At 53.6% G+C, this 93698-nt stretch carries 82 protein-coding genes and 1 tRNA gene; 36 read left to right on the plus strand and 47 right to left on the minus strand.

Annotation, left to right across the window (positions count from 1 at the left end):
* Positions 1 to 297: 297 nt before the first annotated feature.
* Positions 298 to 1596: an MFS family transporter gene (locus HGO41_RS18370; RefSeq protein ID WP_013574070.1), complete on the plus strand. Its 1299-nt coding sequence runs from the start codon at positions 298 to 300 to the stop codon at positions 1594 to 1596.
* A gap of 189 nt (positions 1597 to 1785) precedes the next feature.
* Here the strand turns inward: HGO41_RS18370 and pssA are convergent, their stop codons facing one another.
* The 4 genes from pssA to trxC all read right to left on the minus strand — a co-directional run bounded on the left by pssA (position 1786) and on the right by trxC (position 7231).
* Entirely contained in the window at positions 1786 to 3141 is a 1356-nt protein-coding gene (gene pssA, locus HGO41_RS18375) for a CDP-diacylglycerol--serine O-phosphatidyltransferase (protein ID WP_153376683.1), read from the minus strand.
* An 84-nt stretch (positions 3142 to 3225) separates the two neighbouring features.
* A complete protein-coding gene (locus HGO41_RS18385; protein WP_250981288.1) occupies positions 3226 to 5946 on the minus strand; it encodes a bifunctional acetate--CoA ligase family protein/GNAT family N-acetyltransferase in 2721 nt (906 codons plus the stop codon).
* 31 nt (positions 5947 to 5977) lie between these two features.
* Positions 5978 to 6682 carry a tRNA-uridine aminocarboxypropyltransferase gene (locus HGO41_RS18390; protein ID WP_013574073.1) on the minus strand — a complete coding sequence of 235 codons (705 nt, stop codon included), beginning with the start codon at positions 6680 to 6682 and terminating at the stop codon, positions 5978 to 5980.
* A 129-nt stretch (positions 6683 to 6811) separates the two neighbouring features.
* Positions 6812 to 7231: a thioredoxin TrxC gene (trxC, locus tag HGO41_RS18395; protein ID WP_013574074.1), complete on the minus strand. Its 420-nt coding sequence runs from the start codon at positions 7229 to 7231 to the stop codon at positions 6812 to 6814.
* Between the two features lie 244 nt (positions 7232 to 7475).
* Between trxC and HGO41_RS18400 the strand changes: the two genes are divergently transcribed.
* Positions 7476 to 8579 carry a tRNA/rRNA methyltransferase gene (locus HGO41_RS18400; RefSeq protein WP_013574075.1) on the plus strand — a complete coding sequence of 368 codons (1104 nt, stop codon included), beginning with the start codon at positions 7476 to 7478 and terminating at the stop codon, positions 8577 to 8579.
* 75 nt (positions 8580 to 8654) lie between these two features.
* On the opposite strand, the gene emrB is transcribed toward HGO41_RS18400, so the two are convergent.
* The 15 genes from emrB to HGO41_RS18475 all read right to left on the minus strand — a co-directional run bounded on the left by emrB (position 8655) and on the right by HGO41_RS18475 (position 24428).
* Complete coding sequence (gene emrB / locus HGO41_RS18405) at positions 8655 to 10190, minus strand: multidrug efflux MFS transporter permease subunit EmrB (protein ID WP_015689403.1); 1536 nt, start codon at positions 10188 to 10190, stop codon at positions 8655 to 8657.
* Between the two features lie 17 nt (positions 10191 to 10207).
* Complete coding sequence (emrA, locus tag HGO41_RS18410; protein WP_013574077.1) at positions 10208 to 11383, minus strand: multidrug efflux MFS transporter periplasmic adaptor subunit EmrA; 1176 nt, start codon at positions 11381 to 11383, stop codon at positions 10208 to 10210.
* A gap of 25 nt (positions 11384 to 11408) precedes the next feature.
* Positions 11409 to 12863 (minus strand): efflux transporter outer membrane subunit, encoded by a 1455-nt coding sequence (locus HGO41_RS18415; protein WP_250981289.1) that lies wholly within the window; start codon positions 12861 to 12863, stop codon positions 11409 to 11411.
* Positions 12864 to 12886: 23 nt separating this feature from the next.
* Positions 12887 to 13408: a transcriptional repressor MprA gene (mprA, locus tag HGO41_RS18420; protein WP_013574079.1), complete on the minus strand. Its 522-nt coding sequence runs from the start codon at positions 13406 to 13408 to the stop codon at positions 12887 to 12889.
* Between the two features lie 174 nt (positions 13409 to 13582).
* The gene (gene ygaH / locus HGO41_RS18425) at positions 13583 to 13921 is read right to left on the minus strand and encodes an L-valine transporter subunit YgaH (protein WP_013574080.1); all 339 of its coding nucleotides are present in this window, start codon (positions 13919 to 13921) and stop codon (positions 13583 to 13585) included.
* Positions 13911 to 14672, minus strand: coding sequence for an AzlC family ABC transporter permease (locus HGO41_RS18430; RefSeq protein ID WP_126124630.1), 762 nt, complete (start codon positions 14670 to 14672; stop codon positions 13911 to 13913). Before HGO41_RS18430 ends, ygaH begins: the two co-directional genes overlap by 11 nt.
* A gap of 174 nt (positions 14673 to 14846) precedes the next feature.
* Positions 14847 to 16031 (minus strand): MFS transporter, encoded by a 1185-nt coding sequence (locus HGO41_RS18435; RefSeq protein ID WP_250981290.1) that lies wholly within the window; start codon positions 16029 to 16031, stop codon positions 14847 to 14849.
* 169 nt (positions 16032 to 16200) lie between these two features.
* Positions 16201 to 16632: a type II toxin-antitoxin system HicB family antitoxin gene (locus tag HGO41_RS18440; protein WP_013574083.1), complete on the minus strand. Its 432-nt coding sequence runs from the start codon at positions 16630 to 16632 to the stop codon at positions 16201 to 16203.
* Positions 16633 to 16653: 21 nt separating this feature from the next.
* Positions 16654 to 16836, minus strand: coding sequence for a type II toxin-antitoxin system HicA family toxin (locus tag HGO41_RS18445; RefSeq protein WP_013574084.1), 183 nt, complete (start codon positions 16834 to 16836; stop codon positions 16654 to 16656).
* Between the two features lie 116 nt (positions 16837 to 16952).
* On the minus strand, positions 16953 to 17948 hold the full coding sequence (gene proX / locus HGO41_RS18450) for a glycine betaine/L-proline ABC transporter substrate-binding protein ProX (RefSeq protein ID WP_013574085.1): 996 nt from the start codon (positions 17946 to 17948) through the stop codon (positions 16953 to 16955).
* Positions 17949 to 17972: 24 nt separating this feature from the next.
* A complete protein-coding gene (gene proX / locus HGO41_RS18455; protein WP_112152327.1) occupies positions 17973 to 18983 on the minus strand; it encodes a glycine betaine/L-proline ABC transporter substrate-binding protein ProX in 1011 nt (336 codons plus the stop codon).
* 105 nt (positions 18984 to 19088) lie between these two features.
* The gene (proW, locus tag HGO41_RS18460; RefSeq protein WP_250981291.1) at positions 19089 to 20288 is read right to left on the minus strand and encodes a glycine betaine/L-proline ABC transporter permease ProW; all 1200 of its coding nucleotides are present in this window, start codon (positions 20286 to 20288) and stop codon (positions 19089 to 19091) included.
* Positions 20285 to 21481 carry a glycine betaine/L-proline ABC transporter ATP-binding protein ProV gene (proV, locus tag HGO41_RS18465; protein ID WP_013574088.1) on the minus strand — a complete coding sequence of 399 codons (1197 nt, stop codon included), beginning with the start codon at positions 21479 to 21481 and terminating at the stop codon, positions 20285 to 20287. Before proV ends, proW begins: the two co-directional genes overlap by 4 nt.
* 588 nt (positions 21482 to 22069) lie before the next feature.
* Positions 22070 to 22783 (minus strand): response regulator, encoded by a 714-nt coding sequence (locus tag HGO41_RS18470; protein ID WP_013574089.1) that lies wholly within the window; start codon positions 22781 to 22783, stop codon positions 22070 to 22072.
* Positions 22776 to 24428, minus strand: a complete 1653-nt coding sequence (locus HGO41_RS18475) for an ATP-binding protein (protein WP_119261267.1) — start codon at positions 24426 to 24428, stop codon at positions 22776 to 22778. The genes HGO41_RS18470 and HGO41_RS18475 overlap by 8 nt, the downstream gene beginning before the upstream one ends.
* Before the next feature lie 319 nt (positions 24429 to 24747).
* Here HGO41_RS18475 and HGO41_RS18480 point away from each other — a divergent pair, with 319 nt between their 5' ends.
* Positions 24748 to 26103, plus strand: a complete 1356-nt coding sequence (locus tag HGO41_RS18480) for a 2-hydroxycarboxylate transporter family protein (RefSeq protein ID WP_013574091.1) — start codon at positions 24748 to 24750, stop codon at positions 26101 to 26103.
* Between the two features lie 350 nt (positions 26104 to 26453).
* The gene (locus HGO41_RS18485; RefSeq protein WP_238321184.1) at positions 26454 to 26858 is read left to right on the plus strand and encodes a C40 family peptidase; all 405 of its coding nucleotides are present in this window, start codon (positions 26454 to 26456) and stop codon (positions 26856 to 26858) included.
* Between the two features lie 47 nt (positions 26859 to 26905).
* Here the strand turns inward: HGO41_RS18485 and mgrA are convergent, their stop codons facing one another.
* From mgrA to HGO41_RS18515, 6 genes are all read right to left on the minus strand, one after another.
* On the minus strand, positions 26906 to 27949 hold the full coding sequence (mgrA, locus tag HGO41_RS18490) for an L-glyceraldehyde 3-phosphate reductase (RefSeq protein WP_013574093.1): 1044 nt from the start codon (positions 27947 to 27949) through the stop codon (positions 26906 to 26908).
* Positions 27950 to 28066: 117 nt separating this feature from the next.
* Positions 28067 to 29050, minus strand: a complete 984-nt coding sequence (gene nrdF / locus HGO41_RS18495; protein WP_013574094.1) for a class 1b ribonucleoside-diphosphate reductase subunit beta — start codon at positions 29048 to 29050, stop codon at positions 28067 to 28069.
* Positions 29051 to 29071: 21 nt separating this feature from the next.
* A complete protein-coding gene (nrdE, locus tag HGO41_RS18500; protein ID WP_013574095.1) occupies positions 29072 to 31234 on the minus strand; it encodes a class 1b ribonucleoside-diphosphate reductase subunit alpha in 2163 nt (720 codons plus the stop codon).
* Positions 31216 to 31620 (minus strand): class Ib ribonucleoside-diphosphate reductase assembly flavoprotein NrdI, encoded by a 405-nt coding sequence (gene nrdI / locus HGO41_RS18505; RefSeq protein WP_013574096.1) that lies wholly within the window; start codon positions 31618 to 31620, stop codon positions 31216 to 31218. Before nrdI ends, nrdE begins: the two co-directional genes overlap by 19 nt.
* Before the next feature lie 10 nt (positions 31621 to 31630).
* A complete protein-coding gene (nrdH, locus tag HGO41_RS18510) occupies positions 31631 to 31870 on the minus strand; it encodes a glutaredoxin-like protein NrdH (protein ID WP_013574097.1) in 240 nt (79 codons plus the stop codon).
* 256 nt (positions 31871 to 32126) lie between these two features.
* Positions 32127 to 32558: a carboxymuconolactone decarboxylase family protein gene (locus tag HGO41_RS18515; protein WP_013574098.1), complete on the minus strand. Its 432-nt coding sequence runs from the start codon at positions 32556 to 32558 to the stop codon at positions 32127 to 32129.
* A gap of 123 nt (positions 32559 to 32681) precedes the next feature.
* Here HGO41_RS18515 and pdxR point away from each other — a divergent pair, with 123 nt between their 5' ends.
* A complete protein-coding gene (gene pdxR / locus HGO41_RS18520) occupies positions 32682 to 34133 on the plus strand; it encodes a MocR-like pyridoxine biosynthesis transcription factor PdxR (RefSeq protein WP_112198035.1) in 1452 nt (483 codons plus the stop codon).
* The gene (locus HGO41_RS25945) at positions 34117 to 34290 is read left to right on the plus strand and encodes a hypothetical protein (protein ID WP_165497379.1); all 174 of its coding nucleotides are present in this window, start codon (positions 34117 to 34119) and stop codon (positions 34288 to 34290) included. The genes pdxR and HGO41_RS25945 overlap by 17 nt, the downstream gene beginning before the upstream one ends.
* Before the next feature lie 237 nt (positions 34291 to 34527).
* Here the strand turns inward: HGO41_RS25945 and HGO41_RS18530 are convergent, their stop codons facing one another.
* Complete coding sequence (locus tag HGO41_RS18530; RefSeq protein ID WP_013574100.1) at positions 34528 to 34833, minus strand: ElaB/YgaM/YqjD family protein; 306 nt, start codon at positions 34831 to 34833, stop codon at positions 34528 to 34530.
* Positions 34834 to 35105: 272 nt separating this feature from the next.
* On the opposite strand from HGO41_RS18530, the gene HGO41_RS18535 reads away from it, so the two are divergent.
* Positions 35106 to 36302 carry an MFS transporter gene (locus HGO41_RS18535; protein WP_250981292.1) on the plus strand — a complete coding sequence of 399 codons (1197 nt, stop codon included), beginning with the start codon at positions 35106 to 35108 and terminating at the stop codon, positions 36300 to 36302.
* A 126-nt stretch (positions 36303 to 36428) separates the two neighbouring features.
* Positions 36429 to 36764, plus strand: coding sequence for a DUF2002 family protein (locus tag HGO41_RS18540; RefSeq protein WP_013574102.1), 336 nt, complete (start codon positions 36429 to 36431; stop codon positions 36762 to 36764).
* Between the two features lie 64 nt (positions 36765 to 36828).
* On the opposite strand, the gene HGO41_RS18545 is transcribed toward HGO41_RS18540, so the two are convergent.
* The 3 genes from HGO41_RS18545 to pfkB form a co-directional block, all read right to left on the minus strand.
* Positions 36829 to 37716: an AraC family transcriptional regulator gene (locus HGO41_RS18545; protein WP_013574103.1), complete on the minus strand. Its 888-nt coding sequence runs from the start codon at positions 37714 to 37716 to the stop codon at positions 36829 to 36831.
* A gap of 126 nt (positions 37717 to 37842) precedes the next feature.
* Positions 37843 to 38283 (minus strand): DUF1198 domain-containing protein, encoded by a 441-nt coding sequence (locus tag HGO41_RS18550; RefSeq protein WP_013574104.1) that lies wholly within the window; start codon positions 38281 to 38283, stop codon positions 37843 to 37845.
* Between the two features lie 159 nt (positions 38284 to 38442).
* Entirely contained in the window at positions 38443 to 39387 is a 945-nt protein-coding gene (gene pfkB, locus HGO41_RS18555; protein WP_112152335.1) for a 6-phosphofructokinase II, read from the minus strand.
* Between the two features lie 183 nt (positions 39388 to 39570).
* Between pfkB and HGO41_RS18560 the strand changes: the two genes are divergently transcribed.
* A complete protein-coding gene (locus tag HGO41_RS18560; protein ID WP_013574106.1) occupies positions 39571 to 40101 on the plus strand; it encodes a class IV adenylate cyclase in 531 nt (176 codons plus the stop codon).
* A gap of 48 nt (positions 40102 to 40149) precedes the next feature.
* Here HGO41_RS18560 and ygfZ read toward each other — a convergent pair whose 3' ends face one another.
* On the minus strand, positions 40150 to 41142 hold the full coding sequence (ygfZ, locus tag HGO41_RS18565; RefSeq protein ID WP_112152336.1) for a tRNA-modifying protein YgfZ: 993 nt from the start codon (positions 41140 to 41142) through the stop codon (positions 40150 to 40152).
* Between the two features lie 278 nt (positions 41143 to 41420).
* Between ygfZ and sdhE the strand changes: the two genes are divergently transcribed.
* Positions 41421 to 41687, plus strand: a complete 267-nt coding sequence (gene sdhE, locus HGO41_RS18570) for an FAD assembly factor SdhE (RefSeq protein ID WP_037035260.1) — start codon at positions 41421 to 41423, stop codon at positions 41685 to 41687.
* Positions 41668 to 42120 (plus strand): protein YgfX, encoded by a 453-nt coding sequence (locus tag HGO41_RS18575; RefSeq protein WP_013574109.1) that lies wholly within the window; start codon positions 41668 to 41670, stop codon positions 42118 to 42120. The genes sdhE and HGO41_RS18575 overlap by 20 nt, the downstream gene beginning before the upstream one ends.
* A 45-nt stretch (positions 42121 to 42165) precedes the next feature.
* Here HGO41_RS18575 and fldB read toward each other — a convergent pair whose 3' ends face one another.
* A complete protein-coding gene (fldB, locus tag HGO41_RS18580; protein WP_013574110.1) occupies positions 42166 to 42684 on the minus strand; it encodes a flavodoxin FldB in 519 nt (172 codons plus the stop codon).
* 99 nt (positions 42685 to 42783) lie between these two features.
* Here fldB and xerD point away from each other — a divergent pair, with 99 nt between their 5' ends.
* The 7 genes from xerD to HGO41_RS18615 all read left to right on the plus strand — a co-directional run bounded on the left by xerD (position 42784) and on the right by HGO41_RS18615 (position 50300).
* Positions 42784 to 43743 carry a site-specific tyrosine recombinase XerD gene (xerD, locus tag HGO41_RS18585; protein WP_072012276.1) on the plus strand — a complete coding sequence of 320 codons (960 nt, stop codon included), beginning with the start codon at positions 42784 to 42786 and terminating at the stop codon, positions 43741 to 43743.
* 25 nt (positions 43744 to 43768) lie between these two features.
* Positions 43769 to 44488 carry a bifunctional protein-disulfide isomerase/oxidoreductase DsbC gene (gene dsbC, locus HGO41_RS18590; RefSeq protein ID WP_013574112.1) on the plus strand — a complete coding sequence of 240 codons (720 nt, stop codon included), beginning with the start codon at positions 43769 to 43771 and terminating at the stop codon, positions 44486 to 44488.
* A 6-nt stretch (positions 44489 to 44494) separates the two neighbouring features.
* A complete protein-coding gene (gene recJ / locus HGO41_RS18595; RefSeq protein WP_250981293.1) occupies positions 44495 to 46228 on the plus strand; it encodes a single-stranded-DNA-specific exonuclease RecJ in 1734 nt (577 codons plus the stop codon).
* A 130-nt stretch (positions 46229 to 46358) separates the two neighbouring features.
* Positions 46359 to 47457 (plus strand): peptide chain release factor 2 gene (gene prfB / locus HGO41_RS18600; RefSeq protein WP_013574114.1). Its coding sequence is split into 2 segments (ribosomal slippage): positions 46359 to 46433 and positions 46435 to 47457, totalling 1098 coding nucleotides; the frame shifts between segments, so codons are not numbered across the junction.
* A 9-nt stretch (positions 47458 to 47466) separates the two neighbouring features.
* Entirely contained in the window at positions 47467 to 48996 is a 1530-nt protein-coding gene (lysS, locus tag HGO41_RS18605; protein ID WP_013574115.1) for a lysine--tRNA ligase, read from the plus strand.
* A 151-nt stretch (positions 48997 to 49147) separates the two neighbouring features.
* Positions 49148 to 49221 (plus strand) — tRNA-Gly (locus HGO41_RS18610).
* Positions 49222 to 50048: 827 nt separating this feature from the next.
* Positions 50049 to 50300: a helix-turn-helix domain-containing protein gene (locus HGO41_RS18615; protein WP_131638647.1), complete on the plus strand. Its 252-nt coding sequence runs from the start codon at positions 50049 to 50051 to the stop codon at positions 50298 to 50300.
* A 71-nt stretch (positions 50301 to 50371) separates the two neighbouring features.
* Here HGO41_RS18615 and argG read toward each other — a convergent pair whose 3' ends face one another.
* Positions 50372 to 51733: an argininosuccinate synthase gene (gene argG / locus HGO41_RS18620; RefSeq protein ID WP_015689414.1), complete on the minus strand. Its 1362-nt coding sequence runs from the start codon at positions 51731 to 51733 to the stop codon at positions 50372 to 50374.
* A gap of 149 nt (positions 51734 to 51882) precedes the next feature.
* A complete protein-coding gene (locus tag HGO41_RS18625) occupies positions 51883 to 52788 on the minus strand; it encodes a LysR family transcriptional regulator (protein WP_037035253.1) in 906 nt (301 codons plus the stop codon).
* A gap of 128 nt (positions 52789 to 52916) precedes the next feature.
* On the opposite strand from HGO41_RS18625, the gene HGO41_RS18630 reads away from it, so the two are divergent.
* From HGO41_RS18630 to HGO41_RS18645, 4 genes are all read left to right on the plus strand, one after another.
* Positions 52917 to 54056: a M20 family metallopeptidase gene (locus HGO41_RS18630; RefSeq protein WP_250981294.1), complete on the plus strand. Its 1140-nt coding sequence runs from the start codon at positions 52917 to 52919 to the stop codon at positions 54054 to 54056.
* A gap of 365 nt (positions 54057 to 54421) precedes the next feature.
* Entirely contained in the window at positions 54422 to 55102 is a 681-nt protein-coding gene (locus tag HGO41_RS18635) for a nucleoside recognition domain-containing protein (RefSeq protein WP_015689416.1), read from the plus strand.
* Positions 55095 to 55562 (plus strand): YjiG family protein, encoded by a 468-nt coding sequence (locus tag HGO41_RS18640; RefSeq protein WP_013574121.1) that lies wholly within the window; start codon positions 55095 to 55097, stop codon positions 55560 to 55562. The genes HGO41_RS18635 and HGO41_RS18640 overlap by 8 nt, the downstream gene beginning before the upstream one ends.
* Before the next feature lie 47 nt (positions 55563 to 55609).
* Complete coding sequence (locus tag HGO41_RS18645; protein ID WP_131638649.1) at positions 55610 to 56713, plus strand: amidohydrolase; 1104 nt, start codon at positions 55610 to 55612, stop codon at positions 56711 to 56713.
* Between the two features lie 55 nt (positions 56714 to 56768).
* Here HGO41_RS18645 and HGO41_RS18650 read toward each other — a convergent pair whose 3' ends face one another.
* Positions 56769 to 57245 (minus strand): Lrp/AsnC family transcriptional regulator, encoded by a 477-nt coding sequence (locus tag HGO41_RS18650; RefSeq protein WP_015689417.1) that lies wholly within the window; start codon positions 57243 to 57245, stop codon positions 56769 to 56771.
* Positions 57246 to 57377: 132 nt separating this feature from the next.
* Between HGO41_RS18650 and HGO41_RS18655 the strand changes: the two genes are divergently transcribed.
* Positions 57378 to 57794, plus strand: a complete 417-nt coding sequence (locus HGO41_RS18655; RefSeq protein ID WP_119261274.1) for a DUF2000 domain-containing protein — start codon at positions 57378 to 57380, stop codon at positions 57792 to 57794.
* A gap of 75 nt (positions 57795 to 57869) precedes the next feature.
* Here the strand turns inward: HGO41_RS18655 and HGO41_RS18660 are convergent, their stop codons facing one another.
* From HGO41_RS18660 to HGO41_RS18675, 4 genes are all read right to left on the minus strand, one after another.
* Positions 57870 to 59054, minus strand: coding sequence for a sugar transporter (locus tag HGO41_RS18660; protein ID WP_223510328.1), 1185 nt, complete (start codon positions 59052 to 59054; stop codon positions 57870 to 57872).
* 162 nt (positions 59055 to 59216) lie between these two features.
* Positions 59217 to 59771 (minus strand): GNAT family N-acetyltransferase, encoded by a 555-nt coding sequence (locus HGO41_RS18665; protein WP_015689418.1) that lies wholly within the window; start codon positions 59769 to 59771, stop codon positions 59217 to 59219.
* A gap of 51 nt (positions 59772 to 59822) precedes the next feature.
* A complete protein-coding gene (locus HGO41_RS18670; RefSeq protein ID WP_250981295.1) occupies positions 59823 to 60368 on the minus strand; it encodes a M15 family metallopeptidase in 546 nt (181 codons plus the stop codon).
* Positions 60365 to 61195: a gamma-glutamyl-gamma-aminobutyrate hydrolase family protein gene (locus HGO41_RS18675; protein WP_121020178.1), complete on the minus strand. Its 831-nt coding sequence runs from the start codon at positions 61193 to 61195 to the stop codon at positions 60365 to 60367. Before HGO41_RS18675 ends, HGO41_RS18670 begins: the two co-directional genes overlap by 4 nt.
* Positions 61196 to 61666: 471 nt before the next feature.
* Between HGO41_RS18675 and HGO41_RS18680 the strand changes: the two genes are divergently transcribed.
* From HGO41_RS18680 to HGO41_RS18695, 4 genes are read left to right on the plus strand one after another with little or no spacing between them, the layout of a single operon-like run.
* Positions 61667 to 63010, plus strand: a complete 1344-nt coding sequence (locus tag HGO41_RS18680) for an MdtA/MuxA family multidrug efflux RND transporter periplasmic adaptor subunit (RefSeq protein WP_121020177.1) — start codon at positions 61667 to 61669, stop codon at positions 63008 to 63010.
* Positions 63007 to 66207 carry an efflux RND transporter permease subunit gene (locus HGO41_RS18685; protein ID WP_112197513.1) on the plus strand — a complete coding sequence of 1067 codons (3201 nt, stop codon included), beginning with the start codon at positions 63007 to 63009 and terminating at the stop codon, positions 66205 to 66207. The genes HGO41_RS18680 and HGO41_RS18685 overlap by 4 nt, the downstream gene beginning before the upstream one ends.
* Positions 66208 to 69333, plus strand: coding sequence for an efflux RND transporter permease subunit (locus HGO41_RS18690; protein WP_250981296.1), 3126 nt, complete (start codon positions 66208 to 66210; stop codon positions 69331 to 69333).
* Positions 69326 to 70774: an efflux transporter outer membrane subunit gene (locus HGO41_RS18695; protein WP_131638652.1), complete on the plus strand. Its 1449-nt coding sequence runs from the start codon at positions 69326 to 69328 to the stop codon at positions 70772 to 70774. The genes HGO41_RS18690 and HGO41_RS18695 overlap by 8 nt, the downstream gene beginning before the upstream one ends.
* Before the next feature lie 57 nt (positions 70775 to 70831).
* On the opposite strand, the gene HGO41_RS18700 is transcribed toward HGO41_RS18695, so the two are convergent.
* Entirely contained in the window at positions 70832 to 70984 is a 153-nt protein-coding gene (locus tag HGO41_RS18700) for a hypothetical protein (protein ID WP_015689421.1), read from the minus strand.
* A gap of 413 nt (positions 70985 to 71397) precedes the next feature.
* Between HGO41_RS18700 and HGO41_RS18710 the strand changes: the two genes are divergently transcribed.
* From HGO41_RS18710 to HGO41_RS18725, 4 genes are all read left to right on the plus strand, one after another.
* The gene (locus tag HGO41_RS18710) at positions 71398 to 71916 is read left to right on the plus strand and encodes an endonuclease domain-containing protein (RefSeq protein WP_250981297.1); all 519 of its coding nucleotides are present in this window, start codon (positions 71398 to 71400) and stop codon (positions 71914 to 71916) included.
* 310 nt (positions 71917 to 72226) lie between these two features.
* Complete coding sequence (locus HGO41_RS18715; RefSeq protein ID WP_013574134.1) at positions 72227 to 72496, plus strand: helix-turn-helix domain-containing protein; 270 nt, start codon at positions 72227 to 72229, stop codon at positions 72494 to 72496.
* A 167-nt stretch (positions 72497 to 72663) separates the two neighbouring features.
* A complete protein-coding gene (locus HGO41_RS18720; RefSeq protein ID WP_013574135.1) occupies positions 72664 to 72921 on the plus strand; it encodes a type II toxin-antitoxin system RelB/DinJ family antitoxin in 258 nt (85 codons plus the stop codon).
* 3 nt (positions 72922 to 72924) lie between these two features.
* A complete protein-coding gene (locus HGO41_RS18725; protein WP_250981298.1) occupies positions 72925 to 73191 on the plus strand; it encodes a type II toxin-antitoxin system RelE/ParE family toxin in 267 nt (88 codons plus the stop codon).
* Positions 73192 to 73250: 59 nt separating this feature from the next.
* On the opposite strand, the gene HGO41_RS18730 is transcribed toward HGO41_RS18725, so the two are convergent.
* Genes HGO41_RS18730 through HGO41_RS18740 form a run of 3 tightly spaced genes read right to left on the minus strand, consistent with a single transcriptional unit; the run spans position 73251 to position 78939 of the window.
* Complete coding sequence (locus HGO41_RS18730) at positions 73251 to 74654, minus strand: efflux transporter outer membrane subunit (protein WP_013574137.1); 1404 nt, start codon at positions 74652 to 74654, stop codon at positions 73251 to 73253.
* On the minus strand, positions 74647 to 77796 hold the full coding sequence (locus HGO41_RS18735; protein WP_013574138.1) for an efflux RND transporter permease subunit: 3150 nt from the start codon (positions 77794 to 77796) through the stop codon (positions 74647 to 74649). The genes HGO41_RS18730 and HGO41_RS18735 overlap by 8 nt, the downstream gene beginning before the upstream one ends.
* A 9-nt stretch (positions 77797 to 77805) precedes the next feature.
* Positions 77806 to 78939, minus strand: a complete 1134-nt coding sequence (locus tag HGO41_RS18740; RefSeq protein ID WP_217243893.1) for an efflux RND transporter periplasmic adaptor subunit — start codon at positions 78937 to 78939, stop codon at positions 77806 to 77808.
* 618 nt (positions 78940 to 79557) lie between these two features.
* Between HGO41_RS18740 and HGO41_RS18745 the strand changes: the two genes are divergently transcribed.
* Positions 79558 to 81159 carry a PTS transporter subunit EIIC gene (locus HGO41_RS18745; protein WP_250981299.1) on the plus strand — a complete coding sequence of 534 codons (1602 nt, stop codon included), beginning with the start codon at positions 79558 to 79560 and terminating at the stop codon, positions 81157 to 81159.
* A 6-nt stretch (positions 81160 to 81165) separates the two neighbouring features.
* Here the strand turns inward: HGO41_RS18745 and HGO41_RS18750 are convergent, their stop codons facing one another.
* On the minus strand, positions 81166 to 81906 hold the full coding sequence (locus HGO41_RS18750) for a GntR family transcriptional regulator (RefSeq protein ID WP_015689424.1): 741 nt from the start codon (positions 81904 to 81906) through the stop codon (positions 81166 to 81168).
* Between the two features lie 183 nt (positions 81907 to 82089).
* Positions 82090 to 83844, minus strand: coding sequence for an ABC transporter ATP-binding protein/permease (locus tag HGO41_RS18755; RefSeq protein WP_015689425.1), 1755 nt, complete (start codon positions 83842 to 83844; stop codon positions 82090 to 82092).
* Positions 83845 to 83973: 129 nt separating this feature from the next.
* On the opposite strand from HGO41_RS18755, the gene HGO41_RS18760 reads away from it, so the two are divergent.
* Positions 83974 to 84690, plus strand: coding sequence for a tetratricopeptide repeat protein (locus tag HGO41_RS18760; protein ID WP_112152353.1), 717 nt, complete (start codon positions 83974 to 83976; stop codon positions 84688 to 84690).
* Positions 84691 to 84875: 185 nt separating this feature from the next.
* Here HGO41_RS18760 and HGO41_RS18765 read toward each other — a convergent pair whose 3' ends face one another.
* Both HGO41_RS18765 and HGO41_RS18770 read right to left on the minus strand, forming a co-directional pair.
* Positions 84876 to 87653: an RHS repeat-associated core domain-containing protein gene (locus tag HGO41_RS18765; RefSeq protein ID WP_250981300.1), complete on the minus strand. Its 2778-nt coding sequence runs from the start codon at positions 87651 to 87653 to the stop codon at positions 84876 to 84878.
* A 192-nt stretch (positions 87654 to 87845) separates the two neighbouring features.
* Entirely contained in the window at positions 87846 to 88715 is an 870-nt protein-coding gene (locus HGO41_RS18770) for an MBL fold metallo-hydrolase (RefSeq protein WP_250981301.1), read from the minus strand.
* A gap of 115 nt (positions 88716 to 88830) precedes the next feature.
* Between HGO41_RS18770 and HGO41_RS18775 the strand changes: the two genes are divergently transcribed.
* Both HGO41_RS18775 and HGO41_RS18780 read left to right on the plus strand, forming a co-directional pair.
* A complete protein-coding gene (locus tag HGO41_RS18775) occupies positions 88831 to 89748 on the plus strand; it encodes a LysR family transcriptional regulator (RefSeq protein ID WP_013574145.1) in 918 nt (305 codons plus the stop codon).
* A gap of 220 nt (positions 89749 to 89968) precedes the next feature.
* Complete coding sequence (locus HGO41_RS18780) at positions 89969 to 91132, plus strand: MFS transporter (RefSeq protein WP_013574146.1); 1164 nt, start codon at positions 89969 to 89971, stop codon at positions 91130 to 91132.
* Between the two features lie 61 nt (positions 91133 to 91193).
* Here HGO41_RS18780 and HGO41_RS18785 read toward each other — a convergent pair whose 3' ends face one another.
* A complete protein-coding gene (locus tag HGO41_RS18785) occupies positions 91194 to 92117 on the minus strand; it encodes a LysR family transcriptional regulator (protein WP_013574147.1) in 924 nt (307 codons plus the stop codon).
* Between the two features lie 134 nt (positions 92118 to 92251).
* Between HGO41_RS18785 and lysA the strand changes: the two genes are divergently transcribed.
* On the plus strand, positions 92252 to 93511 hold the full coding sequence (gene lysA / locus HGO41_RS18790) for a diaminopimelate decarboxylase (RefSeq protein ID WP_217147161.1): 1260 nt from the start codon (positions 92252 to 92254) through the stop codon (positions 93509 to 93511).
* Positions 93512 to 93698: the final 187 nt, after the last annotated feature.

The following is a 93698-nucleotide window of genomic DNA, read 5'->3' on the forward strand; positions in this document are numbered from 1 at the left end:
CAGAAGTGAAACGCCGTAGCGCCGATGGTAGTGTGGGGTCTCCCCATGCGAGAGTAGGGAACTGCCAGGCATCAAATAAGTGGAAAGCCCCGTACGAAAGTACGGGGCTTTTTGCTATGCGGAATTTAACTAAAAGTTACCTTTAACCACGCGCTGCATCACAAAAAACAACGCAAACGCAGGTAACTCGTCAACTTTCCTCTCTTCCTTATCCATTCGTTGCTTAACTCAATATTTCCTATCGATAAAAAATAGTCATAACCACGCTTATAGCAGGAACTATTGGGAGAAAATAATATGAAGGATACTCTGGGATCTCAATCTGAGAATCATGATCAGCAAGATAAGAAGAAACGTATTTTTGCGATTGTGGGGGCATCTTCGGGAAATCTGGTCGAATGGTTTGACTTCTACGTCTATTCCTTTTGTTCGCTCTATTTTGCTTCTTCATTTTTCCCCAGCGGAAACAGTACAACCCAGTTATTACAAACTGCAGGCGTTTTTGCCGCAGGATTCTTTATGCGCCCTATTGGAGGATGGTTATTTGGTTATATCGCCGATAAACATGGGCGCAAAAACTCAATGATGATCTCGGTCTGCATGATGTGCTGCGGTTCGCTGGTGATCGCCTGTTTGCCAACCTACGCGACGATAGGCAGCTGGGCACCGGTCTTATTACTGGTCGCCCGTCTATTCCAGGGGCTTTCTGTTGGTGGGGAATACGGAACAAGCGCAACTTATATGAGTGAAGTTGCGATTAAAGGACGTCGCGGTTTTTATGCTTCATTTCAGTATGTGACCTTGATCGGTGGGCAACTATTAGCACTTCTGGTTCTGGTTATACTGCAGCAGATATTCTCCAATGATGAGCTTAAATCCTGGGCGTGGCGGATCCCCTTTGCCTTAGGCGCTGTGCTTGCTGTCGTGGCGTTGTTCCTGCGGCGTTCACTGAACGAAACATCAGATAAACAAACTCGTGAGCATAAAGATGCTGGTACCCTCTCGGGTTTATGGAAGCATAAAAAGGCATTTATGATGGTATTAGGGTTCACGGCGGCAGGATCCCTGACCTTCTATACCTTCACCACTTATATGCAAAAATATCTGGTGAATACTGCCGGGATGGATACCAAAACAGCGAGTGCCTTAATGACCGTCGCCCTGTTTGTCTTTATGTGTTTGCAGCCTATTATTGGCGGGCTCTCGGATAAAATAGGTCGACGCAGTTCTATGTTGATATTCAGCGGCCTGGCGACTGTTTTCACCATCCCGATTTTGTATATTCTGCAAACCGTTACCAGTCCTTATATCGCCTTCGGACTTATTGTTTTGGCACTGCTGATTGTCAGTTTTTACACATCAATCAGCGGATTATTAAAGGCGGAAATGTTCCCGCCGGAAGTGAGGGCATTGGGTGTCGGATTATCTTATGCGGTTGCAAATGCTGTGTTTGGTGGTTCGGCAGAATATGTCGCCCTGACCTTTAAATCCTGGAATATAGAGGAAGTATTTTTCTGGTATGTCTGCGTAATGTGTTTGATCGCTTTGGTGGTATCGATGAAATTGCACCGCAAAGGAAAGGAAATACAGCTGTAATTCTTACGGAGAGAGTGCAGGGATGCACTTTTAATAATGGATAAGATGGTAAGCGCTGTAGCCAGCAGCTGCGCCTGCTATAAGCATAATGACAGGAAGCCTGAGAGCCAGGAGAATTTTTGCATCACAAAGTGGAATTCCAAATACAAAAAAGCCCGATCACGATGATCAGGCTTTCAGTATAGCCAATTACAGAATCCGGCTGATTAATCTGTCGATACGTATCCGGCGCAGACGGCGGATAAGCTTACGGACTTTCACCGGGTAATTAGGAATACTTTCCAGCTCCATATAATGCGAGACAACCTGCGTGTGCTGGCGTATTTCTTCCAGTTCTTTGTGTCGCGCGATCGCCAGCTCTTTATGCGGATCATGGATCAAAATGGCATTCTCCAAATCCAGACGCCAGGCGCGAGGATTCAGGTTATTACCGGTAATAAGTTGCCAGCGGTCATCCACCCACATTCCCTTCAGGTGATAGCTGTTATCACCGTCTTTCCACAGGCGGACAATCAACTGTCCGCTGTCCACGAAGCGTTGTAAACGGCTCAGGAAACGACGCAGATTAATTTCATACAAATACGGTAAGGCACCGATGATTTTGAATGGCTGATCCTGCGGAATATAAAAATCGTTTGCGGTTTTGTCACCCACGATAATTTCAACCTGCTTACCACGACGCAGCAGATGAATAATATTACGTGCCAGCATGGCAGGCATATTGAAATAAGGCGTACACAACGTCAGCTTATGTTCCGTACTGGCCATGAGATGATGGATAGTTCGGTTAAGCTCATTTTGTTTGCCCAGACCGACGATAGGGGTCACTGCCAGCTCATCATTCCCTGCGCTGTCTTTGAAATGATAACCGCTGCTGCGCAGATTCTGACGGAACTGACGCGTTTCGTTTTTAATCTCAATGCTTTTCGGGCGATCTTCACGATCAAGACGCTGTACCGCTGCGGCTGTCAGGATCGACTTCTTCATAAAGTCGATCATGGCATCTGCCAGCGGGGCGTTGGACAGTAACTGATAGCGATCGTAGCGGTATTTTTCATGACGATGCAGATAAACATCATTGAGGCTCGCGCCGCTGTAGATCACCTGATCGTCAATAACAAAGCCTTTGAGATGCAAAACACCTAACGCTTCACGGGTATTGACCGGAACGCCATACACCGGCACGGAAAGCTCAGGATGCTCTTTTGCCATGCGACAATACCAGTCAGCATTGGTGTTTGACGCTGCCGCGCCAATGCGACCACGCTGCGCGCGGTGCCAGTCAACCAGCACACAAATCTCCAGTTCAGGACGTTGCTGCTTGGCGGCATATAGCGCCGACAATACATCACGACCGCCATCATCGTTCTCTAAATAGAGCGCGACCAGATAAATCCGTTGGGTGGCGTTGGCAATGGCTTCGAGCAGCGTCTTACGGAAATCTGCAGGGCAGTAGAGTGTTTTTACAGCATCAACCGTTTGGGGGAGTTTGGGCAACTGAGCAAGGTGTTGTTGATGTTTATTACGTTTAAATTTTGACAACATCACAGTGCGCTTCTTCTCTCTTCATGTAATGGCTTTAGCGGCACAAGCAGACAGTGGTAACCGCACAATCGGTCGATAATACCATTAGTCCTGCCCCATGTGCGCATCTTTTGCCTGTTCATGGCGCAGGCTCGCGGCTTTCTGCTGCGAAATCCGGGTCTTTTCCAGTGCCAGTGAGAGGTTCACAATGCCGTCCTGGATCTGAATATCGACGTCGAATTCGAGTTTTCTGGCCAGCGTGATCATGCCACGGTTATTGGGCATCGTAATGCCGGTCAGACGTTGCAGGCCGTGCTCTGCCGCGTAATGGATCATCTTATCAAGCAGCCGCCTTCCGAGCCCCAGACCTTTCAGATCCGACCGCACCAGTACCGAGAATTCAGCATCAATATTATCCGGATCCGAGACCGCCCGGGTGACGCCAATAATTTCACTTTCATCATTCACAGTACGAATGGCGACGAACGCCATTTCACGGTCGTAGTCGATCTGTGTCATGTTCGCTAAATCTTCATGGGTGAACTCATTGATCTCACTGAAGTAGCGGTAATACAGGTCTTCCTTAGTGACTTTCAGGATAAATGCTTTAAGCAGCGGCTCATCTTCCGGAAGGATTGGCCGGAACAATGCCGGTGATCCGTCTTTCAGTATAACGCGCTCTTCCAACTCGCGCGGATAAGGGCGAATCGCCAGTCGTGACGGTGCCTCTGCTCCCTGTGCACAAAGCTGCATGGACACATCCAGCAGGCTGAGCTCACTGCCGGAAATCAGCAGAGGATGGATATCCAGCCGTTCGATCTCCGGGCAGTCGATAATCAGGTTCGACACATTCACCAGCAACTGACTCAGCGCCGGTATATCAAGAGGATGCAGGGCATGGCGGCCACGAATTTTTCCACTCTTCAGCGCCTGAACTACCTGATAACGTGCAAGCGTCATGTTCAGCGGCGGCAGGGAAATCGCCGCCTGTCTTTCAGGTCGCCAGTCGGTACCGCCTTCGGCCAGCATGATCAGCGGGCCGAATACCGGATCCTGTTCGACCACCACGCGCAATTCTTGTGAGCCTGGCCGGTTGGCCATGGTTTGCACCAGCAGCCCCAGAATTCTCGCTTGCGGAAACGCCTGTCTGGCACGGTCAAAAATGGCATTCGCCGCCTGCGCGACTTCGCTGGCGGTACGCAGATATAACATCACGCCCTGTACTTCAGAATTATGCGGGATGTCAGGGGAGCGCAATTTCAGCGCCACCGGATAACCCACCTGGCTGGCGATATTCACCGCTTCTGCGCTGTCGCTGGCAATCCACGTCGGCAGCACATTCATGCCGTACGCCTGCAAAATCGGGCGTACCTCATGTGTATCCAGCTGTGTCGTGCCTTCCGCCAGTGTGCGGGCGATCAACTGATGCGCCTGATCAGTGTTCTGCTCGAGGTCGGCCGGAAGTGCCGGTGTTTCTTTCAGCTGCTTTTGGTTCCGGCGATATTCCACCATATGCATAAACGCCGTCACCGTTCCTTCCGGTGTCCGGTAAGTCGGGATCCCGGCTTCGGTGAATAACTTGCGGGCTTCCTGCGAGGAAAACTCGCCGCACCAGTTGGTTAGCAGCGTGATGTATTTGCCACGCGAATGCTTATGCACAGCATCGATCAGATGGCTGGCGGTCACCGTACCGTGTGCGACGGCGCTGGGGGCGTGGATCACCAGCAGCGCATCGTAATCAGTGCTGTCCAGCAGGGTGGTCATCACAGCCTGATACAGCTGCGGTGTGGCGTCATCATGCAAATCCAGCGGATTCGAGACGGCAATATTGTCAGGCAGAATGGCACTCAGTTTTTGGCAGGTTTCATCGCTCAGTTTCGCCAGTTTGCCGTTACGCGAAAGCAACTGATCCAGCGCCATCGCGGCAGGAGCGGCACCGTTACTGATGATAAACAAACGCTCACCGCGTAACGGGCGCATATGGCTCAGCGTTTCAACGGCGGAAAACAGCTCGTGCGTATCCTGCACGCGCAGTAAACCGGCGCGCTGAATAGCCGCATTATAGGCGGCGTCGAGGCTAAGCGGGCTGTTGAGTAATTGCTGCGCCTGTCCGCTGCGACCACTTTTGATCACCAGAATCGGTTTATTGCGTGAGGCACTGCGGGAGGCAGAAAGAAAGCGCCGTGCATCGCTGATGTGTTCGAGATAGAGCAAAATAGCGCTGGTTTTACTGTCGCGGGCGAGGAAATCGAGCAGGTCATCGACATCAATATCCAGGCTGTCGCCCAGTGATACGAAATAGGAAAAGCCGACGGCACGCTGTTGCGCCCAGTCCAGAATCGTATTGGCGACCGCAGCCGATTGCGAAATAAACGCCAGCTTACCGGGCAGGATGGGCACCGGCGAAAAACTGGCGTTTAGTTTTTGCCACGGTGCAAGAATGCCCAGGCTGTTGGGTCCGAGCAGGCGCATCGAAAAGCGCTGGGCGCTGGTTTTGAGTTCAACGAATTGTTGTGGCTGTGAGGAAAGCACAATGACCGTCTTGCAGCCACGTTCGCCGAGCTGTTCGAGCAATGCAAGATTGCGGTCAGCGTGGGTACAGAGAATGGCGAGATCGGGCGACATCGGCAGGCTGGCGACATCCCGCCAGGTCAGTACGCCGCACACCGCGCGATAAGCGGGTGTAACCGGCAGCACCGGGCCATTGAATCCGCTGTCGAGCAGATTGCGCATCATCAGATATCCGGCCCGCCCCGGTTTATTGCTCGCGCCAATGACCGCGATAGATTCAGGTCGTAATAAGGCTTCCAGTCCGCGCTGACTCATAACGTCTCCGGTTCATCATGTTCCCATGATTCTAGAGGTTTTCTTCGTTCTTTGCTGTGAGCTGGTGCACCGGATGATGGGGTTTTCCGGCCAGATACTGGGTGCGGAAATGGGTAAAGTGGCGTGAGAGGCCCGCTGAAGCATCGAGATCACCGGCTTTTTCCAGCAGGGCGGCGGCCACTTCCACGGTGCAATGCAGTTCCGGGCGCGAGGCTTCCCGAAGGATATAGCCGGAGCTGGCGCTTACATCGAGAGAGAAAACCGGCAAATTATCCAGATACGGGCTTTTGCGGAACATTTTGCGCGCTTCGTTCCAGGTGCCGTCGAGCATAATGAATAAAGGCGGTTTGCTGCCCGCCGGAACTTCGGTAAACACCTGACGCGGCGGTTCGGCGAAAGAGGCGGGAAACACCACATAAGCCTGACGCTGCGGGTCCGCAATTGCTTCCAGCAGAGCCGGATCGGTTTGCGTGCGTGACCACAAAAACGCCTGCGTATCCGGCAACACGTCCGCGATTAAGCGACCCGTATTGCTCGGTTTCATCGGCTCCGTGTCAAACATCACCAGACAAAAACGGCTGGTGGCCTGATGAATTTCGCGCGTGGCGCAGATGCAGTGGCGTTTGGGCAACAGGCAGGTCTGACAGCGTATCGCCCGTGAACCACGCGCAAGAAAAGGACGGGTGGATCGGGCTAAACGCTGCTCACGCAGGCGAAGGACGGCATTGTCTGACATAGGCATTCCGGTATGCGAAAAACGGCTATTCTAATCGCCCGGTGGTGGCAGGCAAGTGGCTTGTGTTCGGAACAGAAAAAGGCCCGTGCGGTGACGGGCCTTCAGCAGGGCTTTATAGCGGCTTATGCGTTACAATGATTCATTAAGCCAGTTGTTGAACGGTGCTTTAGGCATTGCTCCACTCAACATATCGACCATTTTGCCTTCATTAAACACCATAATGGTCGGAATACTGCGGATACGGAACCGCGCGCTCAGTTCAGGTTCAGCTTCGGTATTAACCTTGATGAAGCGGATTTTACCGGCGCGTTCCTGTGCAACGTCTTCAAAAATCGGCGCAAAGTTAACACAAGGGCCACACCACGGTGCCCAGAAATCGACAACCACCGGCAGATCATCCTGCAGGTATTTGTCCAGCGTGGCGGCAGTCGCGTGAATGACATCGCCTTCAAAAAGTGCATGACCGCAACGGCCGCATTTTGCGCCGTCGTCGATACGATCCTCAGGCAGGCGGTTGGTGGCCTGACATGATGAACAAACCGTATTCATAAAATAGCCTCTACATTGCTTAACGTGAGAATGGTATCAACCACAACCCCGGTTTTATCCTTAAAAGCGGTAAAGAACACGGCTGATATGTTACTTATATGTTGTAAGTATGGGGTCGATACGTCACGTAAACAACGTGGTTTATTCAATGATTACGATAGTTTTTAGCTTTTGGTCCAAAGCCTGTGGCTTAGCTCACAGACATCAGGTAATCTTCGCGCCCTGCGCGTAGGTGGAGAGAAAAATGAACGATTCATTCAGTGGCAAGAACGGCAAAGTCAAAGTGATGTACGTCCGCAGTGACGACGACGGCGATAACCGCAATAACGATAAACGTCCTTCTAACAATAAAGGACGTCCGGGCGATAAACCTCGCCAGGGTTCCCGTCCAGACGATGCCCGCCGCAATGAGCGTCGCAGCAGCGATTCCCGTGGCGATTCCCGCGGACCGGCACCACGCCGTGGTGATGATCGCCCGCGTCGTCCGGCGCGTGACGACGACGGCCCGTACTCTTCGCCGTGGAAAACAGTTTCACGTCCGCCGGCAGATGAATCTGTTCCGGATCACGGCGGTATCAGCGGTAAAAGCTTTATCGATCCTGAACAACTGCGTCGTCAGCGTCAGGAAGAAACCCGTGTGTATGGCGAAAACGCCTGTCAGGCACTGTTTGCCAGCCGTCCGGACGCGATTGTGCGTGCATGGTTTGTGCAGTCCGTGACTCCGCGTTTCCGCGAAGCGCTGCGCTGGATGGCGGCGAACCGCAAAGCCTACCATGTGGTTGAAGATGACGAACTGGCGAAAGCCTCCGGCACCGAACACCACGGCGGCGTGTGCTTCCTGATCAAAAAACGTCAGGGTCTGGATGCAGAAACGTATCTGCAAACGGCTCCGGCGAAAGACTGTGTGCTGGCGCTGGAAAACGTCGGTAACCCGCACAACCTCGGCGGTATCATGCGTTCTTGTGCGCATTTTGGTATCAACGGGATGATGGTTCAGGATCCGGCCCAGCTGGAATCTGGCGCAGCAGTCCGTACCGCTGAAGGCGGCGCAGAACACGTTAAAGCCATCAGTGCGGATAACTTCCTTGAAGTGCTGGAAACCTTCCGTAAAGCGGGATACACCATCGTGACCACGTCGAGCCATAAAGGTACGGCGCTGGGCAAAGCGCAGTTACCGGCCAAAATGGTGCTGGTGCTGGGCGAAGAAAGTGATGGTTTATCTGACAGCGCATGGCAGCAGGGCGACCTGAGCGTGTCTATCGGCGGTACCGGTAAAGTGGAAAGCCTCAACGTTTCCGTGGCATCCGGTATTTTGCTGGCAGAATGGTGGCGTCAGAACCAGGCGTAATCGCCCGGTTTCAGCCATAAAAAACGGACGCATAAGGCGTCCGTTTTGCTTTCTGACATTCAGGGTTTATCTGAATCAGTGCGCACCACCCGCGCCACCGCCACTGGTGAATGGCGGTCGGGCGAACCAGATTAAAATCAGCAACACCAGGAACGCCCCGCCGGATAACCAGAAAATCTCGTTGGCAGAGATAATTAATCCCTGATTGGTGATCTCCCGCGCTATCCATCCTGAAGCCTGCTGGTGGCTCATACCGAGACCTTCGAGCTGCTGATAAGTCTGCGTCGCCGCCGGATTATACGGCGTGATGTTTTCCGTTAACTGGGCGTGATGCAGCGATTCACGGTTCGACCATAACGTGGTGGTGATTGACGTACCAATCGACCCCGCCAGTGTACGGATAAAGTTCGACAGACTCGATGCCGCCGCCATCCGTTCCGGCGGTAATCCCGACAGAATAATGGTGGTCAGCGGCATGAAGAAGCAACCCACCGCGAAGCCCTGAATAAACTGCGGCCAGGCGGATGCGCCAAAATCCATCCCCGGTTCGAACGTATACGCACGCCAGAAGAAGCAGTAGGCATACATGATAAAGCTGAAGGTCACCAGCTTTCGCATATCCAGACGGTGCGCGAAACGCCCGATAATCGGCGACATCAGTACCGGCAAAATACCCACCGGCGCGGACGCCAGACCGGCCCAGGTGGCGGTATACCCGTAAACCTCCTGCAACAGCTGCGGCAGCAACACAATCGCGCCGAAGTAGAGCATGTAGGCCAGGCTGATACACAGCACGCCGATGGTAAAGTTTCGCGATTTAAACAGTGACAAGTCGACGATCGGATGGTCGTCGGTCAGTTCCCAGACCACAAGGAAACAGAGCGCGACCACCGCCACGACCGCCAGCACGATAATTTCCGTCGAGTTAAACCAGTCGAGTTCTTTACCCCGGTCGAGCATCACCTGCAAGGCACCGATACCCAGCACCAGCAGCACTAATCCCACACTGTCGATCGGACGGATCTGCGTGGCGGTTTCGCGTCCCTTCAGCGTTCTGAGCGTCAGGAACACCACGGCCAGACCGATCGGCACGTTAATAAAGAAGATCCATCCCCAGTGATAGTTATCACTGATATACCCGCCGAGGATCGGCCCGCAAATCGGGGCGACGATCACCGTCATCGACCAGAGCGCGAGCGCGGTACTCCGCTTGGCCGGTGGATAGTTATTCAGTAACAGACTTTGTGATAACGGGATCAGCGGACCTGCCACCACGCCCTGCAACACACGGAAGAAGATCAGCATTTCCAGACTGTTGGACATCCCGCACAACCATGAAGCGAGGGCGAACAGTACTGTGGACCACAGGAACAGTTTGACCTCACCGATGCGTTTTGCCAGCCAGCCGGTGATCGGGATCGAGATGGCATTCGCCACCCCGAATGAGGTGATAACCCAGGTACCCTGTGAGTTCGAGGCACCCAGATTCCCGGCGATGGTCGGGATCGCCACGTTGGCGATCGTCGAATCCAGCACCTGCATAAAGGTGGCCATAGACAAAGCCACCGTCATCCAGGCCAGCGGGGCGCCTACCAGCGGTTTATTTGCCACAGAGGCCTCCGGATGTTTTAGCCTGCATTGGCATGTATAACGTCAGCAATAATGGCGTTAACCGGTGCCAGATCCAGCGTCAGTGCTGAAGTCTGATACAACGGTTCGGTACGGACTTTATCGGCCAGCACCAGGCCATCGCGATTCTGAGTATCAACCGTTACCAGTGTCGATAAACCGATACGCAGCGGATGTTCAGCCACTTCCTGATCGTTAAGTTCGATACGAACCGGCAGACGCTGAACCACTTTGATCCAGTTGCCGGTGGCATTTTGCGCAGGTAACAGCGAGAACGCGCCGCCGGTGCCCATGTCCATACCGACGACTTTGCCGTGGTATTTCACGTCATCGCCATACATATCGCTGACCACGGTTGCCACCTGACCAATACGCATATTCGCCAGCTGGGTTTCTTTAAAGTTGGCATCAACCCAGATGTGATGCGCTGGCACCACGGCCATCAGGGACGTTGTCGGGCTGATCTGCTGGCCGATTTGTACGGCACGGCGTGAAACGAAACCGTCAACAGGGCTGCGCACTTTAGTCCGTTGCAGGGCAAGCCATGCGTCACGAACCTGCGCGGCGGCCTGCAGAACTTGCGGCTGTTTATCGACCGGCGTATCCAGAATCATCGCCTGATTGGCGTTGTACTGCTGAACGGCGACATCGTATTGCGCTTTCGCGGTATCGACGGCGTCACGGGCGTGTTGCAGTTCTTCGCGGCCAATGGCATCGACATTACCCAGCACAATGCGGCGCTTAAGGTCAGTCTGTGCCTGTTGCAGCTGGGTCTGACGCAGCGCGATATTGGCCTGATATTGCTTGCCGTTGATGATCAACTGATGCGTCTGACGCACGCTGTTCGCCAGCGCCGTTTTAGAGCGCTCGAAAGCCTGCTCTGCATCGGTCGGATCGAGGGTCACCAGCACGTCGCCTTTTTTCACAAAGTCGGTGCTGTCGAAGTTGACGTCGGTCACGCTGCCCGACACCTGCGCCATAATCTGTACCTGATTACCGGCCACGTAAGCATCGTCGGTAGACTGGAAATGACGTAATACCAGCAGCCAGTAGAACAGGTAGGCGATGGCAATAATAATGAAAATTCCGGTTAACAAGAGCATCGCGACTTTGCGCGTCTTTTTCTTATTTTTCGGAGCTTGCGGCGTTGCCTGAGTGTCGGCATTTGCGCTCATGGTCTTCTCCACACTGAGTCTTTTATTATGATTTTTGGTCCGCGGCAGGGGCCTGATAGCCACCCCCAAGCGCACGGATGAGACTGATTTTTGCCTGCATCAACTGACTGCTGGCAGTGAGTTGCGCCTGCTGTTGTTGCAGGAGCGCTGACTGGCTGGTTAACAGCTCATCCCGTCCGATGACGCCAGCGTTGTATCTTGCATCTGAAACGCGATACACCTCTTCCAGCGATTTAGCGGCAGAAGACGCCTGCTGCAATTGTTCAACGCTGCTTTTCGAGACAGTAATGGCATCCGCAGTTTGCTGGATGGCGTTCAGGATGGTCTGGTTATACGACTCAACAGACTGGTCATATAACGCGGACTCTTCGCCCAGTTTGGAGCGCAGCGCACCGGCGTGGAAAATTGGCAGCGAAATGGCTGGCGCGATATTCCAGGCTTTACTGGCTGCTTCAAAAAGATTCGGGCTGGTGCCGCCGTAGTTGGTGGTTGTCAGACCGCCGAAGGCACTGATGGAAAGGCTTGGATAAAATTCTTTTTTCGCGGCACTGACCCGCTGGGAATAGGACTCCACCAGATCACGTTGTGCAGCGATGTCCGGGCGTTTGCCGAGTAAATCCAGCGTCAGTTCCCCTTTCTGTGCCAGCGCGTCAGGCGACGGCAATGCCACGGCGTGCAGCCCGTTCATGGCATCCGGGCCACGTCCGGTCAGCGCGGAAAGCTGATGTCTTAGCTGTTCGGTTTGCGCTTTCAGATTGATGATTTGCTGTTTGGCACTGTCGGCCTGAGCCTGGGTTTGTTGCGGAATTTCAACACCGTACACGCCTGCCTGATATTGCGCCTTACGCAAATCAGCCAGATGCTGATTATTGTCCACTTCGTGTTGCAGAACATCCTGCAAGGCAAGATCTGCCTGCAACTGATAATAGGCTGACGCCACCGAACTGGTCAGCGTCAGAGCGGCTTCAGCCTGTTCAGCACGGGCGGAATCCACCTGTGCTTTCGCGGCATTCACCTGATTGCGGTATTTCCCCCACCAGTCAAACTCATAGCTCAGATTCAGCCCGAGGCTGTTGCTGCTGTCGTAAATTGGCGCTTCGGGATAGCTGGTCAAAAACGGCGGGATCGTGTTTTTTGCGACACGTTCACGACGCGTTGAACCGTTCAAATCCAGATAAGGGCCATTGGCGGCATCAGCTTCTCCCATCACACTTTGCGCTTCGCGCACGCGGGCGGCTGCCTGACGTAATGATGGCGAGTTTTGCAACGTCGTAGTCATCAGATTATCGAGTTGCGGGTCATTAAGACTGCGCCACCACTGAGGACCGATGGTCAGGGAACTGACTTTTTCCTGCTGCAGATGAAGCTGTTGCGTATCCAGCAGCGACGACTGAGGAGCAATATTATTACTGGAGGCGCAGCCGGCCAACGTCAAAACGGCAAACAGCGGCGTAAGCCTCCAGCGAGCTTGGAGTGACATGTGTGGTTTACCTGAACAGAAATCTAGAATTGTTGTGGTGCTGTCGCATCCATCTGATCAAGGCGAGTTAACAGTTTGCGCGTCAGGGTTTCTAACTGCTTCTGTTCATCTGCGTCTAATGTCGACCAGAGAAAATGCAGGCTCTTATGTTGAGGCGGCAGTAACTTCTGAATAAAGGCTTCACCGTCAGCCGTCAGGTGCAAATGCAGACACCGGCGGTCGTTATCGCTTTCACGGCGTTCGATCCATCCGCGTTTTTCCAACTCATCCGCAATACGGGTGGCGTTGGTACGGGATGAACCTAGCGCAGAGCTTAGCTCCGAAGGCTGAATGCTGTGACTTTCCTGCGCATCAAGGGTGAGTAACGCCATAAACAGCGTTTCATTAATTCCTTGTGCTTTCAGCATCTTATTACGGTTTTCAAGCAATTTACTTTGCATGTGCATACACAGGCGGGTCAGCAGAATTTCCTGATAAGGGAAATCTTTTTGCTTTTTAGCCCGGAAATTCAACATGTTTTCAATTGGCGCGAACGAACTGTCCATATGAGAAGCCTCATTAGTTACGAATGACATAGTAACGATGGTAATTAATAATATCAATGTCATGAATCACCAATTCTTTAGCAATTAGTGTTATTCATAACTCCGGTGAATTATTCGATGTTTAATGTATCAGGCAGACTTTGCCCGGGTGTTGCCTTACGGTAAAAATGGTCCTCAGCTTGCCAGCAGCATCACCTTGAACACCAGGCCGTACACTACGGCACCGGTCAGGGTGGCAATAATGATGCTTTTGGTACGCCAGAAAATCAGTGCGAGCAGAACGAAACCGGCCAGTGACGGCAGCAGTTTTTGTTGATCGCGCAGAATTTCAGGGGTGCCTGAAACCACCAGCAGCGCGCAAATTGACGCGATACCAATGCTGTCGAGCACGCGGGAGAGCGGGCCATTTTTCAGTCCCGATTTCTGCCGCGAACCCAGGCGCAGAGGCAGATACCGGAACAGGTAATTGACGGTGCCGACGAGCAGACAAACCAGAATGACATCAGTGCTCATCTGAGGTTATCTCCGTGGCAGAAGGGGATTGAGGACGTTGCAGCAGGGCGGCAAGGCACCCTGCGGCCAGACCACCGCCTATGGCAGCGGGGATCGACCAGAACAACAGCCCGCCCAGCGCACCGGCCAGTGAGGCGACAAACACTATGCTCTGCTGGCGCTTAAAAGCTGCGAGCAGGAAACTCAGAAACAGCGCCGGTAACATAAATCCCAGCGCGGCTTCGACGGCCGGGAAATTTTCCAGCGGACCATTACCAAACAGTGCACCCACGGCGGTGCCCGATACCCACGACAGCCACGATGACAGCGCAATGCCGCACATCCAGTTTTCACTCCAGCTGCGTTTATCACGGATCAGCCTGGCGGTGGCGGCAGCGAACACTTCGTCCGTCAGGCCGAATGCCCAGAGCGCCGTTTTTTTACCATTGAGCTTTCCCGCCAGGCGATTGCGCAGCGACGGGCCGTACAGCACGTGCCGGACATCCATCGCCATCACGGTCAGGGCGGAAACCCACAACGACATTCCTGCACTGAGCAGCGCGGTGATCACAAACTGGCTGGCGCCAGCGTAGATAAGAATGGAAAACAGCAGACTTTCAGCGGGAGTGAAACCTAGTTTGACCGCGCTGAGCCCGAATGCAAAAGCAATGGGCAGATAACCAATCACGATAGGAAGGCTATCGGTAATACCTTGTGCGAAAGTGGAAACGCGGACGGGGTCAGGTGCTTCGAGATCTGGATTGGTTTGCATGGATATTTGAAACATTGTGAAACCGGATGGTTGCCGGCGAATAATTCATGGCGTAAACATTACCAGACTGTAAGTATTGTTGACACCCTTTGGTTCAAATAAATTTCCCAAATGACTATTCGCAAGCTAATCAGGAGGGGTGATGATTCCCGCCTGATGTAGTTTCGTACGTTATCAGGCCAGTGTGTACTTATGACCCTTCCACCAGACCAGTAAATTCAGTATACACATGACGATGCCTGCTGCTGAGACCCCGTACCAGCCTGCCGCCTGATAGGCTGAAGCCGACACCAGTGAACCTGCCGCACCCCCGATAAAGTACGTCGTCATGTAACCCGCCGTCAGGCGGTTACGCGCTTCCGGCATCGTTTTATAGATAACACTTTGGTTAGTGATGTGTACGCCCTGAACCGAAAGGTCCAAAACGATGATACCGATAATCAGCGAAATCACTGACTGTTGTCCCAGGGCAATCGCAGCCCATGACAGTAACAGCAGCACCAGCCCGGCGGTCGTGGTCAGATGCGCTTTGCCTTTATCCGCCAGATTCCCTGCACGGGTGGCCGCCAGTGCCCCCGCCGCCCCCCCCAGACCAAACAGGCCGATTACCCCTTCGGAATAGTGATACGCCGGGCCAGCCAGCAGGAACGCCATCGACGTCCACAAAATGCTGAAGTTGGCGAAGCAGAACATGCCGATCAGCGCGCGGGTACGTAACACCGGCGTGTGGATGAACAGCGTAAAAATGGATTTCAGCAGTTGTAGATAATTCAGATCCGTTTTTTGCTGATGTTTCGGCAGCTTGCGCCACAGCACCAGCGCCATCACGATCATCAGCGCACTGGCAACCCAGTACACCGTCCGCCAGCCGCCCAGCGACGCCAGCGCACCAGCGACGGTTCGCGCCAGCAGAATACCCAGCAGCAAGCCAGACATAATCAGTCCGACCACTTTACCGCGACGCTCCGGTTCCGCCAGTGTGGCGGCCAGCGGCACCAGAATCTGCGCCACGACCGAGAACAGTCCTGTCAGCGCCGTCCCGACCAGCATGACGGTCAGCGTGGGCGCCATGGCGGTGATCAGCAGTCCGGCGGCGGAAAGCAGCGTCATCAGCACGATTAAACCGCGACGCTCAAACATATCGCCCAGCGGCACGATAAACATCAACCCACAGGCGTAACCGAGCTGCGCCACCGTCACAATAAACCCGGCCTGATTGACGGAAAGATTAAAAGCGCGGGCGATGGTTTCCAGCAACGGCTGCGGATAATAGTTACTGGCGACGGCAAGCCCGGTGGCCACCGCCATCAGAATAATCAGTGCCGGGCTGAGTGGGGAATGTGTGGTCGTTTTTTTCATAATGAGATTTAACAGATCTTATTGAAGAATCAGGGGAAATTCGGATGATGATTATCGTTTTGGTTGAAATATTAAACCAATGAATAGTTTTAATGGCAACTATTTGGTTTTGTAATAGACACAGTGGCAAGGGAGTCGCCAGCAGGAGGGGTTTCCTGCTGTCAGATTGTCAGGTCAGCAATTCTTTACGTGCGGCCATCGCCAGAAAATGGCTGCGGTCGCGATATGACGGATGATTTTTAACTTTATTATCAATGCGTTTGATCAGGGTGTCAGGCAGCGAAATATTGATTCGATGCGCTTTCCCTTCGAATTCCGAGAGATCAATATCAATCAAAAACCAGGTATCGAAGTCGGCATATTCGGGATTAGCGGCATACACCAAATGGCCTGCATCAAAAATATCGTCAACAACAAAGCGTTCGCTTTCGATCAAATCTTCTACTGTCATCAGGATGGCTTCGCGAACCATAGGGGCGATTTCTTCACGGGTATCCGCTGCAGAGAAGCATCCGTAATCAAACGCGGTAAATGCAGGTACCACCATACCGTAAGCGGTTTTGTCATCTTTTGGTGTTTCAAGACCGACTGAAAAGAACATATTCAACCTCCAGTTGCAGGATCATATCCCTGCCATTTTTCTAATGGATTTGAGAGTTCCCACAGGTAAATCATTTTTGGGGTGGGGAACGGGAAAGGTTTTGTTGGTGACAGGTGACCACCAAATTTGATGACTTCCTCCCCGGTGACGCTTGAGTTCACAACCCGCTGCAAGCAGCGCTTTAATCAATTCCGTTGATTTCATGGGCTCTCCTTGGTGATGGATGATTATACACACCAATACACACACCAGCAATCACCCACAAAAAAACGGGCGGAGATCTCTCTCCGCCCGCTGGCCTTACTGAGTCTGTGACTGCGTTATTTCGCCGCAGCAGCCGCTTCTTTTACCCAGCCATCAAATTCTTCCTGATGGGCTTTGATCCAGCCGTCGGTCTGTGCAGCGATATCCGCATCTGAATTTTTACCCGCGTGCATCGCGGCGTTCTGCGCATTGATGTCTTTCAGAGGCAGTTTCATGATGGCAAACAGTTTTGCTGCCGCCGGGTTTTTCTCAGCCCAGGCTTTGTTCGCCACGATGTGCATAGTGCTCACCGGGAAACCGTAGTTTTTGCCATTTGGCAGTTTGGTATCGGCGTTTTTATCCCCTGGCACCACGGAGAACGGTACCTGCATCCACAGCACGTCTTTGCCCGGGATCAGCACATTGCTCACCCAGTACGGCGTCCAGGTGTAATAGAAGATCGGTTTACCTTCTTTGTAACGCGTGATGGTGTCAGCGATCATCGCAGAGTAGTTACCCTGATTGTGCGTCACGGTCGGTTCAAGACCATAGGCTTTCAGCTGTTCATTCAGCGCCGCTTCGCAGCCCCAGCCCGGTGTACAACCGGTCAGATCGGCTTTGCCGTCGCCGTTGGTATCAAACAGTTTGGCCAGTTTCGGGTCTTTCAGCTGTTCGATATTAGTGATGTGGTATTTCTCAGCGGTTTTCTTATCGATCAGCCAGCCCTGTGCCGCGCCGGTCACGTAAGTCCCTTCACGGTAAAACACTTTGTCGCCACCGGCGGCTTTGTACATTTCATCATGCAGTGGCGACCAGTTGACGGCGGTGAAAGTGGCATCACCGGCAGCCAGGGTGGTGTAGCCGACGTTGTAATCGACCTCGCGGGTTGGCTGAACGTCATAGCCCAGTTTCTCCAGCGCCTTGCTTACCAGTTCTGTCTGAAAAGACTCTTCGCTGATGGTGCTCTGAACGGGTGTCACGCTGATGCCTTTACCCGGCAGATCGGCGGCGAATGTGGTGGCTGTTGCAAATGTGGTGAGGGCGGCAACTGCCCAGATTCCTGTCTTTTTCATAAATTCCTCGATTTTTATAATGCGTTATTTTGCTGCGGCGGCAGCTTCTTTGATCCAGCCATCGAAGGTCGCCTGATGCGCCTTGATCCAGCCATCAACATGCTGCTGGATATCTTCTGATGAGGATTCACCTTCATGCATCCGCAGGTTCTGCGCATTCACGTCGGCCAGTGGCAGTTTCATGATGGCGAACAGTTTCGCGGCCGCCGGGTTTTTCTCAGCCCAGGCTTTGTTCGCCACGATGTGTTCGTTATTGACCGGGAAACCATAGTTCTTGCCGTTCGGCAGCGTGGTATCGAGATCTTTCTGCGAACCCGGATTGGCCGAGAACGGCACAGTCAGCCAGACCACGTCTTTGCCCGGTTTCATCTCGTTGCTGACCCAGTACGGCGTCCAGGTGAAGTACAACACCGGCTTACCGGATTTAAACCGGGTGAGGGTGTCAGCGATAATCGCCGAATAGTTCCCCTCGTTTTGCGTCACGGTATTGCTCAGACCGTAGGCTTTGATTTGGGTGTTGATCACCTGGCCGCAGACCCAGCCTGGATTACAACCCGCCATATCCGCTTTGCCGTCGCCGTCAGCGTCAAAGAGTTTGGCGATCTTCGGATCTTTCAGCTGTGACAAATCGTGGATGTGATATTTGTCGGCGGTTTTTTTATCGATCAGATAACCCTGCGCTGCGCCGCTGATGTAGGTGCCCTGACGGTAGAATTTCTGGTCGCCACCGGCTGTGTTATACATGTCTTTTTGCAGCGGCTCCCAGTTCACCGCCATGTAGGTAGAATCGCCGCTGGCGATGGCGGTATACGCCACGTTGTAATCCACTTCGCCGGTTTGCTGAACGTCATAGCCCAGTTTTTCCAGCGCGCGGTTAACCAGTTCTGTCTGGAAGGCTTCTTCCGCGATGGTACTTTGCAACGGTTTGACGACCACGCCTTTGCCCGGTAAATCGGCAGCGAAAGCAGCGGGAGTTGCCATGGATACTGCGAGGATGAGTGCTTTGATCTGTGTTTTATTCTGAGTTGTGCGCATGGTGAACCCTTATTCTTGCTTGTGAATACGTAAGAGTGGACTGCGTTGTTTTAGCTTTTTGAGAGTTCCCGGCAGCGAGCCGCCGGGAAAAATGCAGTGTGTGAATCAGGCTTTCTTCGTGAAAGGCTTCATCACCAGACCGACAGGACCGCGGGTGAACCAGCGGTGACCGCCTTTACTGCGGCTGTCGCGTCCCATCGACTGGGTGAGACGGTCGAGGATAATGGCGAGAATAACGATACCCGCACCACCGACTGACGCCAGACCCATATCCAGACGACCAATACCGCGCAGTACCATCTGACCCAGACCACCGACGGCGATCATCGAGGCGATAACCACCATCGACAGCGCCAGCATCAGCGTCTGGTTAATACCGGCCATGATGGTCGGCATCGCCAGCGGCAACTGAACTTTAAACAGCAACTGACGCGGGCTGGAACCAAAGGATTTCGCGGCTTCGATCAAGTCTTCCGGCACCTGATTGATACCCAGAATGGTCAGACGCACCACCGGCGGCAGGGCGAAGATAATCGTTACCACTACGCCCGGCACGTTACCGATACCAAACAGCATCACGATCGGCACCAGATAGACGAACGCCGGTGTGGTTTGCATGGCATCAAGCAGCGGCCTGATAATTTTCGCCGCTCTCTGACTGCGCGCCAGCCATATCCCGAGCGGCAGGCCGATCAGAATACAGAAGAACAGCGAGGTCAGAACCAGCGCCAGCGTCACCATTGCCTGTGACCAGGCACCGATTGCGCCAATCAACACCAGCGAAACCAGCGTGGCAGCACCCATGCCGAAACCGGCCATCTGCCAGGCCAGCAGGGCGAAGACCAGGATCGCAATCGGCGCTGGCAGGGATTCCAGACCATGCTGGAAACCGCTCAGGACGAAATCGACCGGAACACGGATCCCCTGAAATACCGGGCGGAAGTTACCGACCAGCCAGTCGATCCCCTCCGTCACCCAGCGGTCGAGCGGGATCAGTGTGCTGTGAAACGGATCGAGAATATTAAAATGCTGATGCTGTTCCGGGGCGACGCTCAGCCAGTCGTTGGTCTGGGCGGCGGCATGGTGCGTCGCGTCTGGTGTGCTGGTTGCGGCATCGCTGCTGCCGCCCCACGGATCACTGCTGCCTGCATCGGCTGGCGCGGCATGGGTGGCGGCGTCAGCTTGTGGCGCGACACCGCCACTGGCGTTATCGGCACTCCACGGATCCACGGAAGGATCGAGAGCCTGGGCCTGAGAGGCCTGCGCGTGCTGTGTAATGGTGTTCGTTATGGTTGAAGTGCTCATTCGTTACCCCCTTCTTTGTCCAGAGCCTGAAGCAGCATGGCTTTGGAAATAATGCCGATATAGTTATTGTCCTCATTGACGACCGGCACAGCGCAAGGCGCGGCGGCGACATGGGAAATCAGTTCGCTGAGCGGCATGTCTGCCTGCACGGCTGCCGGAGATTCCAGCAAGGCGCTTTCCAGCGACTGATTGGTTTTGAGCGCGGTTTTCAGGGATTCAATCGACACCACGCCAATGAATTTCTGTCCACGTTCAAGCACATAACCATATTCGCGGTCTTCATCTTCGAGCAGCTTGAGAGCGGCACGTGGACCAAAACCGGGGGTTTTACGAATAAGCGCGCCACGGCGGCGGGCAATGTCTTTGGCACTGAAGACCTGACTGATATCCACACCACGGAAGAACGTGCGCACATAGTCGTTGGCCGGATTATTAAGAATGTCTTCCGGCGTGCCGACCTGTACCACTTCGCCGCCCTGCATAATGGCGATGCGGTCGCCAATACGCATGGCTTCGTCCAGATCATGAGAAATGAACACAATGGTGCGCTGATGCTGAGCCTGCAGCTTCACCAGTTCATCCTGCATTTCGGTACGAATTAACGGGTCAAGTGCAGAGAAGGCTTCATCCATGAGCAGAATGTCAGGGTTGTTGGCCATAGCACGCGCTAAACCGACACGCTGGCGCATCCCGCCTGACAATTCATCCGGATAAGAGTTGGCATAGTTTTCCAGCCCGACCTGACGCAGCGCGTCAAGCGCTTTGGTATTGCGCTCTTCGACCGGCACACCAGCCAGCTCCATACCAAACGCGGTGTTATTCAACACGGTCAGGTGTGGCATCAGCGCAAAGGACTGAAATACCATACTGATTTTACTGCGGCGCACCTGGCGCAATTTTGCTTCTGAGATTTTGGCGATGTCTTCGCCGTCGATCAGGACTTCGCCACGGGTGGGCTCTATCAGACGATTGAGAAGGCGTACCATGGTGGATTTACCGGAACCGGATAACCCCATGATGACGAAAATCTCGCCTTCTTCAATGGCCAGACTGGCATTCTTAACGCCAAGTGAAAGACCGGTTTTCTCAAAAATCTCTTCTTTACCCTTGCCTGCATCAATCATCTTGAAAGCGCGATCCGGGTTTTCGCCAAATACCTTATAAAGATTCTTTACTTCGATTTTAATTGCCATGCAATGTGCATTCCTTGGATATAAATAGCCGTATCGGCTCGATGTCTAATTTTTGTGTTGGACCGTATAGGATTTTGCCTGTAACGAAATAGTGAACGCGTTATACCCTAACACATCGAAATTCTGAGACAAGTCTCAATGTTTCCGATGAATATTCATGATTGGGTTTCTGGTTACGTATTTATCTGTATTTGCGGTGTTTAATTTCGGTAAATTCAAACTGACAATTAATGACAATTTATCCCGCAAGAGCACTTTGGGTTTTTGCCTAATTTCACGACGGATGCTTTCGCTAAAAATATAAGTAATTTATTGATTTTATGGGATTTGTTGTCTTTTTTGTTTGTGTGATTTTAGAACGGAGTTATTGAGGTATTTCCCTGAAGTTAATGCGTTTTATGAGGAGGGGATTTGCAAGGGTAAATAGAGATTTGAGCTTTGCGTGAAAGCCGTGAATTTACCGCTTGTCTGAAAGATGACTACGTAATGAAATAATCACCTGAACAGGCGGGGTATGCGGGAAATTCGCCGGTGATGACACCGGCAGGGAGGGGGAAGTTCTTCACGCAAAACGGCCGAAATTCGGCCTCAGGATACGGATTTTTCTTCGTCTGCTATTTTGCGATACAGACGTCTCGGATGACCGATATTTCCGTACTGCATCTCGACGCCGATAAAGCCAATTTCCACGCAATATTCCAGATAGCGGCGACCGGTCGTTTTGCTGATCCCAACCTCTTCAACCACCTGTTCCACCGACCAGCTGACGTCGGGTTTCGCCGTGAAAACCCGCTGAACCAGTTCGAGCGTATTCGGCTCGATGCCTTTGGCAGAAGGGGCTGGCGGCGTATCGGTGGCTGGCAGATTGAACAACTTATCCAGGGCCCGCTGATCGACCACTTTCACATTACGCAGCGTTTGCACCAGTTGCATAAAGCGCTCGAGTGAACTGCGCAGACGATGGAACGACACCGGCTTGATGATGTAATCGAACGCGCCGCTGCGCATGGCCTGGCTACAGGTTTGCATATCGCTGGCAGCGGTAATGAAAATCACCGAGCAATCGAAGCTTTTCAGCAACGGGCTGTCGATCAGATCGACACCCTGACCATCCGGCAAATAGTTATCGAGTAAGATCAGACGCGGCTGATGCAGGCGCAGCAGAGAACGCGTCTGCTCCAGTGTGGCCGCAATGCCGACGACGCGCAGGTTGAAATTTTGCTCGATAAAATCACGATGCAGACCAGCCAGATGTGGCTCATCTTCCACAATCACGACATCGAGTGCGCTGCTGTTATTCATGGTTCTGTCCTGTTAACGCTTCTGCCGGATACGGGATAAAGACTGAAAATATTGTACCTTGCGGCGTGTTGTCTGAGATTTCGATGCTGCCACCCGCCTGACGGACATAACCGGCCACCAGATACAGGCCGATACCGTGTTCTGCACCCGTGGCGTCCTGCCCGCTGGAGGGCTTGCTGGTGACGCCTTGTTCAAACAGGTGCGGCTTGAGTGCATCTTCCACGCCGCTGCCCTGATCGGCGACTTCAATCAGCAGTTCCCGGTTCCGGTCGGAAATATACAATTCGACCGGTGCCGGGGGCGTCAGTGCTTTCAGTGTGGCGTCCACGGCGTTATCCAGCAAATTACCAATCACTGACATCAGTTCGGTTTCACTGATGGCTGCCGGTATGCGGGTGAGCTGACAGGCGGGATCGAAACTCAGCTCGACACCTTTTTCGCGTGCACTGACGTATTTCCCCAGCAGCAGGCCACAAAGTGCTGGCGAGGTAAAGCGTGCTGAGACGAAATCCAGCACGGCCTGCGCGCCTTCCGACTGCGCCTGAATATAGCGCATTGCATCGTCGTAACGCTGCATTTGCAGCAAGCCCGCCAGCGTCGCAGTCCAGTTCAGTTGTTCATGGCGCATAATGCGAAGGTTATCGGCATAGCGCTTTACCTGACTCAGCTGGCTGCTCAGCGTATTAATGTCGTTTTTATCACGGAAACTGAATACCCAGCCACTTTCTGCACCGGGTTCAAGTTCGATGGGTACGCGGTTGACGATCACCTGTCTCTGATTGAGTACCGTAATCTGATCATGCTGACTGTTGTTTTCACTGACACCACGTTGCGTAAAGAACGTGGGCGGCGTCTGAAGCACCTCCGCCAGCGGTTTACCCAGTAGCTCGTTTTCGGGCTGGCGGATATCCAGTAACTCGCGTGCGGCCCGGTTAATTGAAATCAGTTGCCTTTCGGCGTTGATCGCAAATACGCCCTCATACATGGCTTCCAGCAACGCTTTTTGCTGGCGGACCAGCAGGGCAATATCTTTGGGTTCCAGCCAGAACATCTGTTTTTTAACGTTGCGGGTGAACATCCATGAAAAAATAAACAGCAGTAATAAAAGCAGTAAACCGTATAAACCGGCCTGCGCCAGACGGCGGCCATTAATATTATCGATGTAAGAGGTGAGATAACCGACCGAGACAATGCCGATCACCTGATTACTGGCATCCAGAATCGGGGCTTTGCTGCGCAATGAAACGCCGATGCCGCCCTGACGTACGGAAATAATGGTTTTACCGGCCAGCACACCGGCGTTATCACCGCCAATCATCGGCAGGTCTATGCGCTCCGGGGATTCGGAATGATAAAGATGCAGCTCGCGGGTATCGCCGATAACGATATAACTGGCGTCACTTTTATCGCGTAATGGCTGGATTAGTTTCGCGATGCCGGGGATATCGCGGGCCTGCACCTTTTGCGCCAGCCCCGGCATCAGAGCGATCTCGCTGGCCTGAACCCGTGCACGCTGGCCCAGATCATGATGTAACTGACGGTCAATAATATGAAATAAAATAGCCCCCAGCAGTGCCAGCAACACGCAGGAAAATACCACCAGAGATAAAAAGAGTTTTACCTGAAAAGGTAACCTGAATTTCATACGACCTGCTGCACGGCGAACCTGAGATATACATTCAATAAGCCTATCACGGCGAAATGTGAGTCGTAATCGCAGAGAAGCGGAGTTGTGAACAGAAGATTAAAATAATGATTATTTCACACAGTAATAACAGGGTTAATAGCGGGATTTACTACTAATCTTATAATCCTTATAAATCAGGGTGCATTAACACCATAAACACCATAACAACCTTTATCCCTGCGGTTTTAATTTGAACAACCTCACACCCGGCTGACCGCCTGTTTTCATATGCTCAGACCATCAATAAGAAAAGTCTTCAGAAGAAAGAGGCAATGTCATGAGCACAACCGACGATTCCTACATCGCTGTCAAAGAAACGAAAACCTCCGGCCTCTCGGCCAGACAAAAATGGTGGCACATTCTTGATCACTACAAGATAGGCATTATCCCGCTGCCCTTTTTCCTGCTGGCGGGCGTGCTGATCCTGCTCGATTGCCTGAATGGCAAGTTGCCGAGTGACATCGTGGTGATGGTCGCCACGCTGGCCTTCTTCGGTTTTGCCTGTGGCGAGTTGGGTAAACGCTTACCTGTGGTGGGTAAACTGGGGGCCGCGGCGATTTGTGCCACTTTTATTCCTTCGGCGATGGTGCATTACGGCCTGCTGCCGGATGTTGTTGTTGATTCCACGGTCAAATTCTATAAATCCACCAATATTCTCTACCTTTATATCTGCTGCATTATTGTCGGCAGCATCATGAGCATGAACCGTCAGGTGCTGATCCAGGGCTTTATGCGTATTTTCGTACCGATGCTGTGCGGCGAAGTGGTCGGCATGATTGCCGGTATGGCGATGGGCACTGTTTTAGGTTTACCGCCAATGCAAACCTTCTTCTTCCTGATCCTGCCGATCATGGCTGGCGGTGTCGGGGAAGGTGCGATCCCGCTGTCGATGGGTTACGCGACCATCCTGCATATGGAGCAGGGCGTGGCGCTTGGGCGCATTCTGCCGATTGTTATGCTCGGTGGCCTGACGGCCATTGTGCTGGCGGGCGTGCTGAACCAGCTTGGTAAACGTTATCCGCATCTTACCGGCGAAGGCCAACTGATGCCGTCGAAAAAAGGCCAGATGGGCAGTGGCACCGATGAATTTGAGGGCAATCCGGGCGTCAACGCGCTGGCCTGTGGTGCGCTGCTGGCCATCCTGCTGTACATGGTCGGGATGCTCGGCCAGAAATGGATCGGCCTGCCAGCGCCGGTCGGCATGCTGTTTGCGGCGGTGCTGGTGAAACTGGCGAACGGTGTTTCGCCGACTATTCAGCACGGCTCGATGACGGTGTATAAATTCTTTCGTACGGCGGTAACTTATCCGGTGTTGTTCGCGGTGGGTGTCGCGATCACGCCCTGGCAGGAACTGATCAACGCTTTCACCCTTCAGAACCTGCTGGTGATTGTGACCACAGTGCTGGCGCTGGTCGGCACCGGTTTTTATGTGGGTAAGAAAATTGGCATGCACCCTATCGATGTGGCGATTGTTTCCTGCTGCCAGAGCGGGCAGGGCGGCACGGGCGACGTGGCGATTCTGACCTCCGGCAACCGCATGACGCTGATGCCTTTCGCGCAAATCGCTACCCGTATCGGGGGAGCTATCAACGTTTCTGTCGGCCTGTTTGTTCTGGCGAAGTTCTTCTCATAACACCTTCACCCACCCCTTCAGCCTAAGGGGTGGGTTTTCCTGAGAAAAAATCCCCAGTCCAATTTTGGACTCAATTCAACCTGCTTATTTATTGTCCGGCGGTTATTATTTGCGCACTCAGAGACGAGTCACCCGCCCCGTGAGCAGGTTCCCACGTAAGGAAGAGCACTATTTTTTGACGAAAGAATCCACGCATGTTCCGTATTAAATCGCTTGTTTCTGCCTTACTGCTTCTCGTTACCGGTTTGTTTAGCATCCACTCCTTTGCTTTTGATATGCCTAAAGAATTTGAGTCTATGGACACCTACAAATTTTTCCATAGCGAACTTTTTAATGGAAAAGGGTCCACCGTGACTGCGGTCAATACGGGCAACTCAGACAATATTAAAAGCGCCCTGCTGGCGGAATATCCGCGCTGGAAGGGGACGCATTACCGCTGGGGGGGCACCACCCACAAAGGCGTGGACTGCTCGTCGCTGATGCAGCATCTGTTTAATGATTCCCTGCAAACACGCCTGCCAAGAACCACCTTTCAGCAAATCAGGAACGGCAGAAAAGTGAGTAAAAATAATCTGAAACCGGGAGATTTAGTGTTTTTCAAAACGTCGCCGGGCGATCGTCATGTCGGCGTGTATGTCGGGGATCATCAGTTCATTCATGCCTCGAAAATTGAAGGCGTCACTATTTCATCACTGGATAATCAGTATTGGGTTGATCATTACGAAACCGCACGTCGTTTAGAACTGATGAGCTAAAAAAAAGGCGGATCCTTTCAGGAGATCCGCCCGTTTGTTTTGGATGGTTATTTATCTGACGAAGCCTGCCAAAGATTCAGCTGACCATCCGCCACATGCTTATCAATCGCTGTCAGTTCTTCAGCGGTGAAGCGCAGATTATCCAGCGCTTTCACGTTTTCATCCAGTTGCTCAGGGCGGCTGGCACCAATCAGCACCGACGTCACGCGATCGTCTTTCAGCAGCCAGCTCAGCGCCATCTGCGCCATGGTCTGTCCGCGCTGCTGCGCCATCTCATTGAGCAACCGCAGGCTGTTCAGGTTATCTTCTGACAGCATTTGGGCGTTCAGCCCGCGCACCTTATTCCCTTCCACCTGCATGCGCGAGCCGTCAGGGATGCCGTTGAGATACTTGCCGGTCAGCAACCCCTGCGCCAGCGGCGTAAAGGCGATGCAACCTGCGCCATTTTGGTCCAGCGTATCCAGCAAACCACTCTTATCCACCCAGCGGTTCAGCAGATTGTATGACGGCTGATGGATCAGCAGCGGTACTTTCAGCTCACGCAGTAACTCCGCCATGATCTGGGTACGTTCCGGCGAGTAAGAGGAGATCCCGACATACAATGCCTTACCGCTTTGCACCGCATAAGCCAGCGCCGCTGCGGTTTCTTCCATCGGCGTTTCTTCATCCACCCGGTGCGAATAGAAGATATCGACGTAATCCAGCCCCATGCGTTGCAGGCTCTGATCGAGGCTGGCCAGCAGATATTTGCGCGAGCCGCCGGAACCGTACGGTCCTGGCCACATGTCGTAACCGGCTTTGGTGGAGATGATCAGTTCATCGCGATATGGCGCGAAATCCTGCTTCAGCAAACGGCCAAAATTTTCTTCCGCAGAGCCCGGAGGCGGGCCGTAGTTATTCGCCAGATCAAAATGGGTGATGCCTAAATCGAAGGCTTTTTGCAGCAATGCACGCTGGGATTCCAGCGGACTGACATGGCCGAAGCTGTGCCACAGGCCAAGAGAAAGGGCAGGGAGTTGTAAACCGCTCTGACCGCAACGGCGGAATTGCATGGTTTCGTAACGGGAGGATGAGGCTTGATAGGGCGTCATGATGTTTCCTTTTTCTGATCGCGTAGGGTTTTGAAACACTGTTTCTATACTAACGCTGAGAAAAATAACGGCAACATCCGTTTTCCTCCTTCCCCTCTCACGAGGGGAAGGAGCTGTTTAGAAATCCCAGTCCTCGTCTTCGGTGTTGACGGCTTTGCCGATCACATATGACGAACCGGATCCGGAGAAGAAGTCATGGTTTTCGTCGGCGTTTGGCGATAATGCGGAAAGGATCGCCGGATTCACATCCGCCATGCTGGCCGGGAACAGGGCTTCGTAGCCGAGATTCATCAGCGCTTTGTTGGCGTTGTAATGCAGGAATTTCTTCACGTCTTCGCTCCAGCCTACACCGTCGTAAAGTTCTTCGGTGTAGCGGATCTCGTTATCGTACAAATCCTGAATCAGATCAAACGCCTGCTCCTTGATCTGACGCTGACGCTCTTCGCTTTCCAGCGCCAGCGCTTTCTGGAATTTATAGCCGATGTAGTAACCGTGAACCGCTTCATCGCGGATGATCAGACGGATCAGATCGGCGGTGTTGGTCAGCTTGGCGCGGCTCGACCAGTACATCGGCAGATAGAAACCGGAATAGAACAGGAACGATTCGAGGAACACGCTGGCGACTTTCTTCATCAGCGGATCTTCGCCGTCGTAATACGACAAAATGATTGCGGCTTTGTTTTGCAGCGCGACGTTTTCCTCACTCCAGCGGTAGGCTTCATCCACGTCCACGGTGGCGCACAGCGTCGAGAAAATCGAACTGTAAGAACGCGCATGCACCGCTTCCATAAAGCAGATATTCGAGTAAACCGCTTCTTCGTGCGGTGTCACCGCGTCCTTCATTAGCGTCGGTGCGCCGACCACGTTTTGCACGGTATCCAGCAGCGTCAGGCCGGTAAACACGCGGATCGTCAACTGTTTCTCTTTTGCGCTGAGCGTCGCCCAGGACGGAATATCGTTCGACAACGGCACCTTTTCCGGCAACCAGAAATTCGACGTCAGGCGGTTCCACACTTCCAGATCTTTATCGTCCTGGATTTTGTTCCAGTTGATGGCTTTGCTGACCGGCTGTGGCACTAACAATTGTTTTACTGCGCTCATCTTTTAAGTCCTTTCAATCGGTTACAGCGTGCAGGAAACGCAGCCCTGAACTTCGGTGCCTTCCAGCGCCATCTGGCGCAGACGGATGTAATAAATGGTTTTGATGCCTTTGCGCCAGGCGTAAATCTGCGCTTTATTGATGTCGCGCGTGGTGGCGGTATCGCGGAAAAACAGCGTCAGCGACAGCCCCTGATCGACGTGCTGCGTGGCTTCGGCGTAGGTATCAATAATTTTTTCCGGGCCGATTTCATAGGCATCCTGGTAGTAATCCAGATTGTCGTTGGTCATAAACGCCGCCGGATAATACACACGGCCAATTTTGCCCTCTTTGCGGATTTCTACGCGGGACACAATCGGATGAATACTCGACGTCGAATTATTGATGTAGGAAATAGAACCGGTGGGCGGCACCGCCTGTAAATTCTGGTTATACAGGCCATGCTGCATCACGGAGGCTTTCAGCGCCGCCCAGTCTGCGGTGGTCGGAATGGCAATACCGGCATCTGCAAACAGTTCGCGCACGCGCTCTGTTTTCGGCTGCCATTTCGCCGCCAGTGCGTCATCGACATATTTGTCGAAATACGCGCCGCTGGCGTAAGTGGAATCGCTGAAGCCTTTAAACGACTGCTGGCGCTCGATGGCGATCTGGTTCGATGCGCGGATCGCGTGGAAAGCCACGGTGCAGAAATAGATATTGGTGAAATCCAGACCTTCTTCCGAACCGTAGTAAATACGCTCGCGGCACAGGTAACCGTGCAAATTCATCTGGCCGAGGCCGATGGCGTGCGAATCCTGATTACCCTGATCAATAGATGGCACTGAGCGGATGTGGCTCATGTCAGACACCGCCGTCAGCGCACGAACCGCCATTTCGACAGTATTGCCGAAATCCGGTGAATCCATCGCCGAAGCGATATTCAGCGAACCGAGGTTACAGGAAATGTCTTTGCCAATTTCCTGATAAGACAGGTCTTCGCCGTAGATCGTCGGCGAATTCACCTGCAAAATCTCCGAACACAGGTTGCTCATATTGATGCGACCTTTGATCGGATTGGCGCGGTTAACCGTGTCTTCAAACATCATGTACGGGTAGCCGGATTCGAACTGAATTTCCGCCAGCACCTGGAAGAATTCACGCGCGTTGATTTTGCTTTTATGAATGCGCTTGTCATTCACCATCTCGCGATATTTCTCGCTGATGCTGATTTCAGACATCGGCACGCCGTACACTTTCTCCACGTGATACGGCGAGAACAGGTACATATCTTCATTATTCTTCGCCAGTTCGAACGTGATATCCGGAATAACCACACCCAGAGACAGCGTTTTAATACGAATTTTTTCGTCGGCGTTTTCGCGCTTAGTATCGAGGAAACGCAGAATATCCGGGTGATGGGCGTTCAGATAGACCGCCCCCGCGCCCTGGCGCGCACCGAGCTGGTTGGCGTAAGAGAAGGCATCTTCCAGCATCTTCATGATCGGAATAACGCCGGAAGACTGATTTTCGATGCGCTTAATCGGCGCGCCCACTTCACGAATGTTGGTCAGCATAAACGCCACACCGCCGCCGCGTTTGGAAAGTTGCAGCGCCGAGTTCACCGAGCGACCGATGGATTCCATGTTGTCTTCAATGCGCAGCAGGAAGCACGACACCAGCTCACCGCGCTGTTTTTTGCCGCAGTTAAGGAACGTCGGCGTGGCAGGCTGGAAACGGCCGGAGATGATCTCATCGACAAAATGCCCGGCGAGCTGAATGTCGCCGCGCGCCAGCGTCAATGCCACCATGCACACGCGATCTTCATAACGTTCAAGGTAGCGTTTGCCGTCGAAGGTTTTCAGCGTGTAGCTGGTGTAATACTTGAACGCGCCCAGAAACGTCTGGAAGCGGAATTTTTTGGCGTAAGCCTGTTTGAATAACGCTTTAATATCGTCAAAAGCGTACTGATCCAGCACGGCGGCTTCGTAATAGCCTTCTTCCACCAGATAACGCAGTTTCTCCGCCAGATTGTGGAAAAACACCGTGTTCTGATTAACGTGTTGCAGGAAGTATTGGCGCGCGGCCAGGCGGTCTTTATCAAACTGGATCTGGCCGTTAGCGTCGAACAGATTCAGCATCGCGTTAAGCGCGTGATAGTCCGGGCCGCGGGTGCCGGGGTCGGTGATTGCTAGTTCTGTCGCTGCCAAAATTCTGTTACTCCCTGTCTGACCTTTGCAACGTCTTCCGGCGTTCCCAGCAACTCAAAACGGTACAGGTAAGGCACCTGACACTTTTGGGAAATAATATCGCCGGCAATACAATACGCTGCGCCGAAGTTGGTGTTTCCGGCGGCGATAACGCCGCGGATGAGTGAACGGTTATGTTCGTCGTTCAGAAAACGGATCACTTGTGTCGGCACCGCGCCTTTGGCCGAACCGCCGCCGTAGCTCGGCACCACCAGAATATACGGTAAGTCCACACGCAATTTTTCAGGCTGACGATCTACCGGGATACGGATCGCCGGCAATCCTGTTCTGCCGACGAAACGATGGGTGTTTTCTGAACTGCTGGAAAAATAGACCAACGGATTCATCCGCCAGCCCTCAGAACGCGTTCTGGAGCTGGCGCAGGGCGCTGATTTTGTCCGGACGGAAACCAGACCAGTGATCGTCACCGGCCACAATCACCGGAACCTGCTGATAGCCCATCGCACGAACCTGGCCGAGCGCCTGCTCATCCTGAGTCAAATCCACAACTTCGTAAGCGATGCCTTGTTTATCTAATGCACGGTAGGTCGCGTTGCACTGGACACAGTCTGGTTTACTGTAAATAATAATGCTCATGATTCGTATTTCCATCTTGTAAGAAATCAGAGACAATTTTTGCCTTACCGCTGTGCGGCTGCTTCAGCCGGGGAAAGGCGCGAGAGTCGGTGCCATCGTGGCGTCCCGATGAACTGAATACTAGATGTAGTGATTTGGATTTTCAACCACACAATATGTAGATTTTCTAAATTTGCTTATTGCAAAAGCGGCAAAGCCCGCAGGAAGCGGGCTGGCGAGGAAAAACTTTTTTCAGTTCGTTTTTTAAGCGGTCAAATTACTGGCGCATACCCACCGCGAGGCGGTTAAACGCATTCATCAGACCGATGGCGAAGGTCAGTTCCGAGATTTCCACGTCGCTGAATTGCGCTTTCAGCGGCTCAAAGGCGTTGTCCGGTGCGCCGGTAGCGGCAACGAATGTCAGTGATTCGGCCCACGCCAGTGCGGCACGTTCACGCTCAGAATACACGTGGCTGACCTGCCAGCCCGCCAGCTGATCCAGTTTGGTCTGCGCGACTTCCATTTTACGCAACGCTTTGGAATGCATATCCAGGCAATAGGCGCAGCCGTTAATTTGTGACACACGCAGGAACGCCAGCTCGATAATCACGTTATCCAGCGGACCGTTTTCCAGTGCGCCGAGCGCGGCTTTCATCGGTTCCATCACCGAAGAAGACAGGGAATAGTAAGGCAGGCGAAGTGCAGTCATGATGATTTCCTCTGGGCGTTTCGGGCTAAACAGCGACGCAGGGTGCGTCTCAATGACCGCTACTTTACGCTGCGTATGGTCTATACTACAGGGCCATAAAATGTCTCTTTAAGCAGGTCATGAATGAACCGCTTCGACCTTGCCTTTCATCTCGATCCCCGACACAAAGCACCGCTTTACCGGCAGATTTATCAGCGGGTGAAACAGGCGATCATGGCAGGACAGCTTAAACGCGGCAGCCGTGTGCCGTCGGTGCGGGCGCTGGCCAGCGAACTCGGCGTGGCACGCGCCACGGTTGAAAATGCCTATGGCTTGCTGATGGCGGAAGGCTTTCTGCAAAGCCGCGCACAGGCCGGAACGGTAGTCAGCGCGCCGGAAAGTTTATCCGCCCCCGCACCCTCGCCGGTCAGAGAAGATGCCGGGCGTAAACCCGTCAACCCGATGTTACCTTCCGTTTCTTCCCTGCCTTTCCAGCTCGGGCTTCCGGCACTGGATGCGTTCCCGCGTGCGATCTGGTCGCGCATTGTTTCACGGCAAATTCGTCACACCAGCATGAATGATTTAGGCCATCCGCCGCTGGCAGGGACGGACGTTTTACGCCACGCCGTCGCCCGTTATCTGCAACTTTCCCGCGGATTTACCTGCCGTCCTGAACAGATATTTATTTGCGGCGGCTATGCGCCGGTGCTGGATTTGATCATCGGCAGCCTGCTGCAACCGGGCGACGGCGTCTGGCTGGAAGACCCGGGTTATCCGGTCACGCAGGCATTTTTCCGTGCCGCCGGCGCCACGCCGATGGCGGTGAATGTTGATGATGAAGGCATGAATGTTCCGCAGGCGGTGGCGCAGTTTGCGAACGCACGATTTGCCGTGGTGACGCCCGCTCATCAAAGTCCGACCGGTGTGACCATGAGTTTAGCGCGGCGTATGGCCTTGCTGGATTGGGCAGCGCAGCAACAGGCGTGGATTATCGAAGATGATTACGACAGCGAGTTCCGCTATCACGGCCAGCCTTTGCCTTCGCTGAAAAGCCTCGATACGCAGGGAAGGGTGATTTACGCGGGAACATTCAGCAAAGTGATGTTTCCGGCGCTTCGCTGTGGATATGTCGTGGTGCCGGACAGTCTGGTGGAAAAAATCGAAGCGTATTGCCCGCTGCGAATTTGCGGAACGCCGCCTTTGGTGCAAAGCAGTATCGCGGAATTTATCGAGCAGGGGCATTTCTACCGGCATCTGAAACGGATGCGTCAGCTTTACGCTGAGCGGCGCGGCTATCTGGAAAAGGCGCTGACGGCGGCGTTTCCGGCGGACATATTACGTGTGAGCCAGCAGGTCGGCGGGATCCAGCTTTGCACCACACTGAATGCCACACTGGACGATGCGCTGATCGCCACAAATGCCCGTGAACAGGGGCTGGCAGTGCAGGCGCTGTCCGACTGGCAGGTTGAGCGCCACGTGAGGGGCGAGGCTTTACGTCCGAACGGCCTGTTGATGGGATTTGTGAATATCAGTTCGCAGCAACAGGCGGACGGGCTGGTGCAGCGGCTGGCGGCAGTGCTTGAAAACAGCCGCTGATCAGTGCGGCATTCGCCGCTATCAGCAGGTACTGGAGCTGGAAAACGGCTCGGATGATGGCGATGAATATGACTATTCTCCGGCGCGCGATGAGTGGCTGCTCACGTCTGGCAACCTGATGGCCGGAGTCAGCTATCAGCATCAGCCGTGGCGATGAAACGCAGGCATCTTCTCAACATAAAAAAGGTGACCTGGGGACGTTTAAATCCTGTCAGTCAAAGAGTTTTCGCGTTCATTTTTAACGTTAAAGGGATCCAAAAATAGAAAACGGAGCCCGGAGGCTCCGTCGTCTTTTTTTAGCAATCGCGCGGCAATGAGGGAGCCACGCGGATGTTTCAGGTTTTTAAGCCATATTCCCGACACAGGAGTGAAACATCGCAAATTGCCTTTTACGTTAGCGGCGTCCCAAAAGAACACCGATAACAATACCGATTGCGGCACCGGCACCGACGCCATACCACGGATTATCTTTCACATAATCATTGGCAGTGGCCGCCGCATCGCGTGCCTGCTGACTTAATTTTTCGCTGTTGAAACGCGCACGGGTTTCACGCAATACACCCTGTGCTTTGCTGCGGATTTTATCCAATTCATCCTTGGATTTATCACCTGCAGACTGAAGCACTTCATCCAGCGTGTCCGCCAGCAGGGTTACGTCCTGATCGATATTTTTTTCTACTTTATCTGTTCTCTTAAACATTCCGTCTCTCCTTGTGTGACTGTTGTATTAAGCATAGACCATAATGTTGTACCGGATGGTTCTTTAAGGACAAATGTCTATGATTTCGGACCTTTTCAGGCCATGGCACTGTGTCAGAAGTCAGGTGGGACGAGGGCTGGCGTGATGCGGCTCAGATTTCTCTGCAAAACAAAATCCGCGTTACAGCCGATAACATTTTTAGCCCGTTTTGAAGGCCAAACCTGTTTATACTGTTTATTCCACTCTCAGTGATCTCATTTTCGGGTCCGCCCATGTCTTTAAGTACATTGCGTTCTAACGCTCTGCTCAACAAACGCATTTTGTCGTTCATGCTGTTCACTTTCGTTGTTTATCTGACCATTGGTTTGCCGCTCGCGGTGTTGCCGGGCTTTGTGCATAACACGCTGGGATATAACTCGGTGCTGGCGGGGCTGGTGATCAGTGTTCAGTATTTCTCGACGCTCATCAGCCGGCCGCACGCCGGGCGATATGCCGATCTCCTTGGCCCGAAACGGGTGGTCATTTTTGGCCTTATTTGCTGCGGGATCAGCGGTATTTTTTACGCGATGGCGTTTTGGTTTTCGGCGTTTCCGCTGGCGAGTCTGCTGATGCTCTGTGTTGGCCGCATCTTTCTGGGTGTCGGTGAAAGCTTCGGCAGCACCGGAACTACGCTGTGGGGAATTGGTGCGGTAGGCGCGAAACATACTGCACGCGTGATTTCCTGGAATGGTGTGGCGACTTACGGCGCAATGGCCGTCGGTGCGCCGCTCGGCGTGTTACTCAACCATGCTTACGGGCTGATGGGGGTGGCGGTACTGATTATCGTCGCTGCCGCGTTTGCCGCCATACTGGCCAGCATGAAAGCCGCGATTTCCGTCACCGCCGGTAAGCGGATTGCATTCAAAGCGGTGGTCGGGCGCATCTGGCTGTATGGCCTCGGGCTGGGATTCGGCACCATCGGGTTCGGCGTTATCGCCACCTTTATTACCCTTTACTACGCTGATAAAGGCTGGAGCGGCGCGGCATTCACGCTCACCTTATTCAGCCTCGGATTTGTCGGTGCGCGCCTCGTCTTCGGCAACATGATTAACCGGTTCGGCGGCCTGCGGGTCTCACTGGTGTCCTTTGTGTTTGAAGTCGCAGGGTTACTGATGATCTGGCTGGGACTCGATCCGTTGTCGGTGCAACTGGGCGCCTTTCTTACCGGTTCCGGCTTCTCGCTGATTTTCCCTGCGCTGGGTGTGGAAGCGGTAAAACAGGTACCGCCACAAAATCAGGGCACGGCGCTGGGGCTGTATTCCGCCTTTCTGGATCTCGGGCTCGGTATTACCGGACCGGTAGCCGGGCTGATTATTTCGCATTTTGGGACGCCGTCTATTTATCTTGCGGCGGCATTTATGGTGGTGATTGCCTGGCTGCTGACCCTCAGATTATGGGTAAAAACTTCGCGGCAATCTCCTGCTGAATAGCCCTTCAAATTGCAGGGTTAAGGCATTTAGATAAATCCTAAATACGCCGAAATCGGGGATAAACGCATTGTCTGGCAGAGTTATTGCGGTAAGGTCGCCTTGCGGTTAAAGAAGCGAGGAGCAACCATGTATTTACGGCCAGATGAAGTGGCACGTGTTTTAGAAACCTCAGGGTTTGAACGTGATTTTATTGATGATAAAGCTTACGGTTACCGCCGGGGCGAGCATTATGTGTATGTAAACCGGGAAGCGCGGTTTGGCCGGACTGCCCTGGTAATACACCCGGCGCTGAAAGAGCGCAGTGAGCGTTTTGCTGAACCCACAGCATCGTTTCGCAGCAGTGAAGCCTACAAGAATTTCCCGCTGGATGTCTCCAGCGACAATGAAACTTACTATGGCATTTGCCATGGTTTCAGTTCACGCCAGATCCTGGCGAGCTATCTGGACAACGTGTTCAGATAATCCGGCGACGGAACAGAAACAGACAGCGCTGATTTCACCAGCGCTGTTTCCTCAGGTTTTTATCTCATTTCAGCGGCAACAAAATATCGGTTTGCTGCGCATGCTCCGGTAATTCCTGATCAAGATGCAGGTAGCGGAAATAAACCGGAAAATCCCGTAATTCCTCTCCGCTGTGCGGCAACCATTCGCGATAAAGATAATAAACACTGTCACTTATCCGGTCATACGCTCCGACGTGTCGAACCACCGCGCAACGTCCACCCGGCAGCGTTTTGCCGATCACTCCCTGCGGATTTTCCGGCACGGTGCCATTAGCCTGCGGGTTAAGTTCGCCGCAGACATCGAAGCGGAATTCCTCGCCCGGCGTGACCAGCGGATCGTTATACGGAATACCGTAAGTGCCGCGCTGTGTGTAATCCGAAAGCCCGGAAGCTTTGCGCCATTCGATAAACGTTGCGACCGTATTGCTCACCCGCATCGGATCCCCGAGATGTTCCAGCACCGCGACCTGCATGGGTTCCACTTCAATGATTTTGACTTCCATATTTTCCAGCCTCTGCTGATTTTCCCTGCCGGGAAATTGAAAATGCACATGCCAGTCGACCCAGACAGGATTTTTGCGAAACTCGCTGGGGCTCAGGCCAAAAGTGTTCCTGAAGGCACGGGAAAACGACTCCGGATTTTCAAATCCGGCATCCAGCGCGATACCAATCACCTTCTCGTGCGGGTTTTGTACCAGCCGGAACGAGGCGCGTTTCAGGCGCATCAGCGTGATGTAGCGGCTGACGCTGACCCCACAGAACTGGCTGAACTGCCGGTGAAAGTGAAAACGTGAGAAACAGGCGACTTCACTTAGTTGCTCCACGGTCATCGGACTGTCCAGATGCTGTTCTATATAGGTAAATACCTGCTGAAAACGTCGCTGATAAAGCTGGCTTTTGTCGTGATTCATTTCCTCTCCTTCATGGCGTTTACTTTGCCCGCCGTGTGAGGGGTTGTCCTGACTGAGATTGCTTTTTCAATGCAGCAGAAAAGAAAATGGCCCGAATAAGGGCCATTTCTGAGGCGAACCGGAACGTTAAACCAGATGGATTTGGTTATAGGTTTCGTTGTAGTCGCGGCGAAACTGCGCCAGCTCGAAGGGTTCGATATCCAGTTCGGCAAAATAGAACAGCGCCAGCTCGGCGTGTTCGCTGCTTAACTGTGGCGGCAGATGCGCGCGCACTAAAATGTTTCGCCAGCGGACGATATTCTCTTCCGAGGGATCTTTAATAAACGTCTGATAAATAAAAACAACATAAGCAGCTTTGCGGATTTCTTCAGCATAGCCACCGCTGATTGAGCGGATAAACATCTGGCTTTGACGTTTACCCATTTCCAGCAACATGGAATCGATATAAACCGGCTTTATTTTCAACAGACTGGCGAGAGAATCATTCGCTTTACGGGTATCTGCTGTCATAAACCAATAACCCACAATAAAAACCACAACAATTGCAGCAAGCATAATCCATATCATTCTGGACTCTGGCCTCCGGCCTTTTCTGGCGTGATGTGAAAGGTGCATGCAACACCCGATGCTGCGAGTTTATCTGCTAATCAGGGTAAATACGTGAAGGAGTGACAAAGAATTTTCGCTTCGTGAAGGTGCTGAGCCTTCACGAAGCGGGGTTTGGCCCTAATGAGCCGGTGTTTGCTGGCACAGATACTGATAAATTTGCTGAGTATCTTTATCCGAGCACAGACGCGTACCGATATTGAGTGTTGCCGCGCTACCGGCGGCCACGCCAAAGCGAACCATGTCGAGTAAATCAGCCCCTTCGGCCAGTTTGAGGGTCATCGCGCCGACCATGCTGTCACCTGCGCCAACGGTACTCATTTTTTTCACCGGCGGCGGGACAACCTGGAATGAGCTGTTCGCGTCCACGGCCAGCGCACCCTGCGGCCCCAGTGAAACGACCACGCGTTCAGCACCACCGTCACGGATAATTTGCTGAGCTGCAGCCAGAACATCCCCCGGATTTTCCAGAGAATGCCCGACCAGCGCGGCCAGTTCATTCTGGTTCGGTTTGACCAGCGCCAGCCCGCCGAGCTTCAGGCCTGCGGCCAGTGCATCACCCGAACTGTCAAGAATGCAGCGTAAACCGGCTTTCTGCGCTTTCCTGATTAACTCTGTCAGTGCCGTAATGTGCGTGCCCGGTGGCAAACTGCCGCTGATGACCAGTATTGAGCCGGCTGGGATCTTTTCGATTTTCGCGCTAAGGCCCGCAAATTCAGCCTCCGTAAGTCGCGCGCCCGGCATCACGAAACGATACTGTTCGCCGGTATTTTCGGTGTGAACGTGCAGGTTCTGGCGGGTCCAGTCCTGGGTTTCCAGTGTGTCTGTGGTGATCCCCTCGTCGCGCAGCAACTGAACCAGATGTGCACCTGTCGGGCCTCCCGTCGGAAATAATGCGGTAGCCTGGCCGCCCAGATAAACAATGGCACGCGCTACATTAATACCGCCGCCGCCGGGTTCGAACACGGGGGCCGTACAACGCAATTTACCTTCCGGGTAAATCTTAGGGGTGAGAGTGGCACTGTCGAGCGAAGGTGCCAGTGTGAGTGTGACTATTTTGGTCATTATCGTTCCCTCAATTTTCCAAAAACTGAATTCAGGTTAGCATCCTGACCTGTTTTTGCAGCACCTGATTGGCGATTTAACGCGCGAGATCAAACTCCCTTGCGGTTCAACATAATGTCACTGTAAGGTCACTCCATGTTCATTGAATCAGTATAAAAAGCATGAACTTTTAAGGAGTGAAAGATGGCCAGAAACATTGAGATCAAAGCCAGAGTAGATGATTTCTCTGCGCTGTATGAAAAAATCGCGCTGCTTTCCGATGGATTGCCGGACATCATTGAGCAGGACGACACTTTTTTCGTGTGTCCGCACGGACGCCTGAAATTGCGCACATTAGCGCCTGATCGCGGCGAGCTGATTTTCTATCAGCGTCCTGACAAGGCGGGACCGAAAACCAGCTTCTACACACTTTCAGAAACGCATGATCCTGACAGTCTGCGCGAAACTCTGACGCTGGCCTATGGCGCTGCCGGACGGGTCATCAAACAGAGGACTCTTTTTATGATCGGACAAACCCGTCTGCATCTCGACAGGGTAAAAGGGCTGGGCGATTATCTGGAATTCGAGGTTGTGCTTGCGGATGATGAAACGCCTGAGCAGGGCATTGTCATTGCAGAAGACTTACTGGAAAGGTTGGGGATTGACCGCCAGGAACTGGTGGATCAGGCGTATGTGGATTTGCTGAATGCGAAAGGCAAACACCTTCACGAGTAAATTTATAATCACCGCCTTCATATCAGGAAGGCGGCAATAGGTTGAAAGTTACTTCTTTTCTTCCAGCGAATACGGCAGCGGCTGAATGCTCAACTGGCTGGTCGCGTCATCGCGCACCCGCAGACTGGCATCGGCTTCCAGATCGTTATTCAGCACGGCCTGAACCCAAAGCGTGCCGTCGCTGAGCTGAACGGCTGCCAGAACGGTGCCGGTCCGGCGCCAGTTTTCACCCAGTTGCAGTTCGAGATCGTCCGCCGGGGCAGGCACTTTGCTCGCTTTGCCTGCCAGCCAGTACAATGCACGTTTGTTCGCACCGCGGTATTTTGCTCGCGCCACCATTTCCTGCCCGGCGTAGCAGCCTTTGGTAAAGCTGATGCCATCGAGCGCATGAATATTGGTGGCCTGCGGGATAAATTGCACGGCGTTGGCGGTATCAATCACCGGGAACCCGGCTTCGATATCCAGCGCCAGCCATTGCTGGCTGTCGTTGCGTTGTGCCTGTTCACCCAGTTCTTCCACCACCTGACGGGCTTTTTCCGGGCTGGTGACAATCAGATAACGTTCGGCTGGCAGGGAGAAATGCAGCAGTGTGGTTTCATCTTGTTGTACGACCTGCTGTTCAGCCGTTGGCAAGGTTGAAAAAAGCCCGGTCAGAGCAGCACTGGCCTGAAAACCTGCCACACCGAGTAACACCACATCATCATCGGCAGTGAACGTCACTTTAGAAAATACGGCGTACTTTTTGATTTCTGTAAGCTGTGTGTCACGCAAATTGCGGCGTTCAATAAACGCCATACCATCGCCACGCTTGAACAGGCGCAAATTACTCCACATTTTCCCTTTCGCATCACAGTGCGCACAGAGAATATGCTGATCGGCGGCCAGCGCATCGACATCCGCAGTGACCTGGCCTTGCAGGTATTTCACGGTGTCTGCGCCGGTCATGGTCACCAGTGCCCAGTCTTCCAGTGAAATCAATGTCAGCGGCAGGTGCGAAGACGCTGAAGGTTTTTGCGGTGGAAAGGGAAATTCGTTAGCCATTTTCTAATCCCGGTCAATGAAATGTGACTGATGCCCCATGGTAAAAGAGCCCATCCGCTTTGAAAACAGTTATTGGTGCCTTTTCCAGGACGCCTTCCAGAGAATGTAAGACAAACGACAGGTTTGCATCAGGTTTTCCAGCACATCACAGAGATTGACAAAACAGGGCACTGAAAAGTTACGCCCCTGCGCAACGGGCTGTTAGAATCGCTTTCTATATAAAAGAATTCTCATTCTGTATCCTAAAAAAGAGTCTTGTTATGGAAAGCAAAAACCAACTGGATATTAATAATCGTTCCCGCGTTCACTGGGCCTGCCGTCGTGGCATGCGCGAGCTGGATATCTCCATCATGCCGTTCTTCGAATATGAATATGATTCGCTGAGCGAGACCGATAAAGAAGTATTTGTCCGCTTGCTGACCTGTGATGATCCGGATCTGTTCAACTGGCTGATGAATCACGGCGAACCGAAAGACACCGAATTGCAGCGTATGGTCGCCCTTATTCAGACTCGAAACAAAGCCCGTGGCCCTGTGGCGATGTGATCTCAGGGTGTCCTGGCGCAGTCAGCTTATTTCACTGGGATGTTACGGTGCAGTGATGTTGCTGATTTTGCTGGCACCCTGGCCTGCGGGTTACTGGCCGGTATGGATGACGTTGCTTTTGCTGGTGTTGTTTGAATGCATCCGCAGCCAGCGGCGTATTACAGCACGCACAGGTGAAATGATCCTGCTCGAGGATAACCGTCTTTTATGGCGCGGCCATGAATGGCAGATTAAACAGCCGGTATGGATGATAAGCCACGGCGTACTGCTCTCGCTTCGTCGCGAAAAACGTAAAGGCGGGCTGGCGCAGGCGATGCGCAGTTCAAGGCAGCGGTTATGGCTGGCGTCGGACAGCATGAGTCTGGAAGAGTGGCGGCGGTTGCGACAGATATTGCTCAGTGGCACTCCGCGTAGCCCGGTAAAACCGGGCTGAGAGGGGCATGTCCATGGAAGGCTGACGCCGTGTTCTTATGCTGCGTTAAAGCAGGGCGTCCATTTCCAGCAGGATCTGTTCGCACCATTGTTGCAGGCGCTCTTCGGTGAGATCGAACTGGTTCACATCATCCAGAGCCAGCCCGACGAAATGCTTGCCGTCCGCACTCAGCGGTTTCGGGCTGGTAAACTCAAAGCCTTCTGTCGGCCAGAAACCAATGAAATGCACACCAAGGGGAACCAGCTGATGATAAAGCATGCCGAGCGCGTCAAGGAACCATTCGCCGTAGCCGAGTTGGTCGCCCATGCCGTACATGGCGACGATTTTGCCGCGTAGTTTCAGCGTTGGGAGTTGATTCCAGACCGCTTCCCAGTCTTCCTGGATTTCGCCAAAATCCCATGTCGGGATGCCCAGGATCAGGATGTTGTAATCTTCCATTCTGTCGGGATCAACATCTTTTATGTTATGCAAATCAACCAGTTCTTCGCCCAAAATATCGCGGATTTTTTCCGCTGCCATTTCGGTATAACAGGTGCTGGAACCGTAGAAAAGTCCGATCTTCATACTTGCTGCCATAACGTTATCAGAATACGAATGGCAGCCAGTGTAGCAGATTTGGGCGCATGAAAGGCATAATGGCCGTCGTGAGTAAGAGGAGTCGGGATGCCAAAACAAGATAATGCGAATCCTCAGGATGTTACGCCTGAGCCGGTGACACCAGCGGTTAATGAGGCCGATCAGAGCCTGACTGAGCAGTTTCTGGATATGCTCTGGATCGAGCGCAATCTCGCGGAAAATACGCTGTCATCCTACCGTCAGGATCTGAAATCATTGCTGGGCTGGCTGCATCATAACAATACCGATCTCCTGCATGTCAGCGCCGAAGATTTACAGTTGTTCCTCTCCGAGCGCATTGAGGGCGGATACAAAGCCACCAGCTCAGCACGGTTGCTTAGCGCGATGCGTCGCCTCTTTCAGTACATGAACCGTGAGTCCGTGCGTCAGGATGACCCGACCGCGCTGTTGTCTTCGCCTAAATTACCGCAACGCCTGCCGAAAGATCTCAGTGAGGCGCAGGTAGACGCATTGCTGGCGTCACCGAGTGTCGATGTGCCTCTTGAACTGCGCGATAAAGCCATGCTGGAGCTGCTTTACGCCACCGGTTTGCGTGTTTCGGAACTGGTCGGGCTGACGCTCAGTGATCTGAGCCTGCGCCAGGGTGTGGTGCGGGTTATCGGTAAAGGCAACAAAGAACGGCTGGTGCCGATGGGCGAAGAAGCCGTGTACTGGATCGAAAATTATTTCGAACACGGCAGGCCGTGGCTGCTGAACGGACAATCGCTGGATATCGTGTTCCCCAGCAACCGGGCGCAGCAAATGACACGCCAGACGTTCTGGCATCGCATCAAACACTATGCGATTCTTGCGGGCATTGATGCAGAGCGGTTGTCTCCCCACGTTCTGCGCCACGCTTTCGCCACCCACTTATTGAATCACGGTGCGGATCTGCGCGTCGTGCAAATGTTGTTAGGTCACAGTGACTTATCGACCACACAAATCTATACCCATGTAGCGACTGAACGACTCAAACTGCTACATCAACAACATCATCCCCGTGCATAACAGGCCGGAGAAAAAGGACGACATGATGAAAAAAGGTTTAATGCTGCTGACACTTCTGGCTGCGTGTATGAGCTCCGCGGTCCATGCTGATGAAGCAGCAATCAAAGCCACGCTGGGCAAACTGGGCATGAGCCATGCCGACATCCAGCCTTCGCCGGTAACCGGCCTGAGTGCGGTTTCTACCGACAGCGGCACCCTTTACATTACCGACGACGGCAAACACGTTTTGCAAGGCCCGCTGTATGATGTCAGCGGCAGCCATCCGGTTAACGTCACCAACAAAGCGCTGGTGAAGAAGATGGATGCGTTACAAAACGAGATGATCATTTATAAAGCCAAAAACGAAAAGCATGTGATCACGGTGTTTACCGATATCACCTGCGGCTATTGCCACAAGCTGCACCAGCAGATACAGGACTATAACGATCTTGGCATAACCATCCGTTATCTGGCCTTCCCGCGTCAGGGGCTGAATTCCAAAACCGAGAAAGACATGCAATCTATCTGGTGTACAGGCAACCGCAAAACCAACTTTGATGCGGCAATGCGCGGCGATGACATCACGCCAGCAACCTGTAAAACCAGTGATATTGCGAAGCAATTTGAGCTGGGCGTTCAGTTCGGCGTGACAGGCACTCCGGCCATCGTGCTGGCAGACGGAACTTTGATCCCTGGTTATCAGCCGCCGAAAGAAATGGCTGCCATGCTCGACCAGCAGGATCCTTCACATAAAACCGGTGGTTGATTTTTCGTGACCTTGCAGACTCAACTTCGCCGTCGTGAGGCGGCGACTGGCGTGGATCTTCCCGCCGAACTCTCCCCGCTGTTACGCCGGCTGTATCTCGCCCGCGGTGTGACACAAAGCCAGGAGCTGGAGCGCGGCGTGCGCGGTATGCTGCCTTATCAGCAGCTTGATGGCATTGATACTGCCGTTGCCTTGCTGCAAAAAGCGCTGGCTGAGCGTCTGCGCATAATTATCGTTGGCGACTTCGATGCCGATGGCGCGACCAGTACGGCGCTGACGTTGCTTTCCTTGCGCAGCATGGGCTGCGGTAATCTGGATTATCTGGTGCCGAACCGTTTTGAAGACGGTTATGGTCTCAGCCCGGAAGTGGTTGAACAGGCGGCGTCGCGCGGTGCAGAGTTGATCCTCACCGTCGATAACGGCATTTCTTCTCACGCGGGCGTGACGCTCGCCCATGAAAAAGGCATTCAGGTGCTGATCACCGATCACCACTTGCCGGGCGAAATATTGCCGGATGCCGAAGCGATCATTAACCCGAATCTGGTCGGTTGCGAGTTTCCGTCCAAATCGCTGGCGGGTGTCGGTGTGGCGTTTTATCTGATGCTGGCGCTGCGCAGTGCATTACGCGAAAGTGGCTGGTTTGAACAAAACGGTCTGGCGATCCCCAATCTCGCGGAGCATCTGGATCTGGTGGCGCTCGGCACGGTAGCGGATGTCGTGCCGCTTGATACCAACAATCGCATCATGGTGTATCAGGGGCTGAACCGCATTCGTGCCGGAAAATGCCGTGCGGGGATCCGCGCGTTGCTGGAAGTGGCCGGGCGAGAAGCCCGTACGCTGTGCGCCAGTGATTTAGGTTTTGCGCTTGGACCACGGCTGAATGCCGCCGGACGTCTTGATGATATGTCGGTTGGCGTGGCGCTGTTACTCAGTGAAGACATCGGTCAGGCGCGTGCGCTGGCAAGCGATCTGGATGCGCTGAATCAGACCCGCCGTGAGATAGAGCAGGGCATGCAGGTCGAAGCGCTGGCGCTGTGTGACAAGCTGGAAAGCAGTACCGACGCGCTGCCGTTCGGGCTGGCGATGTATCATCCTGAGTGGCATCAGGGGGTGGTCGGCATTCTGGCATCACGTCTGAAAGAGCGTTTTAATCGCCCGGTGATTGCGTTCGCACCGGCGGGTGAAGGCATTCTGAAAGGGTCCGGTCGTTCGATTGCCGGATTGCATATGCGCGATGCGCTGGAACGTCTCGATACGCTTAATCCCGGTCTGATGATGAAATTCGGTGGACACGCGATGGCAGCCGGTTTGTCGCTGGAAGAGAGCAAGTTCGACGAATTTCGTGATCGTTTCGCTGCACTGGTCGGTGAATGGCTGGATCCTTCGCATCTGGAAGGGGTGGTCTGGTCGGAGGGCGAGCTGTCGGCGCGTGAACTGACGATTGATACGGCTGAAATGCTGCGCGACGGCGGCCCGTGGGGACAGGCGTTCCCGGAACCGACCTTTGACGGCAGGTTCCGTATCCTGCAACAGAAACTGCTGAAAGAGCGTCACCTCAAGCTGATGATTGAACCCGTCGGCGGCGGTCCGTTGCTCGATGGTATTGCTTTTAATATCGATCCGACTTTCTGGCCGGACAGCAGCATCCGCGAAGTGCAACTGGCCTACCGGCTGGATATCAATGAATTTCGGGGAAATCGCAGCGTTCAGTTGATTATCGAACATTTATGGCCGAAATAAGCGATTTACGCCGGTAATAAACCCTGCAAAAAAACGGCTCCTTGCTATAAAAAGACCGCTAATTCCGTTAGAATCTGCGGTTCGAATGGCATTGGGCCAACTCCGAATCTAACGTAAGACGCGAAAAATCATGTTTGAAATTAATCCGGTTAAAAACCGCATTCAGGACCTGTCCGAGCGGACAGTCGTTCTTCGGGGGTATCTTTGACTATGATGCCAAGAAAGAACGCCTCGAAGAAGTAAACGCCGAGCTGGAACAGCCGGACGTCTGGAACGAGCCAGAACGCGCGCAGGCGCTGGGCAAAGAACGTTCCTCACTGGAAGCTATTGTTGAAACCATCGATGAGTTGTTGCAGGGCGCGGAAGATGTGACCGGCCTGCTGGAACTGGCGGTAGAAGCCGACGATGAAGACACTTTCAATGAAACGGTTGCCGAACTCGACGTACTGACCGCCAAACTGGAACAGCTTGAATTCCGCCGCATGTTCTCCGGTGAATACGACAGCGCGAGCTGCTATCTCGATATCCAGGCTGGTTCCGGTGGTACGGAAGCACAGGACTGGGCGAGCATGTTGCTGCGTATGTATTTGCGTTGGGCAGAAGCCAAAGGTTTCAAAACTGAAGTTATTGAAGAATCTGACGGTGAAGTCGCTGGCCTGAAATCCGCGACTATCAAGATCATCGGTGATTATGCGTTTGGCTGGCTGCGTACGGAAACCGGCGTTCATCGCCTGGTGCGTAAAAGCCCGTTTGATTCCGGCGGTCGTCGCCATACCTCGTTCAGTTCCGCGTTTGTGTATCCGGAAGTGGATGACGACATCGAAATCGAAATTAACCCTGCCGACCTGCGTATCGACGTATACCGTGCGTCCGGTGCGGGTGGTCAGCACGTCAACAAAACGGAATCTGCGGTACGTATTACCCACCTTCCGACCAACATTGTGACCCAGTGTCAGAACGACCGCTCCCAGCATAAAAACAAAGATCAGGCCATGAAGCAGATGCGTGCGAAGCTTTATGAGTATGAGATGCAAAAGAAAAATGCGGACAAGCAGCAGCTGGAAGACACCAAGTCTGACATCGGCTGGGGCAGCCAGATTCGTTCTTACGTGCTGGACGATTCCCGTATCAAAGATTTACGCACGGGTGTCGAAACGCGAAATACGCAGGCCGTACTGGATGGCGACCTGGATAAATTCATTGAGGCAAGTTTGAAAGCCGGGTTATGAGGAACCAAAATGTCTGAGCAACAACCAGCAGCGCAAAGCGCAGAAAACGTACCAGATCTTAACAACGAGCTGAAATCTCGTCGTGAGAAGCTGGCTTTACTGCGCGAATCCGGTATCGCTTTCCCTAACGATTTCCGTCGTGACAGCATCTCTGATGAATTGCATGCGAAATATGGCGAAAAGACCAACGAAGAACTGGAAGCATTAAACATCGAAGTCACCGTGGGTGGCCGTATGATGACCCGCCGTATTATGGGCAAGGCATCTTTCGTGACCCTGCAGGATGTCGGTGGCCGTATCCAGCTTTACGTTGCGCGTGATGACCTCGCAGAAGGCATCTACAACGAGCAATTCAAGAAATGGGATCTGGGCGATATCCTGGGTGCGACCGGTAAACTGTTCAAAACCAAGACCGGCGAACTGTCGATCCATTGTTCTGAACTGCGTCTGCTGACCAAAGCACTGCGTCCGTTGCCGGACAAATTCCACGGCTTGCAGGATCAGGAAGCGCGTTACCGTCAGCGTTATCTCGACCTGATCGCTAACGAAGATTCCCGTAAGACCTTCAAAATCCGTTCTCAGATCATGTCTGGCATCCGCAGCTTTATGGTGGAAAACGGCTTCATGGAAGTCGAAACCCCGATGATGCAGGTGATCCCTGGCGGCGCGGCGGCGCGTCCGTTCATCACTCACCACAATGCGCTCGATATCGATATGTACCTGCGTATCGCGCCGGAACTGTATCTGAAGCGTCTGGTTGTCGGTGGCTTCGATCGCGTGTTCGAAATCAACCGTAACTTCCGTAACGAAGGCGTTTCTCCGCGTCACAACCCAGAGTTCACCATGATGGAACTCTACATGGCGTACGCGGATTACAAAGACCTGATTGTTCTGACCGAGACTCTGTTCCGCACCCTGACTGAATCTGTTCTGGGCAGCAGCGTTGTGCAGTACGGCGACCAGACTTTCGATTTCGGCAAGCCATTCGCCAAGCTGACCATGCGTGAAGCGATTTGCAAATACCGTCCGGAAACCAACGTTGCGGATCTCGACGATCTGGCAAAAGCGACCGCTATCGCAGAATCACTCGGTATCAAAATCGAGAAGAGCTGGGGTCTGGGCCGTATCGTGACCGAGATCTTCGAAGAAACCGCCGAAGCACAGCTGATCCAGCCAACCTTCATTACCGAGTACCCGGCAGAGGTTTCTCCGCTGGCGCGCCGTAATGACGTGAACCCTGAAATCACTGACCGTTTCGAGTTCTTCATCGGTGGCCGTGAAATCGGTAATGGTTTCTCTGAGCTGAACGACGCAGAAGACCAGGCACAGCGCTTTGCTGATCAGGTTTCTGCGAAAGATGCAGGCGACGACGAAGCGATGTTCTACGACGAAGACTACGTGACAGCGCTGGAACATGGCCTGCCACCGACTGCGGGTCTGGGTATTGGTATCGACCGTATGGTTATGCTGTTCACCAACAGCCACACCATCCGCGACGTTATCCTGTTCCCGGCAATGCGTCCGCAGACACAGAAATAAGTTTTCCTCAGAAACACCAAAAGGGCGCTCCGGCGCCCTTTTTCATGCCACAGATCACGGCATATGCTAACTGCTTAAAACTCCAGCGCTTATCCGCAATCACGTCTTGCTCCGCCGTCGTAACCGGTTATAATGCCAGTCGCACACCGATGCGGGTGTAGTTCAATGGTAGAACGAGAGCTTCCCAAGCTCTATACGAGGGTTCGATTCCCTTCACCCGCTCCAAAAGCTTCTTCCTCAAATCTGTTCAATACCCCAAAAAATTCACTACCCAATCCCGATTATTCGTATTTCCTGTACGTCGTTTCTGCATGTCTAAATTTTGAACTCAAAAGTTTAAAAATGATGCAAATCAGCTCCCTCCCCTGCGAAGGGGGAGGGTTGGGGTGGGGTATTAAGAGCAGATCGGAATGCAGACGTTTTTGCTATTTTATGGTTTGCTAAACCCCCTCCCGGCCTCCCCCTTCACAGGGGGAGGAGCACACCTGCAATCCCTGCAACTCCTTGCAAACCATTAAATTTATCTGGAATCATCACCTCAGTTTCGTTCTTAGCCACTTGGTTTAGTCATATTTCCTCTGCGGTGTTTTTGCATATCCAAATTTTGAATCAAAAACTAAAAGTCGATGCAAATCAGCTCCCTCCCCTGCGAAGGGGAGGGTTGGGGTGGGGTATTAAGGTCAGATCGCAATGCGGAAACATTGACTGTTTTATGGTTTGCTAAACCCCCACCCAGCCTCCCCCTTCGCAGGAGGAGGAGCACACCTGCAATCTCTGCAACTCCTTGCAAACCATTAAATTTATCTGGAATCATCACCTCAGTTTTGTTCTTAGCCACTTGGTTTAGTCACGTGCTTTACGCTATAGTCGCGTCGCTGCGGCAAAATTCGCAGCCGGGCGTGAGAACTCGAACTCTACTGGAAACGGCACAATTTCTGTTGTGCGAAAACATCAGCTTAGTTAGATGGAGTTCTCAATGAACCTGTATCAGTTATTCACCTTTTTACCTTTCCCCCATTCCCCTGTGATCCTGACCTCAGGAGCACAAACTCATGAATAATCAAGACTGGCATCAGGCTGATATTATTGCGGCGTTACGCAAGAAGGGTACGACACTGGCGGCGGTATCACGGGCTGCGGGGTTAAGTTCTTCGACGTTATCGAACGCGCTTTCACGTCCGTGGCCGAAAGGGGAAATACTGATTGGTCAGGCGATTGGCGTTCATCCTGCGGTGATCTGGCCGAGCCGTTATTACGACCCGAAAACACATCAGTTAGTAGAACGCCGTACACGAAGTCATTAGGCACTAATTACTGAGCGGGCGGGGTATGAGTAATGATGATCATCCCGCCCGCTCGTTTAAACCAACAGCAATTACTTATTCTTTACCTGTAATCCGCGCGGCAGGTTGTTGTTATCCACCTGCGGTAAACCGGTAGAGGCGGAAGAAGTCAGCAAGCCTGTCTCAACGTAGTTTTGCAGCTTCTCGCGGGTATCGGTGATGTCCAGGTTCCGCATGGTCAGCTGACCAATACGGTCATCTGGTGAGAACACCGAATCGCCTTTTTCCATGGTCAGACGCTCTGGTTTGTAAGTCAGGTTCTCAGATACCGTATTCATGATGGTGTAGTCATTACCGCGACGCAGTTCCAGAGTCACTTCACCGGTGATTTCGCTGGCGACCCAACGCTGTGCGGAGTCACGCAGCATCAGAGCCTGCGGATCGAACCAACGGCCCTGATACAGCAGACGACCCAGTACACGGCCATTTGCATGGTATTGCTCGATGGTATCTTCGTTATGGATACCGGTCAGCAGACGCTCATAAGCGATGTGCAGCAGCGCCATCCCCGGGGCTTCGTAGATGCCACGGCTTTTGGCTTCAATGATACGGTTTTCAATCTGGTCGCTCATCCCCAAGCCATGACGACCGCCGATGCGGTTGGCTTCCATCATCAGCTCCACGCTGTCGTCAAAGGTCACGCCATTCAGTGCGACAGGATAACCACGCTCAAAACGGATGGAGACTTCTTCCGCTTTCACGACCACATTCTCGTCCCAGAATTTCACGCCCATAATCGGGTTAACGATTTTGACGCCGGAGTCGAGGAATTCCAGATCTTTGGCTTCGTGCGTTGCGCCCAGCATGTTGGAGTCAGTGGAGTAGGCTTTCTCGGTCGACATTTTGTAATCGAAACCGGACTGAATCATGAATTCGGACATCTCATGACGGCCACCGAGTTCATCGATAAAGTCGGTATCCAGCCACGGCTTATAAATCTTCAGTTCAGCATTGGTCAGCAGACCGTAACGGTAGAAACGTTCAATGTCGTTACCTTTATATGTGCTGCCGTCGCCCCAGATATTGACGCCGTCTTCTTTCATTGCGGCAACCAGCATGGTGCCGGTCACGGCACGGCCCAGCGGCGTGGTATTGAAGTAAGTCACGCCCGCCGTAGTGTTATGGAATGCGCCACACTGAATGGCGGCAATCCCTTCTGCAACCAGTTGTTTACGGCAGTCAATCAGGCGGGCTTTCTCTGCACCGTACTCCATCGCTTTACGCGGAATGGCATCGTAATCTTCTTCATCAGGCTGACCCAGATTGGCCGTGTAGGCATAAGGAATCGCCCCTTTTTTCTGCATCCACAGCAGGGCTGCACTGGTGTCCAAACCGCCGGAGAATGCAATCCCCACACGCTGATTGATAGGAAGGTGCTTGAGAATAGTTGTCATCGGTTAAATCCTGTATGAATGGGGTCTGTCTGCTAAAAGTTTCAATGCCTATATTGATATCGCAAAACCGGCGTCGGGTAAAAGACATTTTGCATATTTATGTAAATTTTACCGCATAACTATCTAATTGTCATGCACTGCAAAACGCCTTACCGCTCATTTTGTTTCTGGAAAAAATTCAGCAGTAACTGCCATAAATGATGCGCTGCGGGCGTGAAACGCCGGTCTGAATTGCGCAATAAATGGCACTGGGCTTCGGTGGCGATAGGGTGATCAATGGGAACCGCCACCAGAATGTCGTGCTCGATGCGTTCACCTGCCGCCTGTGCGCTCATAAAGGAAATCCCCATGCCTGAAATGCTCAGGCTCATGGCCGTCGAGAACAGGTTACAGCGGTAGGCAGGAGTGAACAAAAAACCTTTGCTCTGGAACATCGCGTTCATGTGGCGTTGCAAACCAAACGTCTCACTGAGCGAAATCAGCGGGTGCTTGTTCAGTTCTTCGATCGAGACTGTTTTCAGATGTGCGATCGGGTGCTGCGGATTGACCACTGCGCAGATCGGCCCCCACGGAAAACTGTGTCGCTTCAGTTCCGGGTTACCAATCGGGCCAAACGCCAGTGCCATATCGGCCTCACCCTGGACAATCGACGCCAGGGTTTCCTGCATATTCCCTGCGACAATTTCCACAAAAACATTGGGATAAGATGTCGCAAAGTTTTTCAGTACGTGCTCGACAAACGTATCAACCAGTCCGGCACCGACGCGAATGGTGACTGCGCCGCCTTTCATATAGCGCAAATCTTTTAAATGCCGCTCCAGTTTTTCGCGACGTATCCGGCTTTCAAAAAAATCATCCGCCAGCAGTTTTCCGGCATCGGTCAGCACCACTGTGCGTCCGCTGCGTTCAAGTAAGGGCAGTTGCAGTGTGCGTTCCAGCAGGGCGATCTGACGGCTGATCACCGAAGCGTTGACGCCCAGAATATCGGCCGCACGGCGGATCCCACCCTGGATCCCCACCTCGTAGAGATAACTGATCTGCTTCTCGTGAAACATCTGGCTCATCGGTGTTCCCGGTTTCTGTTGACCAAAAGGCAACAATATAGTCATTGAAACGACATTTATATTATGTGATGGGTTGTAGATAATCAAAATTGACGACAAAACAGACATCGGGAAATTTCATGCCAACCGTGTATGACTATCTGCAACAACATGCCTCGCTGATCCTCAGTGATATAAAGCGCCTGGTTCAGGCCGAATCCCCTTCGCTGAATAAAGTGGCGGTTGACCGTTGCGGAGACGTACTGCAAAGCATCATGGCGGAGCGGCTGGATGTGCAGGCACAGGTTTGCCCGCAGGAAAAACTCGGCAATCATCTGCTGTTCAGTGTCGGTAACGGGCCGCAGGTGACCAGTATTCTTGGCCATTTCGATACTGTGTGGGAATGCGGTGAGCTGGAGATGGTGGAAAAAGACGGCCGTTTATATGGGCCCGGTGTGCTGGATATGAAAGGCGGGCTGGTGCAGGCAATCTGGGCGGTGCGGGCGCTGGTACAAACCGGCGCGCTGTCGCCACATCGCATTCAGTTTATTTGTCCTTCGGATGAAGAACTCGGCAGCCCGTCATCGCGTAAATGGATTGAACAATGTGCTGCTGATTCCGGACGGGTTCTGGTGGCCGAACCGGCCGTGGCGCATACCCATGAGGCCAAAATTGCCCGTAAAGGATCCGGCAGGTTTGAAGTGAAAATCACCGGTCGTTCGGCCCATGCGGGCAACAATCCGGAAGATGGCATCAGCGCGATTGAGGAAATGGCGCATCAGATTTTAGCCCTTCACAGCCTGAATGCCCCAGAGGCTGGCACGACGGTCAACGTCGGTCTGGCAAGCGGTGGCGGTAAAATTAACGTGGTCGCCGATCATGCCGTACTGGGTGTGGATTTACGTGTGACCAATATGGCAGAGGCCGCGCGCGTGGAAGCGGCCATCAAGGATTGCCAGCCGCATCTTGCCGGTGCGCAGGTGGTGGTCACCGGCGGGATGTCCCGCCCGCCAATGGAACAGACACCGCAGAATTTAGCGCTTTTTTTGCAGGCGCAGCATGCTGCTGAACGGCTGGGAATTACGCTGAAAGGCAAAGCGGTCGGCGGCGGCAGCGACGGTAATTTTACGTCGGCGCTGGGTATCCCCACGCTCGACGGACTGGGTGCGACAGGCTCCGGCATTCATGCCCGGGACGAGCATATTATTATTGATGATATTCCGCTGCGGACAGCGTTGCTTGCTGAAATAATTCTGGTCAGCGGGGAAGTAGTCGTATGACATGTTGATAAGCAGTGCATGAAATAAAATACCCGGGCCCTTTATTGGTGCGTCATAAACCAAAATGGTGCAATGAATTCCCGGTTATTTCATCGCGATTGAATGATTTTATTAAAAAGCCTTTATTACGATGAGGGCTATTTTTCGTTTTTATTTTTTATCTGTTTTTTAACTATTTTTACTGTTTATTAAAAAGTGAAAGTTGGCACGTTTCCTGCTCTCTTGTCTGTGGTTAAAAATAAAAATGAGCAGAAATCAGGTGCTGAATGAATAACCTGTTTTCTCACATGACATTCATTGAAAACTGACAGGAATTGTATTCCTGATTTTTTATTGCAGACAGATACCAGAGAAGGAACGTTAGTATGAGTGACACACGAATATCAGAACAGAGAGCCACCCCTGAGGTGGACGAGTGGAAAGTCGGTAAGGGGGCATACGTGTCGCTTATTGTCGTTATCCTGCTGTTTTCTGGTGCATTTTTAAAGGTAGATGGCATGGCGTGGCTGGGAGCCTTTGACTTCACTACGCTGGGCGGTTCGTTCGGTACCATGAAAGGCGAAACCAGCACGTTTGTCGGGGCGGGCGGTGTCAGTGCGAAAGCCGGTTTCCTTTTTGCCTTATCTCTGGTGCCGACGGTCATGCTGGCACTGGGATTATTAGAAATATTTACGCACTACGGCGCTATCCGGGCTGCACATAAATTATTAACACCACTGCTTAAGCCGATATTAGGCATTCCCGGCCACACCGGCCTGGCGTTAATTACCGATCTGCAAAGCACTGACGCCGGCGCTGCATTAAGTAAAGAGCTTTACGATAATAAACAGGTCACAAAGAAAGACGTAGTGATCATGGGCGCATGGCAATATTCCGGTGCCGGTCTGATCAACAACTATTTCTCCATCGGTTCCGCTATGTTTGCATCATTAACCATGCCGGTGATTATTCCGCTGGTGGTGATGTTCGTGATGAAATTTGTCGGCGCGGTATTTGTCCGCTTTGTGTTGAACACCGTTTATAAAAGAGATTTTGAAAATGAGTAATGCCACCCGAGTTTCCTCAAACCCGTTCGATATTTTCGTGGTCGGTGCCCGTAAAGGCTTCAATATTGCTATCAATAATCTGATGCCTAACGTGGTAATGGCTTACGTCATTTCAGAAATGCTCAATCTGCTCGGCGTAATGACGTTGGTGGGGCACATTTTCGCGCCGCTCATGGGGTTGCTGGGATTGCCAGGTGAAGCCGTTACCGTGCTGCTCACATCATGGCTATCGTCTTCGGCGGGTACGGGTGTAGCTATCAGTTTGCTGACCAAAGGCACGCTGGATATGACGCAGATTACCATCCTGGCACCGGCAATTTTCCTGATGGGTTCTCAGTTGCAATACATGGGACGCCTGCTTGGCGTGGCGGATGTGCCGAAAAAATACTGGCCTCTGCTGATGCTGACCAGCGTACTGAACGCCATTATTTCGATGATCCTGATGCGAATTTTTGCCTGATTTTCGATTGCACTGTTTTGAAAATGAATTTACCGGAGTCTTTACCCGTGTCGAAAGCTATTGAACATTATCAACATTTACATCTCATCCCTGAACTGGGTTTTACCGAATTTAAAACATCGGCTTATATCGCGCAGGCGCTTGAAGATGCGGGGTTTAACGTCACGCGTCATGTGAACGGCACCACAGGAATTATCGCTGAAATCGACAGCGGCAAGCCCGGTCCGGTCATGGCGCTGCGTGCCGATATGGATGCACTCGGCCATATCATTGATGGCGAGCTGGTGGCGCGCCATACCTGCGGCCACGATGGTCACTCCTCTGTCGTGCTCGCAGCGGCGCAGGAAATCATGAAAGAAGGCATGGTTAAAAAAGGCCGCCTGAAAATTTTGTTTCAGCCCGCTGAAGAGCTGGGCACCGGCGCCCTGGCCATGGTGGAAGGGGGCGCCATTGATGATGTGGATATGCTGCTGGGGTTCCATGTGCGGCCACTTGAAGAATGTCCGATGGGGCAGGCGGTGCCCGCGATGTATTACTCTGCCTGTGCGACGGTTGAGGCGATTATCACCGGCGTTCCTTCTCACGCGGCGCGCCCGCACCTGGGCATTAACGCGCTGGATGCCGCCGTGGCGGCGGTTCAGGCAGTGAATACTATTCATCTGGCACCGAGCCTGACATACAGCGTGAAAGCCACCCGTTTCCTGTGCGATGCGGGGGTGACCAATTCTGTGCCAGCGGAAGCTCGCGTGTGCTGGGATTTGCGTTCGCAGCACAATGAACCGATGGATGAACTGAAAGCAAAGGTGATTCGTGCGATTGAGCACAGCGTGGCGGCGCTGGGTGCCACCGCGGAAATTCATGTGATGAAAGAGATGCCTGCGGCAGAAGTCGACAGTGACGTGACCGCGATTATCGCGGAATCTGTTACAGAAATTTTAGGTGCAGAGGGCCTGACTGAACCGAAATTTACACCGGGCAGTGAAGATTTCTTCCACTATTCACGCCAGCGTCCGGCCATTAAAACCGGGTTCTGGGGACTGGGCGCGAATCTCACGCCCGGGCTGCATCATCCTGATATGCGCTTTGATCTCGACGCTTTGGACATTGGTGTCAGGGTATTTAAAGGCTGCGTGAAAAGAGTGCTGGGATAAGCATTACGGCGCGTCATTGTTTTAAAAATATGCCCGGCTTTTGTCGGGCATTGCCTTACATTCCCTCCAGCGGCAGCACATCCAGCGGTTTCACTTCCCTGAGCACAAACGAGGTTTGCATCTCTTTGATGCCCGGCAGACGACGCACCACTTCCATCGCGAAACTGGAAAAACTGTCGAGATCTTTAGCGACCACCTGCAACAGAAAATCCGCATCACCGGCAATCGCGTAACAGGCAATCACCGAAGGCAGCGCCCCCACTTCCTGCTCGAAACGTTGCGCATCTTCCTCGCTGTGACTGTCGATTTTCACCCGGATAAACGCCAGCAACCCCAGCCCGATTTTTTTCCTGTCGATGTTCGCCTGATAACCGGTGATTACGCCGCTGTCTTCCAGCTGTTTCATGCGCCGCCAGCAGGGAGAAGCGGCCATGCCCACTTTTTCCGCCAGCTCCTGATTGGTCATTCTGCCCGAACCCTGAAGTTGTTTGAGAATGCGAAGGTCTGCCGGTGAAATTTCAGATGCGGACATAATCTGCCTTTTAAATGTGATTTAAAGAAAGAGATAACCAGATTAGGGCATTTTACGGCGGGAAAAGAAAGCACCTTTCAGCGGCCAGGCGCTATCATTTTTGTCATCAATAATGATGAAAAGGGCGCAAAAATGGCAGATAAACTGCGGGTGGCAATTATTCTCAATCCCGAACTTCCGCCGGGATTACTGGCGAACACGGCAGGCGTAATTGGCATCGGATTAGCGGCAAAATTCCCGATGCTGGCGGGCAGTTCGCTGACTGACGCAAAGGGTGTCACGACCGATACTATCTCTAAAACTCCGCTGCCCATTCTGCAGGCCACGCCCGATCACATTAAGGCGCTGATGTTTAAAGCACTGGACGCAGCAGGCGAGCGCGGCGTGGTGCCGTTCCCGGCATTTGCGCGCACGATGCATCAGTTTGAGCAATACGAAATGACGTTCCCGTTGCGGGATTTATACGATGAAGTGATCGACGGTGTCGGGCTGGTGGGGCCGGAAAAGTGGATTAAATCGCTGACGGGAAACCTGAAATTATTGCGCTAATGTGTTGAAGATACAGATATAAAAAAGACCGAATACAGGGATCGTATTCGGTCTGAGTTTTGCGCTAATCCGTATTCAGCTCGTCGCTTTCAGTTGCGGATAGCGTTTGAAAATCGTCAGACACCAGACGAACGCAATGCAGCCGATCAGGCCACCGGCGTAGCCGATGTTGCTCATTTCCAGATGCAGACTTACCTGATTACCGATCAGCGCGCCGGCACCGATACCGATGTTATAAATACCGGAAAGCAGCGCCATTGACACGTCGGTGGCGTCGGTCGCCAGCGCCAGCACGCGCACCTGCATTGCCAGGCCGATAATCATCATCGCCAGTCCCCAGATAATACACAGCACTGAAATCGCGACCGGATTCATCACCGCCGCAAACAACAGGAGCATGCTAAGCGTGACCAGCAGGATCGGGCCGCTGAGCATGGCTGCCGGGAAACGGTTGCCAAGCAAACTGAACGCAATGCTGCCGAGAATACCCGCGCCGCCGAAAATCAGCAGCAGGAAAGTGGTGAAGTTTTCACCCATGTTGGCAACACTCTGGATAAACGGTTCGATATAACTGTATGCCGTATAGTGAGCGGTCACTATCAGCGCAGTCAGGAGATACATACCGACCAGCGCCGGACGGCGGAACAACATCGGCACGCTTTTCAGTGAGCCGGTATGTTCACTTGGCAGCGGCGGCAGCAGTTTAATCAGACAAATCAGTGTCATCAGCGCAACGATGCCGATGCTCATAAAGGTGGTTCGCCAGCCAAGATACTGACCGATAAGACGACCCAGCGGCAAGCCGAGCACCATTGCCAGTGCGGTGCCGGTCGCTAACATACTGAGTGCCTGTGTTTTTTTACCGGCCGGTGCCACACGGATCGCCAGTGAGGCGGTGATCGACCAGAAAATGGCGTGGGCGAGGGCGATACCGACGCGCGAGGCCACCAGACTCCAGAAATCCCAGGCGACGACAGATAACGCATGGCTGGCGATAAACAGGCAAAAGATGATGATCAACAGGCGCTTTCGTTCAACGTTGCGGGTCAGCAGCATCAGCGGCAGAGACATCAGCGCGACGACCCACGCGTAAATGGTCAGCATCAGGCCAACCTGTGCTGTCTGCATATTGAAACTGGCGGCGATGTCGGAGAGTAATCCGACGGGCACAAATTCAGTGGTATTGAAGATGAATGCGGCAATAGCCATCATCACAACGCGAAGCCATGCTGTCCTGCGCGAAACGGTATCTGATTGCATTGAAATTTATGACTTATAAGAAGATGTTGAAATCAGGCATCTGTCTGCCAGATGCCTGTTGAACGCATAGTGTGTTTTATTTGTTCGAAAAATGAAACAGAAAATTGGCCTATCAGATAAATCTTCAGGCGACAATTTTAGTGATGGTAACTGTGATGTTCCTCACGCATTGTCGTGAGGATTGATCAGGGAAGTCAGTACGTGATCCTGCCAGCAACCGGCAATTTTCAGATATGATTTCGCATACCCTTCGCGTTCAAAGCCCAGACGCAGTAGTACGCGCTCACTTTTATGATTGTCCGGAATATAGCTGGCCATAATGCGGTGCAGACCCTGCTCGCGAAACAGGTAATCAATGGCGGTTGCCAGCGACCGATGCATCAGTCCTTTTCCCTGCTGGTTTTCCGCGACCGAATATCCCAGATGACAGGCCTGAAAAGGACCGCGGGCGATGCCGGTAAAATTGCAGGCACCGAGCATGTCACCGGTTTCACGGCTGATGATGCCAAACTGGAATGCCGTACCGCAGGCCGCTTCATCAAAAGCATTGCTCAGACGGACCCGCAGGGTTTCAGGCGCGTAAAAGTCCGCTGGCCGTAAAGGCTCCCACGGCGCGAGATGCGCGGCGTTATCGCGAAAATAAGCATGTACGACAGCCGTGTCTTCCGGCCCCAAAATTTTAAGGTAAAAATCAGCGTTCGTGACGGCGAGTTCCATGGTGGTCCCTTAAAGCCTGTAGCGGAGAGGGCGGTCATTGTAGAGGATTCATCAGGAATTGGAATGCCAGCACCAGTGCCACGGTTCATAAATGAATCCCCAGGGATTGTTCAGCGGGAATGACATCACAAAACCGAATCCGGCGGCGTGGCTTTGCAGCCACTGAAAAGCTTCTGTTTCACCAAAAACGCCGGTCACTTCGTCGCAGCCCGGCGTATTGATATCCACGGCGCAGCCGGTGTGATGCTCGCTGCATCCGGGCGGCGCCAGCGACGTAAAGAAATCTTCCGGGGCGATGCCTGCCAGTTGTTTGGCGCGGATTAAATCAGCCTGATAATTCAGGCTGCGGTAGGCGGAAACCAGATAAATCCCCACGCCGTCAGTAGCCGCCTGCTGTCTCATGGTATGCCAGGCGGCAGAGGCGGGGGCGGTCAGACGGTATATTTTACCGCTTTCGGTATCCGTTTCCGCCTCCACCAGTAAGTGCTCACTTACTTCCTCAAAATACGGCAGCGTACGATGTGCGATAACCGCCGGGTCGATATGCAGTTCCCGCAGTATCTGCTCCGTTTGCGATTTCAGTGCCGCCGGGTTCATGCCGGTTCGTCTCCCGCACGGCCGATCACATCATTCATGGCTTCGGTCATCGCCTTACCTGCTGAGCGCATCGACTGCTGATAGCGCGAAGCGGCAACAACAAATGCATTAAGAAGCTGAGTATCCTGCGCATGTTGCTGATATTCAGGGTGCCATTGCACGCCAAGACAGAAATCATAGCCTTCACATTCAATGCCTTCGATCACGCCGTCGGGTGCGTAAGCATTGACGATACAGCCGGGGCCGACGGATTTCACTGCCTGATGGTGTGAGCTGTTCACGACGTAATGGTCACGATCTACGCAGCGGCTGAGCAGTGAACCTTCAACAATTTCTACCGGGTGACGCGCGCGTTTTTTGCCGCCCGCGTTTTCGGTGTCAACAGTCGTGCTGTGCTCCAGGGCATCGGGCAGCGCATCGGGAATATGCTGATGCAGCGTGCCGCCGGTTAATACGGCAAGCAGTTGCTGGCCGCCGCAAATCCCGAGCAGCGGCATATTGCGCTGCATGGCACCTTTAACAATGGCTTTTTCAAATTCGGTGCGGGCGGGTTTCAGGCGAACCTGATCACTGGTTTGTTGCTCATTAAACAGTTCAGGCGGTACATCAAACGCCCCGCCGGTCACGACAATGCCGTCGCACAGCGCCAGATATTCATCGGCCAGCGCCGCGTGATGTGGCAACGCCAGCGGAACGGCACCCATTTCCGCCAGGCTGTTCATATAGTTCTGACGTAAGGCGTACCAGGGATAATCGGCATAGCCACCGGCTTCCTCGCTGTCGAGCGTTACCCCAATGACCGGTCTGGATTGAAATTTTGTCTGCATTCGCCTGAGTCCCTGCATGGAAATGAAAAACAATCAGAAATTTCACCATATCAAGCCGTGGTCGGCGCAAACAATATAAATTATCTATAGGTCATATTTTCAGGATTTAGCTCTGGTTTTCTCACCTGTTCGGGTGGGATCTCAGTGCATTTTCCGCACTAACTCCGCGTTTTCCTGACAAAATTCCGGTCTTCGTTGACACTTCCTGATGCTTTTTTGTTGCGGTCTTCAATATTCATTCTCATTTAGTGATTAACATTAGATGCCTCGAAAGGATAAATTAGCGGGTATAATTCATCCTGCTGATAGAAATAGAAATTCTTAATTGCTAACGAAATCTTTACGTTGTCCTAAAAACAGACACCCGCACTTTTCGGGGATAATGGTTTTTTGACTGATATTGAAAATCTCTGGTTGAAGGTCATTTTTCAGCTGTTTTCTCCTCATTAATACTGCGAAACCAAGAAATTTATGCTGCCGACTGCCTCGTCTCGTTCCAAAAAACGCACATTCGTGTGGGTTATTGTCGCCATTATCGTTGCCGCGATCCTGGTCTGGTTTTTTGCTTTCCACCAAAGTGCCTCTGATCCCTCTGCCCATAAAAAACCGGGCCGTGGCGGCATGCGCGCAATGCGCGGCCAGATGATGGCAGGAATGGCAACGCCGGTGCAGGCAGGAAAGGCCGCACAGGCCGATGTGCCGGTGTATCTGCGTGCGCTGGGCACGGTGGTGGCGAACGCGACGGTGACGGTGACCAGCCGTGTCGATGGTCAGCTGATGAAGGTGTATTTCACCGAAGGGCAGAAAGTGGAGCAGGGTCAGTTGCTGGCGCAGATTGATCCGCGCAGTTATCAGGCCACGCTGGAACAGTATCAGGGCGATTTAGCGCAGAATCAGGCGCTGTCGAAAAGTGCTGAACTGACGCTGGCGCGTTACCGCAAACTGTATGCACAGGATTCCCTGGCACGTCAGGATCTGGAAAGCCAGATTGCGACCGCCGGTCAGTACGCGGGAGCAGTGAAAGCCGATCTGGCGCAAATCGCCGCCGCTAAGCTGAACCTTGAGTACGCTAAAATCACCGCGCCGGTCAGCGGCCACGTCGGCCTGCGTCTGGTGGATCCGGGCAACATGGTCACCAGCAGTTCGACCACCGGCATCGTCACCATTACCCAGACTCAGCCGATTGCCGTGACCTTCAGCGTGCCGCAAAGCAATTTGCAAACCCTGCTCAAAGCCCTGCGCGGCGGCAATCAGTTGCCAACCACGGCTTTTGACCAGAGCGGCAGCGAAGTGCTCGGACAGGGCAAACTGCAATTTATCAGCAACGAAATTGACACCAGTACCGGCAGTATCAAGCTGAAAGCGTTGTTTGATAATGACGATGAAAAACTCTATCCGAATCAGTTTGTGAATGCCCGCTTACAGGTCGCGACGCTGAAAGATGCCACGGTGATCCCGGCGGCGGCATTGCAGCTGAGCAGCGACGGCGACTTTGTGTATGTGGTGAAAGCCGACAGCACCATTGAGCGTCGCAGCGTGAAGTCCGGCCCGGATTTTGGTGATGACCAGGTGGCGATTTTGTCCGGCGTGAAGCCGGGCGAGCAGGTGGTCACCACCGGTATTGACCGTCTGAACAACGGCACTAAAGTCGAGATTGTCACACCGAATTCTGGTGAGGCTGCAGCAGCAGGTGGCTCTTCCAAAGAGCGTCAGCAGAGCGGCGGTGTGGATAAAGCCACCACCGGCGCGGATAAAACGGCCGTCGCGCCTGATGTACCCCCAACTACAGCCGGTAAAGACAGCGGGTCTAAATGAATCCTTCACGCCTCTTTATACTCCGGCCGGTCGCGACCATTCTGCTGATGGTCGCCGTGTTGTTGTCGGGGATTTTCGCCTACAACATGCTCTCGACCTCGGCGCTGCCGCAGGTCGATTACCCGACCATTCAGGTGACCACGCTGTATCCGGGCGCCAGTCCGGACGTGATGGCGTCGGGTATTACCGCGCCGCTTGAGCGTCAGCTCGGGCAGATGGCGGGGCTGAGCCAGATGTATTCCACCAGCGCCAGCGGCTCCTCCATTATTACGCTGAAATTCTCGCTGGATTTGTCCCTTGATGTGGCTGAGCAGGAAGTGCAGGCGGCGATCAATGCCGCTGACAGCCTGCTGCCCAGCGATTTACCCAATCCGCCGACTTACAAGAAGGTGAACCCGGCGGATGCCGCAGTGCTGACATTAGCCGCAACCTCTGAATCCCTGCCGCTGACCAAAGTGCAGGATCTGGTGAATACCCGCGTGGCGTTGAAACTGTCGCAGATTTCCGGCGTCGGTATGGTCACGCTGGCGGGCGGGCATCAGCCTGCGATCCGCGTGCAGGTGGATCCGCGCAAGCTGGCGGCGCATAACCTCAGCATGGAAACCATCAACACGCTGATCGGCAACAGTAACGTCAACGGTTCCAAGGGGGGCTTTGACGGGCCGCATCACTCGATCACCATCGATGCCAATGACCAGCTACGCACCGCCGCTGAATACGGCAACCTGATTGTTAATTATGAAAACGGGGCGGCGCTGCGTTTGCGCGACGTCGCGACGCTCTCCGAAGCAGCGGAAAATCAGTACCTTTCTGCGTGGGCGAACAAACAACCGGCGATCATTATCAGCGTTCAGCGTCAGCCGGGCGCCAACGTGATTCAGGTGGTGGATGCCATCAAAGCACAACTGCCGAAATTGCAGGAAGCGCTGCCGGAGTCGGTCAAAATCAGCGTGATTTCTGACCGTACCCAGACTATCCGTGCCTCGATCAGCGACGTTCAGTTCGAGCTGTTGCTGTCGATTGCGCTGGTGGTGATGGTCACCTTCCTGTTCCTGCGTAATGTCGCGGCGACGCTGATCCCAAGCGTGGCCGTGCCGCTCTCGCTGGTTGGCACCTTTGGTGTGATGTACCTGTGCGGTTTCAGTCTTAACAACCTCTCGCTGATGGCGCTGACCATCGCCACCGGTTTTGTTATCGATGACGCCATCGTGGTGGTCGAAAACATTTCACGACGCCTCGAAGAGGGCGAAACACCGATGCAGGCGGCGCTGAAAGGTTCGCAGCAGATCGGATTCACCATTATTTCCCTGACCTTCTCGCTGATTGCGGTACTGATCCCGCTGCTGTTTATGGGCGATGTGGTCGGGCGTCTGTTCCGCGAATTCGCCATTACCCTGGCCGTGTCGATTCTGGTATCGATGGTGGTGTCGCTGACCCTGACACCGATGTTGTGCGCCTATTTGCTGCGTCACACACCGGAAGAAAAACAGAGCAAGTTTTACCGTAAAGGCGGTGAGTTTTTTGACAAAATGATCGCCGGTTACGATCGTATGCTGGTCGTGGTACTGAACCATCAGAAGCTCACGCTGCTGGTCGCTGCCGCGACGTTAGTGTTCACCGCGTTGCTGTACGTGATTGTGCCAAAAGGTTTCTTCCCGTCGCAGGATACCGGCATGATCCAGGGGATCACCCAGGCCTCGCAGGATGTCTCCTTCAGCGAGATGGGGCGTCGTCAGCAATTGCTGACCGCCGCTATCCTCAATGATCCGGATGTGGAAAGCGTGTCGTCTACCATCGGCGTGGACGGTAATAACACCAGTCTGAACAGCGGACGTTTGCAGATCAGCCTGAAATCCTTTGATGAACGCAGCGAACGTGCACCGGCGATCATTGAACGCCTGAAGCAGGAGACCGCAGGCGTGCCGGGCATTGAGCTTTATATGCAGGCTTCGCAGGATCTGACGGTGGACGATCAGGTCACGCCAAGCCAGTACCAGTTCACGCTGGATGATGCCGACAGCGAAAATCTGGTGCAATGGACACCGAAGCTGATTGAGAAACTCAGTGCATTGCCGGAGTTCAGCGAAGTGGTCAGCAACCTGCAAAATCAGGGGCAGATCGCCTATGTGGAGCTCGATCGCGACGCTGCCGCACGCTACGGTATTACGGCGTCTGACGTCGATACCGCGCTGTACAACGCTTTCGGCCAGCGGCTGGTTTCCACCATCTTTACTCAGGCGAACCAGTACCGCGTGGTGCTGGAAGTGGCCCCGCAGTTCCAGCAGTCACCGGCTTCTTTTGACGATGTCTATCTGGCGACCAACAACAGCACCTCAACATCCGGCACGGTGGCGACCACCACCAGCACCACGTCTTCTTCGACATCGGACAGCGGCACCTCGACCACCACCACCAATGCCGGGGCAACCAATGGCATGGTCAAACTGACGTCGATTGCCAAAATCCACATGCGCACCGGCGCATTGTTGCAGGCGCGCCTCAATCAGTTCCCGGCAGTCACCGTCTCCTTTAACCTCAAAGACGGTTATTCGCTGGAGCAGGCGCAGCAGGCGATCAAAACCACGGTGGCTGATATCGCCATGCCGGACAGCATCACTTTGCGCTATCAGGGTGCGGCGGCGTCATTTGAAAGTGCCACCGGCAACACGCTGTGGCTGATCCTCGCCGCACTGCTGACCATGTATGTCGTGCTCGGTATTCTGTACGAAAGCTTTATCCATCCGGTGACCATTCTTTCCACGCTGCCGTCGGCGGCGGTCGGCGCATTGCTGTCGCTGATCTTTGCCGGTACGGAATTCAGTCTGATCGCACTGATCGGGGTGATCCTGTTGATCGGCATCGTGAAAAAGAACGCCATTATGATGATCGACTTTGCACTGGATGCGGAAAACAAACAGGGATTATCGCCGCGTGAGGCGATTCACCAGGCGTGTTTACTGCGTTTTCGTCCGATCATGATGACCACCATGGCCGCGCTGCTCGGGGCGTTGCCGCTGATGCTGGCGAGCGGATCCGGCGCGGAACTGCGTCAGCCGCTGGGGCTGGTGATCGTCGGCGGTCTGATCTTCAGTCAGGTTCTGACGCTGTTCTCCACGCCGGTGATCTACCTGATGTTTGACCGGCTTTCTCACCGCCTTAATCCACGTCACCGGCGTGCAGCGAAGCAGGCGGAATAAATGAACATTTCGCGTTTCTTCATCTTCCGCCCGGTCGCGACATTGCTGCTGACCATGGCGATACTCCTGCTGGGTTTGCTCGGGTATCGCCTGCTGCCGGTGGCACCGCTGCCGCAGGTCGATTTTCCGACCATTCTGGTCAGTGCCAGTCTGCCGGGTGCCAGCCCTGAAACCATGGCGGCGACGGTGGCGACGCCGCTGGAAAGGGCGCTCGGGCAAATCGCCGGTGTGACGGAAATGACCTCGCGCAGTTCGCAGAGTTCGACCAGCGTCATTTTGCAATTCGATCTCGATCGCGACATCAACGGTGCGGCGCGTGACGTTCAGGCGGCGATTAACGCCTCCCGTGCATTACTGCCCAGCAGCATGCCGTCGCTGCCGACTTACCGCAAAGCCAACCCGTCGGATGCGCCGATCATCATGCTGGCGCTGACCTCGGCCACGCGCAGTAAAGGTGAGTTGTACGATATTGCCTCGAGCCAGTTGCAACAGAAAATCGCACAGGTTAACGGCGTCGGGCAGGTTTCTCTGGTGGGGTCCGCGCTGCCGGGTGTGCGTATTGATTTACGCCCTGAAGCCGTCACCTCTTACGGGATTTCCCTCGACACCATTCGTGCTGCGATTGCCGACAGCACCAGCAACCTGCCGAAAGGCTTACTGCAAGGGTCGGATCAGTCGTGGATGATTGAAGGCAACGGCCAGCAAAGTACCGCCGCGCAGTACAAAACGCTGATTGTCACCTACATCAACGGTTCGGCCATCCGCCTCAGCGATATCGCCAATGTGTATGATTCCGTCGAAGACAAATACAACGTCGGGTATTACAACAGCACGCCGTCGGTGATGATTGGTGTAACGCGCCAGGCTGGCGCGAACATGCTGGAAACCATTCAGGCGATCAAAGCCGCGCTGCCGCTGATGAAAGAAAGTCTGCCGGGCGATGTGCAACTGAACCTGGCTCTGGATCGTTCGCCTAACGTTTCCGCTTCCCTGCGTGATACGGAAATGACCCTGATGGAAGCCACGCTGCTGGTGATCGCGGTGGTCTTTGTGTTCCTGCGTAACTGGAATGCTGTGCTGATCCCCGCCGTGGCGCTACCGGTGTCACTGATCGGGACCTGCGCGGTGATGTATCTGCTTGGCTACAGTCTGGATAACCTCTCGATGATGGCGCTGATCATCTCCACCGGTTTCGTGGTCGATGATGCCATTGTGGTGCTGGAGAACATTACGCGGCATATCGAAGAGGGAATGGGACCGGTGCGGGCGGCGCTGAAAGGCGCACAGGAAGTCAGCTTCACCGTGCTGTCGATGACGCTGTCGCTGATCGCGGTTTTCATTCCGATCCTGCTGATGGGCAGTATTGTCGGGCGCCTGTTCCGCGAATTTGCGGTGACGCTCAGTGTCTCGCTGATCATCTCGATGCTGGTGTCACTGAGCCTCACGCCGATGCTGTGCGCACGTTTCCTCAAACGTAAACCGCCGGTGGAAAAACGTCAGCCGCGCATCTACCGCATGATCGAACATGGCCTTAACAAACTGCTGGCGGCCTATTCTGCCGCGCTCGGCTGGGTTATGCGCCATCAGCTGATCACGCTGATCGGGTTGTTCCTCACCGTGATCCTCAATTTCTATCTTTATACCGTGGTGGAAAAAGGTTTCTTCCCGGATCAGGACACCGGCATGCTGATGGGCATGTTGCGTGCGGATCAGAACACGTCGTTTCAGTCGATCCAGCCGCAGGTGCTGAAATACAGCAAGATCATTCAGGACGATCCGGCGGTAGAAGCGGTGATGAGTTCGGCGGGCAGCGGCGGCTTTGGTTCACGTAACACCGCCACCTTCTTCGTGCGTCTGAAAGATTTCGACAAACGTACCTCGACCGCCAATCAGGTGGCGAACCGTCTGATGATGGCGACCGGCAAGGAGCCGGGCGCGCAGTTGTTCCTGATGGCGGCGCAGGATCTGCATATCGGCGGGCGCAGCGCCAACGCGCAGTATCAGTACAGTCTGCAATCTGACGATCTTTCGGTGCTGCGGGAATGGGCTCCGAAGGTGCAGAAAGCGCTGGCGAAACTGCCGCAACTGACCGGTGTGGATTCCGATGCACAAACCGGCGGTCAGGAGGTCATGCTCAATATCGACCGGGATCGTGCCACGCAACTGGGCGTGAACGTGAAGATGATTGACACGTTGCTCAACAATTCTTTCAGCCAGCGGCAGGTTGCCACGATCTATAAAACGCTGAACCAGTATCACGTGGTCATGAACCTGACGTCTGACTACACCAGCAATCCGGATGTCCTGCATCAGCTGTATGTCGTGACCGATTCTGGTAATCAGGTGCCGTTGTCGGCGTTTGCCACCTTCAGCGGCGCCAACGCACCGCTGTCGGTATCCCATCAGGGGCAGACAGCGACCACGACTATCGCGTTCAATCTCGCCGACGGCTATGCGCTGGAAGATGCGCAGGCTGCGCTGAAAACCGCCATGGCACAAATCGGCTTGCCGGATACCGTTCATGGCAGTTATGCGGGAACGGCGCAGGCGTTTGAAGCGCTGGCCAGTTCCATGCCGTGGCTGATCCTGGCCGCGCTGGCGGCGGTATATATCGTGCTCGGCGTATTGTACGAAAGTTATATTCACCCGCTGACCATTCTTTCCACGCTGCCTTCCGCCGGGCTGGGGGCGCTGTTGCTGATGCTGATGACCAATACGCAACTGACGGTGATCGCGCTGATCGGGATCCTGCTGCTGATCGGCATCGTCAAAAAGAATGCGATCATGATGATCGACTTCGCGCTCGACGCCGAACGGCGGCTTGGTCTGACGCCACAACAGGCAATCACTCAGGCCTGTCTGATGCGATTCCGTCCGATCCTGATGACCACGCTGGCGGCGTTCTTTGGTGCCCTGCCTCTGGCGATGGGCAGCGGGGGGGACGCGGATCTGCGCAGTCCGCTGGGTCTGGCAATTGCCGGCGGGCTGGCACTGAGCCAGATCCTGACGTTATTCACCACGCCGGTGGTTTACCTGTATATGGATCGCACCAGCCGCGCGACGCATCGTCTGTGGCAACGTCTGCGTCCTCACACGACGCCGCCGGAGGCCAGTTCTCATGACTGATCACACTGAAACTCATTACCCTGAAGCGAATCTGATGACTCTGCAAAAAACACGTTCAATGGTGTTCCGTCTTGCTCCGCTGGCGCTGGCCTTACTGGTCAGCGCCTGTGCCGTCGGTCCTGATTACAAACGGCCGGATGTGACTATGCCAACGGCATTTAAAGAAGCCAAAGGCTGGACGGCCGCGATCCCGAAAGATAATCAGGCCAAAGGCGACTGGTGGGCGGTGTATCAGGATCCTGAGCTGTCGTCCCTGCTGACACAGGTGCAGATTTCCAACCAGAACGTTGCCCAGTACGCCGCGCAATACCGCGAAGCCCAGGCACTGGTGACGCAGGCGCGTTCTGATTTGTATCCTTCCGTGGATGCCACCGTCGGCAGCACGCGCAGTGGCACCTCAACCTCCACCAGCAACAGCCAGTCCGCACAATTGAGTGCAAGCTGGGAACTGGACTTGTGGGGCAAACTGCGCCGCACGGCGGAAGAACAGGATGCCAGCGCGCAGGCCAGCAAGGCCGATCTGGCCGATGCGACGCTCAGCGCGCAATCCGAACTGGCGCAGGATTATTTCCAGTTGCGGGTGATGGATCAGCAAATCGCGTTGTATAAGCAAAGTATTGACGCCTATCAGCGTTATCTGACCGTGATTGAGAATCAGTATGCCGGTGGCAGTACCTCGCGTGGCACACTGGCGCAGGCACAGACTCAGCTGGAAAGTACCAAAGCGTCGGCGCTGGATTTGCAATGGCAGCGCGCCCAGCTTGAGCACGCTATCGCCGTACTGATCGGCAAACCACCGGCCCAGTTCAGCCTCGCCGCCCGCGACGTAAAACTGAACCTGCCTGCGATGCCGGATGCGATTCCGTCGCAACTGCTGCAGCGTCGTCCTGATATCGCCGCCGCTGAGCGCACCATGGCCTCTGCCAATGCGGCAGTCGGTGTCGCCACTGCCGCGTATTATCCCGATCTGACCTTAAGTGCCAGCGGCGGTTTTGCCAGCTCGGCCTTCCATAACCTGTTCTCGTTGCCAAACCGCGTCTGGTCTTTAGGCCCGGAACTCAGCCAGACGGTACTGGATTTCGGTTCCACCCGTGGCAAAGTGGCACAAGCCGAAGCCGCGTATGACGCCGACGTCGCCAGTTATCGCCAGAGCGTGTTAACCGCGATGCAGGAAGTGGAAGATTATCTGGTTGAACTGCACACGCTGGACAGCGAACTGGTCGCCCGTCAGAACGCCGCCGATTCCGCCAAAGAATCCGCCCGCGTGACCTACAACCAGTATCAGGCGGGGATGATCGACTATCTCGACGTCGCGACCACCGAGAACACCAGCCTGACCCAGCAACAAAGCGTCCTGTCACTGCTCAGCACCCAGATGGTCACCAGCGTTAAGCTGATCGCCGCACTGGGCGGGGGATGGAACGGGGATGTGGGTAAGTAAGAGAGTTTGAATGAAAGGGCTGGAAACAGCCCTTTCAGCGGGGTGCCAGAAGGACAGTTACACCATATATTCCGCGCTGGATTGACCGGGAGATGTCTCGATAGTTATTTGCCAGCGGTCGATGTTGATCTGATCATAATCGGGAAGCTGACGCAGCTCTTCGGGGGCTTTTACGCTGATGGCGAAACCAAAATCGACCTTCTCACTCATTATTCTTCCTTAAGATCCATCAGATGAGTATTCCTGCCAACACGGCGCAAATCCCTGATTACCGTGGAGGGTATCGCTTGTTTCAGTGGTGATGGCGTTTCGACGGTTGCATCGAGAATATCCAAAATGCTGCGGTGAGTATGCGTCAGTTCGATAGTGCCCCAGGGCGTCGGGTCGTCATGAAGGCCAGTCGGTCGACCAGTATCTGCGAAATGATGCCATATGCCGATAATGCAGATTCCAGACTGACGTAGTTGTATTCCCCGCTGTCAATGCATGCGCGGGATCCTCAGGGAATATTTTCTACAGATCACGCAACAAAAACGCCGACTTCTGCCGGCGTTTCCTTTTACTCAAAAAATCTTCACAGCCAATAATGAATAATTAGCAGGTGTGACGGCGGGCGAAAATGCGTGAATATTAAAATATTAAAATATTGGAATGATGGCCGCAGCAATGGTGTGAGAAAAATATTATCACCGCATTTGCAGATACTCTCAGTACGGCTCCTCCCCTGCGAAGCGGGAGGTTGGGTGGGGGTATTAAAGACAACTCGGTGTGACATGTTCAACGATTCAAAACAGAAAGAATTACGCAAGGATCTGCGGGGAAATCTTACTTATCCAGAGTTTGTTTTATGGCAGGCGATCCGGTGTAAAGCGCTGGGTGTTAAATTTCGCCGTCAGCATGGGATCGGGCGCTATATCGTCGATTTTTACGCCGGAGAGGTGAGGCTGGTGGTTGAGCTGGATGGTGAAAGTCATTTCAGTGAGAAAGGGATGGCAGCGGATAAAACCAGAACGGACTTTCTGTGTGATTCAGGAATGAAAGTTATCCGTTTTACGAATCTTCAGGTTATGCAGGAATTACCTGAAGTTCTTGAGCATTTGCGATGCGAAATTGTACGACGGAAGACAATGTTAACCTTCTGATTTTATTTGTAATACCCCCTCCCAGCCTCCCCCTTCGCAGGGGGAGGAGTTAAAAGCTCGGTCGGCTCCCTCCCCTGCGAAGGGTAGGGCTGGGGTGGGGTATTAATGGTTACTCGGTGAAAAAATTCCCACCAAAATAATTTTTATCAGTATTTAGCTCAGTTAACTCATCAATATTACATTTCATCTTATCTATCAATGACCTGATCACTATTCATCTGGTTTTATCCCGTTTTGGGATAATTTTTCTCCCGGTTTACTCTTCCTGTGTAGACGTTTTATTTACTCATAACTCAGGAAAGGATCCTCCATGAACAAAGCACAGAATCATACCGACTGGCATCAGGCAGACATCATTGCGGCATTGCGTAAACGGGGTACGACGCTGGCAGCGGTATCGCGCAGTGTGGGATTGAGTTCTTCGACGCTATCAAATGCGCTGTCGCGGTCATGGCCGAAAGGGGAGAAGGTGATTGCACAGGCGCTGGATGTGCATCCGAGCGTGATCTGGCCGAGCCGTTATTTTGATGCGCGGGGAGAGCTGGTAGTGAAAGTCATTCGGAATTCAGCTAAATCCTGAGTGATGATGAGCTTTTTTGGAAGCTTTGCCGCAGCGATGAAAGTACAGAGTTGCTGATAAAACAGTAATCTATATTCTGCACACTGCTCTGTAAGTGAATACATTTTGTTCAGTGGCTACATGAGGGCTACAATGTAGCTACACGACAAAATTGATCCGGAGGTTTTATGACTGACACTGTTGTCAGAGCTCGAGTAACTTCAGCGTCAAAGGCTGCTGCAATGGCAAACGCAAAGGCAATGGGGTTGGATCTTTCGACAATCATTCGAATGGTTGTAAATAGGTTGGCTGTGAATGCTGAGCTACCCGTCGATTTGTTGCAGCCTAATGCAAAAACACTTCAGGCCATTCGTGATATGGAAAATGGAATTGGTGTTGAAAGTGTCGCAACGATTGAGGAGTTGAAGCACGATCTGGGATGGTGATATGTGCTAAGGATTGTTTATCAGACAAGATTTAAAAAGGATGCGAAAAAATACAACAACGACAAACGAGCGCAGGGAGCTATTCTGGAGACATTATCCTTGTTGCAGACGGGTGAACCTTTACCTATTCGATATTGTGAACACCGGCTTTCAGGTGGTTATGCGGGATATATGGAATGCCATGGTGCGCCAGATCTTTTACTCATTTGTCAGAGAAATGACGAAGAATTAAAATTGTACCGGGTAGGGAGTCATTCTGAATTATTCTGATATCAGATGAACCCTGCGAAAAACGCCGACTTCCGCCGGCGTTTCCATTCACTCAAAAATCACTCCTTCCAGCCGCCTCCTAACGCTTTATACAAACTGATGTCCTGATTCAGTTGGGCAAGTTGTGTGGTGATCAGCGTTTGCTGAGCAGAATACAGCGAGCGCTGGGCGACCAGTACGCTCAGGTAGTTATCGACTCCGCCTTTGAAGCGCATCTGCGAGAGATCGTAGTTGCGCTGATTGGCGTCGGCGTCCTGCTGGCGGGCCAGCAGTTCATCTTTGTAGGTCGCCTGACCGGCTAAGCCGTCGGAGACTTCCTTGAACGCCGTCTGAATTGCTTTCTCATAATTGGCGATATCAATTTTCTTCGTGTCTTTAGCGATGTCGAGATTGGCCTGATTCACGCCACCGTCGAAGATCGGGATATTAACCGATGGCATAAATGACCACGCACCGGTGCCGCCGTCGAACAGTTTACTCAGGCTGCCGCTTTCTGTGCCTGCCGTGCCGGTCAGCGTAATGCTTGGGAAGAACGCTGCACGCGCCGCGCCGATATTGGCATTAGCCGCTTTCAGCGTATGTTCAGCGGAAATAATATCCGGACGACGGGTCAGCAGATCAGAGGGCAAACCGGCCGGTGTCTGCGGGAATTTCCAGTCCTGTTGCAGGGTGGCGTTCGCCAGCAAACTCTGTGGAATGGTGGTGCCGACCAGCAGTGTCAGTGCATTGACGTCCTGACGTACCTGACGTGTGTACTGGGCGATGTCGGCCTGCGCCGCGCGCACCGTGGTTTCGGCCTGCACCAGATCCTGTGAAGTGTCGATGCCGGAATCGTAGCTGCGTTTGGTGAGTTCGTAAGATTTTTTCTGACTGTCGGCGGTACTGATCGCCAGTTTTAGCAGATCGTTATCCGCCGCCAGACTCAGATAGCCGGAAGCGACTTCAGCCACCAGCGAAATTTGCGTGGCGCGCTGTGTGGCTTCTGTCGCCAGATAAGTTTCCAGCCCCTGATCGCGCAGGCTGCGTAAGCGGCCAAACAGGTCAACCTCATAAGACGTTACGCCCAGATTCGCGCTGTATTGCTGATACGTCACCGGTCCGCTGGTTTGTGTTGAATACAATCCGCCCGGCAGATGCTGGTTGGTTTCACCGGCGCTGGCGTCGAGTGTCGGCAGCAGCGCGGCACGGTCAATCTGGAAGGTAGCGCGGGCGGTATCGACGTTTAATGCCGCGACCCGAAGGTCGCGGTTGTTAGCCAGGGACATGCCAATCAGCTGCTTCATCGCCGGTTGATTGAAGAAGGCTTTCCAGCCGATATCCTGCGCAGCACCGGTTTTGGCGCCGTCCCAGTTGCTGGCAACCGGCAGCGCAGGGCGCTGATAATCCGGCTCCATCGTACAGCCGGCCAGCAGGGTGAGTGAAAACGCGCCGATAAGCGACAGCGCGAAATGCGGTTTATTCATGGTGTGTTGCCTCTGGTGCAGGAAGCGCCTTATCGTGTTTTTTCGATTTGCGGGTGAACAGATTCACAACCGTGACGTAGAACATCGGCACGAAGAAGATCGCCAGGAAGGTGGCCGTGAGCATGCCGCCGACCACCGCCGTCCCGATGGAATGCTGGCTGCCCGCGCCCGCGCCGCTGGAAATGGTCAGCGGGAATACGCCGAGGACGAAGGCCATTGAGGTCATGATGATCGGCCGGATACGCAGCTTGGCCGCTTCGATGGCCGCTTGTGCCACCGACATCCCTTCGTTCTCATGCAGCTCCTTGGCGAACTCAACAATCAATATGGCGTTCTTCGCCGCCAGCCCGACGGTCGTCAGCAGGCCAACCTGGAAGAAGACATCATTCGACAACCCGCGCAGCAACACAGCACCGATGGTGCCTAAAATCCCCAGCGGTACCACCAGCATGACGGAGAACGGAATTGACCAGCTCTCGTACAGCGCCGCCAGACACAGGAACACCACGATCATCGACAGACTGTAAAGCGCCGGTGTTTGTGAGCCGGAAAGCTTCTCTTCGTAGCTCAGGCCGTGCCATGCCACTTTGTAACCCGGTGGCAGTTTGGCCGCGATTTCCATCACCGCCTCGTTGGCATCGCCTGAGCTGTAGCCCGGTGCCGGTGAACCCATCAGTTCGACGGAAGACACGCCGTTGAAACGTTCATAACGCGGTGAGCCGTACACCCATTTGCCGCTGCCGAAGGCGCTCCACGGCACCATATCGCCGCTGGAATTACGGAAATACCAGTTGTTCAGATCTTCAGGCGTGACGCGGGAAGCCGCCTTGCCCTGGATGTAAACACGCTTCACGCGGTCGTTGTACATGAACTGGTTCACATACGCTGAACCCCAGGCCGCTGACAAGGTGTTGTTGATGTCGTCGAGGCTCAGACCCAGCGCCTGCGCCCGTTCATCGTCAATTTCCAGCTGATATTGCGGTTCATCTTCCATCCCGTTCGGGCGCACAGCCATCAGGCGTTTGTCCTGTGACGCCATTTGCAGGAACTGGTTACGCGCGGCCATCAGGGCTTCATGCCCCTTGCCGTTGGTGTCTTGCAGGAAGAAGTCGAAGCCGGTGGCATTACCCAGTTCCATAACGGCTGGCGGAACGAAAGCAAATACGCGGGCATCTTTGATGGTGGCGAAATGCGCCATCGCACGACCGGCCAGCGCCTGAACTTTTTGCGCAGCGGCCGGGCGGTCGGCCCAGGTTTTCAACTGCACGAAGGCAATCCCGACGTTCTGGCCTCGTCCGGCGAAGCTGAAGCCATTGGCGGTAAACACCGAAGAAACGATGCCGCTTTCCTGCGTCATCAGATATTCCCGGACGTTATCCAGCACCTGCTGGGTTCGTTCTGCCGAGGCGTTGGCGGGCAACGTCGCCTGAACAAACATCACGGCCTGATCTTCATCCGGCAGGAAGGTGGTCGGCACGCGGGTGAACATAAAGCCGGTGGCGATCACGATCAGCAGGTAGATGCCCATAAACAGACGGCGGCGTGAGATGACCGTGCCGACGGCGCGGGTGTAGCGCATCGCGCCTTTGTCGAAGTTACGGTTAAACCAGCCCGCGAAGCCTTTCTGCGATTTTTCCTCGTCGTTGTGTTTGATGATGGTGGCGCACAGCGCCGGGGTGAAAATCAGCGCCATCAGCACCGAAAGCGCCATTGCGGATACGATGGTGATCGAGAACTGACGGTAGATGATCCCGGTTGAGCCACCGAAGAACGCCATCGGCACCAGTACGGCAGACAGCACCAGCGCGATACCAAACAGCGCGCCCTGGATCTGTTTCATCGATTTGATGGTGGCGTCTTTCGGCGAGAGCTTTTCCTCCGTCATCACACGTTCGACGTTTTCCACCACTACGATGGCATCATCCACCAGCAGGCCTATCGCCAGCACCATCCCGAACATGGTCAGGGTGTTAATGGAATACCCCGCTGCCGCCAGAATACCGAAGGTACCGAGCAGCACTACCGGCACCACCAGCGTGGTGACCAGTGTTGCGCGCAGGTTTTGCAGGAACAGCAACATCACGCAGAACACCAGCACGATGGCTTCGATCAGCGTTTTCACCACTTCCTCAATCGATGCGCTGACCACCGGCGCGGTCTGGTACGGGAACTCGACTTTCACGCCAGCAGGCAGAGAATCTTCCAGCCCGGCGATGGTTTCTCTTACTGCTCTGTCGGTGTCCAGCACGTTCGCGCCGCTTGCCAGACGCAGGGCGATAGCGGTAGAGGGCCTGCCGTTAAACGTGGAGGAGATGGAATAACTTTCCGGCCCCAGATCCACGTTGCCGACATCACTGAGACGCACCTGAGAACCGTCGGCGTTCACTTTCAGCAGCACGTTTTTGAACTGATGAATGCTGTCGAAACGGGTTTTACCAATGATCGTGGCGCTGAGTTTGCTGTCTTTGACCGTCGGCAGGCCGCCGAGGGAACCGGACGACACCTGTACGTTTTGCGCTTCAATCGCCGCGCTGACATCACTTGGGACCAGCTGATATTTATACAGTTTTGCCGGGTCGAGCCAGATACGCATCGCGTATTCTGAACCGAGCAGCAGGAAGTCGCCGACGCCTTTGGTACGTACGATCGGGTCTTCCAGTTTGGTCACCAGCAGGTTACTCAGATCCGAGTTACTCATTTTACCGTCGGTCGAAATCAGGCTGACCAGCAGCATGAAGTTGGCCTGATATTTGGCAATACGGATCCCCTGATTGACCACCTCGGTCGGCAGTTGCGATTCGGCCAGCGACACTTTGTTCTGTACCTGAACCTGCGCGATATCCGGGTTAGTACCCTGATCAAAGGTGGCAATGATTGTGGCACTGCCGTCGCTGTTACTTTGCGATTCGATATAGCGCAGGTTATCCAGCCCGTTCAGTTGCTGTTCAATGACCTGAACTACGGTGTTCTGGGCGGTTTCCGCTGACGCACCCGGATAGGTGACGCTGACGGAAATCGCCGGAGGCGCGATATTCGGGTACTGGCTGATCGGCAGTTTCATGATCGACAGCGCACCGGCGAGCATGATGACGATGGCGACAACCCAGGCGAATATGGGGCGGTTAATAAAGAAAGTAGACATTCAGCTCACCTATTGCGCGGAAGGATCGGTCATCGCGAGATTAGCCTGTTCGGCAGGGGCACTGGCTTTACGCTCGGTGGCGTTGACTTTGGCGCCCGGCCTGACGTTCTGTAATCCGTCGGTGATCACTTTGTCGCCGTCATTCAGACCCTGACTGACTAACCAGTTACCGTTCATCATCTGACCGGTGGTGATGGAACGCTGCTCAACGGTGCTGTCGGCTTTCACCACATACACATAAGGCGCACCTTTGACGTCATGCATGATGGCTTCCTGCGGTACCAGAATACCTTTGTCATCAATGCCTTGTTGTAACTGGGCGTGAACAAACATACCCGGCAGCAGTTCGTCGTGCGGGTTCGGGAAAGAGGCCCGCAGGGTAACGGAACCGGTACTTTGCGACACGGTGACTTCGGAGAATTCCAGCTTGCCCGGCAGGGCGTATTTGCTGCCATCTTCCAGCGTCAGGGTGGCCTGCGCGGCGTTGTCACCGGCGGATTGCAACTTACCGGAAGCCAGCGCGCGACGCAGTTTCAGCAAATCTTGTGAGGATTCATTGACGTCAACATAGATAGGATTGAGCTGATCGATAGTGGTCAGATATGCCGTCTGGCCGCTGGTCACCAGCGCACCTTCGGTATACAGCGAGCGGCCAATATGGCCGGAAATCGGCGCGTACACTTTGGTGTATTGCAGATTGACACGGGCGGTCTCGACATCCGCTGCGGCTTCGCGCTCGGCGGCTACGGCATCATCATATTGCTGACGGCTGACCGCCTGCGCTTCAACCAGCGGTTTATAGCGGCGGGCGGTGGCGTCGGCGCTTTTCCAGGTCGCCATCGCGCGATCGAAAGCGGCCTGATAGGTTGACGGATCAATCTGATAAAGCTGCTGACCGGCTTTGACTTCGCTGCCTTCCACGAACAGACGTTTTTGGATCACGCCGTTCACCTGCGGACGGACTTCCGCGCTGCGAACCGCCGTGGTGCGGCCGGGCAGACTGGTGGTGAGGGCGACGGGCTGGCTGTGCAAAGTAACGACATTCACCGCAGGAGCCTGTGCTGCCGGGGAAGCAGAACTGGCAGAACCATCACATGCGGAAAGCAGTACCACTGTACTGACAGAAAGTAACTTCAGGCGCATAGAATTCACTCTTTTTGGGGAATTGAGAATAACCATTCTCAACAAGTCCTTCACTATACGAGAGCGCCTGATTTCCCGGTGTAAGGATATTGTCATCACCCATGTTTCTATATTTCAAAACATGAGGATTATGTTGCTACATAATCCCTTGTTCTTGTGGGGTTTTAGTCTTTTCGTGCAGTGGAAAATGGCAGGAAAGTCATTACTTAGTAAACTAATTAATAGGCCATAAGAATAATTATCAGAGGGATGTTCTAAAAGTGAATGAATTGTTAGGTGTTAAAAAAGTGTGATGCATATCAAACAAATTTATACATTTTAACCTGCTCCTTACCTGAAAAGACTAAGGGATTAAGCCCGCAGCCGTTACCTTAAGGGCCGAGAACGAGCAGTTCTCACATTTGCTTGTTGCCAGCCGTTTTGAACAGCGGCCAGTTGCAACCCCCATGCCCACAGTCCGATGTGGGCTTTTTTTTGCCTTTGCACCGCCAGCCAGCTTTCCTCTCGCAAAACTGTGATCCCTTTCATACTCCTGACTGCTATGTCTATACAACTATACATTCTGTGACTTAACTCAATTAACGGTTTATTTTTAGCCAGCGAATTGAGGGAAGACAGATGATAAAACTTGGCAGCAAGGTTCACGATCTGGGGAAAGCCCTGATGACGCCTATCTCGGTGATTGCCGCCGCCGGGATTTTCTTAGGCCTGGCCGCCGCATTGCAGAATCCGGCGGTCACTGGTGAAACCTTTACCCAGATGAAAACATTGCAACTGGTCATCGGCTTTATCCGTCAGGTCTCCGGTGCGCTGTTCGCTAATTTGCCGTTGTTTTTTGCGGTCGCCACGGCAATGGGGCTGGCTAATGCAGAGAAGGCCACGGCGGCGTTTTCCGCCGTGATCGGTTTTGTCGGGCTGCACGTCGGGGTTAATTACAGCCTGCTGGCGCAGGGTATTACGCCGGAAACCATTACGGTCGCCAAACTCACGGCAAAAGGCATGACCGAAAGTGACGCGATGATTTACGCCGCCGAGTTCACCAACACGCTGGGGATTTTCACCTACAACATGAGCGTGCTGGGCGGGGTGCTGGTCGGCCTGATCACCATGTGGCTGCACAACCGTTTCTATACCATCGTGCTGCCGACGGCGATCGCGTTTTTTGGCGGGCGGCGTTTTGTACCAATTGTCACCGTGCTGGTGCTGCCGATCGTCGGTGTGCTGATGTCGCTGATCTGGCCGACGATCGCCCAGGGGATCCAGTGGATCGGCGAGCTGATCGGGCGCACGGGCGAGATCGGCACCTTTATTTATGCCACCTCAGAACGTTTGCTGATCCCGACCGGTTTGCATCACATCATTAATGAAACCGTGCGCTTTACCCCCATCGGCGGTGTCACCACGGTGGATAACCAGAGTATTGTCGGCGCGCTGAATATCTTTAATGCTGCGCTGGCCAATCCGGGCACGATCTCCGATGCGGTCACGCAGCAGGCGACGCGCTTCCTGGCGCAGGGGAAAATCCCGGTGATGATGTTCGGGTTACCGGCGGCGGCGCTGGCGATGTATCACTGCGCGCGGCCGGAACATAAAGGCCGCGTGAAAGCGCTGATGCTGGCGGGCGCACTGGCGTCATTTACCACCGGGATCACTGAACCGCTGGAGTTCTGCTTTATTTTCGTTTCGCCGGTGCTGTATTTCCTGCATGCGGTGCTGACGGGGTTGTCGTTCGTGCTGATGCAAATGCTGCATGTGATGATCGGTAACGTGCAGGGCGGGGCGATCGACTTCCTGATCTTCGGTGTGCTCGGCGGCAGCCGCACGCACTGGTGGTATCCGCTGATCCTCGGCATCATCTACGCGCCACTGTATTACTTCACGTTCCGCTGGGTCATTCTGCGGATGCAGGTAAAAACGCCGGGGCGTGAGGATGAAAATGATGCCGAAGAACGCGCAAAACCGACGCAGGGCACGGGCGAAAAAACCAAAAATATCATCATCGGACTGGGCGGCGAGGGGAATATTACGGCGGTCGATTGCTGTTTCACCCGCCTGCGCGTGAAGGTCAAAGATATGACTCAGATACAGGATGGCACATTAATGAAAACCGGCGCGATGGGGGTGAAACGCATCACCGAAACGGATGTGCATGTGATCTATGGCCCGCAGGTTGAACAGGTGGCGAATCTGGTGAAGGCGGAGTTGTCGGGCATTGCCTGACGGCGCTTAAGCTTTCACTTTGGCATGGACGCTGAAGCCATAGTTTTTCTGGTTGTAGTAGACATCAGACACTTCAAACAGCGTGCCGTCAGTGAACGACACAATCGCGTGGGAATGCAGCACCGGCTGGTCGCGTGACAGGTTGAGCGCGACGCGTATCTCGTTGGACGGCAGTTCTGCCGAAATCAGTTTGGTGCTGCCCGCAGGCTGGAAACCTTTCGAGCGAATATAAGCATATTTTGACGATGTCATGGCGGCGCGCGTGATATCCGGGAACCGGTCGCACAGCATCCAGCATTGTTCATACACAAACGGCTCATCACCGAGCAGACGCAGGCGGATCATAAAATAAACTTCAGTACCGGCGGGAATATTCAGTTCGCGGGCAATGTCTTCACTGGCAGGCATACGGCGAAATTCCAGCACCTGATTTTCAATGCGCTGATTATTTTCCTGGGCGACTTCGCTGGCGGTGAGATGCCGGTCGAGCGGCAGAATGATTTTTTGCTGCTTTGGCGGCTCAACGACAAAGGTGCCGCGACCGCGAAAACGGGCCACACGCCCCTGACGCACCAGATAATCCACGGCTTTTCGCGCGGTCATGCGCGAGACGCCATAGATTTCGCACATGGCGGCTTCGGTCGGGATCGGATCTCCGGGGCGGATTTCGCCGGTGCTGATTTTTTCGGTAAGTTGCTGCTCAATTTGCAGATAAAGCGGCGTGAACGAATTTTTGTCTATCTTCATTAACCCTTACCTCCGACCCTTTTAAATTTCACTTAAGAATAATTGTATAGTCAGCTATACAAAGCAGCCAGCCACCCTGTTGGTTTTCTGCTCAAAATGGGTTTCAGCACACACAAAAAATAAAGGTTGCTGACATCAGCAACCTTTCTGCATTTTGAAACCACTTTCCGGTGGCGTCAGGCGTTATTCAGGCAACAGCGCCGTGGAGGTGAATCCGCACGGGCCATTTTCCTGATTTTTGAACCGCCAGCAGTGCTGATGGTATTTCGCGACCGAATTACGGTGCGCCACACTGATAACTGACGTTTCCGGCAATTCGCTCAGCAGCAGAGCGTATACCTGTTGTTCGGTTTCGTCATCCAGTGCGCTGGTGGCTTCGTCGAGGAACAGCGTATCGGGTTTGATCAACAGCGCACGGGCAAAGGAGAGCCGCTGCTGTTCACCCGGCGAGAGACGCTGGCTCCAGTTGGCGTAATCATCCAGAATTTCTACCGCCGCCAGATGTGACAGACGACATTGCGTCAGCACCTGTTGCAGTTGTTCATCCGTATATTCACGGCTGGCGTCAGGATAACTGAGCGCATCGCGCAATGTGCCAATCGGAATGTAACTGCGTTGTGGCAGGAACAGATAACGCTTACCTTCTGCCAGTGCAATATTGCCCGAGCCGTAAGGCCAGATACCGGCAATCGCACGCAGCAACGTTGATTTACCACAACCGGAAGGCCCGGCAATCAGCACGCGTTCGCCCGGTTGCATGGCAGCAGAAATATTGCAAAACAGCGGATTCCCGTTCGGCAGGTTCAGCGTCAGTTTATCAAGCTGTAAGGCGTGTTCGGTGCTTTTGCCTACGCTGATGCCGCGCGGCTGAGCGTTAACCTGATCGATTGCCGCATTGAAACCGGCAAGACGGTTAACCGTGGCTTTCCAGTTTGCCAGATCGGTAAAGGCATCGATGAACCAGGACAACGCGCCCTGCACCTGACCGAACGCGGAAGCAATCTGCATCAGCGCACCCATCTGGATCGCGCCGGCGAAATAGCGCGGTGACGCCACCAGGATCGGGAAAATATTGGCAAACTGCGCGTAAAAGTTGGATGCCACGTTCAGGCGACGGGTGACGCGCATGATAGACCACCAGTTGGTTTTGATGGATTCAAACTTGCCGGTCAGCTGATCGTGCTCGTTTTTTTCACCGTGATACAGCGCGATCGCGTCGCTGTTTTCACGAATACGGATCAGGCCAAAACGGAAGTTCGCCTCGAACCATTCCTGATTAAACCCGAGTCTTACCAGCGGCTTACCGATATACCAGATAATGAAGGAACCAATGGCGGCATAGAGCAGCGCGAACCACAGCATGTAGCCGGGGATTTCAACGTGATGGCCCGCGAGCATAAAGTTCAGCGGCCCGCTGATCGACCACAAAATAAATACGAAGGAGAACAGCGTCACCACGCTCGACAGCAGACCGAGCACCAGAGAAAGTGTCCCGCTGGTCAGGGCATTCAGGTCATCGGAAATACGCTGATCGGGGTTATCCACCTGATGCTGATACTCCGTGTAATAATAGGCGTGATTGGTCAGCCACTTCTCCATATACTCTTCAGTCATCCAGCGCCGCCAGCTCATTTGCAGACCCTGCGTCAGATACACTCTGTAGATGGCGATAACGATGAACAACAGCGCCAGCCAGGTAAATTTCCACAGCTGGGCTTTGAAAACCGGATAGTTTCTGTTTTGCAGCGCGTCATAAAAGACACGGTTCCATTCGTTAAACTGTACGCTGAGGTACACACCGGCCAGCGAAAGGATGATGATTGTGGTCAACATGCCCCAGGCACGCCACTTTTCTTCTGAGCGCCAGTAAGGCTTAATTAACTGCCAGACGGCGCCCCATTGCGCCGATTTCCCAGGTTTTTTAGTCATAATAGCCATGTGTAATCGATATGTTGTAAAGCCAATCATCCCAGAATGAGTGGCTCAGTGCGATAGGGCAATGAGCCACTTGTAAGGATGTTTTTCCAGCACGAAGCTCTGTAGACCACAAAAGTAGAAGGATGTTTGATGAAAGTCGCAGTGAATTTACTGCTGGTGGCAGGATGTTTTGCCAGTGTTCAGGCGTTTGCCCAGATTGATGAACCGGATATCGACGCCGATTGTGTTAAAGCCGGGATTTATGCCGCTGCCGGAAAAGTGGCTTATCAGCAGGGTGATATGGGCAAAGCCCGGGAAATTTTTCGTAATCAGGTCGCCTGGAGCGAGTTTTGCCATAAGCCGCAGGACCAGATTGCCACGGCCTACAACAACATTGCGTTGACCTACATAAAGCAGGGCGATTATCTGAAAGCCAAGGCCTGGCTGATGCTGGCACCTGCTGACAAAAAATCACAATACAACCTGAGTCAGATGCAGCCAAAACTGGATGCCTTGCCGCCAGCCGAAAGTCCGGCAGGGATTTACTGGCAATATGCCGGGTTTGGTAGCTGGAATATCGTCGAAGTGAAAGCCGAAGAAGCGCAGTTTAAAATCGATTTCAGCGGTTTATACATGGGGCAGATGTCACTGTATTACGGCCCGAATACCGGCGATTTTTCGGTGGTGACGGCAATCAAGGATAATCACGCGGTTTACCACGAAGCCGATGATGCCTCCGCCGGTGGCGGCGAGTGTAGCGTGGACATGAATTTCGCACCCCGGAGCGTTAAACTTCACACCACCAATGACTGCGGTTTCGGTCACAACGTGCAGGCCGAAGGCGAATTTGTGCGGGTGATGCAGTAGCCTGCCAGGCGTCTGTATTATTGCCAGACGCTGATTGTAATCTCCTGACCGTTTGCTGAGAAAAACCAGTACCGGCTGAGGGGGCCTTCAGGAATAAAAGATGAGCGCGGAACATTGCACCCATCTTTTTATCTGACATTCTGACGACTTAAATCCCTGTCTCTGCGCTTATGTCAACCGGCTGTTCAGTCGGCGTGTGATAATACGCGGCGGCGGCTTTTTGGCGATAGATTTGCTGCGGGTTCATTTCCGGCTTGCATACTCGCCAGTTTTATATGTTTTCCTTTGTCGGACCATATTCCTTCCGAACGTTTACCTATAACGGTAATGCGATCGAGCGGGATGATGGGTGAATTTTCTCCCTGAGACAATTGCGCCGCCGTTAACAATTGCTCGGGTTCTCCAATAACATGAGCTTCATTGACACCTGTGGTCAGTGAACGCCAGGATTCCGGATTACTGACATCAGAGATTTTGTCCCTTAATGTTTTCTCATCCATCGTTTCCCATCCTTCATTGAGAATCTTGTCCATTAAACTCTTCTGTTGTTTTAAATGCTGGACCAGATTCTTTCTGGCCGTCAACGTCGCAAAGTTTTTTTCGTAACTGGCAACCCGCAGGTTCACGGCGTCAATCTGATAAAAGTATTTCTCTCCGGGCATTTGATTCGCAAAGTCTTTCATTCCCAGCGCCGTTTCTGCTGTATAGATAATAGGTTCAGCCGCTTCACCGTTATGATATTGGCCCAATGTGCCAGCATCATGAATACTGACGGCATTTGAGAACCCTCCCGCTTTTACTATCTCTTCCGGACTGCGGCCATCGGCCCTGAAAAGCTCTTTAACATCGGTATCAACGATAATTTTGTAATCATCATTGCCCGCGACAGGCTTTTTACCGTCACTGTCATAAAACGTTACCGGATTATTTCTATTCATCCTGAATAGATTCAGGCCATCCACCGTTCCTGCGGGGTCAGCGCTCAGCCAGCGGCCCGCCCACGGCTGATAATAACGATATCCGTAATAATACAGACCCGTTGCATCCCGTTCTTTGCCGGAGTAGCGGACAGTTTTATATTCAGCTTCTATCTGACTGCGGGCAGCCCACAATGCTGTGCCGCCATAGGGATAATATTCTTCCAGACTGATGATCTCGCCTTTGCCGTCCAGCTCGAGTCCGCTGCTGCCGGTCAGATTGTCAATGCTGTAACGCACCTGATCGTTGGTCATGCCTGCGGGCAATCCGCTTTCCCAGTGGAGTATCCGTACCTGAGCGCGTCCCGCTTCGCCCACGATGATGGTGTGGCGGCTTTCTGTCCCGGTACTGCCGGTGAGAGAGAGCCTCTGCTCCAGACCGGGCAAGTAGGTTACGTGCTGCGTCTGCTGCGTATCACCTGTTTTGCGTTTACTGACTTTCAGAATGCGCTGACTCATGCTGTCATAGCGGTAATTCTCGCCGTCATTGTCACCCGCGTCCCGCAAGACAGTCGTCACCGTCAGGAGTTCGCCCTGCGGCGTCCAGGTCAGATCCTGACCCGGTTGTAGTTGCATCTGATATCCGGCTGCCGTGAACCATGCTTCAACTTCTTCGGGGTTGTTGGTCAGCGTGCTCAATACTCCGCGGTTGCTGCGGTTGCTGACCGTGATTGAGGTGGTGTAATAAGTGTTGGTGGCCGGAGCACTGTGTCGGATTTCTGTCAGGTTGCCAGCGGTATCGTAGGTGTAGGTGCGGGTATAAAGGGTATACGCTGAGTTATCGGCAGGAAGGGCAAGGGGGCTGGATGAAAAATGACTGCTTTGCTGACCGGCATTAGCCATCTCGCGTCCGGTGGCTTTCACCAGCTGATAAAGGCTGTCATAAGTATAGGCATTTTCAGGTTTTACTCTCTGATTGCGCCAGAAACGGGTTTCTTCAGCATCATTGCTGACGGTGGTTACGTTGCCCACCGGATCATACGCATAACGCAGGTCTTGCAGTACTTTTGCTCCGGCGGCATGTCCTGCCGGGCGCTCGGTTTTCATTCCTGTCAGGCGTTGTGTTGTCGCTTCGTAGAAGTAAGTGGTCACAACGCCATTACCGTGCTCCTCGCGTAATTTTTGCCCGGCGGCAGAATAGGTCAGAGATTTGACGATAACCTGCTCTTCAGCGTTTTTCAGGGTCAGCCAGCTTTCTTTCAGCATACCCGCAATATCATACGCCACCCGCTGCCGGTTACCTGCGGCATCAAGGGTGGTTAATACCGATGTGGTGGCATCCACCGTGCTCAGGGTGGTATGGCGCACTTCATCCAGCCGTACATTCCAGGCAGTGATAGTGTCTCCCTGCCAGTCAGCCACTGTGGCGGGGTTATCCGCATCCTTCAGCAACCGGCGGCTTACTGACAGCGCGACATTGCTTACGGACATACTGTTGGTCTGTAACAAACCCGCCTGATCGTAATGGTGGGTGCACTCGCCAGCCAGATTCACGTCCTTTTCTGCCTGTGAGTTTTTAGCATACACAAACCGTTCGCTCACTCTGGATATGCCATCGGCAGTTATTTCCGTCACACTCAGAGGACGGCCTGGCAGTGTATTCCCCTCATACTGCCGGGTGCGGAAGACTGCCTGACTGATGTCCTCCCGACCCTTGTCATCAATTCTGATGCTAGATCCAGCCATACGGATCCGGCCCGCTATGTCATTGAGTGTCACCGAGATGCCCGCATCGGCGCTCTGTGCGCGCAGGACATGACCGGAGAGGTCATTTCGATAGATAAAATTTGCCTGCCCGAATCCGTACAGACGCGGGTCACTGCTTTGTGTCAGGAAGCCCCCGGTATTGTACTGATGGCGCATGATACGTTCGTCCGTCTCTTCTGGTGTGTCGGGATGGCGGTGATAGGTGATGTTACGGGCGTAGAGACCACGGTTATCAAGCACCGTGATGGCAGGGGTTTGGCCAAATAATGAGACATTCATAATAAGCTCCGTTATCTTCAGCGATGTGTAAGGTACACATCAGAGATAATTTTAGCTTATGCGCGCAGAACCTTATGAACTTAGCTTACGGGGGGTTAACCCACGAGCATTTCGGGGCTGTGAGCTCAGCACCCTCAATGCTCGTTTGCCATCGGTACCTCTGAGTTCGTCATTAAAAAGGAGAAACAATATTTATTGCGGCCACTTCATTTCGCCCTTCAATACTTTCGCACTCAGTTGTAATGAAGAATCGTCTTTCAGTTGCGGATAATGTTTTTTCATCGCGGCGATAAGCGCGGCAGAATCTTTCGCTTTCGGTAATTCTTTTTCCAGCGTCAGCAGATACTGGCGGGTGAATTCCACCGATGCCAGCGTTTTTGGCGCGCCCGGCAGGAAATGTCCCGGTACAACGACGTGCGGATTAAGACCGGTAATTTCATTGAGCGCTTCTACCCACTGTTTACGGGATTTCGGCGTCTGCGTATCTGCTGTCCAGACATGCATGTTATTGCCATTCACCAGCACGCCGCCCACTACCGCTTTCAGCGACGGGATCCAGACAAACGTCCGTTCTTTATCTACGCCCTGAACCTCAAACTTATGGCCTTCGAGTTCAAAGGTCGTACCTTTCAGCGGTTCAGGAACCACAACAGATTTTGGCGCATTGTCTTTCAACTGTGGTCCCCAGAAAGCGACTTTGCCGTCTTTGCTGGCGTTGATCTGATCGATGGTGGCCTGCGTTGCCACGATTTTGGCGTCCGGGAACGCGGCATGGATGACATCCAGCCCGAAGTAGTAATCCGGGTCGGACTGGCTGATGTACACCGTCGTCAGTTTCTTGCCGGTCGCCTTGATCATTTCCACCAGTTTTTCTGCGTCATTGCGCTGGAACTGCGCGTCGATCAGAACCGCTTCTTTATCGCCGGTAATGATTTCAGAAGAAACCGGGAAAACGCTTTTTTCACCCGGGTTATACACGTCCATTTTCAGTGCACTGGCGGCGTGAGCGGACAGGCTGCTGCCCAGCAGGGCGGCGATCAGAGTCAGATGTTTCAGTTGCATGGGTTTTCCTCAGAGACGTAAATAATCACATTCAGTAAGACTCTACTGTACGTTGCATAATCCGCGGGAAAAACCGGATAATGCGCAACTGTTTGTTGCATAAACCGGACGAATCATGGACAGAATTACCGCTGCACAAGTGTTTGTTGCCATTGTTGAACGGGGAAGCATGGTCAGTGCTGCCGAATCGCTGAATATGTCGCGGGCGATGGTGACACGTTATCTGTCGGAGATGGAAAAGTGGTCGGGCGCGCGCCTGCTGCACCGCTCCACCCGCAAACTCAGCCTGACGGATGCGGGCGAAAACACGCTGGCGCGTTGCCGGAAAATGCTGTCGGTGGCGGCTGAAATGAGCAGCGTGGCGGATACGGGCGATGAAGCGTTGCGCGGTTTGCTGCGTCTGAGTTGCTCACAATCTTTCGGGCAGGGTGCGGTGGTGATTGCGGTCAGTGAATTTTTGCGCCGACATCCGCAGGTCAGTATCGATCTTCAGCTGGAAAGCCGGGCGATCAATCTGGTGGAAGACCGGATCGATCTGGCGCTGCGCATCACTAACGATCTGGATCCGAACCTGATCGCCCGGCCGCTGGCGCTGTGTCCGTCGGTCGTCTGCGCGTCGCCGGCTTATCTGGCCGCGCAGGGTACGCCGCAGCATCCGCAGGATCTGGCAGTCCACAACTGCCTGACGTACACCTGGTTCGGCAAAAGCCTGTGGCAGTTTGCACGGCAGGGTGAACAGGTCGCGATTCCGGTGAGCGGAAATCTGAGCGCCAATGAATCGCTGGTGCTGCTGACCGGGGCAGTGGAAGGCGCGGGAATCGTCATGCAGCCTTATTATTCGGCGGCACCCCTGATTGCCAGCGGTCAGCTTGTCGCCTTACTCAGCGGGTGGCAGCCACAGGAAATGGGGATTTATGCGATTTACATGTCCCGGCGGCAAATGCCGGCGGCGTTGCGAGCGCTGCTCGATTTTCTGGTGGAATGGTTCAAAGGCCATCCGCGCTGGCTGTCGCTGACAGAAGAAAAACGCTGAGTCACCGGCAGGGAATAAGCCAGTGGAATCGGTCCCTTTTTCGTCTTCCGCGCATTCCCTGCAATGTATTGTTATGTAAAGATTAATCCTGATATCGGGTGTTTTTCAGGCAGCAAGGGCACAGACTGCGTCTGGTCAAAAGTGTGATCAACGTGGTATTTAAACCCATCCGGCGCAATGCCGGTGCCTTTACTCATCACTAAAAATATCCGGAGTTTTTATGCCTGTCGCACTCCTGGCACTGGCGCTCAGCGCGTTTGCCATCGGTACCACTGAATTCGTCATCATGGGGCTGCTCCCCAACGTGGCGGGGGATCTGAATGTCAGTATTCCTTCTGCAGGCTGGTTAATCAGCGGATACGCGCTGGGTGTGGCAATCGGGGCACCGATCATGGCCGTGCTGACGGCAAAACTGCCGCGCAAGAACACCCTGCTGCTGCTGATGAGCATCTTTATTATTGGCAACGTGATGTGCGCGCTGTCGTACAGCTACGATTTCCTGATGCTGGCGCGCGTGATCACCGCGCTGTGTCATGGTGCCTTCTTCGGGATTGGCGCGGTGGTAGCGGCAAGTCTGGTGGCGCCTAACCGTCGTGCTTCAGCGGTTGCGCTGATGTTCACCGGCCTGACACTGGCTAACGTGCTGGGCGTTCCGCTCGGTACTGCGCTCGGACAGGCTTTCGGCTGGCGTTCAACCTTCTGGGTGGTGGCGGTGATTGGCGTGGCCTCACTGTTCGCACTCTATAAAAAGCTGCCGGATAAGAAAGAAGAAGAGCCGACTGATCTGCGTAAGGAAATCCGTGCGCTGGGTAGCCTGGGATTATGGCTGTCGCTGTCGATCACTATTTTCTTTGCTGCCGCGATGTTCGCGCTGTTCACGTATATCGCGCCTATCCTGACGCAAATTACCGGCGTGTCTGAGCACGGTGTCAGCTGGACGCTGCTGCTGATCGGCCTCGGTCTGACCATCGGTAACGTGCTGGGCGGGCGTCTGGCGGACTGGCGTCTGGGTATCTCGCTGACCCTGACTTTCCTGATGATCGCCATATTCTCCGTGCTGTTCAGCTACACCAGCGTTCATCTGGTGGCGGCGGAAATCACGCTGTTTATCTGGGCGATGGTGAACTTTGCCGCGGTGCCTGCCTTGCAGGTTAACGTGGTGACCTATGGCAAAAACGCGCCAAACCTGGTGTCGACCCTGAACATTGCGGCGTTTAACGTGGGCAATGCGCTGGGTGCCTGGGTGGGCGGCGCGGTGATTGAACGCGGAATGGGACTGAGCACTGTGCCGCTGGCGGCGGGCGCACTCGGCGCTATCGGCTTCGTGCTGTGTGTGATCACTTTCCGCCGTGCGGCGAAGAAAGCGGAAAAAGCGGCCGCGTAATCCAGCCGCTAAAAAAATTAAAGGCCATGCGGAGTTTCTCCGGCGTGGCCTTTTTTTCTGTTCAGCGCATCAGCGCGGCCTCGAGATGTCCGGCAAAGCGTTGCGCCTGCTGATGGCAGTGTTCGGTAAATGTGGTGACCAGCGCCGAAGCGGGGCGGTGCAATGGCCGGATCAGGCTGACGGTAAAGGGTACGGCGACGCTGAATTCCCGCAGGACGAGTCCGTTGTCACAATAATCCAATGCAGTCAGCGGGTTGACAATCGACACGCCCGCGCCTTCGCGCACCATGCTGCACACCGACGCCGCACTGTGGGTTTCCATCACCAGCCGCCGCGTAACCTGTTGTTCCATAAATAACGTATCCAGCAGTTGCCGGTAACTGTCGGTCGCCGACAGGCTGATATAATTCAGTCCGCTGAAATCTTGTGGTGTGAGTCGCGATTTCTCAGCTAAAGGATGTCCGGCAGGCAGCACGCACACTTCGTTCAGTGTCAGCAGCGTCTGGCGCTCGGTTCCGGCTGGCGTCTGGGTGTTTTCCGTCAACCCCAAATCATGGCGTTGCGCCGACAGCCATTCTTCCAGCAGCGGCGATTCCTGCGGCACAATATTGAAACTGACGTCAGGGTAGCGGTCGAGAAACGGCTTACACACCGCAGGCAGCAACGACTGGCTGAATACCGGCAGGCAGGCGATGGACAGTTGCGCCTGCTCGAACTGGCGGATGCCTTCCGCTGCGCTGATAATTCTGTCCAGCCCGTAGTACGAGCGCTGCACTTCCTCAAACAGCCGTAACCCCTGCACCGTCGGATACAACCGTCCGCGCAGACGCTCGAATAACTGCAGATTCAGCAACTTTTCGCAGCGCGCCAGTTCACGGCTGACTGTCGGCTGCGAGGTATTGAGCAACGCAGCGGCTTCCGTCAGATTGCCGGTGGTCATGACCGCATGAAAAATTTCGATATGGCGCAGGGAAATAGCTGGCATGGTTTCATCCGCTAAGCGATGACAATAGCCCATATCATAAATGAATAGACTTGCCTGAAATAGATATTTTATCGCCGGTCTGCCACGCGGCATACTGAGGGAAATATGACGGACTTCAACTGACGGAAAATCTTATGCCACGCGCTCTGAACGATATGTCTACCGCGCTTAATGCCGCGAATTTACTGGCTCTGCCGCAACAATTTGGCTGCCCTGTGTGGGCGTATGACGCTGACATTATCAAACAGCGCATCGCGCAGTTGCGCCAGTTTGACGTGATCCGTTTTGCGCAGAAAGCCTGTTCTAATATTCATATCCTGCGTCTGATGCGCGAGCAGGGCGTGAAGGTCGATTCCGTTTCTCTGGGTGAAATTGAGCGTGCGCTGGTGGCCGGTTTTATTCCGGGCGGCACAGACAGTGAGATTGTGTTTACTGCTGACGTACTGGATCAACCGACGCTGGAGCGCGTGACAGCGCTGGATATTCCGGTGAACGCCGGTTCCATCGACATGCTCAGCCAGATTGGCCAGCACAAAGCCGGACATCCGGTGTGGCTGCGCGTGAACCCGGGCTTTGGTCACGGGCACAGCCAGAAAACCAATACTGGCGGGGAAAACAGCAAACACGGGATCTGGTATGCCGATTTACCGCAGGCGCTGACAGAGATTGCCCGTTACGGCCTGAAACTGGTGGGCATTCATATGCATATCGGTTCCGGCGTGGATTATGGTCACCTTGAGCAGGTTTGCGATGCGATGGTGCGCCAGGTGATTGAAACAGGACACGATATTGAAGCGATCTCCGCCGGTGGCGGCCTGTCGATCCCCTATCATTTTGAAGAAGAATCCATTGATACCGGCCACTATTTTGGTCTGTGGAATCGTGCGCGCGAGCAGATTGCCGCGCATCTCGGGCATGAGATTAAACTGGAGATCGAACCGGGGCGTTTCCTGGTGGCGGAATCCGGCGTGCTGGTGGCGCAAATCCGTGCGGTGAAAAACATGGGCAGCCGTCATTTCGTGCTGTGCGACGCAGGCTTTAATGACCTGATGCGCCCGGCGATGTACGGCAGCTATCACCATATTTCGCTGTTACCTGCCGATGGCCGCGATGTCAGCGGACAACCGCTGACGGATTCCGTGATCGCCGGTCCGCTGTGTGAATCCGGCGACGTGTTTACCCAGCAGGCAGGCGGCGGAGTGGAAACCTTCCCGCTGCCGCCGGTACACATCGGCGATTATCTGGTGTTCCACGATACAGGTGCCTATGGCGCATCCATGTCATCGAACTACAACACCCGCCCGCTGCTGCCGGAAGTATTGTTTGAGAATGGCGTGCCAAGACTGATTCGTCGCAGGCAGACGGTGGAAGAGTTAATTGCTCTGGAGCTCTAGTCTCTGCGTCTGAGCCGGTGAGGTGGCTTGCTTTGCTCCTCCCCCTGCGAAGGGGGAGGCGGGGAGGGGGTTTTAAATACAAAGCAATGAGTTAAAGCACACTTTGAATTTTGTTTTTGACCTTAATACCCCACCCCAACCCTCCCCTTCGCAGGGGAGAAAGTTTACTTATCAAACATCTCTTTTC

Origin of the sequence: Rahnella sp. CG8 (assembly GCF_023701875.1) — a bacterium.
Classification (GTDB): domain Bacteria; phylum Pseudomonadota; class Gammaproteobacteria; order Enterobacterales; family Enterobacteriaceae; genus Rahnella; species Rahnella aceris.

Excerpts from the sequence above, each read along its gene's own strand:
- proV (WP_013574088.1), bottom strand. The coding sequence starts at position 21,481 with ATGGCAATTAAAATCGAAGTAAAGAATCTTTATAAGGTATTTGGCGAA.
- HGO41_RS18695 (WP_131638652.1), top strand. The coding sequence starts at position 69,326 with ATGACTGATCACACTGAAACTCATTACCCTGAAGCGAATCTGATGACT.
- HGO41_RS18400 (WP_013574075.1), top strand. The coding sequence starts at position 7,476 with ATGAACGATTCATTCAGTGGCAAGAACGGCAAAGTCAAAGTGATGTAC.
- HGO41_RS18540 (WP_013574102.1), top strand. The coding sequence starts at position 36,429 with ATGTATTTACGGCCAGATGAAGTGGCACGTGTTTTAGAAACCTCAGGG.
- HGO41_RS18445 (WP_013574084.1), bottom strand. The coding sequence starts at position 16,836 with ATGAAATCAACGGAATTGATTAAAGCGCTGCTTGCAGCGGGTTGTGAA.
- HGO41_RS18615 (WP_131638647.1), top strand. The coding sequence starts at position 50,049 with ATGAATAATCAAGACTGGCATCAGGCTGATATTATTGCGGCGTTACGC.
- HGO41_RS18785 (WP_013574147.1), bottom strand. The coding sequence starts at position 92,117 with ATGCCAGCTATTTCCCTGCGCCATATCGAAATTTTTCATGCGGTCATG.
- lysS (WP_013574115.1), top strand. The coding sequence starts at position 47,467 with ATGTCTGAGCAACAACCAGCAGCGCAAAGCGCAGAAAACGTACCAGAT.
- HGO41_RS18440 (WP_013574083.1), bottom strand. The coding sequence starts at position 16,632 with ATGTTCTTTTCAGTCGGTCTTGAAACACCAAAAGATGACAAAACCGCT.
- HGO41_RS18685 (WP_112197513.1), top strand. The coding sequence starts at position 63,007 with ATGAATCCTTCACGCCTCTTTATACTCCGGCCGGTCGCGACCATTCTG.
- HGO41_RS18470 (WP_013574089.1), bottom strand. The coding sequence starts at position 22,783 with ATGAATAACAGCAGCGCACTCGATGTCGTGATTGTGGAAGATGAGCCA.
- nrdF (WP_013574094.1), bottom strand. The coding sequence starts at position 29,050 with ATGAGCGCAGTAAAACAATTGTTAGTGCCACAGCCGGTCAGCAAAGCC.
- HGO41_RS18515 (WP_013574098.1), bottom strand. The coding sequence starts at position 32,558 with ATGACTGCACTTCGCCTGCCTTACTATTCCCTGTCTTCTTCGGTGATG.
- HGO41_RS18435 (WP_250981290.1), bottom strand. The coding sequence starts at position 16,031 with ATGAAAAAAACGACCACACATTCCCCACTCAGCCCGGCACTGATTATT.
- HGO41_RS18740 (WP_217243893.1), bottom strand. The coding sequence starts at position 78,939 with ATGCGCCTGAAGTTACTTTCTGTCAGTACAGTGGTACTGCTTTCCGCA.
- pssA (WP_153376683.1), bottom strand. The coding sequence starts at position 3,141 with ATGTTGTCAAAATTTAAACGTAATAAACATCAACAACACCTTGCTCAG.
- HGO41_RS18750 (WP_015689424.1), bottom strand. The coding sequence starts at position 81,906 with ATGAAGATAGACAAAAATTCGTTCACGCCGCTTTATCTGCAAATTGAG.
- HGO41_RS18745 (WP_250981299.1), top strand. The coding sequence starts at position 79,558 with ATGATAAAACTTGGCAGCAAGGTTCACGATCTGGGGAAAGCCCTGATG.
- HGO41_RS18760 (WP_112152353.1), top strand. The coding sequence starts at position 83,974 with ATGAAAGTCGCAGTGAATTTACTGCTGGTGGCAGGATGTTTTGCCAGT.
- HGO41_RS18545 (WP_013574103.1), bottom strand. The coding sequence starts at position 37,716 with ATGAATCACGACAAAAGCCAGCTTTATCAGCGACGTTTTCAGCAGGTA.
- HGO41_RS18720 (WP_013574135.1), top strand. The coding sequence starts at position 72,664 with ATGACTGACACTGTTGTCAGAGCTCGAGTAACTTCAGCGTCAAAGGCT.
- HGO41_RS18535 (WP_250981292.1), top strand. The coding sequence starts at position 35,106 with ATGTCTTTAAGTACATTGCGTTCTAACGCTCTGCTCAACAAACGCATT.
- HGO41_RS18765 (WP_250981300.1), bottom strand. The coding sequence starts at position 87,653 with ATGAATGTCTCATTATTTGGCCAAACCCCTGCCATCACGGTGCTTGAT.
- HGO41_RS18700 (WP_015689421.1), bottom strand. The coding sequence starts at position 70,984 with ATGAGTGAGAAGGTCGATTTTGGTTTCGCCATCAGCGTAAAAGCCCCC.
- proX (WP_112152327.1), bottom strand. The coding sequence starts at position 18,983 with ATGCGCACAACTCAGAATAAAACACAGATCAAAGCACTCATCCTCGCA.
- HGO41_RS18635 (WP_015689416.1), top strand. The coding sequence starts at position 54,422 with ATGAGTGACACACGAATATCAGAACAGAGAGCCACCCCTGAGGTGGAC.
- HGO41_RS18390 (WP_013574073.1), bottom strand. The coding sequence starts at position 6,682 with ATGTCAGACAATGCCGTCCTTCGCCTGCGTGAGCAGCGTTTAGCCCGA.
- HGO41_RS18735 (WP_013574138.1), bottom strand. The coding sequence starts at position 77,796 with ATGTCTACTTTCTTTATTAACCGCCCCATATTCGCCTGGGTTGTCGCC.
- HGO41_RS18755 (WP_015689425.1), bottom strand. The coding sequence starts at position 83,844 with ATGGCTATTATGACTAAAAAACCTGGGAAATCGGCGCAATGGGGCGCC.
- HGO41_RS18780 (WP_013574146.1), top strand. The coding sequence starts at position 89,969 with ATGCCTGTCGCACTCCTGGCACTGGCGCTCAGCGCGTTTGCCATCGGT.
- HGO41_RS18665 (WP_015689418.1), bottom strand. The coding sequence starts at position 59,771 with ATGGAACTCGCCGTCACGAACGCTGATTTTTACCTTAAAATTTTGGGG.
- HGO41_RS18625 (WP_037035253.1), bottom strand. The coding sequence starts at position 52,788 with ATGTTTCACGAGAAGCAGATCAGTTATCTCTACGAGGTGGGGATCCAG.
- HGO41_RS18715 (WP_013574134.1), top strand. The coding sequence starts at position 72,227 with ATGAACAAAGCACAGAATCATACCGACTGGCATCAGGCAGACATCATT.
- HGO41_RS18370 (WP_013574070.1), top strand. The coding sequence starts at position 298 with ATGAAGGATACTCTGGGATCTCAATCTGAGAATCATGATCAGCAAGAT.
- HGO41_RS18655 (WP_119261274.1), top strand. The coding sequence starts at position 57,378 with ATGGCAGATAAACTGCGGGTGGCAATTATTCTCAATCCCGAACTTCCG.
- proW (WP_250981291.1), bottom strand. The coding sequence starts at position 20,288 with ATGAGCACTTCAACCATAACGAACACCATTACACAGCACGCGCAGGCC.
- nrdI (WP_013574096.1), bottom strand. The coding sequence starts at position 31,620 with ATGAATCCGTTGGTCTATTTTTCCAGCAGTTCAGAAAACACCCATCGT.
- HGO41_RS18385 (WP_250981288.1), bottom strand. The coding sequence starts at position 5,946 with ATGAGTCAGCGCGGACTGGAAGCCTTATTACGACCTGAATCTATCGCG.
- HGO41_RS18640 (WP_013574121.1), top strand. The coding sequence starts at position 55,095 with ATGAGTAATGCCACCCGAGTTTCCTCAAACCCGTTCGATATTTTCGTG.
- xerD (WP_072012276.1), top strand. The coding sequence starts at position 42,784 with ATGCCAAAACAAGATAATGCGAATCCTCAGGATGTTACGCCTGAGCCG.
- mprA (WP_013574079.1), bottom strand. The coding sequence starts at position 13,408 with ATGGACAGTTCGTTCGCGCCAATTGAAAACATGTTGAATTTCCGGGCT.
- HGO41_RS18630 (WP_250981294.1), top strand. The coding sequence starts at position 52,917 with ATGCCAACCGTGTATGACTATCTGCAACAACATGCCTCGCTGATCCTC.
- HGO41_RS18660 (WP_223510328.1), bottom strand. The coding sequence starts at position 59,054 with ATGCAATCAGATACCGTTTCGCGCAGGACAGCATGGCTTCGCGTTGTG.
- trxC (WP_013574074.1), bottom strand. The coding sequence starts at position 7,231 with ATGAATACGGTTTGTTCATCATGTCAGGCCACCAACCGCCTGCCTGAG.
- pdxR (WP_112198035.1), top strand. The coding sequence starts at position 32,682 with ATGAACCGCTTCGACCTTGCCTTTCATCTCGATCCCCGACACAAAGCA.
- nrdH (WP_013574097.1), bottom strand. The coding sequence starts at position 31,870 with ATGAGCATTATTATTTACAGTAAACCAGACTGTGTCCAGTGCAACGCG.
- HGO41_RS18690 (WP_250981296.1), top strand. The coding sequence starts at position 66,208 with ATGAACATTTCGCGTTTCTTCATCTTCCGCCCGGTCGCGACATTGCTG.
- dsbC (WP_013574112.1), top strand. The coding sequence starts at position 43,769 with ATGAAAAAAGGTTTAATGCTGCTGACACTTCTGGCTGCGTGTATGAGC.
- HGO41_RS18675 (WP_121020178.1), bottom strand. The coding sequence starts at position 61,195 with ATGCAGACAAAATTTCAATCCAGACCGGTCATTGGGGTAACGCTCGAC.
- pfkB (WP_112152335.1), bottom strand. The coding sequence starts at position 39,387 with ATGACCAAAATAGTCACACTCACACTGGCACCTTCGCTCGACAGTGCC.
- HGO41_RS18650 (WP_015689417.1), bottom strand. The coding sequence starts at position 57,245 with ATGTCCGCATCTGAAATTTCACCGGCAGACCTTCGCATTCTCAAACAA.
- HGO41_RS18475 (WP_119261267.1), bottom strand. The coding sequence starts at position 24,428 with ATGAAATTCAGGTTACCTTTTCAGGTAAAACTCTTTTTATCTCTGGTG.
- ygfZ (WP_112152336.1), bottom strand. The coding sequence starts at position 41,142 with ATGGCTAACGAATTTCCCTTTCCACCGCAAAAACCTTCAGCGTCTTCG.
- emrA (WP_013574077.1), bottom strand. The coding sequence starts at position 11,383 with ATGAGCGCAAATGCCGACACTCAGGCAACGCCGCAAGCTCCGAAAAAT.
- HGO41_RS18430 (WP_126124630.1), bottom strand. The coding sequence starts at position 14,672 with ATGCAAACCAATCCAGATCTCGAAGCACCTGACCCCGTCCGCGTTTCC.
- argG (WP_015689414.1), bottom strand. The coding sequence starts at position 51,733 with ATGACAACTATTCTCAAGCACCTTCCTATCAATCAGCGTGTGGGGATT.
- ygaH (WP_013574080.1), bottom strand. The coding sequence starts at position 13,921 with ATGAGCACTGATGTCATTCTGGTTTGTCTGCTCGTCGGCACCGTCAAT.
- HGO41_RS18480 (WP_013574091.1), top strand. The coding sequence starts at position 24,748 with ATGAGCACAACCGACGATTCCTACATCGCTGTCAAAGAAACGAAAACC.
- HGO41_RS18560 (WP_013574106.1), top strand. The coding sequence starts at position 39,571 with ATGGCCAGAAACATTGAGATCAAAGCCAGAGTAGATGATTTCTCTGCG.
- HGO41_RS18670 (WP_250981295.1), bottom strand. The coding sequence starts at position 60,368 with ATGAACCCGGCGGCACTGAAATCGCAAACGGAGCAGATACTGCGGGAA.
- lysA (WP_217147161.1), top strand. The coding sequence starts at position 92,252 with ATGCCACGCGCTCTGAACGATATGTCTACCGCGCTTAATGCCGCGAAT.
- fldB (WP_013574110.1), bottom strand. The coding sequence starts at position 42,684 with ATGAAGATCGGACTTTTCTACGGTTCCAGCACCTGTTATACCGAAATG.
- mgrA (WP_013574093.1), bottom strand. The coding sequence starts at position 27,949 with ATGACGCCCTATCAAGCCTCATCCTCCCGTTACGAAACCATGCAATTC.
- HGO41_RS18550 (WP_013574104.1), bottom strand. The coding sequence starts at position 38,283 with ATGATATGGATTATGCTTGCTGCAATTGTTGTGGTTTTTATTGTGGGT.
- HGO41_RS18680 (WP_121020177.1), top strand. The coding sequence starts at position 61,667 with ATGCTGCCGACTGCCTCGTCTCGTTCCAAAAAACGCACATTCGTGTGG.
- HGO41_RS18530 (WP_013574100.1), bottom strand. The coding sequence starts at position 34,833 with ATGTTTAAGAGAACAGATAAAGTAGAAAAAAATATCGATCAGGACGTA.
- HGO41_RS18415 (WP_250981289.1), bottom strand. The coding sequence starts at position 12,863 with ATGTCACTCCAAGCTCGCTGGAGGCTTACGCCGCTGTTTGCCGTTTTG.
- HGO41_RS18770 (WP_250981301.1), bottom strand. The coding sequence starts at position 88,715 with ATGCAACTGAAACATCTGACTCTGATCGCCGCCCTGCTGGGCAGCAGC.
- HGO41_RS18730 (WP_013574137.1), bottom strand. The coding sequence starts at position 74,654 with ATGAATAAACCGCATTTCGCGCTGTCGCTTATCGGCGCGTTTTCACTC.
- HGO41_RS18775 (WP_013574145.1), top strand. The coding sequence starts at position 88,831 with ATGGACAGAATTACCGCTGCACAAGTGTTTGTTGCCATTGTTGAACGG.
- proX (WP_013574085.1), bottom strand. The coding sequence starts at position 17,948 with ATGAAAAAGACAGGAATCTGGGCAGTTGCCGCCCTCACCACATTTGCA.